This is a genomic window from Verticiella alkaliphila (assembly GCF_018904615.1).
Taxonomy (GTDB): Bacteria; Pseudomonadota; Gammaproteobacteria; order Burkholderiales; family Burkholderiaceae_B; genus Verticiella; species Verticiella alkaliphila.
In genome coordinates, this window is the sequence record NZ_JADCNH010000019.1 from 1 (window position 1) to 81,555 (window position 81,555).

Below are 81,555 nucleotides of genomic sequence, written 5' to 3' on the forward strand. Positions count from 1 at the left end.
CGGGCCGCCGCTCACGGGCGCGTGCCACCCACTGCCCACCGTGACGGGCGGCAGCGTCGGCCAGGGCTTGGGCGGCCTCGGGCGAGCCGGTGGAGAAGTCCACATACACGGGGCGGCGCCCCGCCGCGGCGGCATGCGCGAAGAGCCCGTCCTCGCCCTCGCAGAGCGCCTGCACCGTGACGTGCGAGCTCAGGCACAAGCCGATCACGTCGCAGGCGCGCGCCAAGGCTGCGGGCGTGTCGGCGACCTGCGCGGACGTTTCGGCGGCGAGCACGTCGGCACGGGAGGCCGTGCGGTTCCACACCATCACCGCGTGCCCGGTGTCCAGCAGCCGGCGCGCCATGGGCAGACCCATGTCGCCCAATCCGATGAAGCCGATCATGCCAGTTCCTCCGGGGGAACGCCGCTGTGTGTGACGGCGCCCAGGTTGGCGGGCCCGACCACGGCCGCATATTTCTCAAGCAGGCCGCCGAGGCGACGCGGGGTGCGTGTGCCCAACGCGGCGCGGCGCTCAGTCAACGTGGCGTCGTCCAGCTCGACCTTGAGCCCCAGGGCCTCGGGCCGGGCGTCGATCTCGACGATGTCGCCGTCCCGCAGCAAGGCAATGGGCCCCAGAGCCGCAGCCTCAGGGCTCACGTAGCCAATGCACATGCCGCGCGTCGCGCCCGAGAAACGGCCGTCGGTGATGAGCGCAACCTGTTCGCCCAGGCCCTGCCCGTAGAGCAGCGCCGTGATGCCGAGCATCTCGCGCATGCCGGGGCCGCCGCGTGGGCCTTCGTTACGGATCACGATGACGTCACCCGGGGCGTAGGCCATGGCCTGAACGGCCTCCAGGCAGTGTTCCTCGGATTCGAAGACGCGGACCGGGCCGCGATGCTGCAGGCGCTTGAGGCCCGCCACCTTGAGCAGCGCGCCATCCGGCGCGAGATTACCCTTGAGCACCACCACGCCACCCGTGGGCGCGATGGCGTTGTCTGCCGCGCGCACCACGTCGCCGTCCGGTGCCAGGGCCTGGGCGAGCTCCTCAGCGAGCGTGCGGCCCGTGAAGGTCAGGCAGTCGCCGTGCAGATAACCCCCGTCGAGCAGCGCCTTCAGGATGACCGGCGCGCCGCCGATGTCGTAGACATCGCGGGCGAGGAAGCGGCCACCGGGCTTCAAGTCCGCCAGCAGCGGGGTGCGGGCGAGCACGGCGGCGCAATCGTCCAGCGTGAAGCGAATGCCGGCCTCGTGGGCGATGGCAGGCACGTGCAGGGGCACGTTGGTCGAGCCGCCGGTGGCGGCCACGACGGCGATGGCGTTCTCGAGCGCTGCGCGCGTGAGGATGTCGCGCGGGCGCGGGCCGTCGGCCAGCACGGCGCGCATCAGCGCCCGGCCGGCACGGCGGGCGAGCGGGGCACGTGCCGAGTACACAGCGGGCACCATGGACGAGCCGAGCGGGCTCAGACCCAGGGCTTCGCCCACCATGCCCATCGTGTTGGCGGTGTATTGCCCCGCACAGGACCCCGCCGTGGGCAGACAGGCGCGGCTCATGTCCTCCAGCTGTTCACCGGTGGCGGTGCCCGCGATCACCTGGCCGATCATCTCGTAGGCATCGACGATGTTCACGTCGCGCCCGCCCACGCGCCCGGGCAGGGCGGCGCCGCCGTAGAGCATGACGGAGGGCACGTTGCAGCGGATCATGCCCATCAAGAGGCCGGGCATGTTCTTGTCGCAGCCGCCCAGCGCGAAGATGCCGTCCCACTGGTGGCCGCGCACCGTGGCCTCCACGCTGTCGGCGATGAGATCACGCGAGATGAGCGAGAAGCGCATGCCCGGGTGCGCCACGGAGAGGCCGTCCGAGACGGACACCACCGGGCATTCGTGCGGCGTGCCGCCGCCCGCGTAGATGCCGGTCTTGGCGTGCTGCGCCTGCTCGCGCAGCGAGGCGTTGCACGGACTCATGTCGCCACCCGTGTGGATCACCCCGATGTGCGGGGCGGCTATGTCCTCGTCGTCCTGGCCCAGGGCCCGCAGAAAGGCACGGGTGGGCGCACGCAGCTCGCCCTCGTGCATGGTGCGCGAGCGCAGGCGCACGATGTGTTCGATCGTGTCGGTCTTGTCCGTCATCAGGCCTCCGCCTTGAAGCCGGTCTGCTTGACGACCGGGCCCCAGCGCGCGATGTCGCTGCGCAGACGCTCGCCGAAGGCGGCGGGCGTGGTGGGCTCGATCGTGAAGGCCATTTCGGCCATGGCGGCCTGCACGGTGGGGGTGGCAAAGGCGCGGCGCGCGGCCGCATTCAGAGCCTCGATGCGCTCGGGCGCCGTGCGGCCGGCGCGAAAAGCCCGAACCACTCATCGGATTGCAGATCCGCAAAACCGGCCTCGGCCACCGTGGGCACATCCGGCAGCTGGGCCAGGCGCTGCGCGCTGGTCACAGCCAGCACGCGCACCTTGCCGGCCCGGGCCAGCTGCATCGCTTCGCTCACGACGTTGACGCTGGAGGCGATCTGCCCGGCCATCACGTCCTGCAGCGCGGGCGCGCCGCCGCGGTAGGGCACGTGCTGATAGTTGATGCCGGTGGTCTGTCCGAACATGGCGCCCACGAAGTGCGGCGTTGTGCCGCCGCCCGGCGAGCCATAGGAGGCATCGCCTGGGTTCTCCTTGCACCACTGAGCGAAGTCCTTCAGCGTCTTCACGCGTTCGGGCACCATCGGCCCCACCGACAGGCTGAATGGCACGAAGGCGAGCGGCGTGACCGGATCGAAGTCCTTGACCGAGTCGTAGGGGAGCTTGTCGTAGACGTGCGGATAGATCGACAGGATCGAGCCGGGCGTGACGAGCACGGTGCGACCATCGTTCGAGTTGCGGACGGCCTCCACGGCGATGCGTCCGCCCGCGCCGGGTCGGCTCTCCACGATGACCGCGCTGACCTCGTCCATCTTGGCGTGGGCCCCGAAGTGGCGCGCGATGACGTCGGCCGAACCGCCGGGCGCGAAGCCGATGATGACGCGCAGCGGCTGCGGGCTTTGCGCACGTACGGGTAGCGCGCCCAGCGCGGCAGTGGCCGCGCCGGCGGCAATGAGTTGGCGTCGGGTGATCATCCCCTGTCTCCTGGTCTGTGTGCGCCTCGAGAGGGCGCTTGAGGTGGCGATGCGCGAGCTTGCGCGGCGCCGTGCATCAGGCAGTCATGATCGCTGCGGGCGGGCTGGGGCCGCTATCCGCATCGGGCAGGCGGCTGTGCAGATCGGGCAGCGGTAGCGCGGTGTCAGCGCCGTGCGAGGGTTTGCGACGGCGCTTCGCCAAAACGCTCGGCGTAGAGCGCAGCGAACCGGCCCAAGGCGGTGAAACCGTTATCCGTGGCCGCGCGCGCCACCGTCATGCCCGGCTGGCGGCTGGTGAGTAGCGTCCGGGCTGCCTGCAGCCGCGTCTCCTGCAGGAACTTCATCGGTGACGTGCCCTGTCCGCTGCGGAATGCCTCCGTCAGGCTGCGCACGCTCACCCCGCAGTGCGCTGCGATGTCGGCCAGACGCAGCGGCTCGTGCCGGCAGTCCTGGATGAAGTCCATCGCCGTCTGCAGCGTGCGCTGGCCTGCGCGGGCCACTGGCGCTTCCAGCACCGGGCGTTGGTCATGCGGAAATTCCATCAGCAGGGCGAGCAGCGCGGATTCGGTCAGGGCTTCAGCCTGGCGTTCTGGCACGCGCTCGGCCTGCAGGCCGTAGGTCATGAGCAGACGCACGTGGGCGAGCCAGCGCTGGCCGGCGGCAGCATCCGGGGGAAAGGGCTGAAACACCAGCGGGCGCACCGGCAGCGCGCCCGTCAGGCTCGCCCATGCGGCATCCAGACGGGTGCGTGGGATCCGCACGTTGACCCGGCAGCTGTCGGCCGAGAACCGCTTGGTGACGGCATGGGGCGTGGAATCCACCACGATGAAGCCCGCACCGCCCTGGGCCTTCCGCCCCTGGGACGCCACCGTGCTGTGGCCACTGACCTGCGTGGTGACGAGCAGGTGATCGTCTGCCGTATGGATGTCGAGCTCGACTTCCGTGCCAAAGGCCAGCGTAGACAGTCCCACGCCCGCCAGCGACTGAGCTTCGAGATACTGCGCGGTGAACGTCTCCTGTGTGCCCAGTAATCGCAGTCGGTATGGACTCAGCCGGCCGCTGATCTGCGCCACGGCTTCATCGCGCGAGGCCGTGGCCAGGCGCAGGTGCTCCGGGCGAAAGCTCGCGAGTTCCGGCGGCAGGTGCAGTGGCAGCAGGGAAGGAAACACGGCGGTGTGCCTGGCGGGAGAGGGACCTCGGGGCAGCGTAGCACGGCGGCACCGCCACGTCGGCGCGGCGCAGCCGTCGTCAGACCGTGGATCCGATCGCCGATGGATGCGTCGCCAATGGCGTCACGTGGATCCTCATGTACGGAAACAATGGCAGCCCGCTCAGCAACGTGTGCAGTTCGTCGTTCGACGGCACGTCGAAGATGCTGACATTGGCGTACTCGCCCACGATGCGCCAGAGATGGCGCCAGCGACCGTCGCGTTGCAGGGCCTGCGCGTAGGCTTTCTCCCGGGCCTTGATCTCCTCCGCTTGCGCGGTCGGCATGTCAATGGGAAGCAAAACGTCCATCCGGACCATGAACAGCATGCGGCCTCCTGCCGGCAAGGGGCGGCGTGGGGCCGCCCCGGTCGGGATCACTCCGGCTGGATGCCGGCGTCCTGCATGACCTTGATCCAGCGCTGGTTCTCTTCCTGCGCGAAGGCCTGCGTTTCCTGGTGCGTGAGGCGGCTGGGGATGGTGCCCTGCGCGGCCAGCGTCTCGGCGACCTTGGCCGAGGACGAGGCCTTGACCATCGCCTGGTTCAGCTTCTCGACGACGGCCTCGGGCGTGCCCTTGGGAGCCCAGAGGCCGTACCACGTCACGATGTCGAAGCCGGGCAGCACGGTCTCCGCGATGGTGGGGACATTCGGCAGGTCCTTCAGGCGCTCGCCGGTGGTGACGGCCAGCGGCTTGACCCGACCGGCCTGGATCAGCGGCATGGCCGGAGCAAGCGGTGCGTACATGAGCTGCACGTGGCCGCCGGCCACGTCCGTGAGCGCCGGGTTGCTGCCGCGGTAGCCCACGTGTTCGAGCTTGGCGCCTGTGGAGGTATTGACCAGTTCGCCCACGAGGTGGGGAAGGGTAGCGACGCCGGGCGAGGCGAAGGCAAGCGCGCCGGGTTTGTCCTTGGCAGCCTGGATGATGTCCTGGAAGCTGGCGTAGGGCGAATCGGGCGGCACGATCGCCACCATCGGCACCGTACCCAGTACGCCGACGGCGGTGAAGTCGCCCATCGGATCGAACGTCAGTGTCTTGAACTGGCCGGGGTAGATCACCTGCACGGAGGCGTTCATGAGCAGCTGGTAACCGTCGGCCGGCGCTCGGGCCACGGCCGCCGCACCGATCGTGCCGCTCGCGCCGGGACGCGTTTCGATGACGAGGGGCTGGCCGAGGATCTGACCCATTTCCGTGGCGATCACGCGGCCGACGACATCGGTAGGGCCGCCAGGGGCAAACGGCAGGATGACCTGGATCGGTTTGTTGGGGTAGTTGGCATCCGCGCGAGCAGGGCTTGCGCCCAGCAGACTCGCCACCACGGTGGCTGCTGCGGTCAGTGCAAAGAATCTTCTTGTCATTCCAGGTCTCCCGTATCGAAGTCGACGCGCGTCGGGGCGAGCACGTCGACCAGTTGTTGGCGGATCGTGGGGAAGGCCCCGGCGATCTCTGCCTCATGCTTTTGCACACGCGCCATGGGGCCCGCGACCACGATGGCGAATGGCTGGTCGTGCACACGAAACCCGAAGGCGAGCGACATGACGTCCTCGACGTTCTCGCCCACGGATCGCTGCCAACCGCGCGTGGTCCCCTCGGCCATGTCGGCTTCGAAACATGCGCGTGAGGGGAGTGTGTTCGTCGTGATGCGCGTCCAGTCGGTGTAGCCATCGAGCAAGGCCTTGCGCGCGGCGGGCTCGATCACGGAGACGAGTGCCTTGCCCGAACTCGTGGCGTGCAGGCTCTTGAAGCCGCCGGGCTGGTGGCTGTAGCGGATCGTCTGCATCGACTCCACGACACTCAGGTACACCACCTGCCGATCCGCGAGCTTGGCGAGGATGGCCGTCTCGCGCGTGACGTCGCGCACCGTGAGCAGCACGGGCTCCAGGGCCGTGACAAGCGGGTCGCGTCGACAGATCACGCTCGCCACGTGCAGCAGCTTCTGGGTGGGGTAATAACCGCTCTTCTTGCCGAGTTCGTACAGATAGCCCTTGGCCACCATCGTCTTCAACAACCCATGGCAGCTCGACAGCGGGATGCCCATGTGTGCGGCGATCTCGCTGTAGATCAGAGGTTTCTGCTGCTCGGCGAAGAGGTTGAAGACGTCGAGCACGCGGGTTGCGGTTTTCACATCCATGATGGCAATATCCTATACGTGATAGATTTATCGTGTCAATGACACATCGATACATTTGTGCGAGGAGAGACGCATGCGATGGAAGCAACGGCCGGAAGGGTCGAACTGGGGCGACTTCGGCGAGGATGACCAACGCGGGTGCCTGAATTGGATCACTCCCGAGGCGGTCCGATACGCCGCCAGCCTCATCCAGACCGGGGAGCGATTCTGCCTGTCCCTGCCGCTGGACCTGCCCGGCGGCAATGTCGTGAATCCGCGTCGGCACCCGCCGCGGCTCACGCCGACCGAGCGCGACGGTGATCCGTACCTGAATTTCCCCATGGGCCGCCTGCGTCCCGGGTGCGTGGACGTGCTGAGCGACGACAACGTCACGATGAGCCTGCAGTACTCCACGCAGTGGGATTCGCTCGCCCATGTCGGCGCGCTCTTCGATGCCAACGGCGATGGGCTGCCCGAGCGCGTCTACTACAACGGCTTTCGGCCCAACGAGCACATCCAGGGGCCGGTGGACTATGCCGCCGACGGCAGCTTCGCCAAGACGGAACTCGGCCGCGGGCCGAGCTCGCGCGCGACGCGGCTGGACATCACCAACTTGGCCGAATCCGGCATGCAGGGGCGGGGCGTGCTGATCGACCTGGCACGCCGCTTCGGGCGCGAGGGCCACTCGGTGGGCTACGACGAGCTGATGCGGATCCTGGACGAAGACCGCATCGAGATCCGTCAGGGCGACATCCTCCTGTTTCATACCGAGTATGGCGATGCGCTGCTGGAGATGAATGGCAATCCGGACCCGCACCGCGTGCACGAGATGTGCGCGGGCCTGGATGGGAGCGACGAGCGCTTGCTGCAGTGGATCACCGAGAGCCGCATCGCGGCCATGGCCTCGGACAATCACGCCGTGGAGACCTATCCGGTGAAGAAGGCCAACGCCTGCTGCGCGGCGCTGCCTTTGCACCATCATTGCCTCTTCAAGCTCGGTCTGCCCTTGGGCGAGATGTGGTATCTCGGGCCCCTTGCCCGTTGGCTGCACGCACACCGCCGGCACGATTTCTTCCTGACCGCGCCCCCACTCAATCTGCCGGGAGCCGTTGGCTCGCCGGTCACACCCATCGCCACGGTCTAGATTCATGCCCTATCTCATCGAGACATTCGACAAGCCGGGGTCGCTGGACGTGCGCCGCGCCAACCGCGAGGCGCATCTCGTCTACCTGGAGGCTCACCGACATCTGCTGCTGGCCTGCGGCGCCAAGCTCAACGACGATGGCAGCGACCAGGGCGGTGGCATCTACATCCTGGACGTGGACACGCGCCAAGCCGCGCAGGCCTTCCTCGAGGCCGATCCGTTCTTTCTCGCGGGCCTCTTCGAGCGCCACCAGATCGTGCGCTGGCGCAAAGCCTACCTGGATGGACGCTCGCACCTGTAGCGGTCCATTCTCACGGCCGGGTCGACGGCAGCGGCTGCACGGCCGCTTCCAGCCGGCCCGTGGCCGCGAGCTCTGCGAAGGCGTCGCCCAGGCGCTGGCTTTCGTCCACGGTCGTCTGCCAGACCTTGACGCGCTCGGCATCGGTCATGCGCTTGTAGTCGCCGCGGTCGGGCACCTTGCCGCCGGGCAGCCGGCTGAGGTAGTGCGCGGAGGGCGCCACGACCAGCACGTCGTCCACGGCGCGCAGGCGCGCGTGCCGGCGGCGGGGCGGGAGGGGCTTGTCGAACCAGCTCGCCGTCAGGTGCTCGGTGAAGTGCGGAAAGAGAATGATGTTGCCCGGCGTGGCTGCCAGATGATGCTGGTGGTAATCGATCAGGCCGCCATCGCGGTACGTGCCCGCAGGCCAGCCTCGGGGTGCGCGCACGCCGGACATCACGAAGGGAATCGCGGTGCTGGCCGTCAGCGCATGCACGAGCGTGTCGGCCGCGAGCGGCGTGAGCGCGGCCGACCCTGGAGCGCCGGCAGCAGCGGCGGGACGCCGCGCGCATCGTGCAGCACCGCGCGCTCGAAGAACGCGCCGCCAAAGCGCGGCGTCAACCAGTTGAGCAGGAAGGCGCTGCCCAGCAATGGGGCCAGCATCCAGGCATTCTCGCTGCTCACAGGGCCGCGCGAGCGGGCGCAGATCAGCGCCAGGCGGTAGTGGGGGTGTGCCAGCACGGGCTCTGCGCCGCCGCAGGCCGTGAGCAGCGCCATCAGCATGCGCCCCGTGGTGGCGTCGATCTCCTCGCGTCGCGCCTTGGCCGAGAAGGTCATGTCCAGATAGTGGCGGGCGAAGGTCGGGAACATCGTCGCCGGATCCGGATGCAGCGCGCAGAGGAACCGCCAGGTGGCGATCGAACTGCCCATCAGCCAGCGCGGGGCAGGGCCGGGCGTGAGCCAGTGACCGAAGAGGGCGGCATCCAGACCCACCAGCCCGAGCGCCTTCGGGCCGCCCGCGCCGCCGATGACGTGTTCCACCCGGTCGGGCGTCAGTCCATCGCGTTGGATCGTTGCCAGGGCGCGGGGCCCGGCCAGCAGGGTGAGGGGAAAGGACATGGGAGAAGCCGCAGGGCCGTCGTTGCAGGATCGCCCGGTCGGCGCAGCAGGCCGGCGGCGGGCAACACGGGATAATAGCGGTCTGCCGTCGTCGCGCCGAGCCTGTAGGGGCGTGGTCGCTGTGTCCCGCCCCGCTGTGCCGCATCTTTTGAGTCGCCATGTTCCAGTTGAGTCAGCTGCGTTGTTTCGTCGAGGTCGCTGCCGAGCTGCATTTCGGCCGGGCGGCCGAGCGCCTGAACATGACGCAGCCTCCTCTGAGCCGGCAGATCCAGCAGCTCGAGCACGCGCTGGGCGTCGAGCTCCTGGTGCGCACGCGGCGCTCCGTGCAGCTCACTGCCGCGGGCGAGGCCTTCCTGCCAGAGGCGCAGGACGTGCTGCAGCGCTGCGCCAGTGCGGCGCTGGCGGCCCAGCGCGCCATGCGCGGCGAGACGGGACGCGTGGTACTGGGCTACTCCGCCGGCGCCAACTACAGCTTTCTCCCGCGAGTGGTGGCCGCGGCGCAGGAACACCTGCCCGACATCGACCTGGAGCTGCGCGAGATGGTGACTGTGGACCAGCTGGAGGCCTTGCGCACAGGGCGCATCGATCTGGGCCTCATCCGCCTGCCGGCCGAGCTGGCCGGCCTGGAGATGACCTGCGTGGTACGCGAGCCCATGGTGCTGGTGGTGCCACGTCGGCACGCGCTGGCGCGCAAGCGCAAGCTCAGCCTGGCAGACCTGCACGACGAGCCCTTCGTCATGTACCTGCCAGGCGATGGCCGCTACTTTCACGAGATGCTGCACACGCTGTTCCACGAGGCGGGCATCCAGCCGCGCTTCGTGCAGTTCGTGCGGCACACGCACTCGATGATTGCGCTGGTCAACAGCGGCATTGGCCTGGCCCTGGTGCCGCACTCGACCACGCTGCTGCGTCTGGAAGGGGTCGTCACCCGGCCGATCGCCCTGCCTGCCTATGCCAATGCCCAGATGCACTTGGCGTGGCGCCGGCGCGAGGCGGTCTCTCGGCCGGCACTCACGCGATTTCGCGAGCTCATGATTGCGCAGGCCAGCCTGGATTGACCGGCATTGCGCTGTCTGCGTGAGGAAGGCTCATTCCGGCGAGACGTTGCCCGCGTCGATGACCTTCTTCCAGCGGGCTGCCTCTTCGCGCTGATAGGCGGTCGCCTCCTCGGGACTGTTGGCCACGACCTGAAAGCCGATCTTGTCCATCTTCTGGCGGAAGTCGTCCGAGGTGAGCACGCTCACCAGTGCCTGGTTCAATTGCGTGCGCACGTCGTCCGGCAGGCCCTTGGGTGCCGCGATGCCTTGCCAGGAATACACCTCCATGCCCGGCACGCCCGCCTCGCCCGGCACTGGCGTGTCCGGAAAGAGCGGATTGCGCTCGGCGCCCGTCACGGCGACCAGACGCAGGCGCTCGGACTGGATGTGCGGCGCCACGGCGCCCAGGTTGGAGAAGAGCACGTCGGCATGGCCTGCCATGGTGTCCGTGATCGCCGGGCCACCGCCCTTGTAGGGCACGTGGATGCCGTCCGTCTGACTGTTCTGCCAGAAGAGCTCCATCGTCAGGTGCTCGCTCGAGCCGGTACCGGACGAGGCGAAGGACACCTTGCCCGGATTCTCCTTCAGGTGCGCGAGCAGTTCGGGCAGCGTCTTCACGTCGGACTTCGGGTTGACCACGATGGCGTTGGGCGTCTGCACGGCCACCGTCAGCATGTCGAAGTCACGCTCGGGCTGGTAGGTGAGGTTGGGATACAGCCCTTCGTTGATCGCCATCATGCCCAGGGCACCGATCAGGATGGTATGGCCATCGGCCTTGCTGCGCGCGAGTTGCGACGCGCCGATGGCGCCGTTGCCGCCCGGCTTGTTGTCGACGATCACCGTGGTGTTGAGCGCGGCCGCGAGTGGCTGCTGCAGGTGGCGCGCCACCGCGTCGGACGAGCCGCCCGGCGCATACGGCACGATGATGGTGATGGGCTGGGCCGACAGGTCGGCGGCCAGCGCCGGCGTGGTGGTGGCAAGCACGGCGGCCAGGCAGGTGGCCAGCCGCAGGGGAGTGCGGGTCATGTCGATGTCTCCGTGTCTTCTTGAGGGCATGCCCCGGCTTTCAGGGGCCGGGGTCGAGGGCGCGGTGCCGCGCCGTTACAGCAGTTGCCAGTCGGCCAGCAGGCTGCGCAGCGTGTCGTCAGCCCGCGCGGTGAGCGGCCAGGCGCCCGGGGCGCGCACGGCTCCGCAGTCCTGGCCAATCCATTGCAGGGCACGCTTGACGACGGTCACGTTGCAGCCGTTGTTCTCTTCGGCACGCAGCGCCTCGAAGGCCGCCATGCCGCGGATGAGCTGCATCGCCGTGGGGTAGTCGGCCCGCTCGAGCGCCGCATGGATCGCCAAGGAGCGCTCGGGCAGGACATTGATGAGGCCGGACGTGAAGCCCCGCGCACCGACGGCATAGAAGGGCGGGGCCCAGTGCTCGGCCAGCCCGCCGATCCAGGCGATGTCGCGCGCAGCGGATTGCTCGATGGCCTGGGCAAGCTTGAGCGGGGTGGGCGATGCCCACTTCACGCCGATCACTTGCGGGATGGCGCAGAGTTCCGCCACCGCAGGCAGACCGATGCTGTCGTCGCGCAGATAGAGCACCAGGGGCAGGTCTTGCGCTGCCTCGGCCACACGATTGACGTAGGCCACGATGCCGCGCGGTGCGACGAAGGGGTCGGGCGGCTGGTGCACCATCAGGGCGGTGGCGCCCGCCGCGCGGGATGCGCGCGCGAGCGCCAGCGCGTCATGCAGGCTGCGGCCCACGCCGGCCACCAGAGGCACGCGGCCGGCCACCTGTTCGGCGGCGGCATGCACCATCGTCTCGGCCTCGGCGGTGGTGAGGCCGTAGAACTCGCTGGTGTTGCCATTGGCCACCAGCACGTGAACGCCGGCATCGACGGCGCGGTCCACCACCGGGCGCAGCCGTGCGGGGGCCAGGGTATCGTCCGCGTCGTAGGGCGTGACCAGGATGCCGGAAATGCCGTCCAGGGCGCGGCGCAGGGATGCGGTCTGAGCAGTCATGTCGTCTCGTCGTTCTTGTCGGCGCGCACGATGGCGCCGCAGGGCTACGCATTCCATCACCCTGACTGATGCGCGTCCAATTCAATCTGAGGATGCTGTGATGCAGCCTTTGAATCAGCGCGCGACGAGCACGACACGGGGCACTGGGCTTGGGTCAGCGCCCCGCGGGCATCACTTGGCGAAGAGCGAGTCCAGGTTCGCGAACGCCTTGAGCTCCACCGCGTTGTTGGACGGGTCCATGAAGAACATCGTGGCCTGCTCGCCCGGCTCGCCCTTGAAGCGAATGTAGGGCTCGATCACGAACTTCGTCCCGGCTGCCTTGAGCTTCTCGGCCAGGGCTTCCCATTGCGCGAGCGTGAGCACGGCACCGAAGTGCCGCACCGGCACGTTCTTGCCGTCCACATCGTTGGCTTGCGCCGTGCCGCATTCGTCGGGCGCGAGATGAGCCACGATCTGGTGACCGTAGAAGTTGAAGTCCACCCACTCGTCCGAGCTGCGACCTTCCGGACAGCCCAGGAGCTCGCCGTAGAAGCGGCGGGCGGCTGCCAGGTCGTGCACGGGAAAGGCCAGGTGAAACGGCGGCATGGGGGCGGCGGATTGCGTCATGACAAGGCTCCAGGAAGAAGGGCGCGTCGGGTGACTCGCCATGCCTGTCAGTCTAGAAAACGCCAGACTTCTTGAAAAGCGATGAATTTTTGTATATTTGATCGATTCCATCGATGGTTCATCGACATGCTCAAGGAGCTCAAGACCTTCCAGGCGGTGGCGCGCTTCGGCACGATCTCGCGCGCAGCCGAGCGCCTCGGGCTCACGCAATCGGCCGTGAGCGCCCAGATCCAGCGGCTCGAGGCGGCACTGGGCTTTCCGGTGTTTGATCGGCAGGGGCGCAACGTGGTCCTCAACGCGGCGGGCGGTCATACGCTCGCCCGGGCGGGGGCGCTGATCGAGCAGTTCGAGGCGCTGCGCCAGCCAGGCGCGGCGCAAGCCGCCGTCACCTTGCGCATTGGTGCCATCGCCTCCATCCAGGCCGCCGGGTTGCCCGAGGCCGTGGTGCGCTTGCGGGGTGCCTATCCCACACTGCGCCTGAAGGTGGTGCCCGGCGTGTCGCTGGCGTTGATGGGCCGGGTCGATGCCGGCGAGCTCGATGCGGCCGTGATGATCCGGCCGAATTTCGCGCTGCCCCGTGACCTGGCCTGGCGGCCCTTGTGGAGCGAACCCTTCCTGCTGGCCGTGCCCGCAGGCGAGACGTCCCGAGACTGGCGTCGTTTGCTGCGCGAGCGGCCGTTCCTGCGCTATGACCGCGCCTCCTTCGGCGGGCGGGTGGTGGCCCAGTTCCTGGAGGACGAGGGCATCGATGTGCAGGATGTCGTGGAGATGGACGAGATCGCGGGGCTCGTGCGCATGGTGGCGCTGGGCCTGGGCGTGGCACTGGTGCCGCGATGCCCGCCCTATGTGCCCTTGCCCGAGGGCGCCAGGGCGGTCAGTCTTGGCAGTGTCGCGCCACGCCGCGAGATCGGCATCGTCGAGCGCGTGCGTCATGGCCAGACGCCGCTGGTCAAGACCTTTGCCGAGGCCCTGCGTGAGAGCCGCCGTCCGGGGGCAGGCAGGCACCAGGCCGTAGAATGAAGCCCCCAGCGCCACGGCAGCCTGCTGCCCTGGCCGATTTCAGACGAGTCCCATGAATCTCATCGACGCCATCGCCGCGCAGTCCGACGCGCTGCGCGCCATCCGCCGCGACATCCACGCTCATCCGGAACTTGCCTTCGAGGAGACCCGCACGGCGGACCTCGTGGCCGACTGCCTCACGCGCTGGGGCATTCCCATCCACCGCGGGCTGGGCGGCACCGGCGTGGTTGGCACCATTCGCGGCACGGCAGGCGACTCGGACCGCGCCATCGGCTTGCGCGCCGACATGGACGCCTTGCCGATGACCGAAGCCAACACCTTCGAGCATGCGAGCAAGACGCCGGGCAAGATGCACGCATGCGGCCATGATGGCCACACCACCATGCTGCTGGGCGCTGCTCAGTATCTGGCTGCCAATCGGGATTTCGCCGGCACCGTCTACGTGATCTTCCAGCCGGCCGAGGAGCACGGCGGCGGCGCCCGCGTCATGATGCAGGACGGGCTCTTCGAGCAGTTTCCGATGCAGGCGGTGTTCGGCGTGCACAACATGCCGGGCATCCCGGCGGGCACCATCGCGCTCTCGCCCGGACCGGTGCTGGCGTCCAACAACGAATTCGCCCTGACCATCCAGGGCAAGGGCGGCCATGCGGCCATGCCGCACCTGGCCGTGGACCCGATCGCCATTGCGGCCCAGGTCATCCAGGCCTTCCAGAACGTGGTGAGCCGTAACGTGAAGCCGCTCGAGGCTGCCGTGGTCTCGGTGACGATGATCGAGGCGGGCGAGGTGCCCAACGTGATCCCCGGCACCTGCACCCTGCGCGGCAGCGTGCGTGCCTACACCGCCGAGACGCTGGATCTCATCGAGCGCCGCCTGGGCGAGATCGCCCAGATGACCTGCGCGGCCCACGGCGCGACCGCGGACTTCCACTTCCAGCGCAACTACCCGGCCACGTTCAACCACGACGCTGAGACCGCCTTCGCGCGCGAGGTGATCGCCGGCGTCGTCTCGCCTGGCGCGCTCGTCGCTCAGGTGCCCATCATGGCCGCGGAGGATTTCTCCTTCATGCTGCAGGAGATGCCCGGCTGCTACGCCTTCATCGGCAATGGCGACGGCGAGCACCGGGACGCCGGCCACGGCCAGGGGCCGTGCCTCGTGCACAACACCAGCTACGACTTCAACGACGAGATCCTGCCCCTGGGCGCAACCTACTTCGTGCGGCTGGCCCAGGCCTGGCTCGCGCGTTGAGTTTCTGGCGGCAGCCCGCGCCCTGCGCGAAGCCTACCAGGCCACGCAGATCTTGCCGAAGTGCTCGCCGCTCTCCTGATAACGGAAGGCGTCGGCCAGCGCCGGCAGTTCGAACGTGCGATCGATCACGGGCCGCGTCTGCGTGGCTTCGATGGCCCGCACCAGATCCTGCTGATGGGTGCGGCTGCCCACGATCAGGCCCTGCAGGCGGATCTGCCGGGCCATCAGGAGCGCCGTCGGGATCTCCCCCCCCAGGCCCGTGAGCACACCGATGAGGGCAATGTGCCCGCCAATGCGGCAGGCCGCAATCGACTGGGGCAGGGTGGCTGGGCCGCCGACTTCGATGACCTGGTCGGCGCCTTGCCCGCCCGTCCAGTCTCGGACCTTGCGGCCCCAGTCTTCCTCTCGGCGGTAATTGATGACGTGGTCCGCACCCAGGGTCTTCGCGCGCTCGAGCTTTTCGTCCGAGGACGAGGTGACGATGACGGTGGCCCCCATGGCCTTGGCGTATTGCAGGGCGAAGATGGACACGCCGCCCGTGCCCAGGGCAAGCACCACATCGCCCGCCTTCAGGCCGCCATCGACGACGAGCGCGCGCCAGGCCGTGAGGCCTGCGGTCGTGAGCGTGGCCGCCTCTTCGTGGCTGTAGCCGCGCGGGGCCTTGGTGAACCAGGTGGCCGGCGTGATCACGGCTTCGCGCGCGTAGCCATCCACCCCGTCGCCCGGCACGGTGCGAAAATCGCCCACCGCGGGCGGGCCGTCCTGCCATCCCGGAAAGAAGCACGAGACCACGGCATCGCCCACCGCGAACTCGGTCACGCCCGCGCCCACGGCTTCGACGACGCCGGCGCCGTCGGCCATCGGGATGCGCTGATCGTCCACGGGCGATTTGCCCGTCACGACCACATAGTCATGGAAATTCAGCGACGTGGCGTGCAGACGCACGCGAATCTCCCCGGCGCCGGGTGCGCCGGGTTCGGGAGCGTCGATGCGCTCGAGGCGGTCCAGTCCGCCGGGCTTGCGCAGGATGAGGCTTTGCATGGGCTTCCTCCAGGTTGGTCCGGCACCGCATGGGCCGGTGACTTGCCCAGTGTAGCTGGCGTGGCGGGTGAGGCTTCCTGCGCTATGCTTGAGCAGTCGTGTGCGTTGTTGCACACCCGGAACGCAAGTGATGACGGATTCCCCGCCCTCGACCCCCCGCAAGAGCGGCGCCCTGTCCCCGGCTGCGCTGGCGCAGGATCGTGCCCGCCTGGAGGCGCTGGCCGAGTACGGCGTCGAAGGTCCGCTGGCGGATCTGGGGCTCGACCGCGTCGTCCAGCTCACGGCCCGGATCTTCCAGGCGCCCATCGTTCTGGTCTCTCTGGTTGAAGCCCATCGTCAGCTCTTTGCCGCGTCGGTAGGAGTGACGGTGTGCGAAACGGATCGAAAGAGTTCTTTCTGCGCGCACGCGTTGGGCAGCCGGGATCTGCTCGTCGTGCCCGATGCGCATCAGGATCCGCGCTTTCGTGGCAGCGCGCTGGTGACAGGCGCCCCCTTCATCCGCTTCTATGCAGGTTGTCCGCTCGTGGCGCCGGGGGGACACGTGATTGGCACGCTCTGCGTCATCGATACGGTGCCGCGAGACGGTCTGTCCGACGTCGATCGCGTCAACCTGCGCGACCTCGCCGGACTCGTGCTGGACAAGCTCGAACTGCGCCGGCTGGATCTGGCTCGCCAGGCCAGCCAATTGCGCTTCGAGCGCATTGCGCGGCACTCGCCCGATGCCATCGTGTGTGTGGATGACAGCGGCATCGTTACCTTCTGGAATGCCGCCGCAGAGCGCCTGGTGGGCCATTCCAGCGAGCAGGTGTGCGGACGCACGCTGGAGAGCTTGGTGCCGGGCTCGATGCTCGCCCGCTTGCGCCGCCTGGCTGATGACGACATCTCGCTGCAGACGGGCAAGACGCTGGACATCGAGGTGCGCACCGCTGCCGGTCAGCGCCTGCCGGTGGAGTTGTCCGCGTCGCTCTGGCGCGATGACGGGCGGGTGACCTTCTGCGCCATCCTGCGCGATCTCTCGGAGCGGCGTCGCAATGAAGCGCGACTGTACCGCCTGGCCCATCTGGATCCCCTGACGGAATTGCCCAATCGCACCTTGTTGCGCCAGCGCCTGGATGAGACCCTGAAGCAGGGCTCGCCCACGGGAGTGATGATGATCGACCTGGATGGGTTCAAGGACATCAACGACAGCCTGGGCCACGGGGCCGGCGATGCCGTGCTGGTGAACACTGCACGCCGACTGCAGGCCGTCATCGGGGCTGGCGACATGGCGGCCCGCACCGGGGGCGACGAATTCGCCGTGCTCCTGCCCGGCCTGGATTGTCCTGACAACGCCACATCGCTTGCCCAGACCATCATCGATGTACTTGCGCAGGTGAGCGTGCTGGAAGGGCATGCCGTGGCCATCGGGGCCAGCATCGGCATTGCCCTGGCGCCACGCGATGGCACGAATGTCGCCACCGTGCTCTCCAGTGCCGATCTCGCCCTGTACGATGCCAAGGCGCAAGGCAAGCATGGCTGGCGTTTCTTCACGCCGGCCCTGCGCGATCATGCCGCCGTCAAGCGCGCCTACCAGACCGAACTCGAGCGTGCCGTCCGGCTACAGGAATTCGTCGCCCACTTTCAGCCACTGATCCGGCTCGCGGATGGCGCCCTCGTCGGTGCGGAGGCCAAGCTCGGCTGGCAGCACCCCGACAAGGGCATTCTGCCGACCGCCGCTTTCCTGACGGCGCTCGAAGCCAGTCCGTTCGCCGCACGCGTGGGTCAGGAGCTGTTGGTGGCCGCGTGCCGGCAGGCGGCGGCCTGGCGTGAGCAGCTGCCGGCGTTCCGGCTCAGCGTGGATCTGCTCGATGCCCAGTTCCGCGCGGGGGATCTGCCCGATCGGGTCGCTGAGGCGCTGGCCGAGACGGGCCTGCCTGCAGAGGCCCTGGATGTCGAAATTACCGGGCGCGTGTTGTTGCGCGCGGAAGATCTGGTGCGGCGCAGCCTGCACCGTCTGCGTGACATGGGGGTGGGGATTGCCTTCGACGATTACGGGACGGCACACGCGTCACTCAGCATGTTGAAGGATTTCCCGATCAGCCGCCTCAAGATCGACGCCTCGTTCGTGACCGGCATCGAGCAATCCCCCGTGGATGCCGCCATGGTGTGCGTGATCCTGTTTCTCGGGCGCAGCCTGGGGTTTAGCGTGGTGGCATTGGGGGTGCAGACGGAGGCGCAACGTCGTCGCCTCGAGCGCAAAGGGTGCGAGTTCGGGCAGGGGCCTCTGCTGGGCGAATCGCACCCTGCCGCCGCGTTCGAGGCCCTCTGGCTGGGCGAGACGCCGGCATCGTCCTAGTTCAGGTCCGGAAATTGCTATCGGCTCGCGCTCTTTCCGCGTGGGCGGGGGGCAAATTGGCGAGTCCCAAGTCCATGTCTTCCTTTCCCATCCTGCAGGACGAAGCCAGCCGCCTGGCGGCGCTGTCGGAGTACGGTGTCCGCACCCCGCTGGACGATCCTGGCTTTGACCGACTGGTCCAGCTGGCCGCGCGAACGTTCCAGGTCCCCATCGCCCTGGTGTCGCTGGTGGAATCTGAGCGCCAGCTTTTCGCCGCGGGTGTTGGCCTGAGCGTGTGCGAGACGGCGCGGGAATCGTCATTCTGCGCCCATGCCCTGGGGAGCCACGATCTGCTCATCGTGCCCGATGCGCGTCGCGATCCGCGCTTTGCTGACAATGCGCTGGTGCTCGGCTACCCCTTCATTCGTTTCTATGCGGGTTGTCCCCTGGTGAGTCCGCTCGGCTATGTCGTGGGCACGCTGTGCATCATCGATACCCAGGCCCGGCCGCGGCCCACCGAAGCGCAATGCGCCGACTTGCGTGACCTCGCGGGCTTCGTGATGGACAAGCTCGAGCTGCGCCGTCTCGAACTGGCGCGCCAGGCAAGCCGGCGCCGGTTCGAGACCTTGGCTCAAGCTGTCTCGGATGCCGTGATCTGCACGGATGGCGCGGGTCGCGTCACCTCCTGGAACGACGCGGCCCATGCGCTCTTGGGCGTGGCCGCGGGCGAGGCGCGCGGTCAGTTGCTGGAGAGCCTGCTGCCCGGCACGCTCATGCCAGGGCTGCGCCGGCTGTCAGCCGAGGAGAGCGCCGATCATGCGCGGGTGTCGATGCGCCTGGAGACGACCCCGGAGGGCGCGCTCTCGCCGGTGTCGCTGCATGTCGACGCCGCCCTGTGGCGTGAGAACGGCAGGACGAGTTACTGCGTGGTGCTGCGTGATGCGAGCACCGGCTGGCCGGCCAGGAACGTCCTTACTGGGGAGAGCGCGTCGATGGCCGGGATCGTGGCGGCCAGCGCGCGTGGATCCGCGAACGGGTAGGGTGCTGCCAGCAGCCAGTCGAACACGGCGTCGGCATCACTCGATGGCAGGTTGCGCATGTGCTCGATGATGATGCGCAGGCCCTTCACGCGATAGGGCTCGAGATCGAACAGCCACTCGTAGGTGCCACAGCCCACGCGCACGTTGCCCGTGGCCTTCTCGGTCATGCCCACCATCCAGCCGCAATGGAAGGCTTCGGTGGTCGCGTCATCCGGGGGCAACGCCAGATAGAACGTGAAGATGTTCTCGTACGTCTGATTGAAGCGCACCGCCAGCGTCTCGGCCACGGCCTCGACGCCCAGCGACTGGGCCGGGAAGCTGATCTCGTCAGTGTTGAGCCCCATGATGAGGGAGACATCCGGGGCAAAGCCCCGGCGCAGGAACAGGACGCGATTCTCGTCCTTGGCGCGCAGGTAGTCGCGCAGCAGTGAGCGGGTGGTGGCAGTCATGCGGCGCAGTGTAGCGGTGGTGCCTCAGGTGGCACGCAATACCCGTATGGGCGTGTCGGCTTGCCAGGCGAGGATGTCTTCGATGGCCTGGCCGTAGTAGGTCTGGTAGTTCTGGGCGCTCACGTAGCCCATGTGCGGGCTCAATACGGTGTGGGGTGCGCGCAGGATGGGTGCGCTGGCCGGCAGCGGCTCCTCGGCGAACACGTCCAGCCCGGCGCCGCCAAGCTGGCCCGACTGCAACGCCACGCACAGGGCGGCTTCGTCCACCAGACCCCCACGCGACGTGTTCACCAGATACGCCTGCGGCTTCATGCGGGCGAAATCGTCGGCGGCCAATATGTGCCGTGTCGAGGCGCTCAACACCAGGTGCAAGGACACCACGTCGGATTGTGCGAGCAGGTCCGCCTTCGTGGCGTACGTCACACCGTGCACGGCACACCGCTCGGGAGTGAGATGGGGGCTCCAGGCAAGCACGCGCATGCCGAATGCCTGACCATACCGGGCGAGGGCAGCGCCAAGCTTGCCCAGTCCGATCACGCCCAGGGTATCGCCTCGCACCGAGCGGCCAAGGCTTGTCTGCCAGTGCCCGCGCCGGGTGTCGGCATCATTGCCCGGGATGCGTTTGTAGAGCGCCAGGACCAAAGCCCATGCCTGTTCTGCTGCCAGCAGGGGATCGCTTGCCGTACCGCACACCGTCACCCCTTGTGCATCGCAGGCCGCGAGATCGATCGAGGCATTGCGCATTCCGGTCGTGACCAAGAGGCGCAGCCGGGGCAGGCGCTGCAGCAGCGCCGCCGGAAACGCGGTGCGCTCGCGCATGGCAACGATGACCTCGGCATCGGCCAACTGCTCGGCTGCGTGCTCGCCTAGCGGCTCGTGCAGGAAGACGAGCTCGGCGTCGGGCCCGAGGAGGGACCAATCGGCACTGGCGACAGCGGCATGTTGGTAATCGTCGAGCACAGCGATCTTCATGATGGTGACCCCGTGGGCTGACCAGGCCCGCAGGTGTGCGTTGTTGCCCGGGACGCCTTGCGAGGGACGATAGCCCAGAAACCTGTTCCGAGGGTCATCGGGCATCGCGCCCAGATTTGCTACGATTCGCTCACTTTCGTGACAATATGTGAGACTCTGATGAATCGATGGCTTCGCAGTCTGGGCTACGCGCTGCTCCTGGGCTTGGCCAGTTGCGGCGGTGGCGATGATGCACCGGCGCCTGCGCCCGCCGCGCCCCCCGCGACAGAGCCGACACCCGGTCCGGGTCCGGCACCCCAGCCTGCGCCTGTCACGCCAGGAACGGACACGCCGGCGCCGACGCCTGCCGAGCCTGCAGCGCGCGCGAGCACGACCATGCTGGTCTATATGGTCGGCTCCGATCTCGAAAGTGGTGGCAATGCCGCCACGGAGAATATCGAAGAGATGCTCGCTGCCACCGCCACGCGCGACGTCAACGTGCTGATGCAGACGGGCGGCGCAGACAAGCCGGGCTGGCACACGGTCAAGCGACAGCGCATCGCCGATGGCCAGCTGACGACGCTCGACGAACTCGGCGCCTTCAGCTTGGGTCGGCCGCAGGCCTTGCGTGACTTCATTCGCTGGGGCTTGGCCACGTACCCCGCCGAGCGCTATGTGCTTGTCTTCTGGAACCATGGTGGCGGGCCCAACGGCGGCTTCGGCTTTGACGAGAACTTTGGCCACGAGCACCTCTCGCTGCCGCAGCTCACGGCCGCCGTGCGCGACGGCCTGCAAGGCTCGAATGCCCAATTCGAGCTGATCGGCTTCGACGCCTGTCTCATGGCAAGCGTGGAGGTCGCGCAGGCGTTGCAGCCCTACGGCAAATACCTGGCCGCCTCGCAGGAAGTCGAGCCGGGCCCGGGCTGGGATTGGGAAGCCATCCTGAATGAGCTCGCCGCGCGCCCGCTGACGCAAGGCGATGTGCTCGGCCGCGTGATCGCCGATTCTTTCCTTGCCAAGCAGATCGCGGGCGAGCAGGGCGACTTCGCTACCTTCTCGATCACGGATCTGCAGGCGTTGCCTGCGCTCACCACGGCCATTGCGGATGCGGCCACCGCCGTGGATACCCGGCTGCAGGCCCAGGGCGCGGATGCATGGCTGGATGTGGCTTACGCGCGCCAACACGCCCTGGACTTCGACACCGGCCCCTTCTTCGGCGGCATCCGGGATCTGGTCGACGTGCTCGACTTCATGCGCCAGCCCGCCTTGCAGGTGCCTTCGATGCAGCTTGCGGCAGTCGAGTCGGCCATGGCGGCCGCGGTGGTGCACAACGTGCGCGGGCCGAGGCTTGCGCCAGTGAGCGGCCTCACGCTGTATTTCCCGAGCCGCAGCGCCACGAACGTTCCCACGATGAATGCTTACGCAGCACTCGATGTGACGCCGCCGCTCAAGAACTGGGTGCAGCGCTACGCCGGCATGGCGCAAAACGGCGTGGTCGCGGCACCGCGAATCGGCACGCCGGCACTGGTTGGCGCCGATGTCGTGGCGAGCATCGACAATCTGCACTTCGCCACGAGCTTTGCCGCGCTGACGCGCAACCGGGCTGTCTATGCCATGAAGCCGGCTTTCGTGGGGGCGCAGGGACTCCAGGCCAACACTCGTGAATGGCTGGCGCTGGACGGTGTTCCCGTGGCGGTGCTGCCCGACGAGTCGCAATTTGCGGTCGACAGCGCGCGTTACACCATCCCGGTGGCGGTGCCGGTCAAGGATGGGGTGATCGAAGGTCTGCTGGCCGTGACGTATACCCAGGATCGGGCGGGGCGTGACCGCTATGAGGTCGATGGCTTCTTCTCGGCGATCGACGGCTTCAGCGCAGCCGCGCGGCGCTCGTATGCGCTGGAACCGGGCATGAAGGTGGTGCCGCTGCGCTTTCAGCTCGATGCACGGGAGTGGATGCCCGATGACACGACGCCGGTGCTCACCGTGCCGGAAGAAGGCGTGGCCTGGTTGCTGCACAAGGTGCGGTTGCCGCTCACGGGCCTGCATTTGGGCGTGAACGACTATCTGTCGGAGATGCACCTGTCGCCGGCGATGCCTTGATGCAGTCAGGCGCGTTGGCGCGCCGGCCCTGAAGCATCGACACGATGGCGCGGCGTCACGCCGCGTCGTCGATCAGCTCGCGCAGCACCTGCGTGAAAGCCACGGCCAGGGTCGAGCGGCCGTTGACCGGTCGATACACCGCGGAGAACTGCAGGGTGATGACCGGTCGAAAGGGGCGCACGACGACGCCCTGAGCCGCCGGGACCCGGGCCGCGAACCGATCGACGATGGCCAGGCCGATGCCTTGTGCCACGTAGGCGGCGGCCGTGGAGGAATTGACTGTCTCCAGACGCACGTTCGGGCGCACGCCCGCGCCGAGCATGGCGGCGTTGATCTGCAGCCTGAGCACGCTGTTCAGGCCCAGGGCGATGAAATCCTCGCCGTCCAGGTCGTTGACGGTGACGGTGCGCCGGGTGGCCAGGCGATGCCCGGGCGGCAGCATGCACACCGCCGGGGTCGCGGCAAAGACGTCCTGGTCGAAGCGGCCTTCGCCAGGCACCACGGCGTAGGCCACGTCGAGCTGGCCGTGCAGCATCTCCAGCAGATGCGGTGAGCTGTCCGGATGCACCGAGACGACGACGTTCGGATGGCGCGCGAGAAACAAAGCCACGGCCTCGGGCAGACAGGATGCCGCGAGGGTAGGCATGGCACCGACGTGCAGATAGCCGGCCTGGGTCTCGCGCAAGGCGCGCGCCACGTCGCGAATGCGCTCGGCGCCCGCGAACTGCCGTTCGGCTTCGCGGTAGAGCACCTGGGCTTCGGCGGTGGGTGCGATCTGCGGGCCCTGGCGATGAAAGAGGGCGAGCTTCAGGTCCGCCTCGAGATCTCGGATGAGGCGCGTGACAGCCGGCTGCGAGATGTGCAACACACCGGCCGCACCGGTCATGCTGCCCGTGAGCATGACGGCGCGAAACGCTTCGAGCTGCCGGAAATTGAGCGGACGATTCACTGACACACCAATCAGACCAAGAATAATATTTCGGTATGGTAGCCGCCAATAATTGTATTGGGAATGATGATCGAGCTCGCGCAGAATGCCTGCATTCCTGCTCACTACATGGACTGCATCCATGCCCGACATCATTGGCGAGAACGTCGACCGATTGGTCACCGTCGAAATGCGCAATCGCGCGATGAACCACAACATCATTGGCCCGATCTACGCGGCAGCGCGTGCGGAAGGGGGCGGACGCCCCATCACGACGCGTGCTGCCGAGGCGCTGCGCGACGCGGTCCAGCCGGGCGACCGCGTGCTGATCGTGACAGGTGCCGGCTATGCGCCGGAAGCGCCCAACGGCGAGAGCGACGGGCCGCCCGGGGCCGTGTCCCTCGCCCGCGCGCTCTTCTGGGGGCTCAAGGCCGTGCCGGTGTACGTGACGGAGGAGTGCCATGCGCCGCCCGTGGTGGCAGCCTCGCACGCGGCAGGGTTGATGGTGCGTGACTACCCGCTGGCGCGGGATCGCCGCATGGGTGCGAGCCTCGTGACGGCACCGACCTCGCAGGCCGACGTGGCGGACTGGGCGGCGACCCTCTTTGCCACCTACCAGCCCACGGCGATCATTGCGATCGAACGGCTGGGGCCCAACGAAGCCGGGATCCTGCACTACTCCACCGGCGTGGTGCCGGAAGGCTATGTCGACATCTCGCCGCTCTTCGAGGAAGCCGCCCGCCGTGGCGTGCTCTCGATCGGCATCGGCGACAACGCCAACGAGATCGGTTTTGGCCGCATCCATGGCTTCATGAAGGACTTCCATCCCTACGGCCGGCGCTGCCAGTACGAGGGTGGCGTGGGCGTGCCTACGGTCGTGCCCACCGACATCTTCCTGCCCGCGTCCATCTCCAACTGGGGCGCGTATGGCATCGCCGCCATGCTGGGGTACCTCTGCGGCAGCGTGGATCTCGTGCAGTCGCCCGAGCTCGAGAAGCGCATCGTCCAGGCCTGCCTGGATGCCGGTGGCTGGGAGATGCGCTACTGCACCTCGCGCTTCATCGTCGATGGCACGGAGGGCGAAAGCTCCATGGCCATCGTGCAGTTGCTGCGCGACATGGTGCGTGTGAACATCGCGCCGCTCGATCGCGGACTGTCCCACGGCGTGCTCGACCGCTGAACCTGACCTCAAGGAGATCATCGTGATCCTTCGTCTCGCGATCGCCCGGCTGATGACGCTGGGCCTGGCCCTGACGGCACCCCTCGCACCGCTCGCGGCGCGGGCCGCCGACTATCCGCAACAGCCCATCCGCATCATCGTGCCCTATGCGCCGGGCGGGCAGGCCGACATCACCGCGCGACTGATCGCCGATCCGCTTGGCGCGCGGCTCGGCCAGCCCGTCACCGTGGAGAATCGTCCGGGGGCGAATGGCTCGATCGGCACTGCGGCGGTGGCGCGTGCGCAGCCGGATGGCCACACGTTGGCGCTCGTGGTGAGCTCGCACGTCTTCGGCAAGGCGCTGATGCCTGGCCTGCCCTACGATCCGGTCAAGGATTTCGCGCCCGTCACGCTGACGGCGCGCACCCCGCTCGTGCTGCTGGCCGCGCCGGGGCTGCCGGCGAAGGACGTGGCGGAGTTCCTCGCCTACGCGAAGGCGCATCCCGGCGAGCTGAGCTTTGCATCGGCCGGCAGCGGCAGCAACACGCACGTCTTCGGGCAGTGGCTGAACGATCTGGCGGGGCTGGACATGGCGCACATCCCGTACAAGGGCAGCACGCCGGCGCACGTGGACCTGGTGGCAGACCGGGTCGACGTCACCATCGATTCGCTGCCCGCGACCCAGGCCTACATCGCCAGCGGCAAGTTGCGCTTGCTGGCGGCTGCCGGCGAGCAGCGGCTGCCGCAGTATCCCGAGGTGCCGACGCTGGCCGAGGCCGGGGTCTCGGGCTTTTCTGCCGCCTCGTGGGGAGCACTGCTCGCGCCCGCCGGCACGCCGCCCGCCATCGTGGCCCAACTCAACCGCGAGGTGGTGGACATCCTGCGCAGCGAGAAAGTCCGTGAGCGCCTGGAGGGCGCGGGCATGATCGTGGTGGGGAGCACGCCCGACGCGCTGGCTGCCACCCTGGCAGAAGAGGAGACCAAGTTCGGCACCCTCATCCGCGAGATGGGCATTCGCCTGGACTGATGGCCCTGCGGGCGTCGCGTACCGCCGTCAGGCGGCCGCGACGGCCCAATGCGTTGTCACTGTCGACTGGGCAGGCGTCGTGACCGCACCGAGGTCGGTCTGGGCCGCGGTCGGCGTGATGTCGGTGGGGACCGACGGCTCAGGGGCCACCGCTCGCGGCTCCATGATGAGCGAGGCGCGAGAGGCAAGCCGCAAACGCAGGCGAGCGGCGCTCATGTGCGGCTCCACGCGGTAAAAGGACCGGAAGCATCAGGGCGCGCGGTCGACACAGGCGCGCAACGGGTGACCCACGGGGTCCACGTCGGGTAAGTCATGCAGGATTCGTCAGGTGGAGGGCGCGGCAGGCCAGGGATCGGCGTGCGCGACGGCGCGTGGCAGCATGTTCTGTGCCTGCGCTCAACGGCAGGGGCATGGGCTTTGCCTGAAGACAGGGGCATCCCATCTGCAGCCCCCGCGGCTGCACGCGCAAGGAGACCCATGCCATTGACGATTGCCTTCCCGCTTCCCAAGGCCCCGCAACTGGAGAGCGGCTTCGCGTTGCTCGCCGATCCCTACGGCTTTATCCCCAAGCTTCAGCGCCGATGACACAGCGATGTGTTCGAAGCGCGCATCCTGCTCAAGCGCACCTTGTGCGTGTCAGGGCCGGAGGCCGCTCGCATGTTCTACGAATCGTCCGCGCTGACGCGCACGGGCGCTGCCCCTGAGCCGCTACAGGCCACGCTCTTCGGGAAAGGTACCGTGCAAGGGCTCGACGGCGAACGGCATCGGCGGCGCAAAGGCGTGTTCGTGCGTCTGCTCGATGCCGAAGCCGCTGCGGACCTGGCTGGCCGAGTCACGCAGGGTTGGGAGCGAATCGCCCGTCAGCGCAGCGGTCAGGGCGAGGTGGACATCTACACCGCGAGCCATGCCGTCCTCGCGGATGCTGCCTTTGCCTGGGCAGGTATTCCTGTCAACCGGCACGAGATGCCCGTGCGGCGTGCGGATCTCGTGGCCTTGTTCGACGATGCGGTCCGCGGCCCGTGGGCGCACCTGCGTTCGCGTCGCGCCCGGGGACGGGCTGAGCAATGGCTCGCTGCCATCGTTCGGGACGTGAGAGCCGGTAAGCTGGATGTGTCGACGGGTAGCGCCTTGGCGGTCATCGCCGGCTATGAGGAGGGTGGCGAGCTGTTGCGCCCGCGGGTGGCAGCCGCCGAGCTGCTCAATGTCGTGCGTCCGATCGTGGCGGTGGCCGTGTTCATCCAGTTCGCCGTGCACGCACTGTATGCCTGGCCGCAGGTGCGTGAACGCACGCCTTGGCACGATGCCCGGCATCGGCAGGCCTTCTGCGACGAGGTGCGCCGCTTCTATCCCTTCTTTCCGGTACTGGTGGCCAACGCCAAGGAAACGTTCGATTGGCAGGGTGTGCGCGTGCATGCCGGCTCCCGGGTGATGCTTGACCTGCACGGCACCAATCGCGACGCCCGCGCCTGGAACGATGCCGACACCTTTCGTCCGGAGCGCTTTCTCGCTGATCCGGTGCCGACGTATGGCTTGGTGGCGCAAGGTGCGGGCAGTGTGCAAGACCATCATCGCTGCCCCGGGGAGGCGCTTGCCGTGGCACTCATCGATGCCACTCTCGGTCATTTGCGTCCTCGACTCGACTATTCGCAACCGCCGCAGGATCTGTCGCTCGACCGTGGCCGCATCCCGGCCTTGCCTCGCCATCGTTTCCAGCTCGGCTGTTGATTGACGAGGGTCTGCGGGTATGGCCGTTGCTCGACGAGCGTCATCTGTCCCGTAACGGAGGTGCCGCATGGCGACGCATGACAAGAAGGAAGACGAGCGCGATGAGCAGGTCGACATCGCGAACGATGTCCAGAAGGGCATCGAAAGTGCCAACAAAAAGGATGACCATCAGCCTCAGGAAAACGAGAGCAAGCGGGCCACGCGCTTTGATGGCTCGCCGGATCCCGACGCCGACAGTGAGCCGGGCATCTTCAGTCCGCGCGACGACACGCCGTGGAAGCTCGACAAGAAGTCGGGCCCGCGCAATCCCTGATCCTCAACGCCAACCGGAGAACGCATCATGACGGTCAAGACCCTCGAAGACCTTTTCATCCACGAACTCTCGGATGTCTATAGCGCCGAGAAGCAACTCGCCCGCGCATTGCCGCGCATGGCACGGGCCGCCGAGAACCCGGAGCTTGCGGCTGCCTTCACACAGCATCTCGAAGAAACCCGGGGCCAGATCGAGCGCATCGACGCGCTGGTCGATGCGCACGAGCTCCGCTTGAAGCGGATCAAATGCGCGGCCATGGAAGGCCTGGTCGAAGAATCGCGTGAGATGATCGACGAGGTGGAGAAGGGCCCCGTGCGCGATGCCGCGCTCATCGGGGCTGCGCAAAAGGTCGAGCACTACGAAATCGCCAGCTATGGCACGTTGTGCGCCGTGGCCAAGCAGTTGGGCTACACCAAGGGATTGCAGCTGCTCAAGGAAACGCTGGCCGAGGAGAAAGCCACCGACGAGAAGCTGACGGTGCTGGCCGAAGCTGGCGGCGGTAACGCCAAGGCGGCTGACAAGGGTTGAGGCGTGGGCGTCGGGCGCACGCTTCTGGGCTGCACTCCCACGCGGTCAAGGTGTCGCCCTGCCTGACGATGCTGCTCGTTGACGACGCAGAGTGCTCGGGGCCGCGACGCGCGCATATTCGCGCGCCGCGGCATCCCGCACCACGTCGATCAATACTTGGCGCGGCGAGGCTCGTGACCAGATGAGGCCGAAGCGCCGAGGGGCGCAAGGCAGGGGCAGTGGCAACGTCGCCAGCCCCAGCCGCTCGATGACGCCGTTGGTCGACATCGGCAGGATGGCCACGCCCAAGTCCTGGCTTGCCATCGCTGCAATCGATTCGATGGCGTTGAGTTCGAAGCGCTCCTGCACCGGAATCCCGCATCGCTGCAGATAGTCCTCGATCTGTCGGCCGCCCCAGTGTGCCCGGTCATAGCGGAGGAACGGCAAGGTGCGCATGAGCGTGTGTGGGTCCTGGCCAGCATGATGCGCTGCGGCCACCAACACATGAGGCTCCTCGCGCAGCAGCTGCCAGCCGAGACGTTTGGGCAGTGCGTATGGGGCCTCCAGTGCAATGGCAGCATCCAGATCGCCGCGCTCGATGGCGGGATAGAAGTCGCTGGAATGGCCAGGACGCAAATCCACCCGCACGCGTGGGTAGCGCGCGAGCAGCATCTTCAGAATGACAGGCACCACGGAGTTAAGTGCCGTTTGCCCAGCGCCCAGTCGCAGCTCGCCCGTGATGTCGTCGGTCCGTGCCAATTGGCGGATCCGGTCGACGCGCTCCAGGGCCTCGCGCACGGGAGCGAGCAACTGCTCCGCACGATCTGTCAGGTGCACGGTACGGCCTGCCCGGGCGACCAGTGGCACGCCCCAATCGGCTTCGAGCACGCGGATCTGCTGGGCCACGGCGCCATGGGTGAGGCCCAGCCGACGTGCGGCCTCGGCCATCGAACCGTGATCGGCCACGGCGATCAGCGTCCTGAGAAAGTCGGTGTTCATGATAGCGATTCTATCGTTTGATCGTAGCCGCCAGGGGTACCTCGGGTACGACGACGCCGTCACAATCGGCGCTCAGGAAGCCGATGACCATGAAAAGCAAACTGTTCGTTCCCGCCTCGCGCCCCGAGCTCTTCGACAAGGCCTTCGCGAGTGCTGCGGATGCCTTGTCGTTTGACCTGGAAGACGCTGTAGCCGCCTCGCGCAAGGGCGCCGCCCGGGAGGCGCTGCGCGCTTGGCTGGCACAGCTTGCGCCTCCATATGAGAAAAAGATTATCGTCCGCGTGAACGCACCCGACACCGACGACTTTGCCGACGATCTGACGAGGCTCGCGGGCCTGCCGGTGCACCTCGTCAATGTCCCCAAGCTGGAGACGGCAGCGCAGGTACAGTCGACAGTCGCGGCGCTGGACGCCGCCGGCATTGCCGCAGATCTCCTCATCACCATCGAGACGCCAGGTGCCCTTGCCCAGGCCACCGGCATCGCCAAGGCGCATGCGAGGGTGCAAGGGCTGCAACTCGGCCTGGCAGATCTCTTCGAGCCACTCGGCATCGATCGCCATGATCCGGCCACGTTGCGGCAGGTGATGCTGACGCTGCGATTGGCCGCAGGCGAGGCCGGCAAGTACGTGCTCGACGCCGCCTATGCGAACGTGGGCGATCCCGACGGCTTTCGCGCTGAAGCCATGCTGTCACGACGCCTGGGGTATCTCGGCAAGTCCTGCATCCACCCCAGTCAGATCGCGCTGGCCAACTCGGTCTACGGCTTCTCGCCTGAAGAGATCGCCCACGCCCGTCGTCTGGTGGACGAAAGCGAACGACAGCCCGACACCGGTGCCTTCCTGCTCGACGGCAAGATGATCGACGCGCCTTTCGTGCGCCGGGCGCGCGACATCCTGCTCGCAGCAGGACAATGAACGACAGGTCCCTCATGCACATTCCTTCTGCCGATTCTCTGCCGCTCGATGGCGTTCGCATCCTCGATCTCAGTGCCTACATTGCGGGGCCTTACGGCTGTGCGTTGCTGGCCGACATGGGCGCCACGGTCACCAAGGTCGAACCGCCCGAGGGCGACAACCTGCGCAAATATCCGTCGACACTGCCCAAGGAAAGCCGCGCTTTCCTGGGTGTCAATCGTGGAAAGCGTGGTCTGTGCCTGGATCTGAAAGCGCCGGGCGGTCGCGAGGTGATCCACCGGCTGGCCGCCCAGGCGGACGTCCTGGTGCACAACTTCCGTCCTGGCGTGCCGGAACGGCTGGGTATCGACGCAGCTACGCTGCATGCGCTCAATCCACGCCTGATCATCTGTGCCATGACGGGTTACGGGGATGCCGGGCCGATGGCACGCCACGCGGGTTACGACCAGGTCCTGCAATCCATGACGGGCATGTGCGCGTCGCAGGCCAAGGGCGATGGTGAGCCAGAGATCCTGTATGGATCGGTGGTGGATTACTACGGCGCCTCGCTCATCGCGAGCAGCATCGGTGCCGCGCTCTACCAGCGCGAGCGCACAGGCCACGGCCAAGTCATCAAGCTGTCGCTGCTGGGGAGCGCACTCGCCATGCAGTCCGCACGGCTGGTGTGGGCCGACGACGAGCCCCGCCACATCGAGCGCGACATGCGATCGGGGGGCGTGACGGGCATTCATCCCACGGCAGAGGGTTACTTGTACTTGTCGGCCAATACGCCGAGGTTCTGGCAGTCGCTGTGCGAACACACGGGGCTCGATGATCTGGCGACCGATACCGCCTACGATTCTGTGAAAAAGCGCGCGCAACACGCGGACGTGCTCGTGGCCCGTCTGCGTGAAGCGCTGGCGCGCGCGCCAGCGGCCGCGTGGGCAGAGCGCTTTGGCCAGAGCGTGCCGTGTTCCGTCGTCAACCGCATCGGCGACATGTTCGATCATCCTCAGGTGCAGGCCATGGATTACGTGGGCGATCTTCAGACCCGCACCGTGCGCTATCGCGGCCTGACCCGTTGGGCGGACTTCGGCGGGGTGACGCCGGATGCACCTGCCGGTGCGCCGGCACTGGGCGAGCACGGCGATGCCATCCTGGCCGAGGCCGGCTTTTCCGCCGATGACATTCAGGCCTTGCGCGCCAACGCCGCCGTGCATTGAAGCCGGTCGCCCTCGATGGCACCGTGAACGAGATGGCGCTCGCCGCCACCAGGAGACTCGCATGACCACATCACCGCGCTGGGCCCGCCGCCCCGAAGGATCGAACTGGGGCGACTTCGGTCCCGACGATCAGCTGGGCACCCTGAACCACCTGCAGCCGGCGCAGCGCCTCGCTGCACTGGCCGAGATCCGAGAAGGCGTGTGCTTCAGCCTTAGCCTGCCGCTGGACGTGCCGCGCGCACCGGTGCTCAATCCGCGCCGGCGCGGGCCGGTGATCCAGCCCGCGGAGAAGAATGACTTGCCGGTCTACCGGTATCCGCTGGAACGCGACGTGCCGGGCGCGACGGACGTGGTGAGCGACGACCGCGTCGCGCTCTCGCCGCAGTATTCGACCCAGTGGGATGCCCTGGCGCACGTGGGGTCGCTCTACGACGCGCACGGCTCGGGCGAGCGTCAGCCAACGGGCTACAACGGCTTTGCCGTGTCGGACGCGCGCGAGAGCCCATTTCGCGGCACGCGCGAGCTGTCCATCACGCCCATGGCCACCCATGGCATTCAGGGGCGCGGCGTGATGGTGGATCTGCGCGCCCACTTCGGCGACGGCTTTCGCCGCGTCTCGCACGCCGAGCTCATGGCGGTGATGGCGCAGGACGGCGTGGAGGTGCGCCCGGGCGACGTGCTGTGCCTGCACACGGGCCTGGCCGATCTCGCGCTGCACCTGCCGGATGCCGAGCTCGAGCAATTGCGCTCGTCCTGCTGCGTGCTGGATGGTCGGGATCCTGCGCTGCTCGCGTGGATCACGGCATCGCGCATCGCAGCCATCGCAGCCGACAACCATGCCGTGGAGCAGCGCAATCACGCGCTCGAACATGGCCCGGGGCCACTGCTCCCGCTGCACGAACACTGCCTCTTCAAGCTGGGCCTGCCGCTGGGCGAGCTCTGGCATCTGACCCCGCTCGCGACCTGGTTGCGCGCACGCGGACGACACGCGTTTTTCCTGACGGCTGCGCCGATGTACCTGCCGGGCCTCGTCGGCGCGCCCGTGAACCCCCTGGCCACCGTCTGAGACGGCGCCTATTCCAACGATAACGACCGAGGAGTTCTGTCAATGTCCCGTTTCGCCTTTCACAGCCTGGCGATCGCCACCGCCGTGTCCTTTCCGCTGACTGCCCTGGCGGCCTACCCGGATCAGACCATCACGATGGTCGTGCCGTACTCTGCCGGCGGCGGGGCGGACAATGCGGCCCGCATCATTGCGCAAGGCTTGTCCGAGCGCAGTGGCCAGACGGTGGTGGTCGAGAACAAGGGCGGCGCGAGCGGCTCCATCGGCACGGCCTACGTCGCCCGCGCCAAGGCCGATGGCTACACCGTGCTCTACGAAGCCTCGGCATTCGCGATCAACCCAGCCGTGCGCCAGTTGCCTTACGACATCGACAAGGACTTCGTGCCGGTCTCGCAAGCGATCACCGTGCCGAACATTCTCGTGGTGTCGACCCAGTCGAAGTTCGAGGACATCGGTTCGCTGCTGACCCAGGCCAAGGAAAAGGCCGGGGCCTACACCTTTGCGTCCTATGGCCCGGGCAGCCTGGCGCATCTGGCGGGCGAATTGCTGAACCGCAGTGCCGGCATCGAGATGGTCCACATCCCCTACAAGGGCGGCGCGCCCGCGCTGGTGGATGTCATGTCCGGCCAGGTCGACACGTATTTCGCCAATGCTGCCTCGAGCCTGAATTACGTGAAGGGCGGCAAGCTGCGCGCCATCGCTGTGTCCTCGGCCAAACGCATGCCTGAGCTGCCTGAGGTGCCGACGATTGCCGAATCCGGCATCGCAGGCTTCGACGTCAATGAGTGGAATGGTGTCTTCCTGCCGTCCGGGACGCCGCCGGACGTGGTGGCCAAGCTCGAATCCCTGCTCCAGGAGGTGGTGGCCGATCCGGCCGTGCAGCAACGCCTGCGCAACCTGGGTCTGACGCCGGTGGGTAGCAGCAGCGCGGATTTCACGGCTTTCGTGAAGGCCGAGACCGAGCGCTGGCAGGAAGTCGTCAAGGCCAACGACATCCAGGTCAACTAATGCCTTGAATGGCGGGGGCCCGACGCGGCCCGACGCCAGTCCCAGGGCAGACGTCCGCCTCAGGACGCTGCCGTGGGCGTCGTCTCACGCGTCGTCTTGCTGCTCGTGGCGTCGGTGATCCGCGTCACGAGCACCTGATCGATGCGATAGCTGTCGACGTCCATCACCTCGAACTTGTAGCCGCCCCAGGTGACGGAATCCGTGCGGCGCGGCACGCGGCGCAGCATTACCATCAGAAAGCCTGCCAGCGTCTCGTACTCGTCTTCGTGGAGCAGATCGTCGATCTCCAGCACGCGCTGCACGTCCTGGATGGCGGCGTTGCCGTCGATCAGCCAGGAGTTCTCGTCGCGGCGCACGATGGTGTCGTCGTCCCAATCCGGCATCATGCCGCCCATCACGGTGCTCATTACGTCGTTCAGGGTGATGATGCCCACCACCAGGCTGTACTCATTCACGACGATCGCGAAGTCCTGCCCGATCTGGCGGAACTGGTCCAGCACCTCGGCCAGCGTCAGGCGATCCGGCAGCACGAGCGCCTTGCGGATGAGGTCGCCCTCGCGCAGGCGGATCGGCTTGCCGTTGAGCACGCTCTGAAAGAGGTCCCGTGCCTCGACATAGCCCACCACATGATCGATGTCCTTGTCGCACACGGGGTAGGCAGCGTAGGGCTCCTTGGCAATGCGGGCGCGGATGACGTCGTCAGGGTCGTCGATCAGGAAGTAGGCGATGTGCTCGCGTGCTGTCATCGAGCTGGGCACGGTCCTCGTATCCAGCTCGAAGACGTTCTCGATGACTTGCTGCTCGCGCCGCTCCAGCGCGCCAGACAGGGCACCGGCTTCGGTGAGCGCGAGGATGTCGTCCGAGGTAATGCTCTCGTCGCGTTTTTGCGGCAGCTTGAGCAGCGCCATGAGCCCGTCGGTGAGTTTGGCGTAGAGCCAGACCATGGGCTTGAGCACCATCATGAGAAACAGCATGGGGGCGATGATGCGCACGGCGGCCTTTTCGGGGACAGCCATGCTCACGCGCTTGGGCACGAGGTCCGAACCCAGGATGAACAGGCTCGTCACCAGGAGGAACGCTGTCAGAAAGCCCAGCGTGCCGGCCGCATCCGGCCCCACCCACAGGGCAAAGAGCGGCGTGAAATACGGGCTCAGCATGCCTTCGCCCACCACGCCGCCCAGCACGCCAATCGCGTTCACGCCGATCTGGATCACCGTGAAGTAGTGTCCCGGCTGCTCCTGCACCCGCATCACGCGTTCTGCCCGAGGATCGCCTTGTTCGGCCATCTGGCGAAGCCGCAGGCGGCGTGAGGCCGCCATGGCAATCTCGGCAAACGAGAAGAAGGCGCCGGCAGCAACCAGCAGGGCGAGCAGGAACAGGCTTTGGGTCAGCGTCATGAGCGGCACGGTCAGGCTACGCATCGGTCGCCTGAGGCAGCACCAATGGGCTCCGTGACTTGAGGAAACGAGGCTTCATTCTAGAGTAGCCTCGTGACCGTCGGTGCCGACACACCCTAAATCATGGCAAAGCCGCCGCTCACCCCCAGGCTCTGCCCTGTCACGTAGGCCGCGCGGTCTGACGCCAGATACAGCACGGCCCCGGCGACATCCTCGGGCCGGGACAGGCGTTCCAGCCCGCGGGCGATCGGATAGGCGCGCAGCATCTTCTTCAAGCGCTCGTCGTTGGCGGGTGTCGCGTCCGGGTGCAGCGCGCCGTTGGCGATCCCTTCATGGGACACCGCACCGAGGGCGATCACGTTGACGTTGATGCGGTCTCGACCGTGCTCCCGGGCGATCGCTTTGGAGAACCCGAGAATGGCGGCCTTTGCGCCGGAATACACCGCCAGGCCGGCCTCGCCGATGCGGCCCGCCTCGGACATGATGCTCACGATCTTGCCAGCGCCGGCGGCCTGCATGCCTGGCAGTACCAGCCGGCAGCAGTACATCACCCCATAGACGTTCAGGTCCACCACCTTGCGCCAGTCCGCCAGAGGCATGTCCAGGAAGGCGGGAGGGATGCCGCCCTTGGCTCGACGCTCGGGGGTGACCCCGGCGTTGTTGACCAGGATGTCCACATGGCTGAGGCCAGCGGCCTGAAGCGCCTGGGAGAAGGCCGACGACAGGGCGTCGTAGTCGGTGATGTCGCACACCATCGGTACGGCCTGCCCGCCCAGCGCCCGTATCTCGTTGACGACGCGCTCGGCACGTTCGGCGAAGAGGTCATTGACCAGGACGGTCACGCCCTCGGCGGCAAACTCCAGGCACAGCCGACGGCCCACGCCTTGTCCGCCGCCGGTGATCATCGCGGCCTTGCCTTGCAGGTTCAATTCCATGGTCTTGTCTTCCTTGGGGGTAGGGGGCGGCTCAGCGGCCGTGAAAGCGGGGGGCTCGCTTCTCGATGAAGGCACGCATGCCTTCCTTGCGGTCCTCGCTGTCGATGAGCATCGCCGCAGCGAAGCGCTCGTACTGCAGGGCGGAATGAATGTCGACCTCTTCGCCCAAATCGATCGCCTGCTTGGCAAAGCGGATGGCCAACGGCGGCTGCGCCGCAATGGCGTGAGCCAGGCGCAGTGCCGACGGCAACAGGGCGTCGGCGGCTACCACCTGGTTGACGAGGCCCAGGGTCAGCGCGGCCTGCGCGTCGATCAGCGCCGAGGTGAAGACCAGCTCCTTGGCCTTGGCGGCGCCGACCACGCGGGTCAGGCGCTGTGTGCCGCCGGCCGCCGGAATCACGCCCAGCTTGACCTCCGGCAGACCCAGACGGGCATGCTCGGCGGCGATGCGGATGTCTGCGCACAGCGCCAGTTCGAGGCCTCCGCCCAGTGCGACGCCGTTCAGGGCGGCGATCACGGGCTTTTCAAAGGTGGCGATGTTGGTGAACAGGTCATGCGTGCGCTGCTGGTTCACGAAGTAATCCGCGGGCGCGGGGCTGTTGCCGGCGCGCTCCTTGATGTCCGCGCCAGCGCAGAAGGCGCGCTCGCCCGCGCCAGTGATCACCACGCAGCGCACGGCGGTGTCCTCGCGCGCCCATTCGAAGAATGCGCACGCCAAGTCAGGCTTCATGCTGGCGCCCAGCGTGTTCATCCGGTCCGGGCGATTCAGGGTGATGACGGCGACGTCGTCGTCCACCTTGTAGCCCACCGTCTCAAGCGTTTTCATGGCGTCTCCAGGCGGCTCATGCCGCGTCGTTCCAGCCGGCCAGCACATGGGCGAATGCCACCGAGCCCAGGCCGATCATGTGAGCAAGGCCGAGACGCGCGCCGGCATGTTGTCGGCCGGTGGCTTCACCCCGGATCTGTCGGGTGATCTCGGCCACCTGTCCGATGCCGGTCGGGCCGATCGGGTGCCCCATGCCGAGCAGGCCGCCCGAGGCGTTGACCGCGCACTGTCCGCCGATACGCGAGGCCCCGTCGGCCAGATAGGCCGCGCCTTCTCCCGGGCCGCACAGGCCCATGGCCTCGGTGTAGATCAACTCCTCGATCGAGAACGCCTCGTGCAGCTCAACCAGATCCAGTGTGCTGGCGCTCACCCCGGCCTGGGCGAGGGCCTGTTCGGTGGACACGCGTACCAGAGCGTGGGCTGCGGACTCCGTGTCGGAGCCGAGCGTCTCGCTGGTGGCCACTGAGGCCAGTATGCGAACAGCGCGCGACTTGGCGTAGCCGATCTTGTCCAATGCTGCAGCCGAGGCCACCAGCACGGCGGCGGCACCTTCGCCGCGTGGGCAGCACTGTTGCACCGTCAGGTCTCCTACGACGGCCGGCGAGGACAGCACCTGCTCTAGCGTGCGTGGCTTGCGGAACTGGGCGTAGGGGTTCAGGGCGGCGTTGCCGTGGTTCTTGACCGCCACGCGAGCCATCGCCTCGACCGACAGCCCATGGCGGGCCAGGTAGTCTCGCGCCATCAACGCAAACTTCACGGCTGGAATATTGGCGGTGGGCGAGAGCCGGTCCAGACCGTCCTTGTCGGCGGCACGGCGCGAATCGCCTGGCTTGTCCACACCCAATGCCAGGGCGATGTCCGTCTCGCCACTGGCCACGGCCAGGCAGGCCTCACGAAATGCGGCGCATCCTGACGCCGAGGCGCTTTCGACTTGAGTGACGGCAAGGCCGGTCGACCCCAGGTGACGCAACATGACACGCCCGGTCGCCATGCCGATGGCCGAGGTGCCAACATAGGCTGCCTGGACGTCGGGCCAGGCGACGCCGGCGTCGGCCAGGGCTTCACGCACGGCGGTCAACCCCATCGGCACGTAGGGCGTGTCGCTCGCGAACTGATAACGGTGCATGCCGATGCCGATGACGTAGACCGGCGCCTGCTGCAACAGGCGGCCGGCACTCGCGGCAGGGGCCACCGTGGCGTTCGAGCAGGGTGTCGTCTGGCTCATGCTGCGTCCTCCAAAGGGGCGAATCGGCACGTGAAGCGCCCGTCGGGCATGATGGCCGGCACCGCGCGTACCGGCATGCCGGGTGCCAGGTCGCCCTCGTGCCGAACGTCCAGGACGGCCTCCTCCAGGACGCCGCCGGCCAGTTCGAGCTCGGCCACGACATAGGGCGCGGCCAAGGCGGGCGTGAGCGCTTGGTGAACAGTGACCATCTGGCGAACGCGCGCCCGCCCGGCCAGCCGTTGTGTGTGGCCCGCTTCGGCGGCGGCTCCACAGCAACGGCAGCCATACGCGCTGGAGGGGAAGGTCAGTGCCCCGCATGCGCCGCAGGCCAGATACAGCAGGTCGAGCGTGCCGTCCTCGGCCAGCGCATACAGGGCCGGGTGCACCGGCTCACCAGGGTGATTCATGGGTATCTCCAGATCGTGCGCTGCGGCGCGCCCGGCCGCAGCTGCGGTTCAGTCCAACTGCAGGTTTGCCTTCTCGACCACGCCCTTCCAGCGCGCCATCTCCTCGCGTACGAAGTCGCTGAACTTGTCCTGCGACAGGCCGATCAGCGGTTCGCTGCCGAACTCGCGCGCGTACGTCCTGACCGTCTCGGAGGCCAGGGCCTTGTCCATGGATTGCGCCAGGCGCGCGATGACCGGTTCGGGCGTGCCAGCGGGCACGAAGATGCCGGCCCAACTCGTCGTCTGTGCCTCCGGAAATCCGGCCTCGGCGATCGTCGGCGTATCCGGCAGGGCTGCCACGCGCTCTTTGCCCGTCACGGCCAGCGGCCGGATGGCGCCTGCCTGCAGATGGGGGGTGGAACTGACCATGTAGTCGAACAGCAGGTCGATAGCGCCCCCGCGCAGGTCGTTGAGTGCGGGACCACTGCCCTTATAGGGCACGTGCGTGAACTTGATCCCCGCGGCATTCTGGAACAGCTCACCGGCCAGATGACTGCCGGTGCCGATGCCAGCAGATCCCATGTTGACCTTACCGGGATTGGCCTTGGCGAACGCGACCAGCTCCTCGATGGTCTTGAAGCGGTTGTTCGCGCCTGTGACCAGGATGGTGGGTGAGGCCAGCATGCCGTGAACGGGGATGAAGTCCTCCATGGGCTTGTATGTCACGTTCTTGTAGAGCCAGGGGCTCGTGGCCAACGTGCCCTGGGTGCCGTAGAGCAGCGTATAGCCGTCGGGCGTGGCGCGCTTGAACTGCTCGGTGCCCAGTTGTCCGCCGGCGCCGGGGCGGTTGTCCACAACCACGGGTTGGCCAAGGTCGTCAGCCATGAGTTTGCCGATCATGCGCGAGGTGTGGTCGGTGACCCCGCCAGGTGTATAGGGCACGACCCACGTGATCGGTCGTGACGGGAATGTGTCAGCCCAGCTGCTGGTCGATATCACCAGCGACAGCGTGGCAACACCTGTACGAAAGCTTCCTTTCATCTCGTCTCCTCCGGGGTTGTCCAACGTCAGGTCGACGTCGAATCTTCTTATGTTGAGTCGCGGTATTCCGTGATAGAGTTCAGTATATCGTGAAGTGTAGGGTTCATATCAACTCATTTCTTCTTAGGTGTAATCCCTGTGCATCCTGGTTTTGGCACAATTCAGGGGTGAAGACATCACGAAATACCGGAGAAGAAATTGGCAGCAAACGTTCCAGCCGTCGCCAGAGCCATGGCCATTTTTGAAGTGTTCGCTCGCGAGCAGCGCGAGCTGTCGAACTCGGAGCTGGCCCGATTCATCGGGATTGCCGACAGCAGCTGCGCGGATCTGTTGCACACGCTCTATCAGGCGGGCTATGTCACGCGCACTGCGAGGACCAAGCGTTTCTATCCCACCAGCCGTCTGTTCAGTGCGGCTCAATCGATCGCCGAGAATGACCCAACATTGCAGATCAGTCGCGAAGCGATCGAGCTCCTGGCAAGCAAGACTGGCGAGACTGCGTTGTGCGGGCGGCTGGAGAGCGGCTTCGTGCGCGTGATCGGTTTTCAGGAAGGCAAGTATCAATTGCGCTATGTCATGAAGGTGGGCGAGAAGATGGCCTTGCATGGATCGGCGCTGGGCAAGGCGCTGCTCGCGCAGACCTCGCCGGAGGAGGCCGCGCGGCACCTGCGCGTCAAGCCCTTGCGCAAGCTCACACCACATTCCATGACGGACCCAGCCCAGGTCGAGGCTGCCGTCGACCAGGTGCGTGCTCAGGGCTGGGCAGAGGCGCGCAGCGAGGGCGTCTTGGGCGTGGGCGCGCTGGCCGTGGGCGGGCTGGTGGGAGGCGAGCCACTGGCCATCTCGTTGACCGGCCCGCAAGACCGTATCGATGAACATCGGGATCTGTACCTGCAGGTCCTGCTCGAAGTGCGCGCTGCCGCATTCAGCCAGCCCGATTCGCCGGTGCGCGCAACGGCGCGAAAGAGCCCGCGCAGCGCACCCGGCCCTTGACGGGCTTCATGACAACAGAGGAGACACCATGACGATCCCGCTGGAGACCGAGCACGCCATCGTGCGTGACAGCATCCGCCGCTACATGCAGGCCAAGGTCGTGCCGCACATCGTGCGGCACGAAGCCGAGCACAGCTTTCCTTTCGAGGTGCTGCCGGCGCTGCGCGAGTTTGGCTATATCGGCGGCATGCTGCCCGAGGCCGATGGCGGGATGGACCTGGACTACCTCACCTGGGCCATGCTGATGGAGGAAGCGGGCTATACGTGGATGTCCCTGCGCACACTGCTCAACATCACCAATGGCGCGATCCGGCGACTGCATGCGCTGGGCACGGACGATCAGAAGGCGCGCTTTCTGCAGCCTTTGCTGCGCAGCGAACGTAGCGCCTGCATGGGCATTACCGAGCCGAACACGGGCTCGAACGTGGCCGGCATCCAGATGCGCGCGGATCTGCGCGGTGACCATTATGTGCTCAATGGGCGCAAGCTCTGGATCACCAATGGCGCATGGGCAGATTTCGCCATTGTCGTGGCGCGCACCTTCAGCCCGGATTGCGATGGACAGCTCTCGCTCTTCATTGTCGAGCGCGAGGCCAGCCCCTATGAAGTGCGTCGACTCGACACCATGGTGCTGCGCTGCACCGGCACGGCCGAGCTGTCGTTCGCAGACGTGAAGATCCCCCGCGAGAACCTGCTGGGCGCAGAAGGACAGGCTTTCAGCAAGGTGCTCTCTGGCCTGGATGGCGCGCGCCTGAATATCGCCATGGGTGCGGTCGGAGCAGCCCAGCATGCGCTGGACCTGTCGGTTGAATACGCGAAGACGCGCACGCAGTTCGGTCGGCCGATCGGCAGCTTTCAGCTCATCCAGAAACATATCGTGGACATGACCGTACGCGTGGAGGCCGCGCGCGCCTTGGGCATGCGGGCTGCCCACGCGCTGCAGCGCGGTGGCCATGCCCGCATGGAATGCTCCATCGCCAAGCTCTACGCAACCGAGACCGCGCATGAGGTGGCCAACATGGCCCTGCAGGTGCATGGCGGCCTGGGCTATTCCACGGACTATCCGATCGAGCGCATCTTTCGCGATACGCGGGGCGGGATGATTCCGGAAGGCACGACCGAGATCCAGACGTTGATCGTCGGGCGCGAAATCCTGGGTATGTCGGCCATCGTCTAACGGAGAGCGCCATGATCGAATCGCAAGCAAGTTCGCTGACGTCGCTGTTCAACCCGCGCAGTGTGGCGCTCATCGGTGCCTCGGACAATCCGGCGAGCATCGGCGGGCGCACCCTGGCCAATCTGTTGGACCATTCGGCTTACCGGGGTGAGGTGTACCTCGTCAACGCTCGTCGCGAGCGCATTGGCGATCGTCCGTGCTATCGCAGCGTGGACGAGCTGCCTGCCGTGCCCGAGATGGTGATCGTTGCCGTACCTGCGGATACAGCCGTGCCGGCCCTGGAGGCGTGCGGCCGCCTGGGCGTGCGCTACGCGATCGTCTTCACGTCCGGCTTTGGCGAGGGCGGCGGCGAGGGCCAGGAGTACGCCGAGCGCCTGCGCCGGGTCGTGGCCGACACCGGCATGCGCATCTATGGGCCCAATTGCCCGGGGCTGTGCAATGTCAACGAACGCATCGGCTTCACGTTCTCGCCCTCGTTCCGGCACGACCTTCGTGCCGGTCCGATCGGTCTGATCACCCAGGGCGGCGGCCTGGGACGCAACGTGATGCAGACGATGGACCGCGGCGTGGGAATCGGCCTGTGGGCATCCACGGGCAATGAACTGGATCTGCAGGTGGCAGACTTCATCGAGGCCATGGCCGATACATCGGGCATCGAGGTCATCGCTATTCTCCTGGAGGGTATCAACGACGGGCCACGCTTCGTACGTGCCGTGCAGCGCGCCACGCGGCGTGGCAAGCCCATCGTTGCCTTCAAGGTGGGGCGTTCGGAGTACGGTAGCAAGGCCGCCCAATCGCATACGGCGTCCATCACGGGATCTGCCGAGGTCAACAGCGCGGTGTTCCGTCAGCTGGGTGTCATTGAAGTCGATGACATCGACGAGCTGGCCGACACGGCGTGGCTCCTGGCCCGTGCGCATCCGGCGCCCAATCCGCCGGATGCGCCCGAGCCGGGCCTGGCCGTGTACTGCTCGTCGGGCGGCACGACCGCCATGACGGCCGATGCCATCGGGCTGGCCGGGCTCACGCTGGTGCCGTTTGCAGAAAGCACGACGGTCACTCTGCGGGGCTTGCTGCCCAGTTATGCCTCCATCGTCAATCCGATCGACACGACGACCGCCGTGCTGGCTGACGACAGCCTCATCGAGAAGACGATGCTAGCGGTCTGCCGCGATCCGGGGGTGGCGATGGTCATCCTGCCCATGGCGCTGGACTATGGCGAGGTCACGGCCACCATCGCGCGCCGGGTCGCCGCCGCCCAGACGCAGAGCCCCGTGCCGATCGTGCCGATCTGGATGAGCGAGCGCACTGGAGAAGGCTACGGCATCCTGCGAGACGCCGGCATGGCGCCCATGCGCAGCGTGAGCAAGGCCGTCAAGGCCTTGCGGCGATGGGTTGACCACGGCCGCTGGCTGGCAAGCCATGATCCTGAGTTCCATCCGGCCGTGCTCCACGCCGGCGACACCCCGCAGTCACCCGCGCGCGCCATGACTGAGTCGAAGGCCAAGACGTGGCTGCGCGAGGCAGGCATGGCGTTGCCGCAGAGCCACGCGGTGAGTTCACGCGACGCGGCCATGGCGGTGGCCCAGACTCACGGGATCGCCTTGGCGGCCAAAGTGCTCAGTGCAGACATCCAGCACAAATCCGACGTCGGTGGGGTGCGGCTGGGCCTGGCGGGAGCCGAGGCCGTGGGACGGGCTTGGGACGAGATTCATGCCAGTGTGCGCCAAGCCATGCCGCAGGCCCGCATCGAAGGTCTGTTGCTCGAGCCCATGGCGCCCGTCGGCGGCCTTGAGCTTCTGGTGGGCATCTCCCGCGATCCCGTGCTTGGTCCCATGATGACCGTGGGCCTGGGCGGGATCTACGTTGAGATCTTCCGCGATGTGGCCCGCCGCATGCTGCCGGTCAGTGTGGACGAGGCCGAGCGCATGCTGCGCGAGCTGCGCTGTTATCCGCTGCTCGCGGGCGCCCGGGGCCAGCCTCCCCGCGACGAGGCTGCTCTGGCCAGGCTGTTGGCCCAAGTGTCGGACATCGTGTTGGCCCAGGGCGCGCGCGTGGCCGAGATCGACCTCAACCCGGTGTGGGTAGGCCGTGTCGGGGAGGGCGCTTACCCCCTGGATGCAGTGATCGTCGCGCATGATGTGGCGTCTGTGTCATGACGAACGACGATGGCATCTTGCCGGCGACGCGGGTCACGCAGGCCTTTGGCATCCGCTATCCCATTCTGGCGGGCGGCATGATGTGGCTGTCGGATCCGGCGTTCGTAGCAGCGATGGGACGGGCTGGAGGCCTGGGGTTCCTGACCGCGCGCTCGTTTGCGCACGCGCAGGCGTTTGCCGAGGGTGTATCGCTCGCGCGCCGCCTGGCCGGTGACGCGCCCATTGGCGTGAACTTCACGTTGTCCCGGCACAGCGACAACCAGGGCACGGGCGCCATGCTGGAGCTGGCGTTGGCCCAAGGAATCACGGCCTTCGAGACGGCAGGGACGCTGCCGCCGCAGGCCTTGATCGACCGGATCCACGAGGCGGGCGGCATCCTGCTGCACAAGTGCGCGGCGCTGCGCCATGCGCGGGCCGCTCAGGCCGCGGGTGTGGACATGGTCGGTCTGGTCGGCATGGAGGAGGGCGGGCATCCCGGCCCGGGAGAGCTGCCCACGAGCCTGCTCGGCGCGTTGGCGGCGCGCGAGCTGGATATCCCTCTGGTGGTCGGCGGGGGCATCGGCTGTGGCGAGCAGATCGTGGCCGCGCTTGCGTTGGGCGCTGATGCTGTCGTCATGGGCACGCGCTTTCTGGCGTGCGACGAGATATGGGCCCATCCAGCCTACAAAGCCGCGCTGGTCGCTGCCGACGAGAACGCAACCGTGCGCGTGTTCGGCTCGCTCGGTCGCACCTGGCGCGTCCTGCGCAACCGGACGGCCGAACAGGTGGCAGACCTGGAGGCGGCCGGCGAGCGGGACTATGCCGCCTACTCGGCCCTGGTGTCGGGTACGTTGACGCGGCAGGCGTGCTACACCGAAGGTGACGTGCAGCAGGGGTTGCTCTCCTGCGGTCCGGCAGTCGGATTCATCGACCGTGGCGAATCGCTCGCGCAGACCGTCCAGACGCTGGTGCATGAGGCCCGACGCGCGCTCGCACGCGTGCGCTAGGCGTCTGCACGCCACGCAAACGGCCGCGACGGGCTTGATTTCGACAGGGAGCGACAAGGCGCCGACCGGCCCGCGATAATGTGGCCCCCGGATTGCAGATCCCGTCATGCGTTTGCCGCAGTCTCCTCGCGCGATGCCCTTGCCCGCTGTGTCCCTTCCCACCGCGGGCTGGGCACTGATGGTCATGCTGGGTGTGGGCTATGCCTTGGCGCTGGCCCACGGCAGGCTTTCGCTGGCCAGCCTTCCGGTATTTGCCGGGCTCCTCCTGGCCGGTATCTGCGTGCGTCGGGGCTCCCGGGCCTGGCAGCTGGCAGGCCACGCCGCGTTTGTCTGCCTGGCTCTGGGTCTCGGCCTGCACGGGTTGTCGGGCTTTCACAACGGGATGGTGTCGCTGCCACCTGCCAGCCAATGGCACGCGCTGGGCAGCTTTTACCTGAACCTGGACAAGCCGCTGATCGGCGTGTGGCTGCTGCTCGCTTGCCCCTGGGTGGTGCCGCGGCACAGCGCCGGGCAAGTCCTCGGCATCACCCTGCTCGCCACCCCAGTCACGCTCCTGGTGTGCCTGCTGGCAGCCCTCGCGTCCGGCCTCGTCGTCTGGCTGCCAGGCTGGTCACCGGGCGGCTGGCTGTGGGCCGCGAACAACCTGCTGCTGGTCTGCGTCACCGAGGAACTGTTGTTTCGCGGTTACCTGCAGGGCGCGCTGGTGCGGCGCTGGCCGACCCACCCTGTGCTGACCACGCTCGGCGCCGCGGCGCTCTTCGGGCTGGCCCATGCACCCGGCGGGGCTGGGTGGGCCGTGACGGCCGGCCTGGCAGGGATTGGCTATGGCTGGGCGTACCACCGTGGCGGGCTGCTGGCCGCGGTGGCCGTGCACTTTGCCGTCAACCTGGTGTACTTCGGCGGGTTCGTCGCGGCGGGTACGCGATAGGGCCCGGGCGCCCGAGCCTGCCGGCGCCGAGGCGGGCGCGGGTTATTGCCCCTCGCGGGCGTACACGAACTTGGGCATGTGCCAGTTGAAGCGCAAGGCGAGCAGCCGCATGGTGAGGCCGGCCGCCATCGCGGTGAAAAGGGCGACTTCGTGGTGCCAGTCCAAGGCGAGCGCCGCCACGTACAAGCCGCCCGTGACCACCGACACACTGGCATAGAGTTCGCTGCGAAAGAGCAGCGGGACGCGGTTGCACAGGATGTCGCGCAACACGCCGCCCACGCAGCCCGTGATCATTCCCGCCACGATCACCACGGTGGGCGACAGGCCCATCTCGCGCGCGACGTTGCAGCCAATCACCGTGAAGACCACCAGTCCGATCGCGTCCAGAACGAGGAAGATCCAGCGCAACCGGTGCATGAAGCGCGCGACGGCGATCGTGCCGAGCGCGGCCGCCACAGTCAGAAGCAGATACTCCGGATGCGCCACCCACACCAACGGGTAATGGCCGAGCAGAACATCGCGCATCGAGCCGCCGCCCAGGGCGGTGATGGCGCCCAGCAGGCACACGCCGATCCAATCCATGCTGCGCCGCCCGGCCGCCAGCGCCGCGGTCATGGATTCCGCGGTGATGGCGATGATGTAGAGGATGTGCAGGACGAGGACGCTCATGGGGCGCCATTGTATCGGCGAGCCCGCTCGGGCCCATAATTTGCCTCCGGTCGGACGTCGCCAGGAGACTCCCATGCTTATCGCCACCCTGCGGTTCCCCACCACGGCTACCGTGCCCAATCACCCGCGGTGGCCTGTCATCCTGTACAAGAACGCCGTGCCGGCCGATGCGCATGCCGCGCGCACGTTCGAGGAACGTTTCGCCGCTCACGGCTGGCAGGGCGGCTGGCGGGGCGAGGTGTACGACTACGTGCACTATCACGTCGATGCCCACGAGGTGTTGGGCGTGGCCAGCGGCAGCGCCACCCTGCGCCTGGGCGGCGACGCGGGCGAGCCGGTGCGCGTCACTGCCGGTGACTGTGTCCTGCTCCCTGCGGGTACCGGGCACCAGTGCCTGGATGCGTCGCCGGATTTCGAAGTGGTGGCGGCCTACCCGCCCGGGCAAACGCCGGATCTGCAGACGCAGGCGGCCACGGATGAGCAACGTCGGGCCATTGCCGCGCTGCCCGCGCCGCCGACGGATCCGCTGGAGGGGCCGGGCGGGGCGGTTGGCGCCCATTGGCGCCGCGCCGCGCCTGCCCGTCCCAACTCCGCCTGATGCCGGTCATCACCCGATGTCCGCGGTCAGGCGCGCCGTGCCGCGAATCGTCAGGGACGAGCGCGCGCCTGACATGACCCACTTCCTATCATTCGGCTTTGCCTCGTGCCGGAGTCGTTCGATGCTTGATTTCCCCCTACGCCTGTCCCGCTCGATGCGCCGTCTGCTCGGCGCGCTGTGCCTGGCGGGCGTGGCGCCCGCGTATGCGGCCTCGGCCGACGAGTCTTTGCTGGCACTGGAGCACGCACAGGCGCGCTATGAGGCGATGCACGACAGCGCGGCGTACGCCTCCGGCCTGCTTCGTGTGCTCTACGAGGATCGCGCCGCGGTACCCGAAACCGTCGAGATCGCCAACACGCACGTGCGCAAGTCATTCAAAGTGCCTGCCGCCATGACGGCGATGCGTGAGGCGATGGCGCAGACGCCAGATCTGCCCGATGAGCAGGCCCAGGCCCTCGCTCGCATCGCGAAGGATTGGGCGCAGCGTGACGCGGCGCTGCGAGCCCTTCCAGAGTCGGCGCTGGCGGCCGAGGGCGAAGCCATGGCGCGGCGGATGGCAGAACGTCAGGACGCCGACGCCATCGAGGCGCTTCTGCCGCTGATGGCAGAGCCTGCCTTGGCCGAGGAGAATGTCCTGGCCGCAGAACGCGTCTACCGGTTGATGGAGATCCTGGTCGTGGAGGGGCATGCCCAGGCCAAGGCCGAGATCGAACTGCATGGAGACGATGGCCTGCGCTCCGAACTCATCCACATCGCGCGCGCGACGCCGGCGGAGTACCGGGCGCTGGGCCAGGAGCGCGAGGTGGAGCGGCAGCGGGCGATGTTCCGCCAACGCTATGTGCTTTCCTACCTGCCGCCCGAGGAGGTGCGCACGTTGCAGTCGATCTATACGAGCGAGGCCGGCCGTGCCAAGCGTGACGCGCTCGTCAAGGCCTTCGCGGCACGCAACGACGCCGACAGCCTGTCGGCCTTGCTCGGCATGGTGGACGCGCTGTAGCGTCAGCGTGCCCCGCGGGAGTTCGCGTCAGCCCCTCACGTCGGTGCAGGCGCGACGGTACCAGCCTGGCCCTCCACGGCAGGCGCCAGCGCGAACAATGTCTGCAGGTGTCGGGTCTCGTCCACGGGGCTGCGGCCGAACATCCGCTTGAATTCCCGGCTGAACTGCGAGGCGCTCTCGTACCCGACGGCATCGGCGGCGCGCGCCACGCTGGTGCCCTGACGGATCATCATGAGCCGCGCCTGATGCAATCGGATCGACTTGATGTACTGGATTGGCGAGGTGGCCGTCACGGCCTTGAAGTGCACATGAAACGCCGGCACGCTCAGGTTGGCCTCTTCGGCCAATGTGGGGACATCGAGGCTCTGCGCATAGTGAGTGTGCACGCGGCGCAGCACCTTGGCGATGCGGCCGAAGTGGCTGCCCTGCTGCAGGGCAGCGCGCAGGCTGCCGCCCTGGGGGCCGCGCAGCACCCGATAGGTGATCTCGCGCAATAGCGCCGGGCCCAGGATGGCGGCGTCCTCGGGCGAGGCCAGCGCCTGCAGCAGGCGCCAGAGGGCGTCTTCGAGCGCGTCGTCCAGCGGGCTGGCGTACAGCGTCGTCGGCTGCGCGTGCGCGGGGGCCTGCGTGAGGTCGTCCAGGCGCATGGCGATGTCCGCTGTCAGGGCAGGGGAGATGCGCACCGTCAGCCCGAGCATCGGGGCGGCAGCGCTCGCCTCGGTCTGCGTGCTGAAGGGCAGCGGTACCGTCAGCACCAGATAGTGCCCAGCGTCGTACACATAGGGCTGTCCGCCATGCACGCCGCGCTTGCGTCCCTGCAGAACGAAAACGAGGCTGGGTTCATACAGGGCCGGCGTCACGGGCAGTGGCTGGTCGGCGCGCATGAACGTCACGTCGTCCAGACGCGACGCGGTGAAGCCTTCGGTGGGGGCTAGCTGCTGCAGCAGGGCGATCATGCGGGGGCGGTGCATGCCGGGCTCCGGGCAATGGGCGGTATGAGCAAGCGTCGTCGTGGGGATGCCAGACGCCACCGCAGCGAACGCAAACGTTGGCGTTCGTGCCCATTCTGTCATGCGGAACGCACGATCCCATAGCCTTTGACAGGCGAGCCAAGAGAAATAGGCAAGCCTTGAAGACGAACCGGTCTTCGCGCGAGTCGGGCGCCTCCGTAGGATGACGTCATGGCAGCCGGGGCCTTGCCCGCTGCCCTCATTCCTTCAGGAGGATTCACATGTCTGCCCAGCATTCCGGCAAAGTCATCCTGCTCACCGGGGCCAGCAGCGGCATCGGCGAAGCCACCGCCCGCGTGCTTGCCGCCCAGGGACACCGACTGGTCGTTGGTGCCCGCCGCATCAATCGGCTCCAGGCCCTGGCCGATGAGCTGGCCGCTCAGGACACGCCCATCGCCTTCCTCGCCGTGGACGTCACCGACCGCGCGAGTGTGCAGGCGTTCGCCGATCACGCGCTGGCCCTGCATGGGCGCATCGACGTCATCGTGAACAACGCGGGCGTCATGCCCTTGTCGCCCATGGCCTCGCTCAAGGTGGACGAGTGGGACCGCATGATCGACGTCAACATCCGCGGCGTGCTGCATGGTGTGGCGGCGGTGCTGCCCACGATGCAGCGCCAGGGCGAGGGCCAGATCATCAACGTGTCGTCGATCGGCGGGCTCTATGTGGTACCCACCGCCGCCGTGTACTGCGCCACCAAGTACGCCGTGCGCGCGATCTCGGACGGCCTGCGCCAGGAACACGACAACCTGCGCGTCACCTGCGTCTACCCGGGCGTCGTGGAATCGGAACTCGCAGACACCATCACCGACCCGGGGGCGGCCGCCGCCATGGTCGAGTACCGCAAGATCGCGCTCAAGCCCGAGGCGATCGCACAGGCCATTGCCCACGTGATCGCCCAGCCGCCGGATGTCGACACCAGCGAGATCGTCGTGCGCCCCACGGCGAGCGTCTGACCCCTCGCTAACCCACCAGCCTCGCCCCCCGCAACCGCGCCGAAGACACCGCGTCCCGGGCGTTGCGCGCGCCCAGGCGCTGATACAGGGTCGAGGCGTGGGCTTCGGCGGTGGCGTTGGAGATGCCCAGGTCGTGGGCGATGACGCTGAGCGGCCTGCCCCGGGCAAATTGAAGCAACAACGCATACTGCCGGGGCGTCAGGCCGAGCGCCTCTGCCTCATCCACCGCCTGTTGCACGCTCGGGTCGGGTTCCGCCGGCGGCATCAGGGCGTGCGAGTCTCCCGACAGCGTGAGCGTCTCGTCAGGCTGCGCGCCGGGTGCATCGAGGTCCAGCCCCAGGTGGATGGCCGCCGTGAGCGTGTCGAGGTGCGCATCGTTCATCAGGCACCCATAGGCCAGTCGGCCCAGGTTGCCCACGAGCCGCGGGGCCGGTGATCCCGGCGCGCACAATAGCAGCGTACGTCGCGGCTTCAGCTGCGACACGGCCAGACGCAGCAACGCCTGCGCCGCCTCCACATCGGCGCTGATGCCCAGGATCAACAGGTCAATGTGACGGTGCTGGCCTGCGGCAGCACGCAGATGCGTCGGATCTACGTAGAACACGGCTGCAGGCAGGGGCAGGTCTTCCAGCAGGTGGCGCAAACCCGCGCGCACCAGCGGGTTGGGTTCAACCAGCACGATCGTCTTCATGGAGAGGCCTCTTGCAGTGGCTAGGAAGATCTACGTGGCAATGCGTCAAACGGATGCAGTGCGCGGTAGTCGCCCTCGTCTCCCCTCAGCTTCGTCGTGCCACTGACAACTCGGTGCCGAGCGTTGCGGCTTGATGTTGCAGTGTTGCCACCACCTCCCGCAGGCGAGCGCCGCTCAGCCGGGAGCGAATCGCCGCCACACTCAATGCCGCCACCACCTCCCGATCTCGGTCGAATACAGGCACCCCCACGCCAACCATCTCCGGGATGATTCGGCCCGGGTTGATGGCATAGCCATTGGCCTGCGTGGCCGCGATGTCGTCGTGCAATTCTGCCAGTGAGGGGTGCGTCGGCTGGCGCACCCCTGGGTAGCGGGCGCAGACGCGCTCGATGTCGTCCGGCGGGGCGAATGCGAGCAGCGCGAGACTGCCGGCGCCCACGCCGAGCGGACGCCGGTGACCGATCTCCAGCGTGAGAATCTTGATCGGGAAATCCCCCGTCTTGCGATCGACGCAGACGGCTTCGTCGCCGGAGCGGATGGACAGGAACGCGGTGTCGCCGGTGCTCGCCGCCAGCCGCTGCAGGGCCGCTTCGGAAATGGCCCGGATGCCGTGCTGGCCGGAGGCTGCCGCGAGGCCGAGGATGTAGGCCTCGCGACCCAGCGAGTAGGTGTGGCGGGTCGGGTGAAGGGCGACGAAGCCTTCCTGAGCCAGCGCAGACAGCATGCGATGCGCCGTTGGGCGCGTGAGCGCATTGTCCCGTGCGGCGTGGCTCAAGGCCACGCCATGGGCGGGCCCCGCCGCCACGTACTTTAGAAGGCGCAGCACGCGCACCACGCTCTGCGCGCCACCCACGTCGCTGTCAGGTTTGCGCATCTGGGTATCCGGCATCGACGATCATCCTGCATGAAGAATATTGAGTCCATATTATGGACGATAGGTTGATGGCGCGACGATGTCGCACATAGACTGCGGTCATTAAAGTGACAGCAGCGCGATCCGTTGGTGGGCTGGTCTGAATCCAAAAACCTGGGGTGATTCCATATTATGGACGTTGAGCCATCTGTGCGAGTCGTGGTGCTCGATAGCATCACCAAGCTTGATGCCGCCCACGCAGGGCAGGTGGTGGTCGCGGCGTCGCATGGCGGCGCTTACCCCGGATACCTCGCCGCGCGCGGCGGTGTGCGCGCCGTCATCCTCAATGATGCTGGCCTGGGCAAGGACGACGCGGGCATCGACGCCCTGGCCTTCCTTGCGGCGCTGGGCATTCCCGCTGCCGCCGCGGCTCACCAGAGCGCGCGGATCGGGGATGGCGCCGATCTTCTCGCCAGCGGACGACTCAGCCGGATCAATGCACCCGCTGCGGGCGCGGGGTGCCAGCCCGGCATGGCCGTCGCCGAGGCGGCCCAACGCTTGCGCGTCCATCGACCGCTCGCGTCTGCCATCGGCATCCCGACGCAGGCCGAAGCCCGGCACGACCTGGTCCCCGGGGCAGCGGTGCCCGTTGCCGGCCTCGACTCCGTGTCGCTGCTCGCGCCAGGCGACCGTGGCGCGATCGTCGTGACCGCCTCACACGGCGGCGTGCTGGCCCAGAGCGGCAGCGACAGCGTTGCGCACCCGGTGCTTGCCGTGTCGTTCCACGACGCGGGCGGGGGCAAGGATGACGCCGGTTATGGCCGTCTGCCGTTGCTGCAGGCGCGCGGGCTGGCCGCCGTCACCGTGGCTGGACACAGCGCCCGCATCGGCGATGCGCGCTCCTGCTACGTGGACGGCGTGCTCTCGCGCGCCAACGCCTGCGCCCAGGCGCTGGGCGCGCGTGAGGGCATGCGTCTGAAGGCTTTCATCGCCGGGCTGCTGGCTCGGCACGAACACACACACCAGGAGACCCAGGAAGATGTCTGAAACGCTCGAAATCACCGGCGGCGAGGCGATCGCACGCATGTTCGCCGCCCACGAGGTGGGCCCAATGTTCGGCATGGGCGGTTTTCAACTGCTGCCGTTCTATGACGCCGCGCGCGTATCGGGCTGGACCACCACCTCATCAACGACGAGCGTTGTGGCATCTTTGCAGCGGATGCCTATGCCAAGACGACGGGCCGCCCAGGTGCTGTGGACGCCACGCTCGGCCCCGGCGCCACCAATCTCGCCACCGGCCTGGCCGAAGCCTACAACGCCGGTACGCCCGTCGTTGCCTTGGTGGGCGATGCGCATCGCGCGCATGCCTGGAAGAACATGACGCAGGAGGCACGCCAACTGGAGTTGCTGCGTCCCGTGTGCAAGGAGGTGATCCGTGTCGAGCGTATCGAGCGTATTCCGGAGCTGGTGCGCCGCGCCTTCACGGTGGCCACCCACGGTCGGCCTGGGCCGGTGGTGCTGGACGTACCGGAAGACATCGCGCATGACATCCATGCGTTCCCCGCAGACACCTTCCACGCCGACCCGGCCAGCCGCCGCATTCCCGCGCTGCGCACGCGCCCGGGTCTGCCGGAGCTGCACGCGGCTGCCAAGCTGCTCTCGAAAGCCAATCGACCTTTGATGCTGTGTGGCGGCGGTGTGCACCTGAGCGATGCCGCGGCCACCGTGCAAGCCTTTGCCGAAGCGCTCGGCATTCCCGTTGCCCACACCATGAGCGGCAAGGGCGCCATCGCCTGCACGCACCCCTTGAGCGCAGGGCTCTTCGGCCGCTACAGCCGCATTGCGAACGATCTCATTGCCAAGGCCGACTGCCTCTTCGTGGTGGGCTGCAAGCTCGGGGAAGTGGCCACCCGCCGCTACGATCTGCTGCCCGCTGGCGTGCCCATCATTCATCTGGACATCCTCGCCGAGGAGTTCGACCGCACCACGGCCCCCACGGTGCGGCTCTGGGGCGACGTCGGCGCCACGCTGGACGAGCTGCGCACCCTGCTGAGCGCGCGCACAGACGGGCGCCTTGCCTACGCGGCGGAGGTTGGCGAGCGCATGCACACCTGGCGGGAATCCGTCAGCGCCAAGCTCGAATCGGACGACACCCCCGTCGGCATGGCGCGCCTCCTGCACGAGGTGAATGCCTGGTTGCCCGAGGATGGCGTGCTGGTGGCCGATGGCGGGTTCGCCGCGCACTGGAGCGGCCTGCTTTTCGATACCAAGCGTGCGGGACGAGGATTCGTGCCGGATCGCGGGTTCGCCTCGATCGGCTACGGCATTCCAGGCGCCATCGGGGCGGCACTGGGCGCGCGCGGTCGCCAGGTGGTGAGCCTCACGGGCGACGGCGGCTGCAACATGTCGCTGGGCGAGCTCGAGACGGCCGTGCGCATGAAGCTGGGCTTTGCCCTCATCGTCGTGAACAACGCCGCATCAGGCTACATCAAGGCCTTGCAGCATTTGATGTACGGCCCTGGAAGCTATCAATCGTCAGATCTCAACGAGACCAACTACGCCACCGTGGCCCAGGCGCTGGGCTGCCAGGGCGTGCGGGTGGAGCACCCGGGCCAGATCCGCGAGGCGCTGCAGAAGGCTTCCGCATGCACGGATCGGCCTACCGTGATCGACGTGGTCGTCACGCGCGACCCCGCGCATATGCTGCCCGGGGTGGACAGCCGCGCGGCCAAGATCAAGCCAGGCGATCGTATCGCCTGAGCGCAGCCGGCCCATCAGGGCATCGATTCGACAACAACAGGAGACAACGATGATCCGCCGCCACTTCCTCACCGCTGCCGGCCTTGCCTTCGCAGCCGTTGCCTTGCCGGCCGCGGCCGCTCAGGACAGCTTTCCCTCCCGCCCCATCACGCTGGTCGTGCCGTTCCCGCCGGGCGGCACCTCCGACGTCGTGGGCCGCATCTTTGCCGACGCGCTCTCACGCGAGATCGGCCAGACCGTGGTGGTGGAGAACCGCGGTGGGGCTGGCGGCACGATCGGCGCGCGCACGGTGGCCAGTGCCGCGCCGGACGGCTACACGCTGCTGCTGGGCACCTCCAGCACCAACGGCACCAATTCGGCGGTCTACAAGAACCTGCCGTACGACGCGGTGAAGGATTTCACGCCCATCACACAGATCATCCGTGTGCCGGGTGTCATCGCCGCCACCAAGTCCTTCCCCGCCAAGGATTACGAGGCCTTCGTGAAGCTCGTCAAAGCGTCGCCAGGCAAGTTCTCGTATGCGTCCTCCGGCAACGGCGGTGCCACGCACATGGCGATGGAGTACTACAAGTCGCTCACCGGGCTCGAGATCATGCACGTGCCGTATCGCGGCACCGGCCCGGCGCTCAACGACGTCATGGCGGGGCAGGTGGAGATGATCTGGGATACGGCCGCGTCTTCCATGCCCCACATTCAGTCCGGGGCACTCGTGCCCATCCTCGTGGCGGGCAAGGAGCGGCTGTCGCAGATCCCGAATGTTCCCATCGCGGCCGATGTCGGCCTGGCCGAGTACGACGCGGAGATGTGGAACGGCGTGCTCGGCCCGGCCGGCCTGCCGGCCGACGTGCTCGCCAAACTCAATGCGGCGGCCGTGAAGGCACTGGCCCAGCCCGAGGTGCGTCAGCGCTATGCCAACATCGGGGCCTACGTCATCGCCGACACGCCCGATGAATTCCGCGAGGTGGTCACGGCCGACGTCGAGAAGTGGCGCAAGGTGGCCGAATTCGCCAAGATCTCGGTGGATTGAGATGCATCGACGATTCCAGGACAAGATCGTCGTGGTGTTCGGGGCCGGCTCCTCCGGCCCTGGCTGGGGCAACGGCAAGGCCGCTGCGGCGCTCTACGCCCGTGAGGGCGCTCACGTCTATGCCATCGACATTGCCGCCGACGCCGCACGGGAGACTGCCGCCGCCATTGCCAGCGAAGGCAACGCGTGCACGCCATTGACGGCCGACGTCACCCACGGCGATCAGATCGCCGAGGTGGTGCGACAGGTACTCGCTCAACACGACCGCATCGACGTGCTGCACAACAATGTCGGCATCACGGCCATGGGCGACCCGGTCGAGGCCAGCGAGGAAAGCTGGCATCGCGTGCTCGACACCAATCTCACCGGCGTCTTCCTCACGTGCAAGCATGTGCTGCCGAGCATGATGGAGCATGGCGGCGGCAGCATCGTGAACATCTCCTCGCTCGCGTCCATCCAGGTCAACCAGTACCCGTACACCTCGTATTACGCGGCCAAGGGCGGGCTGAACCAGATGACACGCTCGCTTGCCGTGCACTACGCGCCGCATGGCATCCGCGTCAATGCCGTCCTGCCCGGGGTCATCGATACACCGCTGATCTACCAGCAGATCGCCGGGCAGTTCCAGGATGTCGAGGCCATGCGCGCCAAGCGCAACGCCGCGAGCCCCATGCAGCGCATGGGCACGGCGTGGGACGTGGCCAAGGCGGCGCTGTTCCTGGCATCGGACGATGCGGCGTACATCACGGGTGTGTGCTTGCCGGTGGACGGCGGCAAGGCGTGCTGGGGGCGGTGATGCCCGGTCGGTGATGGCGGCGCGCGACCTCGGGGTCAGGCGCCGCCATCGGCGCGTCAGCTATTGCGGCACGATCCCCGCCGCATCCGCTACCTGCTTGAACCGCGCCTGCTCGGATTTCTGAAAGGCCAGCATCTCTTCCGGCGTGGTCGGCATGGGCAGGCTGCCCTCGCGGGCGAGGAACGCCCGTGATTCCGGACGGCTCATGATTTCGGTCATGGCGTCGGACAGCACCTTGGTGACGTCCGGTGGTGTCTGGCTGTGCACATAGAAGGACGTCCAGCTGTAGGTTTCGTAATCGGGAAAGCCGGATTCCTTGAACGTGGGTACGTTCGGCAAGCTGGGGTGGCGGCTGCCGCCAGACACGGCCAATGCCTTGAGCTTGCCGGTGTTGATGAGCTCGATTGCTGCGCTCAGATTCAGCATGGCCGCGTCCAAGCGGCCTCCGACGACGTCGGTGATGATCGCTGCTTGTCCTTTGTACGGGATGTTCGTGTATTTGAACTTGCCGACATCGGCCAGCCACGCCGTGGCGAGTTCGTACCCCGCCGAGTAGGTTCCCACGGAGATCGGCTGCCTGGCTTCTTGTGCCTTCGCCACGAACTGCCTCAGGGTGTCGACCCCGGGCTCCTCCTTCACGACCAGCACATTCATGCCCTTGGCCAGGCCGGCCAGGGGCTTGAAGTCGTTGTATGGATCGTAGGGCAGGTCCTTCATCACCACGGGATTCACGCTGAAAGGCGAGCTGCTCGCCAACACGATGGTGTAGCCATCGGCAGGCATGGCCTTGACCATGCTCAGCGCCACGATGCCGCCTGCCCCCGGCTTGTTCTCGACCACGACCGCGCGCCCCAGGAGCCGTCCGAGCTGGTCGCCGAAGTGGCGCGCGCCGGTGTCGGATCCGCTGCCCGGTGTGAAAGGAACGATGACGCGGATCTCGCGGTTGGGGAAATCCTGCGCGCTTTGCGCGAAGGCGGGACCGCAGGTGACGGCAGCCGTCAGCGTGGCATACGCCAGCGCACGAAAAACGTTCATGATGTCTCCAAATAATATATGTGTGTTTTTTTATATTCTATGCGTATCATAAAAAAACACAACACGAGGAAGCCATGAACAGCCCCCAGTTCGGAGACCTGTCCGTCGAGCACCACGGCCACGTTGCGATCGTGCAAATGCAACGCCCGCCCAACAATTTCTTTGACCTCGCGCTGATCCGCGCCCTGGCAGACCAGTTCGACGCACTGGCCGCAGACGGCCATACCCGCGCCATCGTCCTGGCAGCGCAAGGCAAGGCCTTCTGCGCGGGTGCCGATTTCGCAGGCAACGGTGATCGGGATCCCGGCAGTCTCTATGCGCAAGCCATCCGCCTCTTTCGTTGCCCGCTACCTGTGGTGGCCGCCATCCAGGGGCCGGTCATCGGCGGCGGGGTGGGCTTGGCGCTCGCCGCAGATTTCCGGGTCACGTGCCCGGGCGCCCGGTTTAGCGTGAACTTCAATCGCCTGGGGATTCATCCGGGATTCGGCCTCACCGTGACGTTGCCCCGCCTGGTCGGCCAGCAGCAGGCCGCCCTGCTGCTCTACACGGGGCGCCGGATCGATGGCACCGAGGCCATGCGCATCGGCCTGGCCGACGTGCTCGTGGACGAAGCCGATGCCGTGCGCATGGCTGCGCTGCAACTGGCCGAGGAGATCGCAGCCTCTGCGCCTCTGGCGGTGCGAGACACGCGCGCTTCGTTGCGCCGCGGCCTGGCCGATGCGGTCGCCGATGCCGTGCAACGGGAATGTGCGTGCCAGGAAGTGCATTTCGTCACGGCGGACTTCAAGGAGGGTGTCAAAGCTGCCGCAGAGCGGCGCACGCCAGTCTTCACCGGCCAGCCGGCAGGGGATGCGGCATGATCGACTTCTCCCTCGACGGCGACACCACCCTCATCGTGCAAGCCGCCCGGCGCTATGCGCAGGCCGAGCTGGCGCCCCAGCAACGCGCTTTCGAAGCTGCCGGCAGCATCTGCGCGCCCACCTGGCAGGCCGCCGCAGAGATGGGACTGCTGCGCGCCTGCTGGCGTGACGAGCACGGCGGCAGCGGCCTGGGCTGGGGTGCCTGGATCGACGTTCTGAGCGAGATCGCGCAGGGTGATGCCGCCGCTGCGGTGGCGATCGACAGCGCCGGTGCCGGCTACGACGCGCTCTGGCAGGCGGGGCATGAGGCCTGGGTGCGCGAGTTTCTTGCACTTGAACCCGGGGCTCACGGCGCACAGCACCCCGTCGTGGTCCACGACCTGCAGGGCCGACTGACGCACACGGACGCGGGGCGGATCGACGGTGTGATGCCATGGGTCAGCACGGCGCGCGCCGATCTCGTCGTGGTGGTGGGAGCTACAGGCGTGCACGTCGTGCGCGAGGGCTTCACTCTCGAGCCCGTCTCTGCGCTGGCGCTGCAAGGCGCCGGGTCATCGCGTCTGCGGTTCGAGCAGGCACCTGTCGCCGCGAGCCAGCCAGATGCCAGTCTGGCCGAATCGATACTCGCGCGTTCGCGGCTGCGCCAAGCCGCCATCCTGCTGGGCGTGCTGCAGGCGGCGTCGGTCTATGCCCGTGAGTACGCCTTGCAGCGCGTCGCCTTCGGCAAGCCCATCGCGCACCACCAGGCGCTGGCGTTTCTCTTGGTCGACATGAACAGCGCCGCCGAGCAGACGCGCAGCCTCGTCCAGCTGGCGGCCTGCCGACTGGACGCTGGCGATGACGCCATCGAGGCCTGCAACCAGGCCTTCATTCAAGCCTGCGACGCTGGACACTTTGTGGGACCAAATGCCGTGCAGATCCTGGGTGCTGCGGGCTTCATGCGTGACTATCCGGTCGAAAAATTCATGCGCGAACTGACGGCGCTGGCACTGGCCTTGGGCGGCGCCGACGCAACGCGCGACACGCTGAATCGGCAGGTCGCCCTGCCGGCATCCCTCGACTGGCTGCCCGCCGACGCGGAGGTGGCGTGATGGAACTGACCTACTCATCCTCGGACCGGGACCGCATCGCCACCCTGCGCGCCTGGGGGCGGGAGCATTTCCGTCCCGCTGGCCTGCGCGCGGATCGCAACGGCGAGGCGCTCCCGGTCGGCGATCCTTTCTTCGACACGGCCTTGTCGCTGGGGTATGGTCGGGCCACCTGGCGGCCGGAAGGCCACCCGGCAGAGCCCCACCCGGTCCGCACGCCAAGCGCGGTGCTGAACGTCATCCTGGCCGAGGAAAGCGCGTACTGGGACCGCGGCATCGGTGTCGCGCTGCCCGGCCCAGGGCTGGGCGAGGCCCCCGTCCTCATCATGGGCACGGAGGAGCAGAAACAGCGGTTCCTCACGCCCTTCCTGGCACCCGAGAAGCCCATCTGGGCAGCCTTTGCCATGACGGAGCCTTCGGGCGGATCGGATGTCGCCAACATCAAGACCCGCGCGCATCAGGAGGGCGATCACTGGGTGCTCAACGGCGCGAAGGCATTCTCGGGCAACGCGGCGCGCGCAGAGTGGACTGTGGTCTTCGCCACTGTGGATCCCAAGTTGGGCCGGGCAGGGCACCGGGCCTTCGTGGTGCCGCGCGCACACCGGGGTTCACGGGCTTTCGGGCCGAGAAGAAAATGGGCCTGAAAGCCTATGAGTCGACCTCGTTCTTCCTGGAGGATTGCCGGGTGCCGGCGGAGAACCTGTTGGGCGGAGAAGCCCACTACACGCAGCGCACGGGCTTCAAGGGCGCCATGCAGACGTTCAATTCGGGGCGCCCCACGATTGCCGGCATGGCCGTGGGCATCGGTCGTGCCGCGCTGGATGAGTTGCTCGTGCATCTGCGCGAGAGTGGTCTGCAGCACGACACCCGGATCCGTGACCGTTTCGACACCGTGCGGCGCAAGCTCCAGGCGGCCTACCTTCTGGCATTGAAGGCGGCCTGGATGGCTGACGCAAAGCAGCCGAACCTGCTGGAGGCGTCGATGGCCAAAGCGTTGGGCCCCACGGCGGCGCTGGAGGCCACGCAGCTGGGCATGGACGTCATCGGCATCACAGGCGCCCCCGAGGGCTCGCTCATCGAGAAGCTCTACCGCGACGTGAAAGCCATGGACATCGTCGAAGGCACGGGGCAGATCCAGCGCGTCGTGATGGCGCGTCAGCTCGTGCGTCTGCCCAACTGACGTCATCGGAGCCAACATATGACGAACACGATCAAAGCCGAGGGGCCGCTAGCCGGCGTCAAGGTCATCGACCTGACTGCCGTCGTCCTGGGACCGCTCGCCACGCAGATCCTGGCCGACTACGGCGCGGATGTCATCAAGGTGGAAGGGCCCGAAGGCGACATGATGCGCAACAACGGCGTCAGCCAGAACCCGGGCATGAGTTCGATCTTCCTGTCGATCAACCGCAACAAGCGCTCGGTGTGCATCGATCTGAAGACCGCGCAGGGCCTGCAGACGCTGACCGAACTCATCAAGACGGCCGATGTGGTGGTGCACAACATGCGCGTGCGGGCCATCGAGCGGCTGGGGCTGGGCTACGAGGCCGTCAAGGCCATCAACCCGGCCATCGTCTACTGCGCGGCCACGGGCTTCGAGGAGTCCGGCCCTTATCGCGGCAGGCCCGCGTTCGATGAAATCGCGCAATCGGCCAGCGGATTGGTGGGCCTGCAACTGGCCAACCAGCCCGATGCCCCGCCGCAGTACGTGCCGAGCCTGATCGCCGACAAGACCGCGGGCGTGGCGCTGTGCAATGCCGTGCTTGCCGCTTTGTTCCATCGGGAGCGCAGCGGGCAGGGCCAGTACGTGGAAGTTCCCATGCTGGAGACCATGGCGGCGTTTGTCATGGTCGAGAACCTGGGCGGCATGACCTTCGAGGGCAACACCGAGCCTCCCGGGTACGCCCGCCTGCTGGGGGGCGGGCGCCAGCCCTATCGCACGGCCGATGGCTACATCTGCATGCTGCCGTACTCGCTGCCGCACTGGCGCGCGTTCCTGGCGAGCCAGGGCATGGAAGGCCTGCTCGATGACTTGAACATCACGGATCGCCATAGCCTGAACACCCATGTGCGCACCCTGTACCAGGCCGTGCGCGACATCACGCCCACGCGTCCGTCGGCGTACTGGCTGGATCTGTGCGCGAGCCTGGACATGCCGGCCACGCCGATCACGCGGCTGGAAGAGCTGCCCGAGCACCCGCAGTTCAAGGCGGTCGGCCTCTTTCAGACGGCCGAGCATCCGACCGAAGGCAAGATCCGCTACGTGCGGCCCACGACGCGCTTTGCGCAGACGCCGGCGAGCGTGCGAAGCCTGGCCCCGCAGGTGGGTCAGCACACATGCGACGTCTTGCGCGAAGCCGGTATGCCTCCCGAGCAGATCGATGCGCTGCTCCAAGCCGGCGTGCTCCGGCAATCCGACAGTCAGAATCAAGGAGCGTCCTCATGACGGTGGTCATCGAGCAAGAGCACCAGATGCTCAAGGAACTGGTGCAGCGTTTCGTTCGGGAATCGCTCGTGCCGTTGGAGCCCGCGCTGCTGGCGCGCGAGATCGCGGGCGAGGGCTTGCGCCTGACCGACGACGAGAACGCGCATCTCTACCAGGTGTCGCGCGAGCTGGATCTCTGGGGCCTGGATGCCCCAGAAGAGATGGGCGGCTTCGATCTGCCCACGGTCGCCATGGTGGGGGTGAACGAGGCGCTGGGTCACACCATCGTGCCGTTTCACCTGCCGCCCGATTCGCCGAACCTTCGGATGCTGCTGGAGACCGCGAACGACGATCAGCGCGAGCGTTATCTCGCGCCCTATGCGAAGGGGCTCACGCAGTCGGCCATCGCCATTTCAGAGCCCGGCGCCGGGCCGATCCGGCCGGGCTGAAGACGACCGCCCGCCGAGACGGCGACGATTGGGTGCTCAACGGCCGCAAGATCTGGATCAGCAATGCCCGCCGGGCCGACTGGACCATCGTGATGGCCCGCACCCAGCATGCGGATGGCATGCACCCGGGCGTCACCGCCTTCCTGGTGGACCGTGGCACACCCGGTCTGATCCTTGAGCGCGAGATCGCCATGATCGGCGGCACGAGCACCTATGAACTCGTGCTGGACGAGTGCCGCATTCCGGACACCCAGCGGCTGGGCGAGGAGGGCAAGGGTTTTCGCCCCATGCAGAAGCGACTGTCCACGCGGCGCGTCGAGATGGCGGCGTGGTGCATTGGCCGCGCGCAGCGTGCGCTCGACATCATGATGGAGCAAGTGCGCCAGCGCACGACGTTCGGCGCTGTGCTGGCCGATCGCCAGGCCATCCAGTGGTGGATCGCCGACGCCGCCACGCGCATCCATGCGTGCCGCCTCATGACCTACGACGCGGCAGCGCGGATCGACCGTGGCGAGGATGCCCGCACGCAGGTGTCCATGATCAAGGTGTTCTCCACCGAGATGGCCTGGGACGTGATCGATCGGGCCATGCAGGCGCTGGGCGCCATGGGCATGACGCGTGAGCTGCCCCTGCAGCAGATGGCCAACCAGACCCGGCTGATGCGCATCTACGAAGGCCCGAGCGAGGTGCATCGCTGGGTCGTGGCGCGCAACACGTTGGCCGGGCTCTGACCCGCACCACACCATCGAAGGAGGAGATCAGCATGACATCAGACAAGAACGTGGGCGCAGGCGGATACACCCGCCGCAGCCTGCTCAAGCACGGCACCCTGGCCCTTGGCATGGCGGCGCTTGGCAGCCCGGGCCTGCTGTCGGCCGCGGCGCCGGCGGCAGCGAGCTACCCCACGCGGGCGGTCCGCTTCGTGATTCCATTCCCCGCGGGCACCGGCACGGACGCCACGGCGCGCATCTTCGCGCGGGCCTTCTCCGAGGCCACCGGTCAGTCGGTGGTCGTGGAGAACAAGCCGGGCGGCAACGGCTTCATTGCCGTGCAGGACGTGTTGAACAGCGCCGCTGATGGTTACACCATCTTCATCGGCAGCAATTCCACGCTCGCCACCAACGCCGCTGTGTTCAAGCGCATTCCCTACGATCCGCTCAAGGATTTCGCCCCCATCAGCTTCCTGATCCAGGGCCCCTGCCTGGTCGTGGTAGCCAAGGACTCGCCCTTTCACTCGTTGCAGGACCTGGCTGCTGCTGCCAAGGCGCGGCCGGGCAAGCTCAACTACGGCAGTGGTTCGATCTCCTATCAGCTCAATACCGAGTGGCTGAATCAGCTGCTGGGCATCAAGGCCGAGCCGATTCCCTACAAAGGGGCGAACGAAGCGTTGCTGGCGGCGATCAGCGGCGAGGTCGATTACGCCGTGGTCGATGGCACGAGCGGCACGCCGCAGGTGCAGAGTGGCCAAGTCCGTGCCCTGGTGTACTCCGGCGACGCTCGCTCGCGCCTGCTGCCCGACGTGCCGGCGTCCGCGCAAGCCGGTATTGACGGCTACCTCGCCTACAACTGGGTCGCTGCCGCCGTCTCCGCCAGGACGCCGCCCGAGATCACCGCGCGCATCCAGGCCATCTTCCAGTCGTTGAGCAGCAACGCGGCGCTGCGCGACTACTACGCCTCCCAGGCGAGCACCGTGTCCCTGACCGGCCCCGAGGAGATGCGTCGGTTTCAGGAGGAGGAGATCGTGCGCTGGCGGGATCTGATGCAGAAGGTTGGGCTGGAACCTCAGTAGAATCCTAGCTCCCGGGGGGCGGCTGCGCCCCTCCCATTGCATGCAGGTTCGTCGTGGCCACTTCTTCCGTTATCAAGACCGCTGGACGCGTATTCGACGTGTTCGAATACATGCGCGAGGTGCGTCGTGCCGTCACGGTGCGGGAAATCGCCGAGCATTTCGACTATCCGCTCTCCAGCGTGCAGGTGCTGATGAAGAGCCTGTCCACGATGGGCTACCTGCGTTACGAGAACCGCCAGCGGGCCTATCTGGCCACACCCCGCCTGGCGGCGCTCGGGGATTGGGTTGCCGAGAGCATGGCCGCCACCGGCGTGAGCTTCGCCGTGCTCGAGCAATTGGCCAGGGATACCGGCCTGACCGCCATCCTCGCCGTGGAGAACGACATCTACGTGCAGTACACCCACCTGGTGTATGGGTCGCAGCGCAAGCGCTTCCAGGTGCAGCCTGGCACGCGCCGCCTGCTGTGCATGTCCGGCCTGGGCTGGGCGCTGCTCGCCCCGCATCGCGACGACTACGTCGAGCGCATGATCCAGCGATCCAACACGCGATTGACGGCCGGCGGCCAGCAGGTGCGTCCCGACGTGGTCTGGGGGCATATCCGCGACACTCGGGACCGTGGCTACGCATTCTCGAAGGAGGTCGTGACGCCCGGCGTCGGCATCATCGGCCTCACCACCGTTCAGGACACGCTGAATGCCACCTTCGGGGTGGGCCTGGGTGGCGACCTCACCACCCTCGAGAAGAACGAGGCGGACCTCGTGCAGGCGCTGCGTGAGGCGGTGACGCCACTGGGGTGAGGCCGCGCGCTGCTGCGCCCCCGGCTAGTGCCCTGCCTCAGCCCCGGTTGCCCCCGGCTTGTCGTGCGTGCCGAAGCGACCGACCATCGTGGCGCTCGCCTCGTTGAGCCCAAGCACCTGCACCTGCCGGCCCTCGCGGCGCAGCTTGAAGACGACCTTGTCGAGCGCGCCCACGGCCGAGATGTCCCAAAAATGGGCATGCGACACATCGAGCACCACGGTATCCACGTCCTCGGCGAAGTCGACAGCCTGCGCGAAACGCTCTGTCGAGGCAAAGAAGACCTGTCCAGTGTAGCGGTATGTCCGGGTGCGGCCGTCGGCCGAGCGCTCGGTGGTGACGCCCATCAGGCCGCGCACCTTGTGCGCGAAGAAAAGCCCGCTCAGGAGCACGCCCACGAGCACGCCGCGCGCAAGGTCATGCGTCCAGACGACCACCACCACCGTGGCGATCATCACCACCGACGACTGCCAGGGGTGCGTGCCGAGATCCTTCAACGAGCGCCAGCTGAAGGTGCCGATGGACACCATGATCATCACGGCCACGAGCGCCGGCATGGGCATCTGCGACACCAGCGGGCCCAGCACCACGATGAGGAACAGCAGGAAGGCGCCGGCCACCAGCGTGGACAGGCGCGTGCGACCGCCGGCTTTCACGTTGATGACGGATTGGCCGATCATGGCGCAGCCGCCCATGCCGCCGAAGAAGCCCGTGACCAGGTTGGCGATGCCCTGGCCCTTGCACTCGCGGCGCTTGTCGCTGGGCGTGTGGGTGAGGTCGTCGACGATCTGCGCCGTCATCATCGATTCGAGCAAGCCCACTGCGGCCATCGTCACTGAAAACGGGAAGATGATCCGCAGGGTTTCCCAGGTGAAGGGCACATTCGGCAGATAGAACGAGGGCATCGCCGAGGGCAACTGGCCCCGGTCGCCCACGGTGAACACGTCCAGCCCCAGCCAGATCGACACCGCGGTGAGCACCACGATAGCCACCAGGGGCGAGGGCACCACGCGGGTCACGCGTGGCAGCAGATAGATGATCGCCAGCGCGGCGGCAAGGACGGCATACGTCACCCAGGTCACCCCGATGAGCTCGGGCAGTTGCGCCATGAAGATCAGGATGGCGAGCGCATTGACGAAGCCCGTCACCACCGAGCGCGACACATACTGCATGAGCAGATCCAGGCGCAGGAAGCCTGCGGCGACCTGCAGCACGCCCATCAGCAAAGTGGCGGCAAAGAGATAGTCGACGCCGTATTGCCGCACCAGTGGCGCCACGACGACGGCCACGGCCGCGGTGGCCGCCGAGATCATGCCCGGGCGTCCGCCGGTGAGCGCGATGATGACGGCGATGGAGAACGACGCATAGAGCCCGACGCGAGGGTCGACGCCCGCGATGATGGAAAAGCCGATGGCTTCGGGGATGAGCGCCAGGGCGACGAGCACGCCCGCCAGGATGTCCGCGCGCGGGTTGGCCAGCCATTCGCGCTGGAGGGTGGAAGAAAACGACATGAGAGTGCTAACCAGTGTCAGCAAGCGCAGGGACGCCGCACGCCGTGCAGGGGTGTGGGTAAGGCGGAACGGGCCTGGGATCGCTTGATGTTTCCGGGGGATAGGCGCCCGGCCGAGCCACCCGGCAAGCCGGGTCCACGAAAGTCGCGGGAAGACGCGACGCCGGCAGCGTTGCGATGCCAGCGGGGGGATTGTACCTGAGAGCGGCGCCCGCCTTACGACACAGACGAATGCCGCGTTAGAACATTTCGACTGGTTCACAGGCGCGACCGTCCCTAGACTTCTCTGCATCGAAAGACGGGGTAGGTCCATGATTGGCGATGCGTTGCAGGGTATCCGGGTGATCGATCTCTCGCGGATCCTGGCCGGGCCGTGGTGTGCCCAGAACCTGGCGGATCTTGGTGCCGAGGTCATCAAGATCGAGCGTCCCGCGAGCGGCGACGACACGCGATCCTGGGGGCCGCCGTATGTCGAGAGCGAGGATGGCACCGCCACGATGTCCGCCTATTTCTCGTGCTGCAACCGCAACAAGAAGTCCGTCACGCTGGATTTCAAGGCGCCGGCGGATCGCGAGCGGCTGCTGGCGCTCATCGCCACTGCCGACGTCGTGGTGGAGAACTACCGCGTCGGCACATTGGCCCAGTACGGCCTGGACCACGCGACATTGCGGGCGCGTCACCCCGGCCTGGTCTACGCCTCGATCACAGGCTACGGACAGTCCGGGCCGAAGGCGAGTCGACCAGGCTATGACTACATCTTCCAGGGCCTGGGCGGCCTCATGAGCTACACCGGCCGTGCCGATGACGAGCCGGGGGCTGGCCCCCTGCGTGCCGGCGTGGCCGTCGTCGACGTCACCACCGGCATGTATGCGACGTCGGCGATACTGGCCGCGCTGCTGCGGCGCACGCGAACGGGCGAGGGTGCCTACATCGATCTCGCGCTGCTGGATGTGGCCGTGGCGCTCAATGCCAACCAGGGTGCGAACTACCTGGTGTCGGGCGACAGCCCGCGCCGCACTGGCAACGCGCACCCGAACCTGGCGCCGTACGAGGTGTTCGCGGCGGCGGACGGCTACTTCATCCTGGCCGTGGGCAACGATGTCCAGTTTGCGAAGCTGTGCACGTTGTGCGAATTGCCAGCGCTGGCCGAGGATCCGCGCTTTTGCACGAATCCCGCCCGTGTGGCTCACCTGGCCGAGCTGCGCCCGCTGCTGGCCGCAGCCCTAATCCGGCGGCCGCGCGATGCATGGACAGCAGCGCTCGATGCGCTCGGGGTCTCCTGGGGGGCAGTCAATACCGTCAGCGAGGTCTTCGACGACCCGCAGGTGCGCCACCGTGGCATGTTGCAGCACGCCACCCATCCCTTGCTGGGCCGGATTCCGCTCGTGCGCAACCCGATGCTGGCCGGTGAGCCGCCGGCTGGCGAGCCTGCCCCCCCGCCGCTGCTTGGCGAACACAACCACCACTATCTGTGACGTTCCCCCAGGAGGAGACATGAAAAAGACCATCCGGCTCGGCGCGGCCGTTGCCCTGCTGGGCGTCGCCTCGGCCATCCCGGCCGCGGCACTGGCTGCCGCGCCGTTCCCCAGCCAGCCGCTCAAGCTCATCGTGCCCTACGCGCCCGGCGGCACCACCGATCTCGTGGCGCGCGTCGTCGCCCCCAAGCTGGGCGAGGTGCTGGCCCAGCCCGTCGTCATCCTCAACCGGCCCGGCGCGGGCGGCGCCATTGGCAGCGCGGCAGCCACGCGCGAGCCGGCCGATGGCTACACCCTCGTGATGGCGGTGGAGAGCTCGCACGCCGTGAACCCGAGCGTGCAGGCCAAGCCCTTGTACGACCCGATGACGGATTTCGCCCCGATCAGCAATCTCGCCAACGTGCTGGGGGTGCTGGACGTGAGCGCGAAATCCGACATCACCAGCGTGCCTCAGCTGCTGGAGCGCCTGAAGGCCGAGCCCGATCGGTTCGCGTTCGGCTCGTCCGGCAATGGTGGCTATAGTCATCTCTTCGGCGAATTCTTCCAGAGCGCCACGGGCACGCGCATGCTGCACGTCCCGTACAAAGGGCTTGGTCCTGCGCTCGTCGACCTGATGGCGGGCCAGATCGAGGTGGTGTTCGACAATCTGCCGTCCTCGGCGGGCTTGATCCAGAGCGGCGAGCTACGTGCGCTGGCAGTTGCCGCGCCGGCGCGGCTTGCCCAGATGCCGGATGTGCCGACCTACGCTGAAGTAGGCTACCCGCAGCTCAACACGCCGTCCTGGTTCGGGTTGGCCGCGCCGGCGGGCGTGCCGGAAGACGTGCTCGAGACGCTCAACCAGGCGGTGGGCAAGACGTTGCAGGACCCGACCGTGGTCGCCGCCATCGAGAAGCAGGGCGCCGTGCCCGCCTACACGAGCCGGGCGGAATTCGCCGAGATCATCCGACGCTCCAATGCGACGTGGAGCCAGGTCGTCGCCGATATCGGCTTTGAGAAACTGAGGTAATGATGGATCAGAACCCCTGGAGTCAACACGCAGGGCTGGAACTGCAGGATGGCGTGGCCACCGTCTCCATCCGGGATGCCGGCAAGCTGAACATCCTGGGCACGCCCGTGATTGCCGCGCTCACGGCTGTGCTGACATACGCCGGCTCGCTGCAGGACGTGCGTGTGGTAGTGCTGCGCGGCACGGGTGACAAGGCGTTCGTGGCCGGTGCGGACATCAAGGAGATGGCCGCGCTCGACCGGACGTCCGCCGAGGTCTTCATCGACGGTCTGCGTCGCCTGTGCGATACCGTGCAGACGTTGCCGATGCCGGTCATCGCCCGCCTGCCGGGCTGGAGCTTGGGCGGCGGGCTGGAGCTTGCGCTGGCGTGCGATCTGCGCGTGGCGGCCGAGGACGCGAAGTTCGGCATGCCGGAGGTCAAGGTCGGTATCCCGTCGATCATCCACGCGGCCCTGCTGCCCCGACTCATCGGCCGGGCGCGCGCTACCTGGATGTTGCTCACGGGCGAGATCATGGCCGCCGACGAGGCGCTGGCCTGCGGTCTGGTCGATCGCGTGGTGCCGCTCGCAGACCTCGATGCCGAGGTGGCGCGGGTGGCCAGCCTGCTCGCCGGCTGCGGCCCGCGCGTGCTCGCCCAGCAGAAACGCCTGCTGCGCGAATGGGAGGATCAGCCGCTCGATACCGCCATCCGTAACGGTGTGCCCGAGTTCGGTGCAGCCTTCCAGACAGGCGAGCCGCAGCGGTTCATGGGCGAGTTCGTCGAAGAACAGGCGCGGCGCAAGCGCGAGCGCGCCGGCTGATACGGCGTTTCCTGAGGGCTCCGCCCGCCGGGGCGGCGTACCATCCTCCCCAAACGACGGCGGAGGCGACACGGTGAACTACGAAATCAAGGATTTGCGGCTCTTCAAGGCCATCGTCGAGGCGCAGAACCTCTCCGCCGGGGCGGCAGCCATGCACATGACGGCCTCCTCGGCGAGCTATCGCTTGAAGAACCTGGAGTACGCCGTCGGCAGTTCACTCTTCCTGCGCACTTCCAAAGGCATGCGGCTCACCCCGGCGGGCGAGATGCTGGCCCGCCACGCCCGGGCGCTGTTGGCGGGCGTGGAGACCATGCATGCCGAGCTCAGCCAGTATTCGCGCAATCTGCGCGGCAGCGTGCGCCTGCTGGCCAACAGCAGCGCGCTCAATGGTTTCATCATTCCGAGCCTGGCGCGCTTTCTGGCCACCAATGTCGGCATCAACGTGGACCTCACGGAAAAGGAGAGCGCTGCGATCCCCGCTCTCATCGAGGCCGAGGAGGCCGACATCGGTGTGGTCGCCGGCACCGTGAACGCACCCGCGCTCGATGCCGAGCTCTATGCAGTGGAGCGCCTGGTGTGCGTGGTGTACCCCGAGCATCCCGTGGCCGGGGCGGGAGCCATCGGCTTCGTCAGCCTGCTTGCGCATGATTTCGTGTCGATGGACCGGCACAGCAGCAATTTCCACTTCCTGGCGGGCCAGGCCCGGCTGTGCGGCCATCCGCTACGCACGCGCGTGCACGTCCAGGACTTCGATTCGGTGCTGCAGATGGTGGAGGCCAACGTCGGTGTGGCGGTCGTCCCCGCGAGTGTCGCCGAACCTCGCCTCGCGGGTCGCCAACTCGCCATCGTGGAGCTCGCAGATGCCTGGGCTGAGCGTCTGCTGCACATCGTCACCCGTCGCGACCCCGCCCCCGGCGACGTGGCCCGGGGGCTCGCGGCTATCTTGCTGGACGATCCCCGGGTGGTCGCTACGCGACGATAAAGAGACGCCGTGACCGGTTCAGCCGGCATCGCCCGCTCATGCCCGCATGTCGCACTGGCCTGCGCGACCGGTGCAGATCGACCCCGGTTGCGCAAGGCGTCGCTCCCGCATCGTTACGCGGCCATCAATCCAGCGTGATGTTCTGCTTGCGGATGATCTCGGACCACAAGGCGTGGTCGTGTTCGATCACCTCCTTGTACTCCGCAGGCCCGGTGCTTTCGGGGACGACGAAGCCGAGCTTCTGGAACGATTCCCGAAACTCGGGCTGGGCCAGGGCGCTTCTGGCCGAGTGTGCCAGGGCGTCGATGACCCCATCCGGCGTGCCCGCCGCCACGGCCAGGCCGTAGCGGATCAGCACCTGGTACGCTGGGTACCCCGCCTCTGCGAACGTCGGCACGTCGTTCAGGATGGGCAGCCGCTCGGAATGGGCAAGGGCCAGGGCTTTGAGCTTGCCGCTCTCGATGAATGGAAGTGTCGAGCCGATTACGCCAAACCATGCCTGGATCTCATTGGTCATCAGCGCCGCCACGCCGGGCGAGCCACCGCGGTACGGCACATGGGTCATCTGTATGGCCGCCTGTTGCGAGAAGAGCTCTGCAGCCAGATGAAAGCTTCCCCCTTTTCCGGTCGAGCCGAAGTTGAGCTTGCCCGGATGGGCGCGGGCGTAGGCCACGAACTCCTCGAGGTTGTTGACCGGCAGGTCTGCGTTCACCACGAGCACGACGGGCAGGTCGCTCAGGAGAGCCACCGGCGTGAGTCTGTCGGGATCGTAAGGCAGCTTGGTATAGAGCAGCTTGTTGAGCACCATGCTCGAGTCGGTAGACAACAGCATGGTGTAGCCGTCTGGCTTTGAGCGCGCGACCTCGGCCGTGCCAATGATGCCGTTGGCGCCCGCTTTGTTCTCGATGACCACCGGCTGGCCGAGATCCTGCGCCATCTGGTTGCCCAGCGTGCGAGCCAGAAGATCCGTGGTGGCCCCCGCCGCGTAGGGGACGACAAACGTGATTGGCCGGCTGGGAAAGTCTGCGGCACTGGCGGAGCCAGCGGCTGTCGCGACGGCGAGCGTCGCGAGCCAGGTCGCGATCCGGCGCGACAGCGTGTTTGAGCGAGTCATGATTGTCTCCTTCGTGGTTGTTGTGGGAATACCGGGACGAGTCAGAACATGCGCTCGCCACCGTTGACATGCAGCGCATGGCCGTTCACGAACGGTGCGCTCACGAGGTACAGGCAGCCGTCGGCCACGTCGTCCACCTGCCCCCAACGTCGGACCGGAATGCTTGCCGCCTTGGCTTGCCTGTCGGTGTTCGGGTACTGGCTCCAGTCCCTCTCGGTGTCGATCGCGCCCGGGACAAGCGTGTTGCAGGTGATCCCGAGCGGTGCAAGCTCGCCCGCCATCGCCATCGTCAGACCGTGCATGCCAGCCTTGCAGGTGATGTTGTGGGCGCGGTTGGGCATGTGGCCCCAGAACCCGTCATACCCAGAGACGTGCACGATGCGCCCCCAGCCGCGCGCTTTCATGCCCGGTAAGACTGCCGAATCCAGATAGAACAGCGCGTTCAGATTCGTCTCGATCACCTCGCGCCAGTCGTTCACCGTGATGTCGAGAAACGGTTGGTGGCGTCGCCGGCCGACGTTCGAGACCGCGATGTCCACGGCACCAAAACGATCGATGGCTGCCGAGACCATGTCACTGACCGCCCCCGGGTCGCCAACATTGGCCATGATGCCGATGGCCTGGCCGCCGGCGGCCTCGATTTCGTCCACGACCTTGTCCACGTTCTCCCTGTTCCGGGATCCATTGATGACCACATTCGCGCCGGCAGCAGCCAGGCGTCGCGCAATGGCCCGGCCGATGTTCTGCCCCGAGCCCGTGACGATCGCAGTGCGGCCAGCCAGGGCCTTGCTTGGGTCCGTCATGTCTTTCTCCTGTTGATGTCGCCGCGTCTGGCGAAAAGCATTCAGTTCAGCTGGACGCCGGCTTCCCTGACTGCCACGCCCCAGCGCTCGATGTCAGCGGCGATGAAGTCCGCGAACGCCTGACGGCTCATGCGCAAGGTGGTGCTGCCGCGCTGGCGCGTCTCCGCCTGCCATTGCGGCGAATCGACGATGGCGGAGATCTCGCGATGCAAGGCATCCAGAATCCCGGGCGGCGTGCCCACGGGCGCCAGGATTCCGGACCAGGGGACGCCGCGCACGGGATAGCCCAGTTCTTGCAGCGTCGGCACATCGGGCAAGATGGACACTCGCTCCTCACCGCTGACTGCCAGCGCTCTGAGTCGTCCCTGCTTGATGAGCGGGTCCGCGACCGAGACAACTTCGAACATCGCGTCGATCTGATTGCCGACCAGGTCGCTCATGGCAGCGACGCCGCCCTTGTAGGGCACGTGCGCGATGTCCAGGCCGGCTGCGTCCATGAGCATTTCCATGACGAGGTGATTCGTGACGCCATTGCCGCCGGAGCCATAGTTGAGGTCTCCCGGCGCGGCCTTGGCCGACTCGATGAACCCTTGCGCGGTCTGGTAGGACGATGCGGCGTTCACGACCAGAACGAGCGGCGCTGCGCTGATTGGCGCGATGGGGGCGAAGTCCGTCTTCGGGTCGTAGCGCAGCGACGTATAGATCCAGCCGTTGATCGTGAGTGGCCCGCTTGAGGAGGCGAGCAGGGTGTAGCCGTCGGGCTGAGCGCGTGCCACGAGTTCAGCGGCCATGCTGGCGCCGCTTCCCGGACGGTTCTCCACGACGAACGGTTGTCCCATGTTTTCGCCCAGACGCTGGGCCAGACGCCGCGTGATCTCATCAGTTGCCTGGCCGGGCGGGAAACCGACGATCACCCGCACGGGCTTCTCGGGGTAGCTTTTCTGGGCATGCACAGGTGTGATGACGGCGCAAGCCGCCAGCGCGCATGCGAGCGCGATGTTCTTCATGGTCTCCTCCGGTGTGTTTTTTCGTCAGCCGTTCTGGCCGATCGCTGCCTGGAATGCAATGACTCGCCGCGCCTGCTCGGCATGCAGGTTCTCGACCATCTTGCCGTCGAGCACGGCGATCCCCTGACCGGCCTGCCGGGTCTCGTCCCACGCCTGCACGACGCGTTGTGCGAGCCGTACCTCGTCTGGCGTGGGGCCGAACGCGCGGTTCGCCGGCGCGACCTGGGCAGGATGGATCAGCGTCTTGCCATCGAAGCCGAGATCACGCCCCTGGATGCACAGTGCCGTGAACGCCGGCTCATCGTCCAATACCGGCGAGACGCCATCCAGCACGTCGCGTCCATATCGCCGCGCCGCGTTGACCGTCCGTGACAGGGCATAGAGAAGGGCACCGCGCCCACTCGTGTCGCGTGCCCGCAGCTCCTTCATCAGGTCGGACGTCCCCATGACCAGCACCGCGACCCCGTCCTGCGCGGCAATTGCATCGACATTGGCCACCCCGGCAGGCGTCTCGATCATGACCCACAGCGCTGCGCGTGATCCGAGTTCGCGCAGTCGCCGCACATACATGCCGGCCAGCGCTGCGTCGTGCACTTTCGGGACGAGAATGGCGTCGGGCCCGGCAGCTACGGCGGCGGCAAGATCATCTTCGCCCCAGCGGGTGTCCAGTCCGTTCACCCGGATTAGCACTTCTCGTCGGCCATAGCCCCCAGCACGCACCTGGGCGCAAGCCAGCGCGCGCGCCTGCAGCTTCGCCGCGGGCGTCACTGCGTCTTCCAGGTCGAATATCACGACGTCGATGTTGAGCTCGCGGGCCTTGTCCATGGCGCGCTGGTTCGTTGCCGGCATGTACAGCGCGGATCGGCGCGGGCGGATGTCGTGGTTCATGATCTTGCCTCCCTACATGCCGATCAGGTCGGCTTTGCGCAGGGTGTTCTGCAGGATCCGGATGGATGCTGCGTCCACCATGTCACCGTCCACCGCCACCGCACCCAGGCCGTTGGCCTCCGCTTCGGCGTATGCTGCCGCGAGCTTTCGCGCTCGTGCCACTGAATCGGCCGACGGCGAGTACTCGCCGTTGGCGATGTCGATCTGGCTCGGGTGAATGGCCCATTTGCCCACCGCGCCCAGGATGCGGGAGCGGCGGCATTCCTCAAGGTAGCCTTCCGGGTTTTTGATGCCGGCATACGGGCCATCGACCATGTCGATGCCCGCGGCGCGCGCAGCGATGACGACCTTGTTGCGGGCGTAGTGCCAGACGTCGCCGGGATATTGGCCCGTGCCGCCGATGGACTTGATGTCGACGCCTTGTGAGGCGGAGTAGTCCCCGGGCCCGAAGATCAGCGCTTCCAGGCGCGGTGACGCCTTGGCGATCTCCTCGGCGTTGATCATGGCCTCGACTTCCTCGATCAACACCTCCAGCCCGATGCGCCGGGTCAGGCCGAGCCGGGCCTCGAGTTGCGTGAGCAGAACGTCGACCCACCAGACGTCTCGCGCGGCCTTGACCTTGGGCACGATGATGATGTCCAGCGAGTCACCGGCCTGTTCCACGATCTGGATGATGTCCTGATGGGCGTACTCGGTCTCCAGGTTGTTGATGCGCACTGCCCGCGTCTTGCTGCCCCAGTCGAGCGTCTTGAGCGCGGTCACAACCTTGTCGCGGGCTGAGGCCTTCTCACTGGGTGCGACCGAGTCCTCCAGATCCAGGAACACCAGATCGGCATCGCTCGCGGCGGCCTTGGCCATCATCTTTTCGCTGCTGCCCGGGGTGGACAGCTCGGATCTGCGCAATCGCATGTCAATCTCCTTGGGGTGAAATGGTGACGACGCCGTCGGCGACGAAAGCTGCGATCTCGGTCTCGTCGTAGCCGTGCGCTCTGAGGACTGCGTCGGTGTGCTCGGCGAGCAGGGGGGCACGTCGCGGCGGCGTTGCCGGCGTGCCGGCGAGCTTGATCGGGACGCCGGCAAAGACGCCGGGATGCTCGCTACCCGGATGTGGCAAGGTCACGAGCATCTGTCTTGCGTGCACGTGTGGGTCCTTGAAGATGTCGCCCGCGTCGTTGACCGGGCCGGCGGGCACGAAGCCACCCAGCGCCTGCATGACCTGCTGCTTGGTGCGCTGGCGCGTCCAGGCGCTCAGAAGCTCGCGCACCTGCGCGGCGTTGCGCGTACGCTGCCGGTTGGAGTTGTATCGAGGGTCGTCAGCCAACTCTGGCGCGCCGATCAGGCGGCACAGCTCTCGCCACAGGTTCTCGCGCGGCGCGGCGATGGTCACCCAGCCATCGGACGTGGGAAAGTTGTCGAACGGGCATAGCAGCGGGTGGCTGGTGCCTTGTGGCCGGGGGATCTCGCCCGTGTAGGCGTGTTGGTAGACGATGCGCTCGCATAGCGCGAGGATGCTGTCGTACATCGCCACGTCCACGAACTGGCCGCGTCCGGTCTTCTCGGCCTGGCGCAAGGCGGAGGCGACGCCGAAAGCGGTCAGCGCCGCCGGAAAGATGTCGCCCACGCCGGGGCCGATCTTGACCGGCGTGTCTGCGTCAGGGCCCGTGATGCCCATGATGCCGCCCATGGCCTGCGCCACCACGTCAAAGGCCGGCCACTCGGCATACGGGCTCTCGCCCGTTCGGGGGTCCCCAAAGCCGCGAATGCAGCCGTAGACCAGCCGCGGATTGTGTTCGCGCAGCGTCTCAAAGCCCAGTCCCAGCCGGTCCATGACGCCCACGCGGAAGTTCTCGAGCAGCACGTCGGCGTCTTGCACCAGGCGCAGCAGGATGTCGCGACCGCCGGGTTGCTTCAGATCGAGCGTGACGCTGCATTTGTTGCGATTCACGCTCTGGAAGTAGCCGCCGAAATGCTGCGCCTCGTCGTCCGGGAAGTGCGGACCCTGATTGCGCGTCTGGTCCCCGTTTATCGGCTCGATCTTGATGACGTCGGCCCCCATGTCGCCCAGCATCATGGCGCAGTAAGGGCCAGCCAGCATTTGGGTGAGGTCGATCACCTTCACCCCTGCGAGCGGGCCGGTGGCCGATCGTTGCCACTGGCTCATCGTTCGCCCCAGTGGCTGCGCCGCTTCATGAGCACGTGTCGCTCGCCGGTAAAGACGACCTTGCGGTCCTGGTTGATACCGACGTGGCGAAAGGTGACGAGGCCCGCACCGTCGCGAGCGCCGTCCTCCTTGCGCAGGACTTCGGTGAAGGCGGTCAGCGTGTCGCCGTGGAACACCGGGTTACTGAAGCGGATGCGATTGAGTCCGCGTTCCTCCAGCACCTGCTCGGCGGTGTCCTGTGCGGCCAGGCCGATGATGAACGAGGCTGTGATACCGCCGAAATTGATGCGTTGACCGAAGGCCGAGCCGAGCATTCGGTGCTCGTTGAAGTGGCCCTGAGCCGTGTTGAGCACCTGCAGGGTGATGCCGACGTTGTCGGTCTCCGTGATGGTGCGTCCGCGTGCGTGCTGGAAGACGTCGCCCACGGCGAAGTCCTCGAAGTAATTGTTGGCGGCAGTCAGTCGCGAAACGGGTGTGTTCATGATTTGGCGGCTCCCAACAGACGGTCCGAGATGATGCGTTTCTGTATCTCCGAGGTGCCTTCGAAGATCTTGGTCAGCCGCGCGTCGCGCCAGTAACGCTCGACAGCGAAATCCGTCGTGTAGCCGGCACCGCCGTGGATCTGCAGTGCCTCGCTGGTCACACGTTCGGCCATCTCTGAAGCCAGCAGCTTGACCATGGACGATTCCTTGTCGCAGCGTCGGCCGCTGTCGATCTCCGTGCACACGTGATACATCAGCTGTCGCGCGGCCTCGATCTCGGTAGCCATGTCAGCGATCTTGAAACGGATGGCCTGGAACTCGCCGATCGGCTTGCCGAACTGCACGCGCTCATGGGCGTAGCGAATCGCGTCCTCGAGCGCGCCTCGGGCCAGGCCGATAGCCCGCGCGGCGGTGTGAGCGCGCGCCACCTCGAGCTTGCCCATCACGGTGTAGAACGCATTGCCTTCCTCGCCGATCAATGCGTCGGCCGGAACCCGGCAGTTGTCGAAAGCGAGCTCGAAGGTCTTCCAGCCGCGATAGCCAATCTTGTTGACGGGCGTGCCCTGGACACCAGGCGGCAGCGTGCCGCGCTCCTTGGGGATGTGGAACGCGCTGATGCCCTTGTGCCGCGCCTTGGGATCCACATCAGGGTCCGTGCGCGCCATCACGGTGAGGTAGTCCGCGCCGTCGGCGAAGGTGCACCACATCTTGGAGCCATTGATGACCCAATGCTCGCCATCGCGCCTTGCGCGGCACGACAGGTTGGCGACATCAGAGCCCGCATTGGGTTCGGACAGTGCGAAGGCACCCAGGTATTCCCCGCTGGCCATGCGCGGCAGATACTTGCGCTTTTGTTCTGGCGTGAAACCGTTGCCTGCCCCGTTGCCACGCGCCATGATGCTGGCCACGCTCATCCAGCCACGAGAGAGCTCTTCGGCGACCAGGCAATATTCGAAGCAGCCAAGCCCCAGGCCGCCGTACTCCTGAGGTATCAGGATGCCGAAGAGGCCGAGCTCGGCCATCTTGTCGCGCAGCGCCATGGGGATCTCTCCGTTCTGCGGGTCGAGCCGATTGGCCGTCGGCAGCACTTCCTTCATGGCAAAGTCGCGTGCGGCCTGCTGAATCATCAGCCGCTCATCGGTCATGTACGAGGGGACGGCGTCGTCGCGGTCTGCAAGCGCGGTGGGGCGTGTCGTGTCGTGATGCTGGGCCATGGCTATTTTCCCTGTACCTTCCTGCTGATCATGTTCGTGCGCTTGAAGTCGATGACCCGAGCGCCGGCGGCGTTGAATCCTTCCGTGTGCCAGGTCGCAATGCCGGCGTCAGTGCGGCTGTTCGATGGCCGCAACTCCAGGACGGTGCTTCGGGAGGTCAGCGTGTCTCCGGGGTAAACCGGCTCATGGAAGGTGAGATCCTCCACGCCAAGAAACGCCCCGCCGGATTCACTCAAATCCTCCACTGACATGCCGAAGACGGTCAGAAACACCAGCATGGGGTTCAGGACCATGCCGGGATGGCCGTGTGCGCGTGCATACTCGGCGTTGAAGTAGAGCGGGTTGAAGTGCAGCGTATTGGTCGTGAAGGCGATGTTGTCTGCATCAGTGAGCGTGCGGCCCCAGTGGTGTTCGAACACCTGGCCCACCTGCATGTCATCCAGACCGTTGCCCTTGGGCCATAGCTTTGCCTTGTCTAGCATGGCTTGTGCGTCTTGCATGGGTTGTCCTCTCAAGCTCTTGGGATGGTCAGTGAAGTGATGTGCCGAACGTCTGCCGCGCAGTCGAGTGCTGCCACCTGGTCGGCAAGCTCGCGGGCGCGCGCGGTGCCCACGACCGGCTCGGCGAGCGCCGTGAACTTGGTGAGCAGCTTTTGCCACTGGAGCGGCAACTCACTGGGGGGACAGGCACGCGAGACGTCGGCGGTTGCGATGTGGGTTTGACCGCCACGCAAGCTGACAGCCACCTCGCTGCTGTAGGGGTTCGGCAGGTCGTCCGACGGGACGATGTGGACACGGTCGCGCAACTGCACCAAGTCCGGCTCCAGGGTCAGTGCGTCAGTAAAGCCGCGCTCGCTGGTGTCGCGGCGGGTCAGCGCCATCGCGACTACCTGGCGCAGGCTGAACTTGGCTTCCAGGCCTGTGGCCGGTGCCGGGATGTTGCATACCTGCAGGTGGCCTGGCGGTACCAGCACGCGCACGGATTCCACCTCGGCTGCCCTCAGGTCGGGCCGCACAGAGAGCTTTGCGGCAGCCTCGATGCTTGCGTGCGTCAGATAGCAGGCGGCGTGGTACTTGAACATCACACGGGTGATGCCGTCGATCTCGTGCATGGCATCAAGGACATGCGGGCTGTACGTGTCCGTCTGCGTCGCGGCAAAGCCCTGCTCGGTCTCGATGACCGCCGCATGCGCCGTGAAACCTCTGCGTGCAAGGCCCGCGGCGAGCAGGCCGTTGGCAGCCGCCTTGCCGGCGTGCAACGGCTTGGCCATCGTGCCGAACATGGACTTGAGTCCGGCAGCCTGTGTGCCGGCCAAGCCCAATGCGGTGCGCCACGCAGGCTCGTCCAGCCCCATCAGGTGGGCGCAGGCGGCGGCCGCACCGAAGCTGCCGACGGTCCCGGTGGCGTGAAACCCGCGGGCATAGTGTCCTGGGCGCATGATGGCGCCCACGCGGCACTCGGTTTCGAAGCCGGCCACGAAGGCCGCAATGAAGGCGCGTCCGGACGTAGGGCTTGGCTCGGCCGCAGCCAGGAGCGCGGGGAAGACCGGCACCGAGGGGTGCCCTCCCATGGCCGAGACGACGTCATCGAAGTCCAGGGCGTGCGAGGCTGCGCCGTTGATGAGGGCGGCCCACTGCATCGAAACCGTCTGAGATGTACCGACAAGACGATGCGGACCGCACGCCCCTTCCTCGGCCGCCTGCTCGCGCAGGATCGCGGTGAGCGGCTCGCGGCTGCCTGCCAACGCCACACCCAGCCAGTCGAGCAGGCAATGCTTGGCAAACGTCACTGCTTGCGGCGACAGCGTCTCGTAGCGGATCTGCGCCATGTCGTGCGCGATGCGCGCGGTCACCGCGTCGCGCGCTGGGTACTGGTCAATGGCTGATGCCATGTCACCCCTCCTCGTCCCCGTCCAGTCTGCGCAGGCTGCAAGCGCTGGCGAGCTGATACGGCTGTCTCTGTGTTCTCTTATGTGCGCTGTGGAGCGCTGCGTGAGACGTATTGTTGGGGCTTGGGTGTTTGTGACGCCAAAGGCAAATCGTTAAGATGCCTTTAACCAACGGTTAACGAGAGGACCGCAGATCGTGACCCGCCGCCGTCTACCCCCGCTGAACCCGTTGCGCAGCTTCGAGGCCGCGGGGCGTCATCACAGCTTCACGCGCGCGGCGCAAGAGCTTCATGTGACGCCGGTGGCTATCAGCCGGCAGGTTGCGGTGCTGGAGAGCTACTTCGGTGTTCCGCTGTTCGATCGCCACCATCAGACCGTGCATCTGACGCCCGCAGGGCGGCAGTTCCTGCCCAGGGTCACCGCCGCGTTGGATCTGCTCGACGAGGGCAGCCGCCTGCTGCGGCCCGAGCCGGACGAGGCGCTCGTGGTCTGCACCTACACCACGTTTGCATTGCGATGGCTCATTCCGCGTCTGGCCGTGTTTCGTCAAGAGCACCCCGCCATCGACATCAACTTCAGTACAGCGGTGACCTACGAAGAGTTCCACTACGACCGTATCGACGTGGGGCTTCAGTACGTGTATGCGGTGCCGGCCGACGTATCGGCCCAGGTCATCCTGCCTGACCTCATCCAGCCCATCTGCAGCCCGCGCCTGCTGGAGACCGGGCCGTCGTTGCCGCCCGTCGAGAACCTCAGGCGGCACACGCTGCTGCATTCGGAGTACCGAAAGGCGGACTGGGCCGACTGGCTCGACGCGGTAGGCGCGCCGCGCTTCAAACCTGCCGACGAATCCACATTCAAGGGCTCGGGCCTGGCGTATCAGGCGGCCTCGGGAGGGTTAGGCGTTGCCGTGGCGCAGCGCCTGCTGATTCTCGACGACCTGGCGGATGGACGCGTGGTCACACCTTTTCCGCATGCAGTCCAACGCACCACTGGCTTGAGCATGGTCAGCCGCAAGTCCCGGTTGGCAGACTCCCGCGTCAAGATCTTTCGTGACTGGTTGGAAGCCCAGGCCACACAGACATGGCGCGCGATGGGGCTGGAAGACGTTGTCGCGCCGGCACGGCCCAGGCTCGTGCACATGGGATGAGGTCAAAGACTGGCGGCGCGAAGCTGCGAGGTCGTCTACCCTCGTGCCCAACTTGGCGCGCACCATGTTCGAGCGCAGTGTGAGCCAGTGGATCGAGCCGTTGGAGGCCTGGGCCGACCCGATTGTCACTGAGCGGACTAGCGCCCCGAACGGCACCGGCGACCGCCGCGTCAGGCGTGTGCCGGCTCCACCACCCACTCACGTCCCGAATGCTCTGCCTGCCAAAGATCGTAGTCGGCTTGCATCTGCAACCACATGATGGCGGTCGGAGCCGGGATCCACTTTGCCAGGCGAATCGCCAAGTCTGGCGTGGCGCCGGCCTTGCCGTTGATGAAGCGCGAAAGCTGCACGCGAGAAACACCGAGCTGCGCAGCGGCATCAGTCACGCTCAGGCCCAGTGCCGGCAACACATCGTCTTTGAGGATCCCGCCAGGATGCGGAGGATTGTGCATCTGCATGGTGCGCTCCTTAGTGATAGTCCTGGTAGTCGACCAGAATGGCATCCTGACCCTCGAAGGTGAAGGTCAGTCGCCAGTTGCCGTTGACCCAGACCTGTCGGCGCCGATCCAAATCTGAGCCACCGTGCCGACCGAATATTGAGCCAGGGGTGGGGGCCGGCCTTCAGAGGGC

The 81,555-nt window shown here is 67.0% G+C and carries 84 protein-coding genes, 2 pseudogenes and 1 other annotated feature; of the genes and pseudogenes, 43 read left to right on the top strand and 43 right to left on the bottom strand.

What is annotated here, in order from left to right; translation table 11 throughout:
- From IMZ29_RS13120 to IMZ29_RS13155, 8 genes are all read right to left on the bottom strand, one after another.
- The coding region (locus IMZ29_RS13120) for an NAD(P)-binding domain-containing protein (protein ID WP_216184614.1) at positions 1–382 on the bottom strand (382 nt) is incomplete at its 3' end.
- Positions 379–2,106, bottom strand: a complete 1,728-nt coding sequence (gene ilvD / locus IMZ29_RS13125; RefSeq protein WP_216184617.1) for a dihydroxy-acid dehydratase — start codon at positions 2,104–2,106, stop codon at positions 379–381. The genes ilvD and IMZ29_RS13120, both read right to left, overlap by 4 nt.
- Complete coding sequence (locus tag IMZ29_RS13130; protein ID WP_216184810.1) at positions 2,106–2,330, bottom strand: hypothetical protein; 225 nt, start codon at positions 2,328–2,330, stop codon at positions 2,106–2,108. The genes ilvD and IMZ29_RS13130 overlap by 1 nt, the downstream gene beginning before the upstream one ends.
- Complete coding sequence (locus IMZ29_RS13135; RefSeq protein WP_216184621.1) at positions 2,276–3,079, bottom strand: tripartite tricarboxylate transporter substrate-binding protein; 804 nt, start codon at positions 3,077–3,079, stop codon at positions 2,276–2,278. Before IMZ29_RS13135 ends, IMZ29_RS13130 begins: the two co-directional genes overlap by 55 nt.
- A 164-nt stretch (positions 3,080–3,243) precedes the next feature.
- Positions 3,244–4,248 (bottom strand): AraC family transcriptional regulator, encoded by a 1,005-nt coding sequence (locus IMZ29_RS13140; RefSeq protein WP_216184623.1) that lies wholly within the window; start codon positions 4,246–4,248, stop codon positions 3,244–3,246.
- 79 nt (positions 4,249–4,327) lie between these two features.
- On the bottom strand, positions 4,328–4,615 hold the full coding sequence (gene catC, locus IMZ29_RS13145) for a muconolactone Delta-isomerase (RefSeq protein ID WP_216184625.1): 288 nt from the start codon (positions 4,613–4,615) through the stop codon (positions 4,328–4,330).
- 47 nt (positions 4,616–4,662) lie between these two features.
- The gene (locus tag IMZ29_RS13150) at positions 4,663–5,643 is read right to left on the bottom strand and encodes a Bug family tripartite tricarboxylate transporter substrate binding protein (RefSeq protein ID WP_216184627.1); all 981 of its coding nucleotides are present in this window, start codon (positions 5,641–5,643) and stop codon (positions 4,663–4,665) included.
- Positions 5,640–6,416 carry an IclR family transcriptional regulator gene (locus tag IMZ29_RS13155; protein WP_216184629.1) on the bottom strand — a complete coding sequence of 259 codons (777 nt, stop codon included), beginning with the start codon at positions 6,414–6,416 and terminating at the stop codon, positions 5,640–5,642. The genes IMZ29_RS13150 and IMZ29_RS13155 overlap by 4 nt, the downstream gene beginning before the upstream one ends.
- Before the next feature lie 73 nt (positions 6,417–6,489).
- On the opposite strand from IMZ29_RS13155, the gene IMZ29_RS13160 reads away from it, so the two are divergent.
- Together IMZ29_RS13160 and IMZ29_RS13165 are read left to right on the top strand one after the other, a co-directional pair.
- On the top strand, positions 6,490–7,539 hold the full coding sequence (locus IMZ29_RS13160) for a cyclase family protein (protein ID WP_216184631.1): 1,050 nt from the start codon (positions 6,490–6,492) through the stop codon (positions 7,537–7,539).
- A gap of 4 nt (positions 7,540–7,543) precedes the next feature.
- The gene (locus IMZ29_RS13165; RefSeq protein ID WP_216184632.1) at positions 7,544–7,840 is read left to right on the top strand and encodes a YciI family protein; all 297 of its coding nucleotides are present in this window, start codon (positions 7,544–7,546) and stop codon (positions 7,838–7,840) included.
- Between the two features lie 10 nt (positions 7,841–7,850).
- On the opposite strand, the gene IMZ29_RS13170 is transcribed toward IMZ29_RS13165, so the two are convergent.
- Both IMZ29_RS13170 and IMZ29_RS13175 read right to left on the bottom strand, forming a co-directional pair.
- A complete protein-coding gene (locus IMZ29_RS13170) occupies positions 7,851–8,312 on the bottom strand; it encodes a hypothetical protein (protein WP_216184635.1) in 462 nt (153 codons plus the stop codon).
- Entirely contained in the window at positions 8,300–8,935 is a 636-nt protein-coding gene (locus IMZ29_RS13175) for a hypothetical protein (protein ID WP_216184638.1), read from the bottom strand. Before IMZ29_RS13175 ends, IMZ29_RS13170 begins: the two co-directional genes overlap by 13 nt.
- A gap of 158 nt (positions 8,936–9,093) precedes the next feature.
- On the opposite strand from IMZ29_RS13175, the gene IMZ29_RS13180 reads away from it, so the two are divergent.
- Positions 9,094–9,993 carry a LysR family transcriptional regulator gene (locus tag IMZ29_RS13180; protein WP_216184641.1) on the top strand — a complete coding sequence of 300 codons (900 nt, stop codon included), beginning with the start codon at positions 9,094–9,096 and terminating at the stop codon, positions 9,991–9,993.
- A 30-nt stretch (positions 9,994–10,023) separates the two neighbouring features.
- Here the strand turns inward: IMZ29_RS13180 and IMZ29_RS13185 are convergent, their stop codons facing one another.
- From IMZ29_RS13185 to IMZ29_RS13195, 3 genes are all read right to left on the bottom strand, one after another.
- Positions 10,024–10,998 (bottom strand): Bug family tripartite tricarboxylate transporter substrate binding protein, encoded by a 975-nt coding sequence (locus IMZ29_RS13185; RefSeq protein ID WP_216184644.1) that lies wholly within the window; start codon positions 10,996–10,998, stop codon positions 10,024–10,026.
- Between the two features lie 75 nt (positions 10,999–11,073).
- Entirely contained in the window at positions 11,074–11,985 is a 912-nt protein-coding gene (locus IMZ29_RS13190) for a dihydrodipicolinate synthase family protein (protein ID WP_216184647.1), read from the bottom strand.
- A gap of 171 nt (positions 11,986–12,156) precedes the next feature.
- Entirely contained in the window at positions 12,157–12,591 is a 435-nt protein-coding gene (locus tag IMZ29_RS13195) for a VOC family protein (RefSeq protein ID WP_216184650.1), read from the bottom strand.
- A 126-nt stretch (positions 12,592–12,717) separates the two neighbouring features.
- Between IMZ29_RS13195 and IMZ29_RS13200 the strand changes: the two genes are divergently transcribed.
- Together IMZ29_RS13200 and IMZ29_RS13205 are read left to right on the top strand one after the other, a co-directional pair.
- The gene (locus tag IMZ29_RS13200; protein WP_216184652.1) at positions 12,718–13,611 is read left to right on the top strand and encodes a LysR family transcriptional regulator; all 894 of its coding nucleotides are present in this window, start codon (positions 12,718–12,720) and stop codon (positions 13,609–13,611) included.
- Between the two features lie 52 nt (positions 13,612–13,663).
- Positions 13,664–14,857: a M20 aminoacylase family protein gene (locus tag IMZ29_RS13205; RefSeq protein ID WP_216184654.1), complete on the top strand. Its 1,194-nt coding sequence runs from the start codon at positions 13,664–13,666 to the stop codon at positions 14,855–14,857.
- 33 nt (positions 14,858–14,890) lie between these two features.
- Here the strand turns inward: IMZ29_RS13205 and IMZ29_RS13210 are convergent, their stop codons facing one another.
- Positions 14,891–15,898 (bottom strand): zinc-dependent alcohol dehydrogenase family protein, encoded by a 1,008-nt coding sequence (locus IMZ29_RS13210; RefSeq protein ID WP_216184656.1) that lies wholly within the window; start codon positions 15,896–15,898, stop codon positions 14,891–14,893.
- A 130-nt stretch (positions 15,899–16,028) separates the two neighbouring features.
- Between IMZ29_RS13210 and IMZ29_RS13215 the strand changes: the two genes are divergently transcribed.
- Complete coding sequence (locus IMZ29_RS13215) at positions 16,029–18,233, top strand: putative bifunctional diguanylate cyclase/phosphodiesterase (protein ID WP_216184658.1); 2,205 nt, start codon at positions 16,029–16,031, stop codon at positions 18,231–18,233.
- Between the two features lie 74 nt (positions 18,234–18,307).
- Positions 18,308–19,099 (top strand): annotated as a pseudogene (locus IMZ29_RS13220) (GAF domain-containing protein); the annotation flags it as partial.
- 32 nt (positions 19,100–19,131) lie between these two features.
- Here the strand turns inward: IMZ29_RS13220 and IMZ29_RS22795 are convergent.
- Both IMZ29_RS22795 and IMZ29_RS13225 read right to left on the bottom strand, forming a co-directional pair.
- Positions 19,132–19,701, bottom strand: coding sequence for a hypothetical protein (locus IMZ29_RS22795; RefSeq protein WP_253207100.1), 570 nt, complete (start codon positions 19,699–19,701; stop codon positions 19,132–19,134).
- A gap of 24 nt (positions 19,702–19,725) precedes the next feature.
- Complete coding sequence (locus IMZ29_RS13225) at positions 19,726–20,673, bottom strand: D-2-hydroxyacid dehydrogenase family protein (protein WP_216184661.1); 948 nt, start codon at positions 20,671–20,673, stop codon at positions 19,726–19,728.
- A 159-nt stretch (positions 20,674–20,832) separates the two neighbouring features.
- On the opposite strand from IMZ29_RS13225, the gene IMZ29_RS13230 reads away from it, so the two are divergent.
- A complete protein-coding gene (locus IMZ29_RS13230) occupies positions 20,833–22,752 on the top strand; it encodes a clostripain-related cysteine peptidase (RefSeq protein WP_216184663.1) in 1,920 nt (639 codons plus the stop codon).
- Positions 22,753–22,807: 55 nt separating this feature from the next.
- Here the strand turns inward: IMZ29_RS13230 and IMZ29_RS13235 are convergent, their stop codons facing one another.
- Positions 22,808–23,701 (bottom strand): LysR family transcriptional regulator, encoded by an 894-nt coding sequence (locus tag IMZ29_RS13235; protein ID WP_216184666.1) that lies wholly within the window; start codon positions 23,699–23,701, stop codon positions 22,808–22,810.
- A 121-nt stretch (positions 23,702–23,822) separates the two neighbouring features.
- Here IMZ29_RS13235 and IMZ29_RS13240 point away from each other — a divergent pair, with 121 nt between their 5' ends.
- Positions 23,823–24,860, top strand: coding sequence for a glutamate cyclase domain-containing protein (locus IMZ29_RS13240; protein ID WP_216184668.1), 1,038 nt, complete (start codon positions 23,823–23,825; stop codon positions 24,858–24,860).
- 22 nt (positions 24,861–24,882) lie between these two features.
- Positions 24,883–25,866: a Bug family tripartite tricarboxylate transporter substrate binding protein gene (locus IMZ29_RS13245; RefSeq protein WP_216184670.1), complete on the top strand. Its 984-nt coding sequence runs from the start codon at positions 24,883–24,885 to the stop codon at positions 25,864–25,866.
- 27 nt (positions 25,867–25,893) lie between these two features.
- Here IMZ29_RS13245 and IMZ29_RS13250 read toward each other — a convergent pair whose 3' ends face one another.
- Positions 25,894–26,082, bottom strand: a complete 189-nt coding sequence (locus IMZ29_RS13250) for a hypothetical protein (RefSeq protein ID WP_216184671.1) — start codon at positions 26,080–26,082, stop codon at positions 25,894–25,896.
- Positions 26,083–26,460: 378 nt separating this feature from the next.
- Between IMZ29_RS13250 and IMZ29_RS13255 the strand changes: the two genes are divergently transcribed.
- The 3 genes from IMZ29_RS13255 to IMZ29_RS13265 all read left to right on the top strand — a co-directional run bounded on the left by IMZ29_RS13255 (position 26,461) and on the right by IMZ29_RS13265 (position 28,432).
- Positions 26,461–27,591 (top strand): cytochrome P450, encoded by a 1,131-nt coding sequence (locus tag IMZ29_RS13255; RefSeq protein ID WP_216184674.1) that lies wholly within the window; start codon positions 26,461–26,463, stop codon positions 27,589–27,591.
- A 67-nt stretch (positions 27,592–27,658) separates the two neighbouring features.
- Positions 27,659–27,904, top strand: coding sequence for a hypothetical protein (locus tag IMZ29_RS13260; protein ID WP_216184678.1), 246 nt, complete (start codon positions 27,659–27,661; stop codon positions 27,902–27,904).
- 27 nt (positions 27,905–27,931) lie between these two features.
- Positions 27,932–28,432: a YciE/YciF ferroxidase family protein gene (locus tag IMZ29_RS13265; protein WP_216184681.1), complete on the top strand. Its 501-nt coding sequence runs from the start codon at positions 27,932–27,934 to the stop codon at positions 28,430–28,432.
- 45 nt (positions 28,433–28,477) lie between these two features.
- Here the strand turns inward: IMZ29_RS13265 and IMZ29_RS13270 are convergent, their stop codons facing one another.
- A complete protein-coding gene (locus tag IMZ29_RS13270) occupies positions 28,478–29,410 on the bottom strand; it encodes a LysR substrate-binding domain-containing protein (protein ID WP_216184683.1) in 933 nt (310 codons plus the stop codon).
- Positions 29,411–29,499: 89 nt separating this feature from the next.
- Here IMZ29_RS13270 and IMZ29_RS13275 point away from each other — a divergent pair, with 89 nt between their 5' ends.
- From IMZ29_RS13275 to IMZ29_RS13290, 4 genes are all read left to right on the top strand, one after another.
- Positions 29,500–30,324: an HpcH/HpaI aldolase/citrate lyase family protein gene (locus IMZ29_RS13275; protein ID WP_216184685.1), complete on the top strand. Its 825-nt coding sequence runs from the start codon at positions 29,500–29,502 to the stop codon at positions 30,322–30,324.
- A 14-nt stretch (positions 30,325–30,338) separates the two neighbouring features.
- Positions 30,339–31,526 (top strand): CaiB/BaiF CoA transferase family protein, encoded by a 1,188-nt coding sequence (locus tag IMZ29_RS13280; protein WP_216184686.1) that lies wholly within the window; start codon positions 30,339–30,341, stop codon positions 31,524–31,526.
- A gap of 61 nt (positions 31,527–31,587) precedes the next feature.
- Positions 31,588–32,592 (top strand): cyclase family protein, encoded by a 1,005-nt coding sequence (locus tag IMZ29_RS13285; protein WP_216184688.1) that lies wholly within the window; start codon positions 31,588–31,590, stop codon positions 32,590–32,592.
- Between the two features lie 42 nt (positions 32,593–32,634).
- Positions 32,635–33,597: a tripartite tricarboxylate transporter substrate binding protein gene (locus IMZ29_RS13290; RefSeq protein WP_216184690.1), complete on the top strand. Its 963-nt coding sequence runs from the start codon at positions 32,635–32,637 to the stop codon at positions 33,595–33,597.
- A gap of 59 nt (positions 33,598–33,656) precedes the next feature.
- Here IMZ29_RS13290 and paeA read toward each other — a convergent pair whose 3' ends face one another.
- From paeA to IMZ29_RS13320, 6 genes are all read right to left on the bottom strand, one after another.
- Positions 33,657–34,994: a polyamine export protein PaeA gene (paeA, locus tag IMZ29_RS13295; protein WP_216184791.1), complete on the bottom strand. Its 1,338-nt coding sequence runs from the start codon at positions 34,992–34,994 to the stop codon at positions 33,657–33,659.
- Between the two features lie 116 nt (positions 34,995–35,110).
- Positions 35,111–35,929, bottom strand: a complete 819-nt coding sequence (locus IMZ29_RS13300) for an SDR family NAD(P)-dependent oxidoreductase (protein ID WP_216184692.1) — start codon at positions 35,927–35,929, stop codon at positions 35,111–35,113.
- Positions 35,930–35,960: 31 nt separating this feature from the next.
- Complete coding sequence (locus IMZ29_RS13305) at positions 35,961–36,755, bottom strand: enoyl-CoA hydratase/isomerase family protein (protein ID WP_216184695.1); 795 nt, start codon at positions 36,753–36,755, stop codon at positions 35,961–35,963.
- Between the two features lie 16 nt (positions 36,756–36,771).
- Positions 36,772–37,980 carry a thiolase family protein gene (locus IMZ29_RS13310; RefSeq protein ID WP_216184698.1) on the bottom strand — a complete coding sequence of 403 codons (1,209 nt, stop codon included), beginning with the start codon at positions 37,978–37,980 and terminating at the stop codon, positions 36,772–36,774.
- Positions 37,977–38,387 (bottom strand): Zn-ribbon domain-containing OB-fold protein, encoded by a 411-nt coding sequence (locus IMZ29_RS13315; RefSeq protein ID WP_216184701.1) that lies wholly within the window; start codon positions 38,385–38,387, stop codon positions 37,977–37,979. Before IMZ29_RS13315 ends, IMZ29_RS13310 begins: the two co-directional genes overlap by 4 nt.
- Positions 38,388–38,435: 48 nt before the next feature.
- Positions 38,436–39,407, bottom strand: a complete 972-nt coding sequence (locus tag IMZ29_RS13320) for a Bug family tripartite tricarboxylate transporter substrate binding protein (RefSeq protein WP_216184704.1) — start codon at positions 39,405–39,407, stop codon at positions 38,436–38,438.
- 198 nt (positions 39,408–39,605) lie between these two features.
- Here IMZ29_RS13320 and IMZ29_RS13325 point away from each other — a divergent pair, with 198 nt between their 5' ends.
- The 5 genes from IMZ29_RS13325 (at position 39,606) to IMZ29_RS13345 (ending at position 45,650) form a co-directional block, all read left to right on the top strand.
- Positions 39,606–40,400, top strand: a complete 795-nt coding sequence (locus IMZ29_RS13325; protein WP_216184707.1) for an IclR family transcriptional regulator — start codon at positions 39,606–39,608, stop codon at positions 40,398–40,400.
- A 28-nt stretch (positions 40,401–40,428) separates the two neighbouring features.
- The gene (locus IMZ29_RS13330) at positions 40,429–41,577 is read left to right on the top strand and encodes an acyl-CoA dehydrogenase family protein (RefSeq protein ID WP_216184709.1); all 1,149 of its coding nucleotides are present in this window, start codon (positions 40,429–40,431) and stop codon (positions 41,575–41,577) included.
- Positions 41,578–41,588: 11 nt separating this feature from the next.
- Complete coding sequence (locus tag IMZ29_RS13335) at positions 41,589–43,736, top strand: acetate--CoA ligase family protein (RefSeq protein WP_216184712.1); 2,148 nt, start codon at positions 41,589–41,591, stop codon at positions 43,734–43,736.
- Entirely contained in the window at positions 43,733–44,722 is a 990-nt protein-coding gene (locus IMZ29_RS13340) for an NAD(P)H-dependent flavin oxidoreductase (RefSeq protein ID WP_216184715.1), read from the top strand. The genes IMZ29_RS13335 and IMZ29_RS13340 overlap by 4 nt, the downstream gene beginning before the upstream one ends.
- Before the next feature lie 106 nt (positions 44,723–44,828).
- A complete protein-coding gene (locus IMZ29_RS13345) occupies positions 44,829–45,650 on the top strand; it encodes a CPBP family intramembrane glutamic endopeptidase (RefSeq protein WP_216184718.1) in 822 nt (273 codons plus the stop codon).
- A 42-nt stretch (positions 45,651–45,692) separates the two neighbouring features.
- On the opposite strand, the gene IMZ29_RS13350 is transcribed toward IMZ29_RS13345, so the two are convergent.
- The gene (locus tag IMZ29_RS13350) at positions 45,693–46,319 is read right to left on the bottom strand and encodes a trimeric intracellular cation channel family protein (protein WP_216184719.1); all 627 of its coding nucleotides are present in this window, start codon (positions 46,317–46,319) and stop codon (positions 45,693–45,695) included.
- Between the two features lie 73 nt (positions 46,320–46,392).
- Between IMZ29_RS13350 and IMZ29_RS13355 the strand changes: the two genes are divergently transcribed.
- Both IMZ29_RS13355 and IMZ29_RS13360 read left to right on the top strand, forming a co-directional pair.
- A complete protein-coding gene (locus tag IMZ29_RS13355; RefSeq protein WP_216184722.1) occupies positions 46,393–46,917 on the top strand; it encodes a cupin domain-containing protein in 525 nt (174 codons plus the stop codon).
- 121 nt (positions 46,918–47,038) lie between these two features.
- Positions 47,039–47,914, top strand: a complete 876-nt coding sequence (locus IMZ29_RS13360; RefSeq protein ID WP_216184724.1) for a hypothetical protein — start codon at positions 47,039–47,041, stop codon at positions 47,912–47,914.
- A gap of 35 nt (positions 47,915–47,949) precedes the next feature.
- On the opposite strand, the gene IMZ29_RS13365 is transcribed toward IMZ29_RS13360, so the two are convergent.
- Complete coding sequence (locus IMZ29_RS13365) at positions 47,950–48,885, bottom strand: AraC family transcriptional regulator (protein WP_253207102.1); 936 nt, start codon at positions 48,883–48,885, stop codon at positions 47,950–47,952.
- 260 nt (positions 48,886–49,145) lie between these two features.
- Here IMZ29_RS13365 and IMZ29_RS13370 point away from each other — a divergent pair, with 260 nt between their 5' ends.
- Positions 49,146–49,880, top strand: coding sequence for an SDR family oxidoreductase (locus IMZ29_RS13370; RefSeq protein ID WP_216184727.1), 735 nt, complete (start codon positions 49,146–49,148; stop codon positions 49,878–49,880).
- A 7-nt stretch (positions 49,881–49,887) separates the two neighbouring features.
- Here IMZ29_RS13370 and IMZ29_RS13375 read toward each other — a convergent pair whose 3' ends face one another.
- Both IMZ29_RS13375 and IMZ29_RS13380 read right to left on the bottom strand, forming a co-directional pair.
- Positions 49,888–50,571, bottom strand: coding sequence for a helix-turn-helix transcriptional regulator (locus tag IMZ29_RS13375; RefSeq protein ID WP_216184729.1), 684 nt, complete (start codon positions 50,569–50,571; stop codon positions 49,888–49,890).
- Between the two features lie 85 nt (positions 50,572–50,656).
- On the bottom strand, positions 50,657–51,445 hold the full coding sequence (locus IMZ29_RS13380; protein ID WP_253207103.1) for an IclR family transcriptional regulator: 789 nt from the start codon (positions 51,443–51,445) through the stop codon (positions 50,657–50,659).
- A gap of 201 nt (positions 51,446–51,646) precedes the next feature.
- Between IMZ29_RS13380 and IMZ29_RS13385 the strand changes: the two genes are divergently transcribed.
- The 4 genes from IMZ29_RS13385 (at position 51,647) to IMZ29_RS13400 (ending at position 56,007) form a co-directional block, all read left to right on the top strand.
- Positions 51,647–52,471, top strand: coding sequence for a hypothetical protein (locus IMZ29_RS13385; protein WP_253207104.1), 825 nt, complete (start codon positions 51,647–51,649; stop codon positions 52,469–52,471).
- Positions 52,472–52,630: 159 nt separating this feature from the next.
- The gene (locus IMZ29_RS13390) at positions 52,631–54,184 is read left to right on the top strand and encodes a thiamine pyrophosphate-binding protein (RefSeq protein WP_371820261.1); all 1,554 of its coding nucleotides are present in this window, start codon (positions 52,631–52,633) and stop codon (positions 54,182–54,184) included.
- 49 nt (positions 54,185–54,233) lie between these two features.
- On the top strand, positions 54,234–55,211 hold the full coding sequence (locus IMZ29_RS13395) for a Bug family tripartite tricarboxylate transporter substrate binding protein (protein ID WP_216184734.1): 978 nt from the start codon (positions 54,234–54,236) through the stop codon (positions 55,209–55,211).
- A 1-nt stretch (position 55,212) separates the two neighbouring features.
- The gene (locus tag IMZ29_RS13400) at positions 55,213–56,007 is read left to right on the top strand and encodes an SDR family NAD(P)-dependent oxidoreductase (protein ID WP_216184736.1); all 795 of its coding nucleotides are present in this window, start codon (positions 55,213–55,215) and stop codon (positions 56,005–56,007) included.
- 60 nt (positions 56,008–56,067) lie between these two features.
- Here the strand turns inward: IMZ29_RS13400 and IMZ29_RS13405 are convergent, their stop codons facing one another.
- Positions 56,068–57,042, bottom strand: coding sequence for a Bug family tripartite tricarboxylate transporter substrate binding protein (locus IMZ29_RS13405; RefSeq protein WP_216184738.1), 975 nt, complete (start codon positions 57,040–57,042; stop codon positions 56,068–56,070).
- A 74-nt stretch (positions 57,043–57,116) separates the two neighbouring features.
- Here IMZ29_RS13405 and IMZ29_RS13410 point away from each other — a divergent pair, with 74 nt between their 5' ends.
- The 9 genes from IMZ29_RS13410 to IMZ29_RS13440 are packed head-to-tail and all read left to right on the top strand — an operon-like array spanning position 57,117 to position 64,447.
- The gene (locus IMZ29_RS13410; protein ID WP_216184740.1) at positions 57,117–57,902 is read left to right on the top strand and encodes an enoyl-CoA hydratase/isomerase family protein; all 786 of its coding nucleotides are present in this window, start codon (positions 57,117–57,119) and stop codon (positions 57,900–57,902) included.
- Entirely contained in the window at positions 57,899–58,993 is a 1,095-nt protein-coding gene (locus IMZ29_RS13415) for an acyl-CoA dehydrogenase family protein (protein WP_216184743.1), read from the top strand. The genes IMZ29_RS13410 and IMZ29_RS13415 overlap by 4 nt, the downstream gene beginning before the upstream one ends.
- A complete protein-coding gene (locus IMZ29_RS22800; RefSeq protein ID WP_253207105.1) occupies positions 58,993–59,634 on the top strand; it encodes an acyl-CoA dehydrogenase family protein in 642 nt (213 codons plus the stop codon). Before IMZ29_RS13415 ends, IMZ29_RS22800 begins: the two co-directional genes overlap by 1 nt.
- A complete protein-coding gene (locus IMZ29_RS22805) occupies positions 59,625–60,170 on the top strand; it encodes an acyl-CoA dehydrogenase family protein (RefSeq protein WP_253207106.1) in 546 nt (181 codons plus the stop codon). Before IMZ29_RS22800 ends, IMZ29_RS22805 begins: the two co-directional genes overlap by 10 nt.
- Positions 60,171–60,188: 18 nt before the next feature.
- Positions 60,189–61,433 carry a CaiB/BaiF CoA transferase family protein gene (locus tag IMZ29_RS13425; RefSeq protein WP_216184746.1) on the top strand — a complete coding sequence of 415 codons (1,245 nt, stop codon included), beginning with the start codon at positions 60,189–60,191 and terminating at the stop codon, positions 61,431–61,433.
- Positions 61,430–61,861, top strand: coding sequence for an acyl-CoA dehydrogenase family protein (locus IMZ29_RS22810; RefSeq protein ID WP_253207107.1), 432 nt, complete (start codon positions 61,430–61,432; stop codon positions 61,859–61,861). Before IMZ29_RS13425 ends, IMZ29_RS22810 begins: the two co-directional genes overlap by 4 nt.
- Positions 61,862–61,893: 32 nt before the next feature.
- Positions 61,894–62,592, top strand: coding sequence for an acyl-CoA dehydrogenase family protein (locus tag IMZ29_RS22815; RefSeq protein ID WP_371820259.1), 699 nt, complete (start codon positions 61,894–61,896; stop codon positions 62,590–62,592).
- Positions 62,593–62,624: 32 nt separating this feature from the next.
- Positions 62,625–63,650 carry a Bug family tripartite tricarboxylate transporter substrate binding protein gene (locus IMZ29_RS13435; protein WP_253207108.1) on the top strand — a complete coding sequence of 342 codons (1,026 nt, stop codon included), beginning with the start codon at positions 62,625–62,627 and terminating at the stop codon, positions 63,648–63,650.
- Positions 63,651–63,703: 53 nt separating this feature from the next.
- Positions 63,704–64,447, top strand: coding sequence for an IclR family transcriptional regulator (locus IMZ29_RS13440; protein ID WP_216184750.1), 744 nt, complete (start codon positions 63,704–63,706; stop codon positions 64,445–64,447).
- A gap of 24 nt (positions 64,448–64,471) precedes the next feature.
- On the opposite strand, the gene IMZ29_RS13445 is transcribed toward IMZ29_RS13440, so the two are convergent.
- Positions 64,472–65,956 carry a SulP family inorganic anion transporter gene (locus IMZ29_RS13445; RefSeq protein WP_216184752.1) on the bottom strand — a complete coding sequence of 495 codons (1,485 nt, stop codon included), beginning with the start codon at positions 65,954–65,956 and terminating at the stop codon, positions 64,472–64,474.
- Positions 65,957–66,043: 87 nt separating this feature from the next.
- Positions 66,044–66,096: a sequence feature (sul1 is cis-regulatory element that is thought to sense ions involved in sulfur or methionine metabolism; They are found in Alphaproteobacteria), on the bottom strand.
- Between the two features lie 170 nt (positions 66,097–66,266).
- Between IMZ29_RS13445 and IMZ29_RS13450 the strand changes: the two genes are divergently transcribed.
- From IMZ29_RS13450 to IMZ29_RS13465, 4 genes are all read left to right on the top strand, one after another.
- Positions 66,267–67,430: a CaiB/BaiF CoA transferase family protein gene (locus tag IMZ29_RS13450; protein ID WP_216184755.1), complete on the top strand. Its 1,164-nt coding sequence runs from the start codon at positions 66,267–66,269 to the stop codon at positions 67,428–67,430.
- Between the two features lie 19 nt (positions 67,431–67,449).
- The gene (locus tag IMZ29_RS13455; RefSeq protein ID WP_216184758.1) at positions 67,450–68,436 is read left to right on the top strand and encodes a Bug family tripartite tricarboxylate transporter substrate binding protein; all 987 of its coding nucleotides are present in this window, start codon (positions 67,450–67,452) and stop codon (positions 68,434–68,436) included.
- 2 nt (positions 68,437–68,438) lie between these two features.
- Positions 68,439–69,236 (top strand): enoyl-CoA hydratase, encoded by a 798-nt coding sequence (locus IMZ29_RS13460; protein WP_216184798.1) that lies wholly within the window; start codon positions 68,439–68,441, stop codon positions 69,234–69,236.
- Positions 69,237–69,309: 73 nt separating this feature from the next.
- Entirely contained in the window at positions 69,310–70,218 is a 909-nt protein-coding gene (locus IMZ29_RS13465) for a LysR family transcriptional regulator (RefSeq protein ID WP_216184761.1), read from the top strand.
- Positions 70,219–70,342: 124 nt separating this feature from the next.
- Here IMZ29_RS13465 and IMZ29_RS13470 read toward each other — a convergent pair whose 3' ends face one another.
- The 10 genes from IMZ29_RS13470 to IMZ29_RS13515 form a co-directional block, all read right to left on the bottom strand.
- Positions 70,343–71,332: a Bug family tripartite tricarboxylate transporter substrate binding protein gene (locus tag IMZ29_RS13470; protein WP_216184765.1), complete on the bottom strand. Its 990-nt coding sequence runs from the start codon at positions 71,330–71,332 to the stop codon at positions 70,343–70,345.
- A 41-nt stretch (positions 71,333–71,373) separates the two neighbouring features.
- Positions 71,374–72,135, bottom strand: coding sequence for an SDR family NAD(P)-dependent oxidoreductase (locus tag IMZ29_RS13475; RefSeq protein ID WP_216184768.1), 762 nt, complete (start codon positions 72,133–72,135; stop codon positions 71,374–71,376).
- A 41-nt stretch (positions 72,136–72,176) separates the two neighbouring features.
- Positions 72,177–73,142 (bottom strand): Bug family tripartite tricarboxylate transporter substrate binding protein, encoded by a 966-nt coding sequence (locus tag IMZ29_RS13480; RefSeq protein ID WP_216184771.1) that lies wholly within the window; start codon positions 73,140–73,142, stop codon positions 72,177–72,179.
- Positions 73,143–73,166: 24 nt separating this feature from the next.
- On the bottom strand, positions 73,167–74,030 hold the full coding sequence (locus IMZ29_RS13485; RefSeq protein WP_253207109.1) for an HpcH/HpaI aldolase/citrate lyase family protein: 864 nt from the start codon (positions 74,028–74,030) through the stop codon (positions 73,167–73,169).
- Between the two features lie 12 nt (positions 74,031–74,042).
- A complete protein-coding gene (locus IMZ29_RS13490; RefSeq protein ID WP_216184773.1) occupies positions 74,043–74,939 on the bottom strand; it encodes an HpcH/HpaI aldolase/citrate lyase family protein in 897 nt (298 codons plus the stop codon).
- Between the two features lies 1 nt (position 74,940).
- Positions 74,941–76,191: a CaiB/BaiF CoA transferase family protein gene (locus IMZ29_RS13495; RefSeq protein WP_216184776.1), complete on the bottom strand. Its 1,251-nt coding sequence runs from the start codon at positions 76,189–76,191 to the stop codon at positions 74,941–74,943.
- The gene (locus IMZ29_RS13500; RefSeq protein ID WP_216184779.1) at positions 76,188–76,673 is read right to left on the bottom strand and encodes a MaoC family dehydratase; all 486 of its coding nucleotides are present in this window, start codon (positions 76,671–76,673) and stop codon (positions 76,188–76,190) included. The genes IMZ29_RS13495 and IMZ29_RS13500 overlap by 4 nt, the downstream gene beginning before the upstream one ends.
- Complete coding sequence (locus tag IMZ29_RS13505) at positions 76,670–77,818, bottom strand: acyl-CoA dehydrogenase family protein (protein WP_253207119.1); 1,149 nt, start codon at positions 77,816–77,818, stop codon at positions 76,670–76,672. Before IMZ29_RS13505 ends, IMZ29_RS13500 begins: the two co-directional genes overlap by 4 nt.
- Positions 77,819–77,889: 71 nt before the next feature.
- Complete coding sequence (locus IMZ29_RS13510; protein WP_216184782.1) at positions 77,890–78,387, bottom strand: MaoC family dehydratase; 498 nt, start codon at positions 78,385–78,387, stop codon at positions 77,890–77,892.
- Between the two features lie 11 nt (positions 78,388–78,398).
- Positions 78,399–79,778: an MmgE/PrpD family protein gene (locus IMZ29_RS13515; protein ID WP_216184785.1), complete on the bottom strand. Its 1,380-nt coding sequence runs from the start codon at positions 79,776–79,778 to the stop codon at positions 78,399–78,401.
- 193 nt (positions 79,779–79,971) lie between these two features.
- Between IMZ29_RS13515 and IMZ29_RS13520 the strand changes: the two genes are divergently transcribed.
- Entirely contained in the window at positions 79,972–80,925 is a 954-nt protein-coding gene (locus IMZ29_RS13520) for a LysR substrate-binding domain-containing protein (RefSeq protein WP_216184787.1), read from the top strand.
- Between the two features lie 170 nt (positions 80,926–81,095).
- Here the strand turns inward: IMZ29_RS13520 and IMZ29_RS13525 are convergent, their stop codons facing one another.
- Together IMZ29_RS13525 and IMZ29_RS13530 are read right to left on the bottom strand one after the other, a co-directional pair.
- Positions 81,096–81,383, bottom strand: coding sequence for a HigA family addiction module antitoxin (locus tag IMZ29_RS13525; RefSeq protein ID WP_253207110.1), 288 nt, complete (start codon positions 81,381–81,383; stop codon positions 81,096–81,098).
- Between the two features lie 10 nt (positions 81,384–81,393).
- Positions 81,394–81,477 (bottom strand): annotated as a pseudogene (locus IMZ29_RS13530) (peptidase); the annotation flags it as partial.
- Between the last annotated feature and the right edge of the window lie 78 nt (positions 81,478–81,555).

Bases quoted from the DNA above. Each gene is read 5' to 3' on its own strand.
- IMZ29_RS13250 (WP_216184671.1), bottom strand. From the start codon at position 26,082: ATGAGCGCCGCTCGCCTGCGTTTGCGGCTTGCCTCTCGCGCCTCGCTC.
- IMZ29_RS13230 (WP_216184663.1), top strand. From the start codon at position 20,833: ATGAATCGATGGCTTCGCAGTCTGGGCTACGCGCTGCTCCTGGGCTTG.
- IMZ29_RS13270 (WP_216184683.1), bottom strand. From the start codon at position 29,410: ATGAACACCGACTTTCTCAGGACGCTGATCGCCGTGGCCGATCACGGT.
- IMZ29_RS13415 (WP_216184743.1), top strand. From the start codon at position 57,899: ATGATCGACTTCTCCCTCGACGGCGACACCACCCTCATCGTGCAAGCC.
- IMZ29_RS13215 (WP_216184658.1), top strand. From the start codon at position 16,029: ATGACGGATTCCCCGCCCTCGACCCCCCGCAAGAGCGGCGCCCTGTCC.
- IMZ29_RS13135 (WP_216184621.1), bottom strand. From the start codon at position 3,079: ATGATCACCCGACGCCAACTCATTGCCGCCGGCGCGGCCACTGCCGCG.
- IMZ29_RS13445 (WP_216184752.1), bottom strand. From the start codon at position 65,956: ATGTCGTTTTCTTCCACCCTCCAGCGCGAATGGCTGGCCAACCCGCGC.
- IMZ29_RS13360 (WP_216184724.1), top strand. From the start codon at position 47,039: ATGCTTGATTTCCCCCTACGCCTGTCCCGCTCGATGCGCCGTCTGCTC.
- IMZ29_RS13200 (WP_216184652.1), top strand. From the start codon at position 12,718: ATGCTCAAGGAGCTCAAGACCTTCCAGGCGGTGGCGCGCTTCGGCACG.
- IMZ29_RS22795 (WP_253207100.1), bottom strand. From the start codon at position 19,701: ATGACTGCCACCACCCGCTCACTGCTGCGCGACTACCTGCGCGCCAAG.
- IMZ29_RS13210 (WP_216184656.1), bottom strand. From the start codon at position 15,898: ATGCAAAGCCTCATCCTGCGCAAGCCCGGCGGACTGGACCGCCTCGAG.
- IMZ29_RS13500 (WP_216184779.1), bottom strand. From the start codon at position 76,673: ATGAACACACCCGTTTCGCGACTGACTGCCGCCAACAATTACTTCGAG.
- IMZ29_RS22810 (WP_253207107.1), top strand. From the start codon at position 61,430: ATGACGGTGGTCATCGAGCAAGAGCACCAGATGCTCAAGGAACTGGTG.
- IMZ29_RS13460 (WP_216184798.1), top strand. From the start codon at position 68,439: ATGGATCAGAACCCCTGGAGTCAACACGCAGGGCTGGAACTGCAGGAT.
- IMZ29_RS13380 (WP_253207103.1), bottom strand. From the start codon at position 51,445: ATGCGCAAACCTGACAGCGACGTGGGTGGCGCGCAGAGCGTGGTGCGC.
- IMZ29_RS13225 (WP_216184661.1), bottom strand. From the start codon at position 20,673: ATGAAGATCGCTGTGCTCGACGATTACCAACATGCCGCTGTCGCCAGT.
- ilvD (WP_216184617.1), bottom strand. From the start codon at position 2,106: ATGACGGACAAGACCGACACGATCGAACACATCGTGCGCCTGCGCTCG.
- IMZ29_RS13260 (WP_216184678.1), top strand. From the start codon at position 27,659: ATGGCGACGCATGACAAGAAGGAAGACGAGCGCGATGAGCAGGTCGAC.
- IMZ29_RS13340 (WP_216184715.1), top strand. From the start codon at position 43,733: ATGACGAACGACGATGGCATCTTGCCGGCGACGCGGGTCACGCAGGCC.
- IMZ29_RS13525 (WP_253207110.1), bottom strand. From the start codon at position 81,383: ATGCAGATGCACAATCCTCCGCATCCTGGCGGGATCCTCAAAGACGAT.
- IMZ29_RS13365 (WP_253207102.1), bottom strand. From the start codon at position 48,885: ATGCACCGCCCCCGCATGATCGCCCTGCTGCAGCAGCTAGCCCCCACC.
- IMZ29_RS13265 (WP_216184681.1), top strand. From the start codon at position 27,932: ATGACGGTCAAGACCCTCGAAGACCTTTTCATCCACGAACTCTCGGAT.
- IMZ29_RS13455 (WP_216184758.1), top strand. From the start codon at position 67,450: ATGAAAAAGACCATCCGGCTCGGCGCGGCCGTTGCCCTGCTGGGCGTC.
- IMZ29_RS13435 (WP_253207108.1), top strand. From the start codon at position 62,625: ATGACATCAGACAAGAACGTGGGCGCAGGCGGATACACCCGCCGCAGC.
- IMZ29_RS13205 (WP_216184654.1), top strand. From the start codon at position 13,664: ATGAATCTCATCGACGCCATCGCCGCGCAGTCCGACGCGCTGCGCGCC.
- IMZ29_RS13315 (WP_216184701.1), bottom strand. From the start codon at position 38,387: ATGAATCACCCTGGTGAGCCGGTGCACCCGGCCCTGTATGCGCTGGCC.
- IMZ29_RS13515 (WP_216184785.1), bottom strand. From the start codon at position 79,778: ATGGCATCAGCCATTGACCAGTACCCAGCGCGCGACGCGGTGACCGCG.
- IMZ29_RS13475 (WP_216184768.1), bottom strand. From the start codon at position 72,135: ATGACGGACCCAAGCAAGGCCCTGGCTGGCCGCACTGCGATCGTCACG.
- IMZ29_RS13510 (WP_216184782.1), bottom strand. From the start codon at position 78,387: ATGCAAGACGCACAAGCCATGCTAGACAAGGCAAAGCTATGGCCCAAG.
- IMZ29_RS13405 (WP_216184738.1), bottom strand. From the start codon at position 57,042: ATGAACGTTTTTCGTGCGCTGGCGTATGCCACGCTGACGGCTGCCGTC.
- IMZ29_RS13165 (WP_216184632.1), top strand. From the start codon at position 7,544: ATGCCCTATCTCATCGAGACATTCGACAAGCCGGGGTCGCTGGACGTG.
- IMZ29_RS13355 (WP_216184722.1), top strand. From the start codon at position 46,393: ATGCTTATCGCCACCCTGCGGTTCCCCACCACGGCTACCGTGCCCAAT.
- IMZ29_RS13375 (WP_216184729.1), bottom strand. From the start codon at position 50,571: ATGAAGACGATCGTGCTGGTTGAACCCAACCCGCTGGTGCGCGCGGGT.
- IMZ29_RS13175 (WP_216184638.1), bottom strand. From the start codon at position 8,935: ATGTCCTTTCCCCTCACCCTGCTGGCCGGGCCCCGCGCCCTGGCAACG.
- IMZ29_RS22800 (WP_253207105.1), top strand. From the start codon at position 58,993: ATGGAACTGACCTACTCATCCTCGGACCGGGACCGCATCGCCACCCTG.
- IMZ29_RS13310 (WP_216184698.1), bottom strand. From the start codon at position 37,980: ATGAGCCAGACGACACCCTGCTCGAACGCCACGGTGGCCCCTGCCGCG.
- catC (WP_216184625.1), bottom strand. From the start codon at position 4,615: ATGCTGTTCATGGTCCGGATGGACGTTTTGCTTCCCATTGACATGCCG.
- IMZ29_RS13345 (WP_216184718.1), top strand. From the start codon at position 44,829: ATGCGTTTGCCGCAGTCTCCTCGCGCGATGCCCTTGCCCGCTGTGTCC.
- IMZ29_RS13495 (WP_216184776.1), bottom strand. From the start codon at position 76,191: ATGAGCCAGTGGCAACGATCGGCCACCGGCCCGCTCGCAGGGGTGAAG.
- IMZ29_RS13290 (WP_216184690.1), top strand. From the start codon at position 32,635: ATGTCCCGTTTCGCCTTTCACAGCCTGGCGATCGCCACCGCCGTGTCC.
- IMZ29_RS13275 (WP_216184685.1), top strand. From the start codon at position 29,500: ATGAAAAGCAAACTGTTCGTTCCCGCCTCGCGCCCCGAGCTCTTCGAC.
- IMZ29_RS13400 (WP_216184736.1), top strand. From the start codon at position 55,213: ATGCATCGACGATTCCAGGACAAGATCGTCGTGGTGTTCGGGGCCGGC.
- IMZ29_RS13190 (WP_216184647.1), bottom strand. From the start codon at position 11,985: ATGACTGCTCAGACCGCATCCCTGCGCCGCGCCCTGGACGGCATTTCC.
- IMZ29_RS13160 (WP_216184631.1), top strand. From the start codon at position 6,490: ATGCGATGGAAGCAACGGCCGGAAGGGTCGAACTGGGGCGACTTCGGC.
- IMZ29_RS13470 (WP_216184765.1), bottom strand. From the start codon at position 71,332: ATGACTCGCTCAAACACGCTGTCGCGCCGGATCGCGACCTGGCTCGCG.
- IMZ29_RS13480 (WP_216184771.1), bottom strand. From the start codon at position 73,142: ATGAAGAACATCGCGCTCGCATGCGCGCTGGCGGCTTGCGCCGTCATC.
- IMZ29_RS13195 (WP_216184650.1), bottom strand. From the start codon at position 12,591: ATGACGCAATCCGCCGCCCCCATGCCGCCGTTTCACCTGGCCTTTCCC.
- IMZ29_RS13180 (WP_216184641.1), top strand. From the start codon at position 9,094: ATGTTCCAGTTGAGTCAGCTGCGTTGTTTCGTCGAGGTCGCTGCCGAG.
- IMZ29_RS13505 (WP_253207119.1), bottom strand. From the start codon at position 77,818: ATGACCGATGAGCGGCTGATGATTCAGCAGGCCGCACGCGACTTTGCC.
- IMZ29_RS13395 (WP_216184734.1), top strand. From the start codon at position 54,234: ATGATCCGCCGCCACTTCCTCACCGCTGCCGGCCTTGCCTTCGCAGCC.
- paeA (WP_216184791.1), bottom strand. From the start codon at position 34,994: ATGACGCTGACCCAAAGCCTGTTCCTGCTCGCCCTGCTGGTTGCTGCC.
- IMZ29_RS13450 (WP_216184755.1), top strand. From the start codon at position 66,267: ATGATTGGCGATGCGTTGCAGGGTATCCGGGTGATCGATCTCTCGCGG.
- IMZ29_RS13485 (WP_253207109.1), bottom strand. From the start codon at position 74,030: ATGAACCACGACATCCGCCCGCGCCGATCCGCGCTGTACATGCCGGCA.
- IMZ29_RS22805 (WP_253207106.1), top strand. From the start codon at position 59,625: ATGGGCCTGAAAGCCTATGAGTCGACCTCGTTCTTCCTGGAGGATTGC.
- IMZ29_RS13330 (WP_216184709.1), top strand. From the start codon at position 40,429: ATGACGATCCCGCTGGAGACCGAGCACGCCATCGTGCGTGACAGCATC.
- IMZ29_RS13155 (WP_216184629.1), bottom strand. From the start codon at position 6,416: ATGGATGTGAAAACCGCAACCCGCGTGCTCGACGTCTTCAACCTCTTC.
- IMZ29_RS13240 (WP_216184668.1), top strand. From the start codon at position 23,823: ATGCCCGACATCATTGGCGAGAACGTCGACCGATTGGTCACCGTCGAA.
- IMZ29_RS13335 (WP_216184712.1), top strand. From the start codon at position 41,589: ATGATCGAATCGCAAGCAAGTTCGCTGACGTCGCTGTTCAACCCGCGC.
- IMZ29_RS13350 (WP_216184719.1), bottom strand. From the start codon at position 46,319: ATGAGCGTCCTCGTCCTGCACATCCTCTACATCATCGCCATCACCGCG.
- IMZ29_RS13300 (WP_216184692.1), bottom strand. From the start codon at position 35,929: ATGGAATTGAACCTGCAAGGCAAGGCCGCGATGATCACCGGCGGCGGA.
- IMZ29_RS13305 (WP_216184695.1), bottom strand. From the start codon at position 36,755: ATGAAAACGCTTGAGACGGTGGGCTACAAGGTGGACGACGACGTCGCC.
- IMZ29_RS13320 (WP_216184704.1), bottom strand. From the start codon at position 39,407: ATGAAAGGAAGCTTTCGTACAGGTGTTGCCACGCTGTCGCTGGTGATA.
- IMZ29_RS13410 (WP_216184740.1), top strand. From the start codon at position 57,117: ATGAACAGCCCCCAGTTCGGAGACCTGTCCGTCGAGCACCACGGCCAC.
- IMZ29_RS13285 (WP_216184688.1), top strand. From the start codon at position 31,588: ATGACCACATCACCGCGCTGGGCCCGCCGCCCCGAAGGATCGAACTGG.
- IMZ29_RS13150 (WP_216184627.1), bottom strand. From the start codon at position 5,643: ATGACAAGAAGATTCTTTGCACTGACCGCAGCAGCCACCGTGGTGGCG.
- IMZ29_RS13425 (WP_216184746.1), top strand. From the start codon at position 60,189: ATGACGAACACGATCAAAGCCGAGGGGCCGCTAGCCGGCGTCAAGGTC.
- IMZ29_RS13370 (WP_216184727.1), top strand. From the start codon at position 49,146: ATGTCTGCCCAGCATTCCGGCAAAGTCATCCTGCTCACCGGGGCCAGC.
- IMZ29_RS13280 (WP_216184686.1), top strand. From the start codon at position 30,339: ATGCACATTCCTTCTGCCGATTCTCTGCCGCTCGATGGCGTTCGCATC.
- IMZ29_RS13185 (WP_216184644.1), bottom strand. From the start codon at position 10,998: ATGACCCGCACTCCCCTGCGGCTGGCCACCTGCCTGGCCGCCGTGCTT.
- IMZ29_RS13490 (WP_216184773.1), bottom strand. From the start codon at position 74,939: ATGCGATTGCGCAGATCCGAGCTGTCCACCCCGGGCAGCAGCGAAAAG.